This window comes from Sutcliffiella cohnii, from assembly GCF_002250055.1.
In the GTDB taxonomy this organism is placed as follows: domain Bacteria; phylum Bacillota; class Bacilli; order Bacillales; family Bacillaceae_I; genus Sutcliffiella; species Sutcliffiella cohnii.
Window position 1 is genome coordinate 4,471,837 of record NZ_CP018866.1, and the last position, 115,343, is coordinate 4,587,179.

At 35.6% G+C, this 115,343-nt stretch carries 104 protein-coding genes, 4 tRNA genes, 1 riboswitch and 1 other annotated feature (2 of these 110 only partly in view); of the genes, 22 read left to right on the forward strand and 86 right to left on the reverse strand.

Features of this window, described 5'->3' with window-relative positions:
* Positions 1-93: the start of an ArsR/SmtB family transcription factor gene (locus BC6307_RS22395; RefSeq protein ID WP_066416057.1), read on the reverse strand. It extends 294 nt beyond the left edge of the window; only the first 93 of its 387 coding nucleotides appear in the window; its start codon is at positions 91-93; the stop codon falls past the left edge of the window.
* A 177-nt stretch (positions 94-270) separates the two neighbouring features.
* Between BC6307_RS22395 and BC6307_RS22400 the strand changes: the two genes are divergently transcribed.
* Positions 271-1,194, forward strand: a complete 924-nt coding sequence (locus BC6307_RS22400; protein WP_066416085.1) for a DMT family transporter — start codon at positions 271-273, stop codon at positions 1,192-1,194.
* Positions 1,195-1,258: 64 nt separating this feature from the next.
* Here BC6307_RS22400 and gndA read toward each other — a convergent pair whose 3' ends face one another.
* Positions 1,259-2,671, reverse strand: a complete 1,413-nt coding sequence (gene gndA, locus BC6307_RS22405) for an NADP-dependent phosphogluconate dehydrogenase (protein ID WP_066416055.1) — start codon at positions 2,669-2,671, stop codon at positions 1,259-1,261.
* A gap of 132 nt (positions 2,672-2,803) precedes the next feature.
* Positions 2,804-3,472, reverse strand: coding sequence for a DUF1836 domain-containing protein (locus BC6307_RS22410; RefSeq protein WP_066416052.1), 669 nt, complete (start codon positions 3,470-3,472; stop codon positions 2,804-2,806).
* Between the two features lie 176 nt (positions 3,473-3,648).
* Between BC6307_RS22410 and htpX the strand changes: the two genes are divergently transcribed.
* The 3 genes from htpX (at position 3,649) to BC6307_RS22425 (ending at position 5,472) form a co-directional block, all read left to right on the forward strand.
* Entirely contained in the window at positions 3,649-4,530 is an 882-nt protein-coding gene (gene htpX, locus BC6307_RS22415) for a protease HtpX (protein WP_066416049.1), read from the forward strand.
* Between the two features lie 97 nt (positions 4,531-4,627).
* Positions 4,628-5,080, forward strand: coding sequence for an SRPBCC family protein (locus BC6307_RS22420; protein ID WP_235858122.1), 453 nt, complete (start codon positions 4,628-4,630; stop codon positions 5,078-5,080).
* A 77-nt stretch (positions 5,081-5,157) separates the two neighbouring features.
* Complete coding sequence (locus tag BC6307_RS22425; RefSeq protein WP_066416043.1) at positions 5,158-5,472, forward strand: YrdB family protein; 315 nt, start codon at positions 5,158-5,160, stop codon at positions 5,470-5,472.
* 36 nt (positions 5,473-5,508) lie between these two features.
* On the opposite strand, the gene nfsA is transcribed toward BC6307_RS22425, so the two are convergent.
* Positions 5,509-6,258 (reverse strand): oxygen-insensitive NADPH nitroreductase, encoded by a 750-nt coding sequence (gene nfsA / locus BC6307_RS22430; RefSeq protein ID WP_066416040.1) that lies wholly within the window; start codon positions 6,256-6,258, stop codon positions 5,509-5,511.
* A 171-nt stretch (positions 6,259-6,429) separates the two neighbouring features.
* On the opposite strand from nfsA, the gene BC6307_RS22435 reads away from it, so the two are divergent.
* Entirely contained in the window at positions 6,430-7,947 is a 1,518-nt protein-coding gene (locus BC6307_RS22435; RefSeq protein ID WP_235858120.1) for a BCCT family transporter, read from the forward strand.
* 140 nt (positions 7,948-8,087) lie between these two features.
* Positions 8,088-9,413, forward strand: coding sequence for a short-chain fatty acid transporter (locus tag BC6307_RS22440; RefSeq protein WP_066416029.1), 1,326 nt, complete (start codon positions 8,088-8,090; stop codon positions 9,411-9,413).
* A gap of 48 nt (positions 9,414-9,461) precedes the next feature.
* On the opposite strand, the gene BC6307_RS22445 is transcribed toward BC6307_RS22440, so the two are convergent.
* Complete coding sequence (locus tag BC6307_RS22445) at positions 9,462-10,322, reverse strand: Cof-type HAD-IIB family hydrolase (protein WP_066416026.1); 861 nt, start codon at positions 10,320-10,322, stop codon at positions 9,462-9,464.
* A gap of 190 nt (positions 10,323-10,512) precedes the next feature.
* On the opposite strand from BC6307_RS22445, the gene BC6307_RS22450 reads away from it, so the two are divergent.
* The 3 genes from BC6307_RS22450 to BC6307_RS22465 all read left to right on the forward strand — a co-directional run bounded on the left by BC6307_RS22450 (position 10,513) and on the right by BC6307_RS22465 (position 14,380).
* Positions 10,513-11,541 (forward strand): HD-GYP domain-containing protein, encoded by a 1,029-nt coding sequence (locus BC6307_RS22450; protein WP_066416024.1) that lies wholly within the window; start codon positions 10,513-10,515, stop codon positions 11,539-11,541.
* A 143-nt stretch (positions 11,542-11,684) separates the two neighbouring features.
* A complete protein-coding gene (locus BC6307_RS22455) occupies positions 11,685-13,031 on the forward strand; it encodes a YjiH family protein (RefSeq protein WP_066416023.1) in 1,347 nt (448 codons plus the stop codon).
* Positions 13,032-13,480: 449 nt separating this feature from the next.
* Positions 13,481-14,380, forward strand: a complete 900-nt coding sequence (locus BC6307_RS22465; protein ID WP_066416015.1) for a DUF1002 domain-containing protein — start codon at positions 13,481-13,483, stop codon at positions 14,378-14,380.
* A gap of 118 nt (positions 14,381-14,498) precedes the next feature.
* Here the strand turns inward: BC6307_RS22465 and BC6307_RS22470 are convergent, their stop codons facing one another.
* The 5 genes from BC6307_RS22470 to BC6307_RS22490 all read right to left on the reverse strand — a co-directional run bounded on the left by BC6307_RS22470 (position 14,499) and on the right by BC6307_RS22490 (position 21,002).
* Positions 14,499-15,437 (reverse strand): ATP-grasp domain-containing protein, encoded by a 939-nt coding sequence (locus tag BC6307_RS22470; RefSeq protein WP_066416013.1) that lies wholly within the window; start codon positions 15,435-15,437, stop codon positions 14,499-14,501.
* Between the two features lie 14 nt (positions 15,438-15,451).
* Positions 15,452-16,483 (reverse strand): LLM class flavin-dependent oxidoreductase, encoded by a 1,032-nt coding sequence (locus tag BC6307_RS22475; RefSeq protein WP_066416010.1) that lies wholly within the window; start codon positions 16,481-16,483, stop codon positions 15,452-15,454.
* A gap of 59 nt (positions 16,484-16,542) precedes the next feature.
* A riboswitch (SAM riboswitch) is annotated at positions 16,543-16,641 on the reverse strand.
* A 242-nt stretch (positions 16,642-16,883) separates the two neighbouring features.
* Entirely contained in the window at positions 16,884-17,357 is a 474-nt protein-coding gene (locus BC6307_RS22480) for a hypothetical protein (protein WP_066416007.1), read from the reverse strand.
* Between the two features lie 266 nt (positions 17,358-17,623).
* On the reverse strand, positions 17,624-18,718 hold the full coding sequence (locus tag BC6307_RS22485; RefSeq protein ID WP_066416004.1) for a PRK06851 family protein: 1,095 nt from the start codon (positions 18,716-18,718) through the stop codon (positions 17,624-17,626).
* Between the two features lie 97 nt (positions 18,719-18,815).
* On the reverse strand, positions 18,816-21,002 hold the full coding sequence (locus BC6307_RS22490) for a DNA topoisomerase III (RefSeq protein WP_066416001.1): 2,187 nt from the start codon (positions 21,000-21,002) through the stop codon (positions 18,816-18,818).
* 161 nt (positions 21,003-21,163) lie between these two features.
* Between BC6307_RS22490 and BC6307_RS22495 the strand changes: the two genes are divergently transcribed.
* Positions 21,164-22,720 carry an ABC-F family ATP-binding cassette domain-containing protein gene (locus BC6307_RS22495; RefSeq protein ID WP_066415999.1) on the forward strand — a complete coding sequence of 519 codons (1,557 nt, stop codon included), beginning with the start codon at positions 21,164-21,166 and terminating at the stop codon, positions 22,718-22,720.
* A gap of 170 nt (positions 22,721-22,890) precedes the next feature.
* Here BC6307_RS22495 and BC6307_RS22500 read toward each other — a convergent pair whose 3' ends face one another.
* From BC6307_RS22500 to BC6307_RS22510, 3 genes are all read right to left on the reverse strand, one after another.
* Positions 22,891-23,709 (reverse strand): TraX family protein, encoded by an 819-nt coding sequence (locus BC6307_RS22500; protein WP_066415997.1) that lies wholly within the window; start codon positions 23,707-23,709, stop codon positions 22,891-22,893.
* A 435-nt stretch (positions 23,710-24,144) separates the two neighbouring features.
* On the reverse strand, positions 24,145-24,333 hold the full coding sequence (locus tag BC6307_RS22505; protein WP_066415994.1) for a hypothetical protein: 189 nt from the start codon (positions 24,331-24,333) through the stop codon (positions 24,145-24,147).
* 169 nt (positions 24,334-24,502) lie between these two features.
* The gene (locus tag BC6307_RS22510) at positions 24,503-25,408 is read right to left on the reverse strand and encodes an NAD(P)/FAD-dependent oxidoreductase (RefSeq protein ID WP_066415988.1); all 906 of its coding nucleotides are present in this window, start codon (positions 25,406-25,408) and stop codon (positions 24,503-24,505) included.
* 299 nt (positions 25,409-25,707) lie between these two features.
* Here BC6307_RS22510 and BC6307_RS22515 point away from each other — a divergent pair, with 299 nt between their 5' ends.
* From BC6307_RS22515 to BC6307_RS22525, 3 genes are all read left to right on the forward strand, one after another.
* Entirely contained in the window at positions 25,708-26,658 is a 951-nt protein-coding gene (locus BC6307_RS22515; protein WP_066415985.1) for a peptidoglycan-binding protein, read from the forward strand.
* 115 nt (positions 26,659-26,773) lie between these two features.
* Complete coding sequence (locus BC6307_RS22520; protein ID WP_066415983.1) at positions 26,774-27,316, forward strand: RNA polymerase sigma factor; 543 nt, start codon at positions 26,774-26,776, stop codon at positions 27,314-27,316.
* Positions 27,297-28,055, forward strand: a complete 759-nt coding sequence (locus tag BC6307_RS22525) for a hypothetical protein (RefSeq protein WP_066415981.1) — start codon at positions 27,297-27,299, stop codon at positions 28,053-28,055. The genes BC6307_RS22520 and BC6307_RS22525 overlap by 20 nt, the downstream gene beginning before the upstream one ends.
* Before the next feature lie 390 nt (positions 28,056-28,445).
* Here BC6307_RS22525 and BC6307_RS22530 read toward each other — a convergent pair whose 3' ends face one another.
* The 13 genes from BC6307_RS22530 to BC6307_RS22590 all read right to left on the reverse strand — a co-directional run bounded on the left by BC6307_RS22530 (position 28,446) and on the right by BC6307_RS22590 (position 45,720).
* Positions 28,446-31,163: a tetratricopeptide repeat protein gene (locus BC6307_RS22530; protein ID WP_066415980.1), complete on the reverse strand. Its 2,718-nt coding sequence runs from the start codon at positions 31,161-31,163 to the stop codon at positions 28,446-28,448.
* Positions 31,164-31,348: 185 nt separating this feature from the next.
* Entirely contained in the window at positions 31,349-32,443 is a 1,095-nt protein-coding gene (locus tag BC6307_RS22535) for a BsuPI-related putative proteinase inhibitor (RefSeq protein ID WP_066415978.1), read from the reverse strand.
* 360 nt (positions 32,444-32,803) lie between these two features.
* Positions 32,804-33,511, reverse strand: a complete 708-nt coding sequence (locus BC6307_RS22540; protein ID WP_066413444.1) for an ABC transporter ATP-binding protein — start codon at positions 33,509-33,511, stop codon at positions 32,804-32,806.
* Between the two features lies 1 nt (position 33,512).
* The gene (locus BC6307_RS22545) at positions 33,513-35,123 is read right to left on the reverse strand and encodes an ABC transporter permease (protein ID WP_084380266.1); all 1,611 of its coding nucleotides are present in this window, start codon (positions 35,121-35,123) and stop codon (positions 33,513-33,515) included.
* Between the two features lie 361 nt (positions 35,124-35,484).
* Complete coding sequence (locus BC6307_RS22550; RefSeq protein WP_066413446.1) at positions 35,485-36,573, reverse strand: Fe(3+) ABC transporter substrate-binding protein; 1,089 nt, start codon at positions 36,571-36,573, stop codon at positions 35,485-35,487.
* A 197-nt stretch (positions 36,574-36,770) separates the two neighbouring features.
* Positions 36,771-37,502, reverse strand: a complete 732-nt coding sequence (gene cuyB / locus BC6307_RS22555) for a cysteate racemase (RefSeq protein WP_066413448.1) — start codon at positions 37,500-37,502, stop codon at positions 36,771-36,773.
* A 74-nt stretch (positions 37,503-37,576) separates the two neighbouring features.
* On the reverse strand, positions 37,577-38,311 hold the full coding sequence (locus BC6307_RS22560; protein ID WP_066413450.1) for a C39 family peptidase: 735 nt from the start codon (positions 38,309-38,311) through the stop codon (positions 37,577-37,579).
* Positions 38,312-38,354: 43 nt separating this feature from the next.
* A complete protein-coding gene (asnB, locus tag BC6307_RS22565) occupies positions 38,355-40,205 on the reverse strand; it encodes an asparagine synthase (glutamine-hydrolyzing) (RefSeq protein ID WP_066413451.1) in 1,851 nt (616 codons plus the stop codon).
* 237 nt (positions 40,206-40,442) lie between these two features.
* Positions 40,443-41,960: a Mur ligase family protein gene (locus tag BC6307_RS22570; protein WP_066413453.1), complete on the reverse strand. Its 1,518-nt coding sequence runs from the start codon at positions 41,958-41,960 to the stop codon at positions 40,443-40,445.
* Positions 41,961-41,974: 14 nt separating this feature from the next.
* Entirely contained in the window at positions 41,975-43,156 is a 1,182-nt protein-coding gene (locus BC6307_RS22575) for a carboxylate--amine ligase (protein WP_066413455.1), read from the reverse strand.
* A gap of 210 nt (positions 43,157-43,366) precedes the next feature.
* Positions 43,367-44,311 carry a PDR/VanB family oxidoreductase gene (locus tag BC6307_RS22580; RefSeq protein ID WP_066413457.1) on the reverse strand — a complete coding sequence of 315 codons (945 nt, stop codon included), beginning with the start codon at positions 44,309-44,311 and terminating at the stop codon, positions 43,367-43,369.
* A 15-nt stretch (positions 44,312-44,326) separates the two neighbouring features.
* Complete coding sequence (locus BC6307_RS22585; RefSeq protein WP_066413458.1) at positions 44,327-44,773, reverse strand: dimethylamine monooxygenase subunit DmmA family protein; 447 nt, start codon at positions 44,771-44,773, stop codon at positions 44,327-44,329.
* Entirely contained in the window at positions 44,773-45,720 is a 948-nt protein-coding gene (locus tag BC6307_RS22590; RefSeq protein ID WP_066413460.1) for a heme-dependent oxidative N-demethylase family protein, read from the reverse strand. Before BC6307_RS22590 ends, BC6307_RS22585 begins: the two co-directional genes overlap by 1 nt.
* A 125-nt stretch (positions 45,721-45,845) precedes the next feature.
* Between BC6307_RS22590 and BC6307_RS22595 the strand changes: the two genes are divergently transcribed.
* A complete protein-coding gene (locus BC6307_RS22595; RefSeq protein ID WP_066413463.1) occupies positions 45,846-47,495 on the forward strand; it encodes a M20/M25/M40 family metallo-hydrolase in 1,650 nt (549 codons plus the stop codon).
* 48 nt (positions 47,496-47,543) lie between these two features.
* Here the strand turns inward: BC6307_RS22595 and BC6307_RS22600 are convergent, their stop codons facing one another.
* The 5 genes from BC6307_RS22600 to BC6307_RS22620 all read right to left on the reverse strand — a co-directional run bounded on the left by BC6307_RS22600 (position 47,544) and on the right by BC6307_RS22620 (position 53,161).
* Positions 47,544-48,494 (reverse strand): ABC transporter permease, encoded by a 951-nt coding sequence (locus tag BC6307_RS22600; protein ID WP_066413466.1) that lies wholly within the window; start codon positions 48,492-48,494, stop codon positions 47,544-47,546.
* Between the two features lies 1 nt (position 48,495).
* Positions 48,496-49,569 (reverse strand): ABC transporter permease, encoded by a 1,074-nt coding sequence (locus tag BC6307_RS22605; RefSeq protein ID WP_066413468.1) that lies wholly within the window; start codon positions 49,567-49,569, stop codon positions 48,496-48,498.
* Positions 49,566-51,089 (reverse strand): ABC transporter ATP-binding protein, encoded by a 1,524-nt coding sequence (locus BC6307_RS22610; protein WP_066413471.1) that lies wholly within the window; start codon positions 51,087-51,089, stop codon positions 49,566-49,568. The genes BC6307_RS22605 and BC6307_RS22610 overlap by 4 nt, the downstream gene beginning before the upstream one ends.
* A 169-nt stretch (positions 51,090-51,258) precedes the next feature.
* Positions 51,259-52,344, reverse strand: coding sequence for a BMP family lipoprotein (locus BC6307_RS22615; protein ID WP_066413474.1), 1,086 nt, complete (start codon positions 52,342-52,344; stop codon positions 51,259-51,261).
* A gap of 382 nt (positions 52,345-52,726) precedes the next feature.
* Positions 52,727-53,161 (reverse strand): Rrf2 family transcriptional regulator, encoded by a 435-nt coding sequence (locus tag BC6307_RS22620; protein WP_066413477.1) that lies wholly within the window; start codon positions 53,159-53,161, stop codon positions 52,727-52,729.
* A gap of 204 nt (positions 53,162-53,365) precedes the next feature.
* Between BC6307_RS22620 and hmpA the strand changes: the two genes are divergently transcribed.
* Positions 53,366-54,604: an NO-inducible flavohemoprotein gene (hmpA, locus tag BC6307_RS22625; RefSeq protein WP_066413480.1), complete on the forward strand. Its 1,239-nt coding sequence runs from the start codon at positions 53,366-53,368 to the stop codon at positions 54,602-54,604.
* A 270-nt stretch (positions 54,605-54,874) separates the two neighbouring features.
* A complete protein-coding gene (locus tag BC6307_RS22630; RefSeq protein WP_066413483.1) occupies positions 54,875-56,053 on the forward strand; it encodes an MFS transporter in 1,179 nt (392 codons plus the stop codon).
* 64 nt (positions 56,054-56,117) lie between these two features.
* Here BC6307_RS22630 and BC6307_RS22635 read toward each other — a convergent pair whose 3' ends face one another.
* Positions 56,118-56,624, reverse strand: a complete 507-nt coding sequence (locus tag BC6307_RS22635; RefSeq protein WP_066413486.1) for a cupin domain-containing protein — start codon at positions 56,622-56,624, stop codon at positions 56,118-56,120.
* Positions 56,625-56,876: 252 nt separating this feature from the next.
* Entirely contained in the window at positions 56,877-57,872 is a 996-nt protein-coding gene (locus BC6307_RS22640) for a DUF3231 family protein (protein WP_066413487.1), read from the reverse strand.
* Between the two features lie 174 nt (positions 57,873-58,046).
* On the opposite strand from BC6307_RS22640, the gene rluF reads away from it, so the two are divergent.
* A complete protein-coding gene (gene rluF, locus BC6307_RS22645; RefSeq protein WP_066413488.1) occupies positions 58,047-58,754 on the forward strand; it encodes a 23S rRNA pseudouridine(2604) synthase RluF in 708 nt (235 codons plus the stop codon).
* 87 nt (positions 58,755-58,841) lie between these two features.
* On the opposite strand, the gene BC6307_RS22650 is transcribed toward rluF, so the two are convergent.
* The 9 genes from BC6307_RS22650 to BC6307_RS22690 form a co-directional block, all read right to left on the reverse strand.
* Complete coding sequence (locus BC6307_RS22650) at positions 58,842-59,660, reverse strand: nitrilase-related carbon-nitrogen hydrolase (RefSeq protein ID WP_066413490.1); 819 nt, start codon at positions 59,658-59,660, stop codon at positions 58,842-58,844.
* A 43-nt stretch (positions 59,661-59,703) separates the two neighbouring features.
* The gene (locus BC6307_RS22655) at positions 59,704-60,627 is read right to left on the reverse strand and encodes an aminopeptidase (RefSeq protein ID WP_066413492.1); all 924 of its coding nucleotides are present in this window, start codon (positions 60,625-60,627) and stop codon (positions 59,704-59,706) included.
* A gap of 41 nt (positions 60,628-60,668) precedes the next feature.
* Positions 60,669-61,436 carry an IclR family transcriptional regulator gene (locus BC6307_RS22660; RefSeq protein ID WP_066413494.1) on the reverse strand — a complete coding sequence of 256 codons (768 nt, stop codon included), beginning with the start codon at positions 61,434-61,436 and terminating at the stop codon, positions 60,669-60,671.
* Positions 61,437-61,546: 110 nt separating this feature from the next.
* Positions 61,547-62,809 (reverse strand): M20 family metallopeptidase, encoded by a 1,263-nt coding sequence (locus BC6307_RS22665; protein ID WP_066413495.1) that lies wholly within the window; start codon positions 62,807-62,809, stop codon positions 61,547-61,549.
* Positions 62,806-63,756, reverse strand: coding sequence for a DUF1177 domain-containing protein (locus tag BC6307_RS22670; RefSeq protein WP_066413497.1), 951 nt, complete (start codon positions 63,754-63,756; stop codon positions 62,806-62,808). Before BC6307_RS22670 ends, BC6307_RS22665 begins: the two co-directional genes overlap by 4 nt.
* Before the next feature lie 11 nt (positions 63,757-63,767).
* A complete protein-coding gene (locus tag BC6307_RS22675; RefSeq protein ID WP_066413498.1) occupies positions 63,768-64,745 on the reverse strand; it encodes an ABC transporter ATP-binding protein in 978 nt (325 codons plus the stop codon).
* The gene (locus BC6307_RS22680) at positions 64,720-65,751 is read right to left on the reverse strand and encodes an ABC transporter ATP-binding protein (protein WP_066413501.1); all 1,032 of its coding nucleotides are present in this window, start codon (positions 65,749-65,751) and stop codon (positions 64,720-64,722) included. The genes BC6307_RS22675 and BC6307_RS22680 overlap by 26 nt, the downstream gene beginning before the upstream one ends.
* A 16-nt stretch (positions 65,752-65,767) precedes the next feature.
* Positions 65,768-66,592, reverse strand: a complete 825-nt coding sequence (locus BC6307_RS22685; RefSeq protein ID WP_235858083.1) for an ABC transporter permease — start codon at positions 66,590-66,592, stop codon at positions 65,768-65,770.
* Between the two features lie 65 nt (positions 66,593-66,657).
* On the reverse strand, positions 66,658-67,623 hold the full coding sequence (locus BC6307_RS22690) for an ABC transporter permease (RefSeq protein WP_066413507.1): 966 nt from the start codon (positions 67,621-67,623) through the stop codon (positions 66,658-66,660).
* Positions 67,624-67,858: 235 nt separating this feature from the next.
* On the opposite strand from BC6307_RS22690, the gene BC6307_RS22695 reads away from it, so the two are divergent.
* The gene (locus BC6307_RS22695; RefSeq protein WP_066413509.1) at positions 67,859-69,466 is read left to right on the forward strand and encodes an ABC transporter substrate-binding protein; all 1,608 of its coding nucleotides are present in this window, start codon (positions 67,859-67,861) and stop codon (positions 69,464-69,466) included.
* A gap of 141 nt (positions 69,467-69,607) precedes the next feature.
* On the opposite strand, the gene BC6307_RS22700 is transcribed toward BC6307_RS22695, so the two are convergent.
* The 3 genes from BC6307_RS22700 to BC6307_RS22710 are packed head-to-tail and all read right to left on the reverse strand — an operon-like array spanning position 69,608 to position 71,859.
* Positions 69,608-70,435 (reverse strand): MetQ/NlpA family ABC transporter substrate-binding protein, encoded by an 828-nt coding sequence (locus tag BC6307_RS22700; RefSeq protein WP_066413511.1) that lies wholly within the window; start codon positions 70,433-70,435, stop codon positions 69,608-69,610.
* A 19-nt stretch (positions 70,436-70,454) separates the two neighbouring features.
* Positions 70,455-71,117, reverse strand: a complete 663-nt coding sequence (locus BC6307_RS22705; protein ID WP_066413512.1) for a methionine ABC transporter permease — start codon at positions 71,115-71,117, stop codon at positions 70,455-70,457.
* Positions 71,110-71,859 (reverse strand): methionine ABC transporter ATP-binding protein, encoded by a 750-nt coding sequence (locus tag BC6307_RS22710; protein WP_066413513.1) that lies wholly within the window; start codon positions 71,857-71,859, stop codon positions 71,110-71,112. The genes BC6307_RS22705 and BC6307_RS22710 overlap by 8 nt, the downstream gene beginning before the upstream one ends.
* Positions 71,860-72,116: 257 nt before the next feature.
* Here BC6307_RS22710 and BC6307_RS22715 point away from each other — a divergent pair, with 257 nt between their 5' ends.
* Positions 72,117-72,944, forward strand: a complete 828-nt coding sequence (locus BC6307_RS22715) for an HAD family hydrolase (RefSeq protein WP_235858082.1) — start codon at positions 72,117-72,119, stop codon at positions 72,942-72,944.
* Positions 72,945-72,981: 37 nt separating this feature from the next.
* On the opposite strand, the gene BC6307_RS22720 is transcribed toward BC6307_RS22715, so the two are convergent.
* Entirely contained in the window at positions 72,982-73,935 is a 954-nt protein-coding gene (locus BC6307_RS22720) for an arsenic resistance protein (protein WP_094366241.1), read from the reverse strand.
* A 10-nt stretch (positions 73,936-73,945) separates the two neighbouring features.
* Positions 73,946-74,836 (reverse strand): LysR family transcriptional regulator, encoded by an 891-nt coding sequence (locus BC6307_RS22725; protein ID WP_066413519.1) that lies wholly within the window; start codon positions 74,834-74,836, stop codon positions 73,946-73,948.
* A 137-nt stretch (positions 74,837-74,973) separates the two neighbouring features.
* Between BC6307_RS22725 and BC6307_RS22730 the strand changes: the two genes are divergently transcribed.
* The gene (locus tag BC6307_RS22730) at positions 74,974-76,164 is read left to right on the forward strand and encodes a coenzyme F420-0:L-glutamate ligase (RefSeq protein ID WP_066413522.1); all 1,191 of its coding nucleotides are present in this window, start codon (positions 74,974-74,976) and stop codon (positions 76,162-76,164) included.
* 75 nt (positions 76,165-76,239) lie between these two features.
* Here the strand turns inward: BC6307_RS22730 and BC6307_RS22735 are convergent, their stop codons facing one another.
* The 9 genes from BC6307_RS22735 to BC6307_RS22775 form a co-directional block, all read right to left on the reverse strand.
* Positions 76,240-76,860 carry a LysE/ArgO family amino acid transporter gene (locus BC6307_RS22735; RefSeq protein ID WP_066413527.1) on the reverse strand — a complete coding sequence of 207 codons (621 nt, stop codon included), beginning with the start codon at positions 76,858-76,860 and terminating at the stop codon, positions 76,240-76,242.
* A 234-nt stretch (positions 76,861-77,094) separates the two neighbouring features.
* Positions 77,095-77,694 carry a class I SAM-dependent methyltransferase gene (locus BC6307_RS22740; protein ID WP_066413530.1) on the reverse strand — a complete coding sequence of 200 codons (600 nt, stop codon included), beginning with the start codon at positions 77,692-77,694 and terminating at the stop codon, positions 77,095-77,097.
* Positions 77,695-77,910: 216 nt separating this feature from the next.
* Positions 77,911-78,657, reverse strand: coding sequence for a polysaccharide deacetylase family protein (locus BC6307_RS22745; protein ID WP_066413533.1), 747 nt, complete (start codon positions 78,655-78,657; stop codon positions 77,911-77,913).
* A gap of 206 nt (positions 78,658-78,863) precedes the next feature.
* Complete coding sequence (locus BC6307_RS22750) at positions 78,864-80,135, reverse strand: glutamate-5-semialdehyde dehydrogenase (protein WP_066413535.1); 1,272 nt, start codon at positions 80,133-80,135, stop codon at positions 78,864-78,866.
* A gap of 1 nt (position 80,136) precedes the next feature.
* Positions 80,137-81,258: a glutamate 5-kinase gene (proB, locus tag BC6307_RS22755; protein ID WP_066413539.1), complete on the reverse strand. Its 1,122-nt coding sequence runs from the start codon at positions 81,256-81,258 to the stop codon at positions 80,137-80,139.
* 52 nt (positions 81,259-81,310) lie between these two features.
* Positions 81,311-81,530, reverse strand: a binding site (T-box leader).
* 167 nt (positions 81,531-81,697) lie between these two features.
* A complete protein-coding gene (locus BC6307_RS22760; RefSeq protein WP_066413541.1) occupies positions 81,698-82,408 on the reverse strand; it encodes a Na-translocating system protein MpsC family protein in 711 nt (236 codons plus the stop codon).
* Between the two features lie 267 nt (positions 82,409-82,675).
* Positions 82,676-83,374, reverse strand: a complete 699-nt coding sequence (locus BC6307_RS22765; RefSeq protein ID WP_066413544.1) for a Na-translocating system protein MpsC family protein — start codon at positions 83,372-83,374, stop codon at positions 82,676-82,678.
* Between the two features lie 278 nt (positions 83,375-83,652).
* Positions 83,653-84,729 carry an ATP-binding protein gene (locus tag BC6307_RS22770; protein ID WP_066413550.1) on the reverse strand — a complete coding sequence of 359 codons (1,077 nt, stop codon included), beginning with the start codon at positions 84,727-84,729 and terminating at the stop codon, positions 83,653-83,655.
* A gap of 285 nt (positions 84,730-85,014) precedes the next feature.
* Positions 85,015-86,460 carry a carbon starvation CstA family protein gene (locus tag BC6307_RS22775; RefSeq protein WP_066413554.1) on the reverse strand — a complete coding sequence of 482 codons (1,446 nt, stop codon included), beginning with the start codon at positions 86,458-86,460 and terminating at the stop codon, positions 85,015-85,017.
* Between the two features lie 499 nt (positions 86,461-86,959).
* Between BC6307_RS22775 and BC6307_RS22780 the strand changes: the two genes are divergently transcribed.
* Positions 86,960-87,214 (forward strand): YuzF family protein, encoded by a 255-nt coding sequence (locus BC6307_RS22780; protein ID WP_084380262.1) that lies wholly within the window; start codon positions 86,960-86,962, stop codon positions 87,212-87,214.
* 302 nt (positions 87,215-87,516) lie between these two features.
* Here BC6307_RS22780 and BC6307_RS22785 read toward each other — a convergent pair whose 3' ends face one another.
* From BC6307_RS22785 to BC6307_RS22910, 26 genes are all read right to left on the reverse strand, one after another.
* Positions 87,517-88,113, reverse strand: coding sequence for a hypothetical protein (locus BC6307_RS22785; protein ID WP_066413556.1), 597 nt, complete (start codon positions 88,111-88,113; stop codon positions 87,517-87,519).
* 3 nt (positions 88,114-88,116) lie between these two features.
* Positions 88,117-89,286: a ParM/StbA family protein gene (locus BC6307_RS22790; RefSeq protein ID WP_066413559.1), complete on the reverse strand. Its 1,170-nt coding sequence runs from the start codon at positions 89,284-89,286 to the stop codon at positions 88,117-88,119.
* Between the two features lie 503 nt (positions 89,287-89,789).
* Positions 89,790-90,269 (reverse strand): 23S rRNA (pseudouridine(1915)-N(3))-methyltransferase RlmH, encoded by a 480-nt coding sequence (gene rlmH / locus BC6307_RS22795; RefSeq protein ID WP_066413561.1) that lies wholly within the window; start codon positions 90,267-90,269, stop codon positions 89,790-89,792.
* A gap of 83 nt (positions 90,270-90,352) precedes the next feature.
* The gene (locus tag BC6307_RS22800; RefSeq protein WP_066413563.1) at positions 90,353-90,538 is read right to left on the reverse strand and encodes a CxxH/CxxC protein; all 186 of its coding nucleotides are present in this window, start codon (positions 90,536-90,538) and stop codon (positions 90,353-90,355) included.
* 96 nt (positions 90,539-90,634) lie between these two features.
* Complete coding sequence (locus BC6307_RS22805) at positions 90,635-91,864, reverse strand: S1C family serine protease (protein WP_066413565.1); 1,230 nt, start codon at positions 91,862-91,864, stop codon at positions 90,635-90,637.
* A gap of 168 nt (positions 91,865-92,032) precedes the next feature.
* A complete protein-coding gene (locus tag BC6307_RS22810; protein ID WP_066413568.1) occupies positions 92,033-92,827 on the reverse strand; it encodes an MBL fold metallo-hydrolase in 795 nt (264 codons plus the stop codon).
* A 6-nt stretch (positions 92,828-92,833) separates the two neighbouring features.
* Positions 92,834-93,625 (reverse strand): two-component system regulatory protein YycI, encoded by a 792-nt coding sequence (locus BC6307_RS22815; protein ID WP_066413570.1) that lies wholly within the window; start codon positions 93,623-93,625, stop codon positions 92,834-92,836.
* A gap of 1 nt (position 93,626) precedes the next feature.
* Positions 93,627-94,952: a YycH family regulatory protein gene (locus BC6307_RS22820; RefSeq protein ID WP_066413572.1), complete on the reverse strand. Its 1,326-nt coding sequence runs from the start codon at positions 94,950-94,952 to the stop codon at positions 93,627-93,629.
* Complete coding sequence (gene walK, locus BC6307_RS22825) at positions 94,949-96,778, reverse strand: cell wall metabolism sensor histidine kinase WalK (protein WP_066413574.1); 1,830 nt, start codon at positions 96,776-96,778, stop codon at positions 94,949-94,951. Before walK ends, BC6307_RS22820 begins: the two co-directional genes overlap by 4 nt.
* A gap of 5 nt (positions 96,779-96,783) precedes the next feature.
* Positions 96,784-97,488 carry a response regulator YycF gene (gene yycF / locus BC6307_RS22830; protein WP_066413577.1) on the reverse strand — a complete coding sequence of 235 codons (705 nt, stop codon included), beginning with the start codon at positions 97,486-97,488 and terminating at the stop codon, positions 96,784-96,786.
* A gap of 610 nt (positions 97,489-98,098) precedes the next feature.
* Positions 98,099-99,586, reverse strand: a complete 1,488-nt coding sequence (locus tag BC6307_RS22835) for a M23 family metallopeptidase (protein WP_084380264.1) — start codon at positions 99,584-99,586, stop codon at positions 98,099-98,101.
* A gap of 363 nt (positions 99,587-99,949) precedes the next feature.
* A tRNA-Phe gene (locus tag BC6307_RS22840) sits at positions 99,950-100,022 on the reverse strand.
* 87 nt (positions 100,023-100,109) lie between these two features.
* Positions 100,110-100,185 (reverse strand) — tRNA-Asp (locus tag BC6307_RS22845).
* Between the two features lie 45 nt (positions 100,186-100,230).
* Positions 100,231-100,305 (reverse strand) — tRNA-Glu (locus BC6307_RS22850).
* Positions 100,306-100,312: 7 nt separating this feature from the next.
* Positions 100,313-100,388, reverse strand: a tRNA-Lys gene (locus BC6307_RS22855).
* 693 nt (positions 100,389-101,081) lie between these two features.
* Positions 101,082-102,368: an adenylosuccinate synthase gene (locus BC6307_RS22860; protein ID WP_066417495.1), complete on the reverse strand. Its 1,287-nt coding sequence runs from the start codon at positions 102,366-102,368 to the stop codon at positions 101,082-101,084.
* A 168-nt stretch (positions 102,369-102,536) separates the two neighbouring features.
* Positions 102,537-103,904, reverse strand: a complete 1,368-nt coding sequence (dnaB, locus tag BC6307_RS22865) for a replicative DNA helicase (RefSeq protein ID WP_066417493.1) — start codon at positions 103,902-103,904, stop codon at positions 102,537-102,539.
* 160 nt (positions 103,905-104,064) lie between these two features.
* The gene (gene rplI, locus BC6307_RS22870; protein WP_066417492.1) at positions 104,065-104,514 is read right to left on the reverse strand and encodes a 50S ribosomal protein L9; all 450 of its coding nucleotides are present in this window, start codon (positions 104,512-104,514) and stop codon (positions 104,065-104,067) included.
* The gene (locus BC6307_RS22875) at positions 104,511-106,487 is read right to left on the reverse strand and encodes a DHH family phosphoesterase (RefSeq protein WP_066417491.1); all 1,977 of its coding nucleotides are present in this window, start codon (positions 106,485-106,487) and stop codon (positions 104,511-104,513) included. The genes rplI and BC6307_RS22875 overlap by 4 nt, the downstream gene beginning before the upstream one ends.
* 25 nt (positions 106,488-106,512) lie before the next feature.
* On the reverse strand, positions 106,513-107,448 hold the full coding sequence (locus tag BC6307_RS22880) for a YybS family protein (protein ID WP_066417489.1): 936 nt from the start codon (positions 107,446-107,448) through the stop codon (positions 106,513-106,515).
* A 155-nt stretch (positions 107,449-107,603) separates the two neighbouring features.
* Positions 107,604-107,840, reverse strand: a complete 237-nt coding sequence (rpsR, locus tag BC6307_RS22885) for a 30S ribosomal protein S18 (protein WP_066417506.1) — start codon at positions 107,838-107,840, stop codon at positions 107,604-107,606.
* A gap of 38 nt (positions 107,841-107,878) precedes the next feature.
* Positions 107,879-108,403: a single-stranded DNA-binding protein gene (gene ssb, locus BC6307_RS22890; protein WP_066417486.1), complete on the reverse strand. Its 525-nt coding sequence runs from the start codon at positions 108,401-108,403 to the stop codon at positions 107,879-107,881.
* 45 nt (positions 108,404-108,448) lie between these two features.
* Positions 108,449-108,736 (reverse strand): 30S ribosomal protein S6, encoded by a 288-nt coding sequence (rpsF, locus tag BC6307_RS22895; RefSeq protein WP_066417483.1) that lies wholly within the window; start codon positions 108,734-108,736, stop codon positions 108,449-108,451.
* A gap of 116 nt (positions 108,737-108,852) precedes the next feature.
* Positions 108,853-109,953: a redox-regulated ATPase YchF gene (gene ychF / locus BC6307_RS22900; protein ID WP_066417481.1), complete on the reverse strand. Its 1,101-nt coding sequence runs from the start codon at positions 109,951-109,953 to the stop codon at positions 108,853-108,855.
* Positions 109,954-110,186: 233 nt separating this feature from the next.
* Positions 110,187-110,384: a DUF951 domain-containing protein gene (locus BC6307_RS22905; RefSeq protein WP_066417480.1), complete on the reverse strand. Its 198-nt coding sequence runs from the start codon at positions 110,382-110,384 to the stop codon at positions 110,187-110,189.
* A 127-nt stretch (positions 110,385-110,511) separates the two neighbouring features.
* Complete coding sequence (locus BC6307_RS22910; RefSeq protein WP_066417478.1) at positions 110,512-111,525, reverse strand: YkvI family membrane protein; 1,014 nt, start codon at positions 111,523-111,525, stop codon at positions 110,512-110,514.
* 225 nt (positions 111,526-111,750) lie between these two features.
* Between BC6307_RS22910 and yyaC the strand changes: the two genes are divergently transcribed.
* Entirely contained in the window at positions 111,751-112,374 is a 624-nt protein-coding gene (gene yyaC / locus BC6307_RS22915) for a spore protease YyaC (protein ID WP_066417476.1), read from the forward strand.
* 95 nt (positions 112,375-112,469) lie between these two features.
* Here yyaC and BC6307_RS22920 read toward each other — a convergent pair whose 3' ends face one another.
* From BC6307_RS22920 to noc, 4 genes are all read right to left on the reverse strand, one after another.
* Positions 112,470-113,192, reverse strand: coding sequence for a DUF554 domain-containing protein (locus BC6307_RS22920; protein WP_066417460.1), 723 nt, complete (start codon positions 113,190-113,192; stop codon positions 112,470-112,472).
* Between the two features lie 80 nt (positions 113,193-113,272).
* Positions 113,273-114,127, reverse strand: a complete 855-nt coding sequence (locus tag BC6307_RS22925) for a ParB/RepB/Spo0J family partition protein (RefSeq protein ID WP_066417457.1) — start codon at positions 114,125-114,127, stop codon at positions 113,273-113,275.
* Positions 114,120-114,881 (reverse strand): ParA family protein, encoded by a 762-nt coding sequence (locus BC6307_RS22930; RefSeq protein WP_066417456.1) that lies wholly within the window; start codon positions 114,879-114,881, stop codon positions 114,120-114,122. Before BC6307_RS22930 ends, BC6307_RS22925 begins: the two co-directional genes overlap by 8 nt.
* Positions 114,882-115,277: 396 nt before the next feature.
* Positions 115,278-115,343: the 3' end of a nucleoid occlusion protein gene (gene noc / locus BC6307_RS22935; RefSeq protein ID WP_066417455.1), read on the reverse strand. The gene runs 789 nt beyond the window's last position; the window shows 66 of its 855 coding nt (coding positions 790-855); the start codon falls outside the window, past its right edge; its stop codon occupies positions 115,278-115,280.

Below are 115,343 nucleotides of genomic sequence, written 5' to 3' on the forward strand. Positions count from 1 at the left end.
TACTTCTGTTGGGCTTTGTTCTACTAATTTTTGTTGAACGTTCTTTACTTTATTTTCATCTACACACGTAATTTCGCATACATCTTTTGTCATATTTATTCCCCACCCCTACATTCAAAGATTCATTTGATTGTTATATTATATAGTTTACTTATCTAATTTGATATAGTCAAACGTTTATTTGAATGTTTTTATTTACAGGAAAAATAGGGAGGTTAGTCGTATATATTACTTATACTATTACTGCTCTTGGAAGGGAGTGTTCATCGTTTGAATAAATATCTCGTTTTCTTATTTTTGCTATTAGCAAACCTTTTTTGGGCTGGTAATTATGTATTTGGAGAATATGTAGTGGCGGAAGTACATCCTCTTCAAATTACGTTTACAAGATGGTTTTTGGCACTTATTCTATTGCTTCCACTTGCTCATTATATAGAGCGACCTAATTGGTCGACGGTTTGGAAAGAATGGAAAGTACTTTTATTAATGGCCATTCTCGGTATTATCGGTTACAACTTTTTACTTTATGCTGCCCTTCAGTTTACATCACCAATGAACGCTTCACTTGTAAATGCGATAAACCCTGCTGTCATTGTGCTGTTTTCGACTGTTCTTTTAAAAGAGAGAATTTCTAAAATAAATGGATTAGGTCTTATCGTTTCATTGTTTGGTGTTGTTCTTATTTTGACTGAAGGGAATTTAAGTCAATTGTTACATCTAAACTTTAATTTAGGCGATCTTATTATGCTACTAGCAATAATCAGCTGGACTTTATATTCCATTATGAATAAAAAGTTAAAAAGAATTCCTCCTATAACTGGAACAACAGTATCTGTCATGATTGCTTTAGTTCTTTTATTACCTTTTATGTTCATGCATGGCTATACAGTTCCAGAAAAGAACCTTACACTAGCCGGTTTAATTTATATGGGGATTTTCCCATCGGTCGGTTCCTTTATTTTTTGGAACATAGCTCTCCGTCATATTGATGCAAGTCGAGCTGGAGTTTTTATGAACTTAATCGTTGTGTTTACAGCGATTATAAGTTTACTATTAGGTAAAACAATTACCCTCATCCAATTAGTTGGTGGTTTCCTTATTTTCACTGGGGTTTATTTAACTAGTTTAGCTCGGAAAGGTAAAAAGGAACGTACAGCTTTATTAAATGAAAAAAAGCACTCTATCGCTAAATAGAGTGCTTTTCTTATTGTTTAGCTACGGCGGCTAGGTGCTGTGCAAAGCGCCTACGCATTTCTTCTTACTTTGTCATCCATTCTGTATGGAAGACTCCTTCTTTGTCTATACGTTGGTATGTGTGGGCACCGAAGTAATCGCGTTGTGCTTGTATTAAGTTAGCTGGTAGTACCGCTGTACGGTAGCTATCGAAGTAAGAAAGCGCACCAGAGAGTGCTGGGATTGGTACACCATTTTGTACAGCAACAGCGATAACTTCACGAAGAGCGCCTTGATACCCTTCTACGATCTCTTTAAAATATGGATCTAATAAAAGGTTTGGTAAATTCGCTTCACGGTCATACGCTTCTTTAATTTTTTGTAAGAACTGCGCACGAATGATACAACCACCGCGGAATATCATAGCAATCTCACCGTATTGTAAGTTCCAATCGTACTCTTCAGATGCTGCTCTTAATTGTGCAAATCCTTGTGCATACGAGCAAATTTTACTCATATAAAGTGCTTTACGAACAGCTTCGATTAACTGCTTTTTATCACCGTTATATCCTTGTACTTCAGGGCCACTTAATACAGCGCTAGCTTTTACACGTTCTTCTTTCATCGCGGAGATAAAGCGTGCAAATACTGATTCTGTAATAATCGGTAGTGGTACACCTAAATCTAAAGCATCTTTACTTGTCCATTTTCCTGTCCCTTTTTGACCAGCAGTATCTAGGATTAGGTCTACTAACGGTTTTCCTGTTTCTTCATCCACTTTAGTGAAAATATCTGCTGTAATTTCAATTAAGTAACTATCTAGTTCACCTTTATTCCACTCTGCAAACACTTCATGAAGCTCTTGCGCTGTTAAACCTAGTACATTTTTCAAGATGAAATATGCTTCTGCAATTAACTGCATGTCTCCATACTCAATACCGTTATGTACCATTTTCACATAGTGACCAGCACCGTTTGGACCGATATACGTACAGCAAGGGTCTCCATCTACTTTTGCCGAAATGTCTTTTAAAACGGATTCCATTAGTTCATACGCTTCTTTTTGACCACCAGGCATAATAGAAGGTCCTTTTAGTGCTCCTTCTTCTCCACCTGATACACCTGTACCTATGAAATGGATTCCAAGTTCCGCAAGTTCTTTATTACGACGAATAGTATCAGTAAATAGTGTATTTCCACCATCCACTAAAATATCACCTTTATCTAAATGCGGTTTTAATGATTCGATTGTAGCATCAGTCGCTGCGCCCGCTTTTACCATTAAAAGAATTTTACGTGGTGTTTCTAAAGATTGAACAAATTCTTCTATACTATATGTACCTACAACGTTTCTACCTTCTGTTTCTTGTAGAAATTCATCAACCTTCTCAGATGAACGGTTAAAAACAGAAATGGAATAACCTCTACTTTCGATGTTCATTGCTAAGTTTTTCCCCATTACTGCTAAACCAATTACACCGATTTGCTGTTTTGCCATATGAAAACTTCCCTTCTAATTTTTACACTGTTATCGATTGGATAAAAGTATATTTTACGTTTATGTTTCCTTTATTCGAATTGAAAATACCATAAGAGTACTTATATTATCAAGCTTTCTCTACTTAACTATTTAGTTAAGCGCATTCATTCCATTAATATACTTTAAAGCTGTCCCCCGTAAATAGGACGCTCTAGTAGAAAGAAGGGCCGTTTTAAACGCTACCGCTATATGTTCTTTCTGTTCATCACCAACGCGTAATGTCATAACGTATTCTTCAACCTCTTTCGAAACAACAGTTTCTGTTAATACCTTTTCTTTCACCATTAATTTTTCATACATTTGTGCGTATTGTAGAAAAAAGTCTGCCGGGCTTAAATGATCGTCCGAACGGTCCATCGGATTGTTAAACACTAGTGCGAGTACGTGACGAATTAAATCGAAATCTAGAATAGTCTTTAAATCTTTCACAATATATAATAAGGCAGCTTGCTGGATGGAATACTTTTTCCCTACATGAGGAACTCCAATAAATTGTTTTATTTCTCGCTTCACCCAATTTTTCAATGAAGTCTGTTTATAAAAGGAACATTCTAGCATGTTTCCAAGCTCTACTATTTCAGACATGGATAACCCTAACTCTTTATTTTTATCTGCAATTTGCTGTAATACTTTACGTAATACTACTGGAAGTTCTTCCACCTTTTTGTGTTGCAAGAGTAGCTCAACCCGTTCTTTTTCACCATGTAGTAAATATTGTAATAGTAGTGCAAGTTCATAACGACTCCAATCGTTATTCATAGCCAACACCCCGTTCAATCTTTTCGTTATTTTCAGAGAAAATCTCTATTCGTCATGAATAGACAATGGTTTTCATTGAAAAATGTGTGACAACCATCTATAATAATAACAAATAAATAGAAAAACAGGTTCATTTGAACTTATATTTTTTTCATGTAGGAGGAGAAATTAACAGAATGGGTAAACGTATAGGACTTTTTCTTTTAACGAACATTCTCGTTTTAGTAACAATTGGTATCGTATTAACTATTTTACCAATTGGTAGTTACATTGGCCAAGATGGTCAGCTTGTATTAGGGCCACTTTTAGCTTTAAGTGCTGTCATTGGTTTTACTGGAGCCTTCATTTCTTTATTAATGTCCCGCTGGATGGCGAAAAAAATGATGAACGTGCAAGTTTTAGATCCAAATGGATCACTTTCGCCACGTGAACAAAAAATTGTTGATATGGTTCATCGTATGAGCCGTTCTGCTGGAATTACACGCATGCCCGAGGTTGGTATTTATCATTCACCTGAAGTAAACGCATTTGCTACTGGGCCATCTAAAAACCGTTCTCTCGTAGCTGTATCTACTGGTTTATTAGAAGAGATGGACGAAGATGCAATCGAAGGAGTAATTGCACATGAGGTTGCTCATATTGCGAATGGCGACATGGTAACGATGACGCTATTACAAGGTATCGTCAACACATTCGTTGTGTTCTTAGCTCGTATTGCAGCTTGGGCTGTTTCACGTGTAGTACGTGAAGACTTAGCTCCTATTGTACACTTTATTGCTATTTTAGTATTCCAAATTCTTTTCTCTATCCTTGGAAGCATTGTTGTAATGGCATACTCTCGTTATCGTGAGTTCCATGCTGATAACGGTGGAGCAGACTTAGCTGGTAAAGATAAAATGGTTCATGCATTACGTTCGTTACAACAATATACAAATCGTATTACAGAAGAGCAAGATACAGCTGTTGCTACGCTAAAAATTAGCGGAAAGAAAAAAAGCTCACTCTTCTCTACACACCCAGACTTAAACGAGCGTATTCGTAGATTAGAGGCTAAATAATTTACAAAACTTTAAAGGAGTAGCTACTAGCTACTCCTTTTCTTCATTGTCTAATTAATGATATAGTTAAAGAAAATGTTGACCGAATGGGGGACGGATGATGGCCGATTTGCACGATACAGTAATGATTGAAAAACCACTAGAAGAAGTATTCTCCTATGCCGCTAATCTACAAAACTCTATCCACATTATGAGCAATGTAACACATATCGAAAAAGTAACAGAAGGACCAGTGCAACCTGGTACGAAGTTTAAAGAAACACGTGAAATAAGAGGGCGTAAAGCTTCTGCGATAATTGAAATAGTAGAATATGAACCACCTAATACATACTCCGTGAAGAGTGAATCAAACGGTTTAAAAGTAGTGTATCGTTATTTTTTTGAAAATACGGCTGAAGGTACAAAGGTAACATACACTGGGGATATTTATACGACTGGTATTATGATGAAACTATCTAAGCCCATCATTAAAAAGATTTTACAAAAAGAAGATGGTGACCACTTAAAACAGCTAAAGAAAGTTATCGAAGCGAAAGAAACAATCTTATAAAATATAACTAATCAGGTTAAAGCATACTATTCAAGTTATTTTAGTATGCTTTTTTATGTAAAGGAGAGTTGATTACGTTGGCATTTATCGTAATGGCTATTCGATTCAGTTGGGAAATTATAGCTCTCATCATTTATAGTCTTTGGGGATATGAAAAGGCAAAATGGTTGGGAGCTATTCTCATCCCTTTGCTTGTCGCAACTATTTGGGCTTTATTCGGTTCACCAGCGGCAACCTTCAAATTAGTTGGCATCTATAAAATAGGATTAGAGCTTTCTATTTTCTTTATTGCAGCTTATTTATTATTCAAACTGCAGCACTTGTCATTGGCTGTTGCTTATGGGACTGTTGCTCTCTTTATTTCAATACTTATTATTTGGCTAAAAATATAAAAGAAAAATGCTAGGGGTTAATCCCTAGCATTTTGATTACTTTTTCGCAAAGCCTTTCTCTTCCACAAAAGCTTTCATATCTCTTCGTTTCGGATTTTTTAACATCCCAGCCATTTGAGAGGTCCACGTATCATTCCGCTTTCCACCAGTACGTTCCTCGTAATAAGCTGATATCACTTCATTGTATTGATCTAATTGTTTTAGTTGTTCCTCTTTGTTGCTGTTATATTCATTTTCATGATAAACATGTTCTAACAGTAATCTCGGCTTCACATCAGGGTTTTGTGCTGGATACCCAACAGCTAAACCGAATAACGGAATAACGTGATGAGGAAGATTTAATAGTTCACTCACTTCCTTCATCTTGTTCCGAATTCCTCCAATATAACAAATGCCAAGTCCTAGTGATTCCGCTGCCACTGCTGCATTTTGAGCTGCTAACGTTGCATCTATAACAGAAACCATAAATGTTTCCATACTTTCAAGTGAATCTGTTAAATTTTCTCTTTCCATTACACTAATAGTTTCATGACGATGCAAATCTGCACAAAAAACAAAAAAGTGACCATTTGCTTCTACATATGTTTGATTGCCAGCGAAAGTCGCTAGTTGTTGTTTTTTTTCAACATCTGAAACACCGATGATGGAATACGCCTGGATAAAACTTGATGTTGAGGCACTTTGTGCGCATTTTACAATCGTATGTATTTGTTCTTTCGTTAATAATTGGTCCGTAAACTTACGTATTGACCGATGATTTAATAATGTTTCTATCGTTGTGTTCATCACTGTCACTCCAAATGCTTTTCTTTTTATGTTATCAAATATTTAATAATATCCAAAGGGATATGTTTAAAGCTCATTGGGAAATATAGGTTATATTGTTTAATTAGTAGGAGACTCGGGAATATCATAGTTGGTTGTATTTCCAACCAACTAATTGAGGGGGAAATTATATTGTTTAAACAGTTTGGAATAGTGTTTTGGGTTTCTTCTATTACCGTTTTTCTTTTAGTACTAATAGGAGCAATAGCCCCTAATGCTTTCGCTAACGTAGCCGGAGCTATTTTCGACTTTACTACATACGCATTTGGTTGGTTTTATTTATTAGCGGTACTATTTTTTGTGCTTTTTTGTATCGCCCTAGCGTTTACAAAATACGGTAAGGTACGACTAGGCTCTGATGATAGTAGGCCAGAATATTCTTTTTTTACTTGGATCGGTATGTTGTTTAGTGCAGGATTTGGCGTAGGACTTGTTTTTTGGGGTGTTGCAGAACCGATGAGTCATTTTTTCACCCCACCACGAGTGACTGTTGATCCATTAACAGATGTTGCAGCAAGAACAGCTATGCAATATTCGTTTTTTCATTGGGGAGTTAGTCAATGGTCTGTTTTTACAATAGTTGGTCTCGCGATTGGTTATTTTCAATTTCGGAAAAAAGAAGATGGGCTCATTTCTACTACGTTAAATCCGATTATAGGGTCAAGTAATCGCCAATATATTCGAAAGCCGATTGATATTTTAGCAGTAATCGCTACTGTAATGGGTGTTGCGACTTCCTTAGGTCTAGGAATTTTGCAGATTAATGGTGGCTTGAATATTGTTTTTGGAATTCCAAATAACGGAATAGTACAGTTAATTATTGTTTTTGTTCTTTTACTACTTTATTTAAGCTCCACCACAACCGGATTAAATCGAGGGATAAAATACTTAAGTAATTTAAATTTGACGTTGGCCATCGTTTTAACCCTCTTTGTATTTATTTTTGGCCCGACCGTTTTTATCTTAAATACATTTACACTTGGGCTTGGAGATTATATATCAAACTTTTTAAATACGAGCCTCCGTCTTACTCCTTATCAAGGAGGAACGTGGGTACGAGATTGGACGATATTTTATTGGGCATGGGCTATCGCGTGGTCTCCATTTGTCGGTGCTTTCATAGCTCGTGTTTCGAGAGGAAGAACGATACGTGAATTTGTTTTAGGGGTACTAGTTGTCCCTCCTCTCATTGCTCTGTTTTGGGTTGCCGTGTTTGGCGGAACAGCATTACATTTTGATTTATTTAAAGGAACGGACATTGCTACTGCCGTAAATAATGATATTACTTCTGCATTATTTACTACGTACGCACAACTTCCGTTTACCTTTGTCCTATCACTCGTTTCGATCTTGCTAATTTTAACTTTCTTAATTACTTCCGCAGATTCTGCCACTTTCATCCTAGGAACGATGACATCTAATGGTAGTCTACACCCACCGTTATTTTTACGTATCATTTGGGGAACGCTGATGGCTTCGATTGCTGCTGTTTTACTATTCTCAAGTGGACTAGAAGGACTCCAAACCGCTTCATTAGTGTCCGCATTGCCATTTACTGTCATCTTAATCGCAATTTGCTATTCTCTTTTCAGAGCATTAAAAAAGGAAGTCTTCGTGAAGAAGCCGAAGGAAAAGCCTTTAAAGAAATAGTCGCCCTATACTCCTTTATCTTAGGAGTAAGGGCTTTTTTTATAGGACAAAATAATCATTTCTCGAAAAAGAAGGAATATACTGAATAATGTAGAAGTTAACATACGGATGAGGGGAAATTGAAACAAGGGGGAAAAAAGATGAAAGCTATTATTGGATTTTTTAATCGATTAATGCAACGTTATTTACCAGATCCGTTTTTATTTGTTATTATTCTTACTTTTGTCGTTTTTGCTTTAGGTCTTATTTTTACAAATAGTGGTCCGGCAGAAATGGTACAACATTGGGGAAATGGATTTTGGGGGTTATTATCCTTCTCAATGCAAATGGTACTTGTACTAGTAACTGGTTATGTTTTAGCTAGTAGTCCGGTATTCAAAAAACTGTTAGGCGCTTTAGCCTCTACTGCAAAAACACCTGGCGCTGCAATTGTTATCGTTACAATTGTTTCTATTATTGCAAGCTGGGTAAACTGGGGATTCGGACTCGTTATTGGAGCACTATTTGCTAAAGAGTTAGCGAAACGAGTTACAAATGTAGATTATCGTCTTTTAATTGCAAGCGCTTACAGTGGTTTCCTTGTGTGGCACGGTGGTTTTTCAGGATCGATTCCACTTACCATTGCTACGGACGGACACTTTTCGGCAGATTTAATTGGTGTTATTCCGACGAGTGAAACGATTTTTGCACCTTCTAACTTAATTTTATTAGCGGTTTTATTTGTTACGTTACCTTTATTAAATCGTTTTATGATGCCATCTAAAGATCAGACAGTTACTGTTGACCCTAATCTATTAGAAGATTCTTCTACATTACAAGCTGCTACCATTGAAAAAAGCGCAATGACACCAGCAGAGCGTTTAGAAAATAGTTGGATTGTTTCTCTCGTTATTTCTATAATGGGGCTTGGCTTTCTCGTATATTATTTCGGTCAAAATGGCTTCCGATTAAATTTAGATATCGTTAACTTTCTATTCTTAACGTTAGGAATCCTTTTCCACTGGACACCAAAGAGCTTTTTACAGTCTGTTGCTAATGCCGTTAAAGGTGCTGGCGGAATCATTATACAATTCCCTTTTTATGCAGGAATTATGGGAATGATGACAGCTTCTGGACTCGCAGCAGTTATGTCTGAAGCATTTGTTAATATCTCTAATGAGCACACATTCCATTTCTTCGCATTTTTAAGTGCAGGTATCGTTAACTTCTTCGTTCCATCTGGAGGAGGCCAATGGGCAGTTCAGGCTCCAGTTATGTTAGAAGCAGCACAAACATTAGATGTATCTATTGCAAAAACTGCATTAGCCGTTTCATGGGGAGATGCATGGACGAACATGATTCAGCCGTTCTGGGCTTTACCTGCATTGGCTATTGCCGGATTAAAGGCAAAAGATATAATGGGCTTCTGTGTGATTGTACTATTTGTTAGTGGTGCGATTATCTCACTAGCTTTCTTATTACTATAAAGACATTAATAATAAAAAAGGATGAACAAACTGTTCATCCTTTTTTATTTATTCACTTATTGCATTTAGTATCGCTTTTGCTACTCCACTATTAATGTTTGTATCTGTTACTGACTTTGCAGCATTTTTTACCTCGTCAGGGGCATTTCCCATTGCAACAGAGTGACCAGCACGCTCTAGCATGGAAATGTCGTTAAAATTATCTCCTATCGCCATCGCATCTGCCATTGATATGTTTCTTTCTGCAGTAAATGAAGTTAAAGCAATGCCCTTTTGCGCCTCCACACTCGTAATTTCAATATTTTCTTTACCTGAAGCACTAACAGCAATCTTTTCCATACTTTTCAATTCGTTACGTGCATTTTCTAAATTGTTACTATCTAATGAAAATGCTAGTAATTTATAGACAATCGTATCATCACTTTCTAGTAATCCCTCGTAAGAATCAATAATTTGAATATTTCCTTCTGTAAAACGTTCTTTTGCTGCCTCGACAACTTCTTCATATGCCTGTGTTCTATTTGCAGACGCAAAAATATCAATAATTGTTGCTAATGCTTTATCATAATCGTTTGAGTATGTACCTGCTTGTGTATACATTTCAAAATAAATATCATGCTTGTTTAATACCGTTACAACTTTTTTTACTTCCTCATTATGTAACGGAGTATAATATTGTACCTCTCCAGCGACAGAACGTACTTCAGCACCGTTTACACAAATGATAGGTGTCTCTATTCCAGCTTCTTTTAATACTGGACTAGCCTCTTTGTAAGAACGACCAGTTGCAATAACTACCTCGATTCCTTTTTGCTGAGCAAGTTTAATAGCATCAGCATTTTGTTTACTCACAACATGGTTTTGGTTTAATAACGTTCCATCCATATCGATTGCAATACATTTAATCATTTATTCCACCTGCGTTTCTTATTGGTTTAGCTACATTAAACTTATTAAATTTAGCTCTGTTACTATCGTATGAAAGTTTTATTAAAAAATCAAACTCTCTCCTTTATATGCTTTTTTTCTAATTTTCTGTATTCATACTAAATTATTTCCCTTATAATAAAAATAACTAAAATAACGTGAGGAATAGATAATGAAGATTACTAACTACTATTTAGGGAAAGTATTAAACGATGATATATATTCCATTACGGGTAGCTTACTCCTAAAAAAAGGTACTAAACTCACGATGAGGCATATTGAAAAATTAAATAGGCATGAGTATTTTTTCCATCCATCTCTTCTAGTTGATTCCATAAGCAAAGAAAACAACGAACATTATATAGCAGTAAATAGTCTATATAAAAGTAGCGTTACTTCGTTTCGGGCAGTTTTTCAGCAACTGGAGTTAAAAAATCCTCCACCTATTGAACAAATGAATGAAGTTATTACCCCGCTAATTAATAGGTTAATAGAAGAGCCTCTATTTGTTCACTACATAAAACAAGTGAAAAGCTACGATAATTATACGTTTATGCACAGCATGAATGTAGGAATATACGCCTCTATTATTGGGAAAATTCAAGGTCTCACGAAAGAAGAGATCAAAACGTTAGGCAATATGGGACTATATCATGATGTTGGTAAACTATTAATTGATAAAAGTATTTTACAAAAGCCTGGACAACTAACTGAACGAGAATGGAAGGAGATTCAAAAGCATACGTTATATGGATATGAATTATTAAAGCAAATTCCTAAAATGGATCCAATCGTGTTACAAGGTGCATTGCTGCATCATGAACGTTTAGATGGGAGTGGATATCCGACAAAGTTACGTCATGAAAAAATACCTTACCTTGTTCAAATCTTATCGGTTGCGGACGTGTATGACGCTCTATCATCTAACCGAAGCTACCGAGAAAAACAAAACGTTTTTAGAACAGCGAAAATATTAATTCAAGAAGCTAACTTAAATAGGTTAAATCCTGGTATTGTTAAGCCCTTCATCCAATTTTTATTATCTAACCACATTAGAGATGAAGTATTGCTGAATAATGGGAAACATGGAGAAATTATATTTATTCATCATGATGAACCACATTTACCTGTTATAAAAGTAGATGATCATTTTATAGATTTGCGCAAAGAATCGCAATTAGAAATATTAGATTTTGCATAATGTATTTGCATATTTTTCAAAAGGCAAATACTAACACAAATATGAAAGCGGTTACTTTTAAAAAAATACTTGCATTATTTCATAAATGCATTAAAATTACACTTATTGTATATTTAATCATTTAATCTTTAGGAGGCATTTTTATGCAAAAGGCTCATTCTACAAGTGATATATTAAAGTTTGCTATTCCTTCACTTATCGGAATTTTATTATTTATATTCCCTATTCCAATCGACGGTGGGTTTACTATCCCAGTTGCATTACTGGCTAATACGTTAGAAGGTTGGTTACACGCGGTAATACCAGCAATTATGACAATATTAATTACATTTATAGGGATTGCTACTGTTGTTTTTAAACTAGTAAAACCTGCGAGTATTAAAGAAGGTACTTTCTTTTATTCCTTATTAAACGTATCTATCTTTTGGACAGTTGTACGTGTAGTCGGAATGATTTTAGTTATTATGACTTTTTTCCAAATTGGACCTGAAGCTGTTTGGTCTGACTATACTGGTGGTCTATTATTATACGATTTATTAGCATTATTATTTACTGTATTTTTATTTGCTGGGCTGTTTTTACCACTACTATTAAACTTCGGTTTACTTGAGTTATTCGGTGCCCTATTAACAAAGATAATGCGTCCTGTCTTTAAATTACCTGGGCGTTCTTCTATCGACTCTTTAGCATCTTGGCTTGGTGACGGTACAATTGGGGTACTGTTAACAAGTAAGCAGTATGAGCAAGGATATTATACGAAAAGAGAAGCTGCAGTTATTGGTACTACTTTCTCCGTCGTATCGATTACATTTAGTTTAGTCGTAATCGAGGAAATCGGACTTGGCCATATGTTTTTACCGTTTTACTTTACAGTTCTTTTAGCGGGGATTGTTGCAGCGATTATTATGCCACGTATCCCACCACTTTCTCGTATTGCTGACACACATTATGAGAAAGCTGAGCCACAAAACAATGACTTAGTACCAGAGGGCGAGTCTCGTTTAAAATGGGGCTTTAATCAAGCTGTTGATCGTGCCAAGAAAAACGAAGGTATCGGTAAGTTTTTCCAAGATGGAGGAAAGAACGTACTAGATATGTGGTTAGGAGTAGCTCCAGTCGTTATGGCTTTCGGTACTATTGCTTTAATTATTGCAGAAAATACACCTGTATTCACATATTTAGGAATGCCGTTTATCCCTATTTTAGAGCTATTGCAAATTCCGTATGCGGCAGAGGCAGCAGAAACAATGATTGTTGGATTTGCTGATATGTTTTTACCTGCTATTTTAGGTAGTGGCATTGAGAGCGAATTAACTCGTTTCGTCATTGCTTGTGTGTCTGTCACTCAATTAATCTACTTATCGGAAGTAGGAGGAGTTATTTTAGGCTCCAAAATCCCTGTTTCATTCGGTAAATTGTTCGTTATCTTTATTTTACGTACGTTAATTACGTTACCTATTATTGCATTAGTAGCACATATGATTTTTTAATGATTGTAAAGAGCATCCTAAATTGGGTGCTCTTTTTTTAATTGCTACCTTGAAAATAAATTTATTTTGTAAATTTAGTCCGTTACCCTTCGCTACGGGAGGGTTTCGTGGGGAGTTCTATATGCTTGATACTGCTCTGAACGGTAAATTGACCTCTCTACGAGTTTTTGACGCACTTGATAAGTTTATTGACGCACCTCTCACGCTTTATAACCTATGGCAAATAGATGCTAAGTGATAATAAAGTTAGCTCATCCTCCTTCTCTTTACGCCTGATTGATCCAATATACTTGTTCTAAACGTATTACTCCATTAATACATATATAAAAGCTTGTCCCGAATTAGATTAGTTCGCCTCCGGAAAGACATACAGCCGGAAGCGTGGTAGAATAGGAACAAGCAACTTTGCGTTGTATTTTTGAATATGAACAATAAAGGAGAACAAAACGATGATTAAAAGGTTATCAAAAATGTTCCTCATCCTAGTATTAGCATTCACGACTTTTACATCTATTGGCTTTGCAGCAGGAGAAGATGATACAGAAGTAATTAATGAAAAATTAGGTTTTCCTATAGTTGTATATGGTGGATCCTTAACAGACACACAAAAAGAAGAAGTAAAACGATTGTTAGGAGTTACAAACCCTGACCTTGTTGATCACATTACAGTAACTGGCGACGATTTAAAAACATATTTGAATGGTAATCCAAACTCCCGTATGTTTTCTTCAGCGAAAATTACGTTAAAGGAACAAGGAGTAGGGTTAACAGTCGATATTATTACTCCCGATAATATTACAGAAGTAACGAGAGAAATGTATGCGAACGCACTTTTAACTGCAGGTGTTGAAGATGCGGTTGTAGAAGTAGCCTCTCCCGTAAAAGTAACGGGTCATTCTGCTTTAGTCGGAATTTATAAAGCATACGATGCAAAAGGTGCGGAGCTTGATAAAGATCGAATGGAAGTTGCGAATGAAGAGTTAAGCATCGCAACGAAGTTAGCAGAAGAAGTAGATAAAGAAAAAGTAAGTGAGTTATTAACAGAGATTAAAAAACAAATTGCAGAACAAAATCCGGTAACTCGTGAAGAAGTAGAAAAAATTGTAGAAGACCAGTTAAGCCGTTTAAACATTGAATTAAGCCCGGAAGACCGCCAACTATTAATTGACCTGTTTGAAAAAATGCGGTCGTTGAATATTAATTTTGATAACGTGCGTAATCAATTAGAAGATATTACGAAAGATATTAAAGACCGAATTGATAGTGTTATGGGCGATAGTGGATTTTGGCAAGGTGTGAAAGACTTTTTCCGGGACCTATTCCAATCAATTGCGAATTTATTTAAGTAAGAGAACTGACTTACATTCTATCCTAGAGATATAAAAAAATTAGACCGTTTCACTGCGGTATGTTTCCGCGGGAAATATAGAAAGAGCTGTTCCGTTATGAGGAGCAGCCCTTTTCGTATTAAACTTGAACTTTTAGTTGTTTGCCAAGAAACTTTGCAAGCTCGAGCATTCCGTATTTGCCTGCTTTTTGCTCTGCATCGCTATTGTAATTTGTATTTGTGTTTATGTCATATGTGTAAATTTCTCCGTCACTATTGCGGATAAATTCAATTCCTGCAACATTGATATTGTTACTTTTTAAAACCGCTTCATACTTTTCGATAATCGGATCATGGAAGTCTTCAATAATTTGAAATTTCGGCTTCTCTTCTACTTCTTCCCCAACCGGACAAAATAAGTCCCCAATTTGACATGCATCTGCCGGGCAAAGCTCGAATCCTTCTGACGTGTCTACTTTCACGGCATATAGGAACTTTCCACCAACAAACTCACAACGAGTAATGTACGATTCTGGTGATTTTATATATTGTTGTATTAACGTAATTCCATCAACTGGCTCTTCAAATGCCGGGCTATTTACGTATGCCTCTAAACTTTCAATAGAATTAAACAGCTGTACACCAAGTCCTTTTCCCGCCCGGTTATGTTTCGTAATAAACGATTCATGCCCCAATTTTTTGGCCGCTTCTACAATTTGTTTTCTTCCAACGGCCGCAATCGTTGTTGGTGTACGAACTCCATGCTTTTCTAACTCCGAATATTGGACTACTTTACTTAATTCTAATTGTAGCGCTCTGCTTCCATTAAATACTGTCCGGCCATGATGCTCTAACCAAGTTAATACAGCGCTCGTTAATTCTGGCGCAAATCGGTGATCTCTCGTGTGAGACGACGCACTCATTCGATTATAAAAAACACCCTCTGGTGGCACTTCATTTAAAGGGACAGTCCCCTCATCTAAATGCCACTCTTCATATGGTAATTGGAGCTCTTCCAATCTTTTCGTTAAATGTACAGTCCATTCTTTATTTTCGTGAATGATATAGATCTTCTCCATCGTAAAATTCCTCCTTAACCTTTGTTGACTAACGGTATAACTTGTTGTGCAAATCGTTCCATCTCTTCTAGTTGAGGAGAAAATTGCAGTAATAATAAGTCTACCCCAGCTGCCTCGTATGCTTTTATTTTTTCCGCAATTTGCTCAGGTGTGCCTATTAAATTTGGTCTTAATCCTCTATTGGAAACAGAATAATCCTGTAACTTCACTTGCTGTTCAAGCTGTGATTTGCCCGTAAAATCTTTATACCCTGCGTATGCACTCGATTCTTTCACATTCGTAATTCTATTTAATTCTGCTTGTGCTTCTTCTTCTGTATCTCGGCATATGACATATGCTGCCATTCCAAACGATTGTAAAGGCTCTTTCTTTAACGCTTCTCTTCTAGCCTTCATATCTTCTATTTTGACTTGCACTTCTTCAACCGTTCCGCCGTGCATGACATAAGCATCACAATTTGAAGAGATTACTTGTTTCCCTTTCTCACTTTCCCCACCTGCATAAAGAATAGGGTTCGGACGTTGGACTGGCTTTGGAAACAGTTTTGTATTAGAGAGTTCATAAAATTTTCCTTTATAACTAAAAGAATCTTCTGTCCAAAGACCTTTTAAAACATCTAAAAATTCTTGCGTACGATCATAACGATCATCATGTTCCGTAAATACTCCGCCATACTGCTTCGCTTCTTCTTCCCACCAAGCTGAAACGACGTTAAGTGTAAAACGGCCATTGCTAATGTGATCAATATTAGCAGCCATTTTTGCCGCGACTGCTGGATTATGAAAGCCAGGACGGATAGCGGTCATAATTTCTATTTTCTCCGTTACTGAAGCTAATGCTGCTGCAGTAGACCAAGCTTCTAAACTATCACTTTCAGGACCTTTTATATCATTTAAATACAATTCTGCAATTAATGTTGTATCATATCCCCATTTTTCTGCCTTTTGTATTACTTCTTTTGCATAATTAAATGTAGGCGGCATTTTTTCATCTTCAACATTTCGTAGCCAACCGCCAAAAATAGGTAACCAAAAACCAAATTTCATCTCTTTTCCCCCTATAAAAAAAGCTTCTTCGATAAGAAGAAGGCAGCAGTTAGCTTTTCTCCTTATCTTCCAAGGTATATACCTTGCTGGATTTAGCACCTTTTTATAAAGGTTGCCGGGTTTCAAAGGGCCAGTCCCTCCACCACTCTTGATAAAGAATTTTATTCAATTTATGGTAATCCTACCACAAAACTTGGTGTTTAGTAAACTAAAAAGGTAAAGTATTTGCAATAATCTTTTATTAGAATAGTATTACAAGAACAAAACCAGAGGCGGCTCACTGGCCCGACAAGCATTTGTCAGGAGTTACACTCAATCTTTCTTATGTTAATGTTATGTTTTCCATAACCACTTAATATAAAAAAAGAGCGCTACTTCACAGTAACACTCTTCTAATTATTTATTGAACTTCTTTTTCAAAATTCGGCTCTAATAATCCTGCCTCTATATATGGAGTAGCAATTTGCTTGTGGAATGCAGCTAGTTTTTCTTCTGCATTTTCACCATCTACACGCTCTTCAAAATATTGCGCAAAAAGTTCTATCGCTTCTTCCACATCTGTACGGTATTGTTCCGTTAGCTCCGTTGAAACTTCCATTGCACGAAGCTCGTTTGCAATTTTGTTCGCTGCAGCTTTTGCTTCTTCTTCGCCTTCACCTGTTTGCTCGTAATTAGTAATTGCGCTCAAATGAGGACGTACCATTTCGATTAACTCCATTTGTATGTTCATTAAAACTTTTTGGTCTTGTTTTTCATCATGTTCAGGAGCTGCTAATTGCTCTTGTGCTCCCTCGCTAGCGTTATTGCTGTTTGCTCCACATGCTGTTAAAAATGATAATGTAACGAAAATAAGTAAGATTGTCCACTTTTTCATTATGACGTCTCCCTTTGCTGTTAATATACGTGTGTAGTGTACACTTTTTTCTAGTTTTCGTATATATAAAACGCCATATACGTAATTTTTAAAATTTATATATTTTTGAAATAATAAATAGAGGTTGAGACATAACTATTTTCATCATAGTAAAAGAACAAGAAATATACTGGGAAAAACTCGCTCCGGAAATATACTTCGCTAATTCTGCGATAGTTCGTTTTTTATTATGACTAATTTAGTTTTGTCTCAGCCTCTTCATTACATTAATGCTTCACTAGTTTTTCCATTTGTTCATGTATCCATTCTGTTTTCTCATCTATCACTTTATAATCCATCGCATTTACATAAATTGCTTCTAGCTTCAAATGCCATTCCTTCGCTTCTGCTAAATGCGATATTGCTTCTTTCATTTTTTCACTATATTGTTTACTCACTTTTTCTATTTCTTTCTCGTATCTTTCATCCGTACCTTCACGAATCGTTAAATCGTACATATCTAAAATTTCATCCCCGTCGCGACTTGGGAAATATTCATGTGGAGCTGTACTATCAAAAATTGCAAATCCTAGTTCTCTGACGACAACCATATCTAAACTATGAGGGTCAAAGCCACAATGATATACTTCAACGTCATAACCTGTTTTTTCGCAATGTTTAACTAGCTTTTTTAATAGAGTAGATTTTCCAGACCCTGGACGACCTTTTATAAAATAACGCTTTTTTAATCCTTCCGTTATATTTGGAACGAAGTCTACCGCACCGACCGGAGTTGCTGCACCGAGAAATCGGTGTTTAACGTCCGCTTGTTTTGTTAACGTATTTCCATCAAAAAGCTTTTCAATTAGCTCATCGGCTAATTTATTTGCTCGTTCGAAACTCATATTATGAATAAAATAACGTTCCCACTCATCATGGATTTTAAGCGCTTTGTTAAACGTTGCATACGCCGTCTCAAACGCTTGCTTTTTTTGATGGGCAAGTTCTAAAATTTCAATTTTACGGTGAGCTAGTTTTTTCGAATCCCATGCTTCTCCTAAATTTATATATTCCTCAATTGCACCTGGAGCTGTCGGTTCAATAACGTGAGGTGCCGTTCCGTCCACAATACCGACACCGATGCTTCGAATAATTAGCCCGTCGACAGACCCTGTATCAGACGAACAATGTAAATATTCTATATCAAACCCGGCCTCGTTCCAACGTTGACCTAATTTTTTTATCATTGTTGACTTCCCAGTTCCCGGACCACCTTTTAAAATGAATACACGGTCCAAACCTTCTAAATTTGATTCATATAAACTGTAAAATCCTCTTGCTGTATTTCCACCGGCATAGTAATTTAATATGTTTCCTGCCAAAAAAAACACCCCTTACGAATGTTAGGTTTTTTAACTACTACTTTCTTCTCCTAACATATGCGAAGGGGCTAAAATAGGTGAATACCTAGATTTTTCCTTATTTATCTAACTTCAGTTTTTTCAATGCATCTGCTAATGCTGTATTTAATGGCTCTTCTTTATTATTTTGTTTCATATATTTATGAACATCACGCTTCGTTGCTTTTTGGTTATTACTGTTTTTACGCTTTTGTTGGAACGTCGAAAGCTTCTCACGGTGCCCACAAACGCAAGCGAAAATTTGCCCTTCTCCTTCACCACGAAGCTCTAGTTTTTTGCGACATTTAGGACAACGCGCGTTTGTTAATCGTGCAACATTCTTTTTATGCCCGCATTCACGATCTTGACAGACGAGCATTTTTCCGCGCTTGCCGTTGACTTCCAATAAAAGTTTACCGCAATCTGGACATTTCGTTCCGGTTACGTTGTCATGTTTAAATTTCTGTGTGCTGTTTTTCACTTCATGAACAATTTCTTTCGCATAATCGCGCATGTCATTAATAAACGCTTTTTGAGGCAATTTCCCTTTCGCAATGCTGGAAAGCTTTTGTTCCCACTCGGCAGTTAGTGCTGGTGTTTTTAGCTCTTTAGGAACTAAATCTAGTAACTGCTTCCCTTTAGACGTAATATGAATTTCTTGCCCTTTTTTCTCAATAAGAAAACTATTAAATAGTTTTTCGATAATATCCGCTCTTGTCGCAACAGTACCAATTCCACCTGTTTCGCCTAACGTTTTCTTCACGTCTTGACTAGCCTCATCCATAAATTTCGCTGGGTTTTCCATCGCAGCAAGCAATGTTCCTTCATTAAATCGACTTGGCGGTTTCGTTTCACCACTCGTTTTATTAACCTTTTGAATCGTTAACGTATCACCCTCGTTCATGGAAGGTAGTAATTGATCTTTCACATCTGATGCTTCGGAGTCTTCATCTACTACATTTCCGAATACATCTTTCCAACCGTTTGAAAGCACTATTTTACCTTTAGCTGTGAAGGAATGATTAGCAACCTCTGCCTCCAATGTCGTTTGTTCGTACTCAAATGGAGGTAAGAGTACTGCTAAAAATCGTTTGACAACAAGGTCGTATATTTTTCGTTCTTTATCAGTCAGTTTCGCTAAAAATACTGTTTCCTCTGTCGGGATAATCGCATGGTGGTCCGATACTTTTTCATCATTCACAAACGATTTGTTCGTTCGGATTGGACTTTTTAAAATCCTTTGCGCGATTGGTGTGTATGGTTTTACACTAACTGCTTCCACACGTTCTTTTAATGTCTCAACAATATCAGAAGAAAGATAGCGGGAATCTGTTCTAGGATATGTTAACACTTTATGTTGTTCATATAATTTTTGCATAATAGACAACGTTTCTTTAGCTGAGTAACCGAATATTCTATTCGCATCTCGTTGTAGCTCTGTTAAGTCATATAACCCAGGAGCAAAGCTTTTTTTCTTCGTCTTTTGAACGTTTTTAATTTTTACGGTCTTTCCTTTTATCGAATTTGCAATCTGTTCTGCTTTCTCTTTTTCGAATGTTCTTGTTTGGTTCGAATCTTTCCATGTAAAAACGAGTCCGTTGTTCGTGACAACTTGTACACCGTAGTATGCTTTTGGTTGGAAGGAACGAATCTCTTCCTCACGTTTTGCAATCATTGCGATCGTTGGCGTCTGTACTCGCCCGGCAGATAGTTGTGCATTATATTTTGTCGTAAGCGCTCTTGTCGCGTTCATTCCGACAATCCAATCGGCCTCTGCTCTAGCAACCGCTGAATGGTACAAGTTCTCATACTCTTTTCCATTGCGAAGCTTTTGAAATCCTTCTCTAATGGCACGGTCTGTTACGGAGGATATCCATAAACGTTTGATTGGTTTGTTTACTTTTGCTTTTTCAATAATCCAGCGGGCAACAAGTTCTCCTTCACGCCCGGCATCTGTTGCGATAATAATTTCAGAAACATCTTTACGAACTAATTGTGATTTTACTGCATTGAATTGTTTCCCTGTCTTTTTTATGACAACGAGCTTTAAACGTTCAGGTAACATCGGGAGATCTTCTAGCTTCCACGTTTTATATTTATCATCATAGCTTTCTGGATCCGCATGTGTAACGAGATGGCCAAGCGCCCACGTTACAATATAATCTTTTCCTTCTAAAAAGCCATTTCCTTTTTTATCGCATTTTAATACTCTTGCTATATCTCTACCAACAGAAGGCTTTTCTGCTAGCACTAATTTTTTTGTCATACACGTTCCTCAGCTTTCCTTTTTGTCCTATTCATTATCTTGGCATATTCTTTGCGTTCATGCAATGAATGAGGGAATTTCACTAGTAATTGGCATAGCGTTCTTCCCAATATTTTAGTATTATTATGTTTATGAGCCTATTAATAAAGGATGGAATATAAATGAGTTTATTAACGATAGATAATTTAAGTCATACATTTGGGGATCGTACCCTCTTCAAAAACGTTTCTTTCCGCCTGCTACCTGGCGATCATATTGGGTTAGTAGGAGCAAATGGTGTAGGGAAATCTACACTAATGAACATTATTACTGGAGAAATTGTCCATGATGCTGGACTTGTGGAGTGGACACCTAATACACATTACGGTTATTTAGATCAACATACTGTATTAACACCCGGGAAATCAATGCGTGACGTGCTTCGTGATGCCTTTTTACCACTGTTCGAAAAAGAAAAAGAATTGAACGAAATTACCGAAAAAATGGCTACAGCTACTCCAGATGAGTTAGAAGTGTTGCTCGAGAAAATGGGAGAAATTCAAGATCATTTAGACGCTGGTGGCTTTTATAATTTAGATATTAAAATTGAAGAAACAGCGCGTGGATTAGGTTTAGATGCAATTGGACTAGATCGTGACGTTGCAGCTTTAAGTGGTGGACAGCGTACAAAGGTATTACTTGCGAAACTATTATTAGAACAACCAAAAGTTCTTTTACTAGACGAGCCGACGAACTATTTAGACGTAGAACATATTCGTTGGTTAGCACAATATTTAAAAGAATATCCGTATGCATTTCTTTTAATTTCGCATGATACAGAATTTATGAACGGTGTTGTTGATGTTATTTTCCATTTAGAGTTTTCGAAATTAACACGATACACAGCAACATACGAAAAGTTTCTAGAGCTGGCTGAAATTAATAAAAATCAGCATATTAATGCGTACGAAAAGCAACGTGAATTTATTAAAAAGCAAGAAGATTTCATTGCAAAAAATAAAGCACGTTATTCCACTACGGGACGTGCTAAAAGTAGGCAAAAGCAGTTAGACCGAATGGAACGAATTGATCGCCCAGAAACTGCTATGAAGCCTACTTTCGAATTTAAAGAAAGTCGAGCAAGCTCCCGATACGTATTTGAAGGAATTGATTTAGAAGTTGGTTATTCTGAACCACTATTTCCTAAAATGAATGTGACAATTGAACGTGGAGACCGCATTGCCGTTGTAGGATCTAACGGAGTAGGGAAATCTACACTATTAAAAACTATTTTAGGTAAGATAGAACCATTAAGCGGCAAACGAATTTTAGGAGATTTCGTCTTCCCTTCTTACTTTGAACAAGAGATGAAAGCTGGAAACATTACACCTATTGATGATGTATGGGCAGCATTTCCTTCGATGGATCAACACCAAGTCCGTGCAGCACTTGCTCGTTGTGGCTTAAAAAATGAGCATATATCTCGTCCTTTAAATCAATTAAGTGGTGGAGAACAAGCAAAAGTACGCTTATGTAAACTAATGATGCATGAGAGCAACTGGCTTGTATTTGACGAACCGACAAACCATTTAGATGTTGTTGCGAAAGAAGAATTAAAACGTGCGATTAAAGCTTACAAAGGAACTGTTTTACTCGTTTCCCATGAACCTAGCTTTTACGAAGACTGGGTAACGAAAGTATGGAACGTGGAAGAATGGGCGGAACAAGCTACAAAATAGTTCCCTCTCGGTGTATAAATTAAATTATTAGGAGATCGGTTATTCATTAGAATACACTTTATTGATTAACCACAATCTCCTTCTATATAAGTCAGTAATGGTGTCGGACTTTGGAAATTCCAAAGCTTAAGAATAATTTCATTGACATAGAAATATAAAGAAGAAGTATACTATCTTATGTAAAAGCCTATGAAATAAAGTAAAACAATGTGTACAGGATAGAATATGTAAAAAAGATATTTTAATCCCCTCCCTTTTTTACCGTTATAAAGTAGGAAAAGAGGCAAAGCAAAAATCTTCATCCATTGGTAGTCCGCAAATGGAAATAAAAGAGAAACAAAGCCTGGTAATGCCATTGGGTTCAACTTTTGATTAACTAAAAGAATAACAATACAGAACATAGTATATCCACTTGCCATTTTAAACTTATTTGCGTTCAAATAGTAGAACAATACTCCTAGAAAAACAGTGAGTATCCCACCCTCCATAAGTAAAACGTTTCCGAATATAGTTCCAAGAAAAAAATAATTTGGCTTCACATCACTTGGAACAAATATTTCGAATCCTTCTACAAGGAGAAAAAATATAACACTAGAAATGATTTGCCAAACAAAAAGTATAACGATATATTTTAGCTTTTTGTTTTCTAATAAAGATAAAAGCAATACGATGAAGAATAATGGGGCAAAGAAGTTATTGAGGATGTAATAATTATTAATTTCTATTAATCCTCTAAATGACTTGTAATAAACACTATAATTGATAATTATGTTTAATAAAGCCATACCAACAGTAAATATGTATAACCTGGTAAGGTACTTTATTTTATTTGAAGTATGTTTGAAACCGATAACGACACAAAAAATAAAAATAGGAGCTGCAATTCTACCTATCCATCGAAACCATTCTGGTGTATCAGGGATAAAAAGACCACAATGATCGATAAACATCGAAATTAAAGCGATTATTTTCAATTTAGTAGTAGTCATATTTAGCCCCCTCACTATTTTGAATATCATAAAATAAAATGCTAGAGTATGTTATTACTTAGCATTTTCTTTATTATTCATACTATGGCGATAGTTTTTTAATGGTAAAGTTTATTAATATTCCACATATCCTGAGAAATTACTTGGCGCATAAAACAGTAAATAGTAATCTGCTGAATGATCCAGTCCACTCGGATAACCATATCTAGTATAACCTGGGGTTACGTAATAAGTTGTTACAAGACTATCGTACCAGAAACCTTTTTTGTAAAGTTCCACTTTTAATTGGGTCGAATAGGAGTTGCTCATCTGTATTTTATAAGAGCTAGATCCTGTAAAAAGCTTATTTGTATATAAATTAGATCTAGCTGCTTGACCACTGAAAGTCAATCGACCATCTTTGAAGACATCATGGGATGTAGTAGGTGGATACTCTCAAAATGTTGAGAATTCCCCTTCTTTTTCCTCTTGGGTTAGCGGTGGTTCTGTAGAAACTCCACTATTTTCTGTTGAAGGACCCAAGTTCTCATCATTCTTTACTTCATAAGATGTCTCTGCTGAAACAATGTTAACAAAACTAATTAGCAATAGAACTGCTATCGATAGAATTGACAATCTTTTCATTCTACTCATCCTCCTATTAAATTATGATTCTATTCAAGGGTATCAAAGTTTCATTAAAATAATTTAAATGTTTTGTAAATTCTTTCAAAAACAAGAAAAGCAAGGTCAGCTAATGTAATTTTATAAGTTGTTTTTTACCACACCAAACGTTAAAGATCTTTGGGACTTTTTATGTATCTGTTCCTTTTTCCATTAATGTTTTATGTATCCATATTGCCGCCTGTGAACCTTCCCCCATTGCGATCGTTACTTGCTCTGAATGTGCCACAACGTCTCCTGCTGCCCAAACATTTTTAATATTTGTCATTTTCGTCCTTGGATCTGTAATAATATGTTTATTTTCTAACATTTCCACTTCTAGCTGTTTCGCTAAGTCTGACTTTACTTTATTTCCACCGTAAGCAATAAAGCCTCGTTCTCCCTTTATTTCTTCACCATTTGTTAATTGAACTCCTTGAAACTTTTCTTCCTTTGCTAAAACTTCAGCAATTCGTTCGTTTACGGTAACAATATTTTTTTCATCAAGTTGGCTTTGAAGGTTTTTATCTATCTCCTTCTCACTATCATTCACATATAAAATATCGTTTGACCAATACGTTAATGTTAAAGCCATATTAGCTCCTACATCTCCCGCACCGAGGACGATTGTTTTTTTTCCTTTAATTTCGTACCCATCACAATCAGGACAAACGTACACAGTGTGTCCTAAACATGGATAAATAGAGGCAAACGGAGGGATGTTATCCTTTAATCCAGTGGCTAAAAGAATCGTTTTTCCTTCATATTTCGTCCCATCTAATAAACTAACAGCGAATTTACGGTTAACTTTTTTCATTTCTACTACTTTATCGTTAAGAAACTGGACGCCTAATCTTTTCGCCTGTTCAGTGCCAATCTTTCGTAGTTCTATACCGCTAATTCCGTTTGGCCACCCTAAAATATTATGATAACTGTGGCAAATGGAGGACCGTCCGTTATAATCATCTATGACAAGCACTTGATGGTCATAGCGTCCCAGTTGTATTGCTCCTTGTAATCCCGCAATCCCTCCACCGATAATAATGCAATCAAACATTCATGACCACTCCTTCCATATTTTATTGTTTGATTTATTGGAGTTTTTATGAAAAACATGGAGTGAATTTCTACTAGCAATAAAAAATTCCCCTTTGATATGGGCTGCATAATCCGAATGCTTACTTAACAACCCTGTTTATAGAAAAAGTGAAATGGACCACATATTAGAGTCTAGCTAATTTTTGTGGTGCCTTCTAAATAAAATATATTTTCGAAATATACATACTATTATAAAGTATGTTTACAATTTTATATAAATGGTATATTACGGATTGGTAAAAAAAGGGGGTTATTAGGTTGAATAGAAAAAAATTATGTATTTATTTATTAATTATCCTTGTAGTATTTTCTAGTGCAGGAGGAAAGATGGTTAATGCCCATAATCACTATGATTTCAGAAATTTATCAACATGGCAAACTGTTGGGTACAATTATTCTACAAGCGGTGGTTTTGTTGGTGCTGTACAATCAATGTTGTGGGCTTCTAATCTGAGAGATATGGTAGGATCAGTAGATCAATCATATGGACCAAAAACAAACAGCGCTATAAAAGAGTTTCAACGTAGAAATGGACTTAGTGTTGATGGAAATGTCGGGCCAGCTACTTGGGGAAAGTTTGAAGAAAGGACATATAATGTAGATACTAGAACAAGGAGATATCGTGGTGGTAGCGCTCATTACCAGGTATCATTTAAATGGTCTTCTACTGGCACAGGAACTCAGTATAGTTACTATTTAGAACAATATAATAATCCTGGAAATGTACATTATTCAGGGAGGTTGTGGACAGATGACTCATCAAGAGTATCAACTCTTAGCGCTCTAAAAGAGGACGAGAAAGTTTCAAAAATGGAACTAGAAGAGGTAAAAGATGATGTGAATATTCCACTAAATATAGATGAAGATATCGATTATATTTTAGGGAATCCTCTAATTGATATAGAGGAAAGAGAGGGTGGATTTGCGATTGTAAGCTGGTATGATACTATAGAGGGAGAATCAACCATGGTATCACAGAGTATTAATGAATATGGAAAAGTTAACAGTTTAATGGATGAAATTGAAAATGTATGGTATAAAAACAAAAAAGTTAAGAAATTGAACATTGCTGGGCATGAGGCAATTGTTGAACAAACAGAACACGAAAATGATACATTGCATATTGTAACAAATGATAATGTTTATACAGTAGCAGGAATTAAGGAAGCAGAATTAATAGAAATTTCTAGATATATAGAACTTAAATAATTGTTATAAAAAGAGAAGCTTAATAGTTTCTCTTTTTTTTATTAAATAAATTATAAACTGCAACGGAAAACTAGGTTGTTCGTCTATATATATAGTTAGTAAAAAGGAGGATAATATGTTAAGTGATAAAGAAAAAAAAGATAAAGTTGAAGAATGGTATTCTCAGCATAGTGATGATATTTTCAAATATATTGGTTTAATGCTAAATGATTATCATAAGGCAGAAGATCTCACCCAAGAAACATTTGTAAAATCTTTTATTTATTTTGAGCAGTTTCAATATAATTCATCAGTTAAAACATGGCTTTTTATGATTGCTAGAAACACAACAATAGATTACCTCAGAAAAAATAAAAAATATAAAATTATAGCTGCATTATTATCCAAAAATTTAGAGTCGGATGTTATAAATACTGCTGAAGAGATAATTGAGCTAAAGGAAGATGTCTCTTATTTATATACTTCAATAAAAAATCTTAAACCAGCATATAGAGAGGTTATAATTTTAAGAAAAATAAAAGGATTTTCAACAAAGGAAACCTCAGAAATACTAGGTTGGACCGAAAGTAAAGTTAAATCTACTTTATTTAGATCTATAAAAAAACTAGAGCAAGAATTAAATAAGGGAGGGTATGTTTATGAACAAAAATTTTCATGAGGAAAATAATATCCTTAACACTCAACTTAATAAGATAAAAAATAATATTACTTGGAAAGAGAGTAGGAAAAATTTCACTAAAAGAAAGACAATAATATTGATAGAGAACCAAATCAAGAAATCTAATAGAAAAAAAGCTGCATCTCCCTACCTTGGAGCCACTCTTGGATTTCTAGTTATTTTTATATTAATATCTTCCAGTACATTTCTTTTTGATAAAAATCAATTTGGTAAAGAGAATGAAAGTACAAGTGAAACAACGTCATTAGGAGATACTGAGGGTAGTAAAAGTGAAGAATATAGTAATCAACTTAAAACAAAGAATTTATTAGTTAAAACCTTTTATGATAAAATTAATATCCCTCTTAATTTGTCAGAAACTCTAGAGTTTATTAAGGATGATGAACCATACATAAATGTTTCCAATCATTATAATGGATTTGATGTAAGCGTAGAATTTAGAACAGATAATGGTCCCTTTGTAATTTCCCAAAGTACCATAGATCCAGAGTATCCTCCTATTAACGAGGAGGACATTTTAAAAGAAATGAGTGATGTAAATGGGGCGCATAACCTTAAAACCTATCGATATGAAGATAGAACTATTATTGAAGTAATTAATAATACTAGCGACAATTCAATGATCAAAATTATAGCTGGATATAATCTATATACTATTATTGGGAACTTTACCTCCGAGGAATTGGTGGGAATTTCTGATCTATTAAACTTAAAATAATATACAAGTGAAAGAAATAATCTGTTGTTAAATAGTGTGTTTATGACATTGATCTTTATGAAAAGATGTAGTTTAATTGATATAATGTTTTATATTTTCACATATGAGCCCGATTATCGTAGATAGAAGTCCTACGGGTGGAATTCACACACGATACATGTGTCTTCCTCTCATTGGGCTTTATTTGTTAGATGCTCGCTAGCCTTTGGAAGAAACGGATTCCTTCCTCGGTGGAAATCAAGGTTCTAGAAGTAGACTAACAAGTACCGAAGATGTAATTATTTGCCACTTATCGTCTCTTAGGAATTCTCACTTTGGACAATGTTTTTAGTAAGCATAGAAAAATAAAAAAAGTCCCAAAAGTCAATTGCTACTTCTGGGACTCTTTTTTTATTTTGGTGCAGACTGGATAGATGGTTCTACGTCTACTGTTGCCTTTACCATGAATTCATATTGTAGGAGGCGAGCTTCTAAAAGCTTAACAGGATCTTCGTATTTTTCTGGATTGGCTTTCAGCTCATTCCATTCTTCCTTAATAAACGTAATTTCCGTTTCTGTCTCACGGACATTCTCTTTTAATATTTCAACTGATTCTTCGAAAAAGCTTGCCGTGTCTGCTTTTAATGCCTTTTCAAACAAATCAAATTCTAAAAAGATACTCGAAACGATTTGCTCGGTAACTTCTTCATATTTCTCTTGTTCTACATACTTTTTGTACTGTTTATATAGAAAACTTTGATTTTGAGGTAATACTTTTAAAAACTTCCCAGCACTCTTTAATAATAACTGTGCAGGATTTGTGCGGTAAAAAATATTATACTCCTCGATTTCTGTTCGATTTAATAATCGTTTTATATCTCTGCGCCAATCTTCTACTATATGAAAATTAGATGGGAAGGAAAGCTTCTCCTCTTCATAAAAGCCGTTAAGACTTTCCGCCATTTCTTGTAAATATTGCTGGCTATCCTTTAAATCTGATTCTGTTTCATCTAACCACGTTAAAATGGACTCGCGTAACTCAAAAATAAACTGTTCATTAAAATACGCTTGAATATGCTCATTCATATGTTTATTTAATTGTACATGTAGTGTACCAAAGTCGCTATCCTCTTTAATGAGGTCTGCTGTTGATTGTAAAAGGGAAGGTACTTTTCTCCTTAAATCTGCCTTTAATTGCTGCTTTACCGTTTGGTACGTATTAGCAAAATGAACTACTTTATCAGATTTCCAATCCTCTACATTTTGCTGTAATGCTTTTAACTTATCACACATCATTTCATGGAATTCTAGTGATGATTGTAATCCATCTTCTAAAGTAACTCGATAGTTTAGACCGTCCGTGAACATCTCTCTAATGAGACGGAGTAGGTTTGTAGCTCTTCTTCCTTCAAACTGCTTTTCCTTTGCAAAGAAGTTTTTGAATAAAAATTGGTGTAGCTCCTCCGAACGATCTTCCCCATTAGTTGAATAATAAAACAAGTTAGAGTCTGGGAAAAAGTCTTGAATACTATTTTCCAGTTCGTCTGCCTGCCTCTTTATTAAATCTTTGTCAGCTAAAGGGCTGCGGAGAATAAAATGAACAGGTACATCTGGTACTTGTTCCCTAAGCTGAATAATGCCCGCTAATTCAATATCAGAAAATGGCGTATCTGGATTTAAAATGTAAATAACACCATCCGATAACGATACAACGGTTGAGTCTTCCATGTTTGAAGCTAATAACGCATAGTTGTATGACTGTAAAAAGGAAGATGGCCACTTCATTTCAATAAGAGACTGTTCAGAAGCTTCCTCAATAGATTGAATCGGCTTTTGTTTACTCCTACTAATCTCATTCCACTCCATCGCCTCTTCTTCACTGTAAATGTACAGTGGATGAGTAGTAGATGGAATAATATCGTCCCTTACGATTGATTGGATAAACGATTTTTTGATTGCATCTGTAGAACTCATAACAAATAAATGTTTATTTTCTAGCTGCTGAAGCTTCGTAAATAGCCAACTCTTTCGTAGATCTACTTTTAACCTATTTTCAATCACCCATTCATTTAAAACGTGGAAAACATCTAGCGCTTCATCTACAGGTATATGCTCGTGCTCCACATGGAAAATGCGCTCTTCGGCAAGGTACATCGCATTTTGATTAATTGTATATGGAAACACTTCATTCCACGAAAGAATTGCTGTGGCTGGAAATAGCCCTTTTGTTTCATCTGTAATCTTCAACCAGTTTTCTAGTAAATGTGGGATAATTCTTTGCAAATCACTTACTGGGTATATGCCATTTACTAATTGTAAATATGATTGTTTAAATAAACGATCTACATCGTTCCATTCTTTTATTCCTTTTACATCTAACTTATCCATTACAACGTTGATTGTATGCAACCAGTCTAAGAAGGACGGTTCTTCCATGTAACATTTCCATAAGGAGTATACTAATTCTACAAATGCCCGCTCATTCCATTGTAATGTTGTATTTAAAATACTTTGAAAATATGCAGGCTCGATTTGTTTTACATAACCATTCTCGATGTAGCCTAAAAGTGTCGATAGCCACGAAATATTTCGCGTACGAACGAGCTCCTCAATACATAAATCAACTGCTTGCTTCCAATCATTTTGGTTTTCATAAAATTCAATGGCGATTGCCGTTACATCCGAATAGTCAGGGTCGATTGCAATTGCTTTTCGTATACTTCGATATGCTGCTTCTACATTTCCTCGTTCCATATGTAACGAAAATAATTGTAACGCTACTTCTACATTTAACGTTTTACTATTCGGTTCAATGCGAGTGTAAATATCCTCCGCTTCGACTAGTAACCCAATATCAAAATAAGCGTCGGCCATGTTTTTCAATGCCCACGGCTTAAGGTCATTTGTAACATGCTCCCATTTAAAAATCGCCGCTTCATAATCTTTATAATGATAATAAATCTCTCCTTGCGCATAGCGAACAGGAGAGAGATCTGACCCTTCCTTTTGTTGTTCCGCTACATATATCGCACCTAACTGTTCTACCGGAGAACGTTCTGTATTATTTAAATATGATTGATAGTATGTTTTTTCTAATAATGATTGTTCAAATTCTTTTCTTTCATCCATTTTTAATTACACACCCCTTTTACCTTATTAGGAAAGAGCAAACATAGACCTGTCACATAATATTCGAGCATATTCTACATTTTTAGACCATCCTTATATAAAAAAACTATTCCCGAATTAATATATGATATAACAAGAAAAAGAAGACGTACATCGACGTCCTCTTTTTGACAAATTTTAAAACTTTATTGTAGTGGCGTCGGCATGACATACCATGTATTTTCTTGCATTCGTAATTGAAAAGCTAAGTCAGTTTGTTCACCTTCCAATGAAAATTCAACTCTTCCTTGTTGATCTTTCGTTATAACAGTAAAATCTCTAACTTCATTAAATTGCCTCATAAACGAACGATGTGCTTCGACATTACCATCACGATTTTGTTTTACATACTCTTCAACAGGAATGTCCATCGAATCCGGCAAATAAAAGTGATATAGAGTTTCGAAATCTTCTCCTGCTAATACGTACATATATAAGGTAAATATTTCAAAAGGTTTTAATCCTTCCAATACGTTTGGATTAGCTTTTATTTGTTCTACTACTTTTCCTAACTCTTGTTCTACTTCCAAAACTGATTTATCTAAATGTACGTGCGTTCGGTACTCAATAAAAATAATTCTTTCGATTGTTTTTTCCTCATACTCAGTTTCAACATAGATAAACTCAATGAAGCCATCTTCTTCCATCGTCATTAATTGATCTTTCGCTAAATCTGTTAGTTGAAAGGGAACCGGTTCTTCCCCAATTTCGACCGTTACTACATCCCCATTCATTTCTATTAACTTTCCTGTCATTCGTTGATACATAGAATTAGAAATGGAAAATTCCTTTTCCACTAATTCCTCTTGTTGTGCAGAAGTTAAAAAGAGTTGAATCGTATACTTTCCATCTGGTAAGCCGCCGATTGAAAATGCCTCCTCGAACACTTCACCTTGTTTTAATGTTAATGTTTGAATTGCCATTGTTGACATAACTTCTCTAGATAATTGAGAAATCATTTCTCCATGTTCATCGAAAACAATATAATCAACAGTTAAACCACTTGAAATTTCGTATTGCACTTCTACTCCGCTATCATTCTTTAATGTGTATTGAACTTCTATTGACCCGTTTTCTCCATTTTTAATCGCAGCCTCTTTCACCATTTCTCCACTGTAAGATGGTTTTGGTTCCTCTTTAGGCTGTTCTCCCGTTGAATTTTCTACTTTTCCACAACCAATTAAAATACTTGAAATAACTACAAAAACGATTAACCCCTTTACCCATGTACGCATGAACATTTAAAATCCGCCCCTATTTGTTTTATATTAGAAAAGCTACATTATGTTTGACGCGGTCTTATTTGAAAAGTTTCTTCTTTTATTAAAATATTTTTCCATTATGAAGTAGCCGTTTAACACATAAAAAAGAGGTGGGACATAACTATTTTTCTCAAAGTAAAAGACGAACAAGTAGAGTGGAAATAACCCGCTACGGAAATATACTTCGCTTTCCGCGGGCGGCTGGTGAGCCTCCTCGTGCTTCGCACTGCGGGGTCTCACCTATGCCTTTCCTCCCGCTGGAGTCTACGTATATTTCCTCCGCTAATTTTGCGGTAATTCGTTTTTTATTATGATCATTTTAGTTTTGTCTCAGCCTCTTTAGCTAAAAGTTAATACTTTTTTATTATTTGTGTGAAGGGTAAAACTTGTAACAGTTCTTGAAATTTTCCCTTCCTTCACGTATACGATTCGATCGGCTAAAGCTTTCGCATCTGCTTCATCATGCGTTACTAAAATAGAAGTAATTCCAGTCTGTTTAATAATAACACGAAGCTCTTCCCTAATTTTCTCTTGAAGACTCCTATCTAAATTACTAAATGGCTCATCAAAGATTAATAAGGACGGAGCTGGAGCTAAAGCACGAGCTAGCGCAACACGCTGCTGTTGCCCTCCGCTAAGCTCATAAGGATAGCGATCTTTAAAATCTTGTAAGTTAACGAGTGTTAACATTTCTTCTAATCTTTCTTGCTTTTGTTTTCTATTTAATTTTTTTAAACCAAATTTAATATTATTGGCTACTGTCATATGTGGAAATAAGCAATAGTCCTGAAAAACCATTCCAATTCCACGTTTTTCTGGAGGCGTGAAATGTTTGTCATCGATCATTTTTTGTCCGTTTATCGAAATACTGCCTTTTTGAGGTATTTCCAAGCCTGCAATTAATCGTAAAATGGTACTTTTTCCGCTACCACTATCTCCTAAGATGGAAACGACTTCGCCTTTTTCTATATTTAAAGAAAAGTTTTGAATAGTTGGCGTTTTAGCATTACGATATTGAAACAGTAAATCTTCTATTTTGACATACATATTATTTAGCCTCCTTTTCCAATAAACGGTGAAAGATAAAGATTGATATTCCACTAATTAATATAATAAACAATGAAGCAATCGAAGCTTCTTGTACTCTTTCATCATTCGCATATTTATATGCTTGTGTTGCTAATGTAGCAAAGTTAAAAGGTTGTAGAAAAAGCGTAAGCGGTAACTCTTTTAATATATCCACGAAAACTAGAATAAAACCACTAAAGATCGCACTTTTCATTAGGGGTAAATCTACTTTAAAAAACGTCCGAATGGTCGATGACCCTAATAAACGAGATGCTTCCGTAAAACTATTCCCTATCTTTTCATAACCAGTCTCAATAGAGTTAAAACCGATTGCTAAAAAGCGAATAATATAGGCTGAAACTAACATTACTAAACTTGTTCGTAAAATAAATTGAGAATCAATTTGAAGCGTACTATATATGTTTAGTAATACACTATCGAGCGTTATAAATATCGTAATAATGGCAATGGCAATGGCTGCTCCAGGAATAGAATAACCTAATGTAGTAACGCGAGAAATTATTTTTACAAATATGCTATCATGCAATCTCGTATAATTTGCGATAATTAATGCGATAACCACGATAATTAGGGAAGCAACCCCTGCTACAAATATGGAGTTTTTCGCTAATGTTAAAAACTGCGGACTCCAAATGGTTTCATATGTCATAAGACCCCATTGTATTAATTGCGCTAATGGGATAATAAACGCGATACCAAATATAAAAGAACAGTACCCCGTAATCGCCCATGCCTTCCAGCCTTTTAATCTTTTAGGTTGAACAGGTCGAACTTTCGTAGAGGCATAACTATACTTTTTCCTTCCGCGTAATACTTTCTCTAGCATTAAAACGATAATAACGATGAACATTAGTAAACCTGCTAGTTTTAAAGCAGAATCTAAATCTTTCATACCATACCAAGTACGGAATATTGCCGTACTAAACGTTTGTATTCCAAAATAACTAACTACTCCATAATCATTTAACACCTCTAGTATTACTAGTGTCACACTTCCTATAATGGCAGCTTGTGATAGAGGTAAGGCAACTCGAAAGAACGTGCTAGTAGAACCACTTCCTAATAGCGTTGCATTTTCAATTAAGGAAGCAGACTGATTTTGGAAAAATGTTTTCGTAATGGTATACACGTAAGGATATAAAAATAGTGTAAATATGAAGACTGCCCCTTGAATGGACATGATATTGAAATATGCTTGGTTTACTTGAATATCAAAGGAGTTACGTAACGTTGTTTGAATAACACCTGTGTAATTTAATATGCCGTGGTATGCGTAAGCACCAATATAAGGTGGAATCGCTAACGGTAAAATTAATCCCCATTTAAAAAATCTTTTTAATGGAAAGTCATATATCGTCACGAACCAAGCTAGCGTTGTACCGATAATCGTAGTTGCTATTGCAGTAAATAGAAGGATAACCGTTGTATTATATATATAATCTTGTAGTAAGTAATGTTTAATATGTTCCCAGTTTTCATTAGGTTCTGTGAAAAACTGTATGCCTATTAATAGATTCGGTATGAGAATGATAGAAATAAAGAAAAGGCTTAAAATTGTCCATATGTTCATATGCTGTTTAGCTTGCTGGATAATACGCAATGATGACACTTCCTTTAATTAATGAACAATTTCTTTTGTTTTGTATGTGCTTTCACTTAATCCGCTTTAATTATAACGAAAATCATTCTCAAATGGAATATGTATTGGTTGGAAAAAACAAAACCGTCACAATTTTTGCATAGTGACGGTTTTTAATTTGGGGGAGTGTTAGTTTATACGGGCCTGAGCGTAGCGCCTGTGCTTTTCTTTGTCCAGCTACAGGGGCTAGCGGCTCGAGGTCATAAGCCAGTCACTTCCGGTGGGCAAACCCCGCCCACCGGCAGCGCCTGTCTTATGCTTGTCGCCGCTAAGCGAGCCCCTTTCGCTTTTCTTATTTCCAACCGACTTGGTTGAAGATTCGGATGGCTTGTTGTTGGTTTTGGCCTAGTACTGATAGGTCGATGTCTTGTTCTTTGAAATCGCCCCAAGATTTTAATAGTTCTGCTGGTTCTACATTAGGGTTAGCTGGGTATTCAAAGTTAGCCGAAGCGAATTTTTCTTGTGCTTCTTCACTTGATAAAAACTCAATAAATTTAATAGCGTTATCCTTGTTTTTAGCATGCTTTGTTACACCAGCAGCACTTACGTTAATATGTGTTCCAGTTGTATCTTGGTTCGGGAAGAAGATCCCTACATTTTCTGCTACTTTTACTTCTTCTGCATCTTCTGAGTTTAGCATTCCACCGATATAGTACGTATTCATAATCGCTACATCTGCTTCACCTGCAACGACTGCTTTTGCTTGGTCGCGATCTCCACCTTGTGGATCTCTAGCCATGTTGTTTACAATTCCTTGTGCCCATTCCGTTGCTGCCTCTTCACCCATAATGTCAATAAAAGATGCTAGTAAAGAAATGTTATACATGTTATCCGAAGAGCGAACAACTAGACGTTTATTCCAATCTGATTCTGTTAATGCTTCGTAAGTTGATAGTTCCGCTGGATCAACACGGTCTTTCGCATAAACGATCACACGTGCTCTTTTCGTAATACCAAACCAATGATTCTCATCGTCTCTTAGTTTATCAGGAATATTGTTAGAGATAACATCACTTTCGATTGCTTGAAGTAATCCGCTTTCTTTTGCAGCATGTAAGTTACCAGCGTCTGCAGTAATAAAAACGTCTGCTTCTGTCGCTTCTCCTTCAATGTTTAGGCGCTCCATTAATTCGTCGCCTTTACCTTCTACTACATTTACTTTAATACCTGTTTGTTCTTCAAACACTTTATACAGCTCTTGGTCTGTCTCGTAGTGTCTGCTTGTATATAAATTTACCACTCCACTACTTTGTTCTTCATTAGGTTGCTCCTCGTTACTTCCTGCTTGGTTTGTTCCACCATTATTGTTCGTTGCGCAACCAAGTAATGTTGCAACCGTTAACAAAAACACTAAACTTAATGAAATTATTCTTTTTGACATAAGATGTACGCCTCTTTTCTATGTATTTTATTAATAATGAAATTCATTCTCACTAACTATTATTATATTAAGAATAACAAATTAGTCAACACTTTCTTAAAATAATTACAAAAAATTATATATTATATAATAATTCACTCTTAGCTTTTTCGTGTTGAGATCATATAAAAAAGCCGTCCTTTTTAGTATAGGACAGCTTAGACAAATATATTAGATAGTTCTTTTCTTTTTACTTCTTTCCCAGAACGCTCAATCGCTTTTTCTATAAGGACAGCCATCGCATCTACTGTATGACAGGACGTTTCCTTCCTTAATGGAATAATTGATAGTTCCGTACATGCTAAAATAACACAGCGACAATTTTCCTCTTTTATTAACTGATGAACAATTGCTTCAAAGCGATCTTGGTCGGAACCGATGTCTGCTTTTATATTATATATAATGTTCATTACTTCATCTTGTAACGGTTTATTCGGCGTATACAAATTGAGATTATATTTTTGACACTCTTTTTCGTAAATGCCGCTATTTACAGTGCCGTTTGTAGCTAGTAATCCAATTTTACTTCCTTCACCAAATTTTTCATAAATTTCTTTTACTGTTTCTTGTACCATATGGATGATAGGAATGGTTGTCATTCCTTGCATCTCTTCATAAAAGAAGTGTGATGTGTTACACGGAATCGCAATATTGGACACTTCTGCCTTTTCAAGCATTTCAAAATCTCTTTTTATCTCTCGTAAAAAGTCTTCGCCTCGCTCTTCCAAAATAACCGTTGTTCGATCTGGTAAAGTAGCATGATTCATAATAACAATATCTATGTGCTCTTGATCACTATTGGCAACTGTATTTTCTATTAGTTTATCGAAAAATACACTTGTTGCTTTCGGCCCCATTCCGCCAATAATGCCTAAACGTTTCCCTTTCATACTTCACCAACTTTTTTTAGCTTTTAAGAAAGTACAAAAATTCCCGTACATTACGAGTTCTTCTATAAATCGTTCTATCGTATCACCACTAAGGCATGACTACCTAGTTCTATATAACTGTTAAAGAAATCAATGGCATCGTGGGTTACTTGTCCTTTTAGTGGATCCATTACGTGCACCATTCCATTTTCGTAGCCATTTAATACAACGGCATGCAAATTGACAGGCGCTTGAAACTTTTCTTCCGTTGATTCAAAATGCCATGAGTACGTAACTTTCGGTGGACTCAAATCTAAAGTTACCCATATCACGACGGGATTACCTTGTTGTAAATATTCCATGATTTCGCCTGGTGTACTTCCGCTTAAATCTTTTACAGTTTCTTTACCGCCAACATCGGCTATATACGTTCGGGCTGCATCTACAATTGGAGGAGCATAACTGAAAAAACCGTCCTTACGTCTCGGATCACCAGCATAAGCCTCATACGGATTTCCTCCGATTAGCTTTCCATCCTTCCAGAAAAATGGCACTTTTGTTAAGTAGTCGTCTGCCATTTCTGTTTTACTTATAGAGTATCCACAAAATTGTAAAACGGCTGTTAAAGACGTAATTTCGCAACCATTCGGCAGTTCCGGATTTTGCAAAATCGTTTCTACCGGAATAGATACACCATTTTTCAGCTCTGCCTTTTCTTCTTCATCAAGAGGTACGGAAACAACAGGAGTGGCAGCAAATGCATTATTCACCATTAAAAGCGCAACATTAACAATAATTAATAGTAAGCTTAAAAAAACTGGTTTTTTCATAATTACTGGTACCCTCCTGCTCTTTCACCATAAGTTTGACAAATTAACAGTCTTTAAAAAACTTTTTATACCATACTAAAAATACGTAAACTGTCCATATATAACGAGCATAGTTTTCTTTCCCGTTATAATGATCATCTAAAAACTGTACTAGTTCTCTCGTTTCAAAAAATTCCGCAGCCATGTCTGATTCGAACATTTCTTTTACTTTGTTATAATATTTCTCTTCACGTAGCCAGAAGCGAATAGGAACTGGGAAGCCGACTTTTGTACGGTTTGCCCATTCTGAAGGAATGACTTCTTCTGCTGCTTGACGTAATGCTATTTTTGTTTGTTTACTATTTATTTTATACTGTGCTGGAACTTGTGCAGCAAGTGACATTACAACTTTATCTAAAAATGGAACACGTAACTCAATAGAATGAGCAGAACTCATTTTATCAGCTTTTAGTAAAATGTCTCCTGGTAACCATAAATTCATATCTAAATACTGCATTTTCGTTACGTCGTCTTTATTTTTAACTTTCTCATAAACCTTTTCTGTAATGCTTTGTACAGATGGCCCATTTTTGTAATCATTCTTTAATACTTTTAACGCATCATCTTCTGCAAAAACTTTCGCTTGTCCAATGAAGCGTTCTTCTACCTTTTGACCACCTTTATCTAAAAACTCTGTAATTCTGTTATGTGGTAGTTTTCGTGCTAATAACGATAGCGGACGACGAATTGCATACGGTACTGACTTTTGATATTTTTCTTGATTTGGTGACGTTTGATACCAAATGTAGCCGCCGAATAGTTCATCTGCTCCTTCTCCTGATAAAACTACTGTTACATGCTCACTAGCAAGCTGTGCTAAAAAGTATAACGGAACAGAAGACGGATTTGATTGAGGCTCGTCCATATGATATTGAATTGTTGGTAGCATATCAAAACAATCATCGGCATCAATAATGCGCTTATGATTTTCTATGTTTAAAATATCTGATAGCTCTTTCGCTAAATTTGTTTCATTGAATATACCTTCGTGATCTTCGAAACCGACAGAAAATGTTTTGTTCGGTTTTAAAAGTGACGTAATATAACTAGAGTCGATACCACCAGAAAGGAATGAACCAACTTTTACATCACTTATTTTATGATATTTAACAGACTCTTCGACTGTTTTTTTAATTTCATTTACGTAATGTTCAAAGCTATTTTCACTTTCATCAAACATTGGGTCCCAATAACGATTAATTTGAATAGACCCTTTTTTATATAACATATAATGCCCTGGTTTTAACTTGAATACACCTTTAAAGAACGTTTCATCCAACACAGAGTATTGGAACGTTAAATAAGGTTTTAGCGCATCTTTGTTTAATTCTTTAATAAATCCAGGGTGTTTTAAAAACGATTTTATTTCAGACCCAAAAATAAAGGAATTATCTGTAGTATTTTGTGTATAGTATAAAGGTTTTATACCGAAATGATCTCTTGCGATAAATAATGATTCTTCTTTTTTATCGTAAATAGCAAAAGCGAACATACCTCTTAGCTTTTCTACTAGATTTACTCCATATTCCTCATAACCATGAATTAAAACTTCACTATCTGTATGACTAACAAATTGGTGTCCTTTTTCTACTAAATCTTCACGAAGTTCTTGGAAATTGTAAATTTCCCCATTAAAAATAAGCACACAGCTGTTATCTTCATTGTACATTGGCTGGTCTGCTTCTTCAGTTAAGTCAATAATACTTAAGCGACGAAAACCTAAGGCCACTTTATCGTCTGTAAATACTCCACCGCTATCAGGACCGCGGTGTGTAATTGTATCCATCATTGTTTCTACTAAATTTTTCTTTTCTTCCGCATTTGCATTACTTGCAAAACCTACAAAACCACACATATTTATATGTCACCTTTCGTATACAGGATGCTGTATTATGAACTACTCTGTTTCTTCTTCAACTATTGTAATTGTTTATTTTAATATAGAAAAGTGGAAAGAGGTTGGGACATAACTACTTTTATCAAAGTAAAAAACGAACAAAAAATAGTAGTGTGGAAATATCCCGCTCCGGAAATTCTGCTACTGTTCGTTTTTTATCATGATCATATTAGTTTTGTCTCAGCCTCTTTTACTTCATTGCAAATGACCGACTGTTTTTGGTGCTTTTGAAGTACGTTTATGAATAATTTCTAATGCTATTTCTCCACCAAGGTCCATGCCTTGTGCACCTGCTAGTAATATTAAGTCATTTTCTACAACATTTGTAATAGCTTCTGTAATGGCGTCTGGAAGTTCGTCGTAAAGTTTAACTTCAATACCTGCCTTCTCCATTACGTCCATAAATGCTTTTACTTCTTCATCTGTCACACGATCTTTTAATGTTACATGTGAAACACTTTTCGTTGCAATAATTTCACTAATATTTAGTTTAGATGCCCATTCTACAATTGCTTCTGCATTTTCTCTATTAACCGTTGGGCCTCTTTCACCACGAATCGCATAGACAAGATGGAGATTTTGGAAATCCATATACTGAAGTGTCTTTAGCGTAATATTAATATTTCCAGGGTTAGCAAAATGGTCATCTACTATCTTAATATCCTCTTCAAAAATAAATTCAAAACGTCGTTCTACGCCAGTAAACGTTTGAAGAGTTTCTTGAATAGATGCAATCGATACATTATTTAATAGAGCTACAGTAATGGCAACCATAGAATTATATACAGAGTGCAATCCAGGTACCGCTAATTCCACTTCAAATGAGCAAGGTGTTAAGTGAGCGGATTTCGATTTGAATTCTTTCACTATTTCGTAAGTGAATTTACCTCTACCAGTAGAAAGGTCTAAGTTTTTACAACGAATATGCCCTTCTTCGTTTCTAACACCGAACGTAACGACACTAGCATTTGTTCGATTAATTAAAGAAGCGGAATATTCATCATCTAAATTTAAGACTGCAACACTGTTTTCAGAAGCATTCGTTATTAAGCTTGATTTCACATTCCAATATTGTTCAAAAGACCCGTGAGAATCGATATGTTCACGGCTAATGTTATTTAGCGTAACAATATCATACTCTACCGTTTCCACTCGGTTTGTTTCCATTGCTGCTGATGAAACTTCCATACTTACATGCGTTACGCCTCGCTCTACCATTTGGTGCAAGTAATTTTGTAAGTCTAAAGATTCTGGCGTTGTTAGTTCTGCCGGGAAAGAATAGTCATCAATTTTGACTGTAACAGTACCAATTAGGCCTGTCTTGTATCCTTCTGTTTCGAGCATCGCATTTGTCATATAAGACGTTGTTGTTTTACCGTTTGTTGCAGTAATCCCTATCATTTTTAATTTTTTGGAAGGTTCGTTAAAATAGGCATTCCCTAATTGAGCAAGCGCAATTCTACTGTTTTCCACACGATATTGAGGAATGTCTATTCCTTCTTGGAAGTCTTCTACTACCGCAGCGATAGCTCCATTTTTAACAGCATCAGCTAAATATTTATGACCGTCCGTTTTATATCCCTTGATACATACAAATAGATGACCGCTTTCGACCTTTTGCGAATGATACGATAATCCTGTTATCGATATGTTTTCTTCTTTATATGTTTCTACCACGCTAATCGCTTGTAATAATTGTTGTAAATTTACCACATTTAATCCCACCTTTAATTGGAGCTTCTACGAAACTTCTTTCCAGCAATCATTTGTAAAAAGGAAATTGCAGGCTTTGGATCTTTCCAATCCCAAATAGCATAAGCTTTCTTTTTTAGTAATGACTGTAAAACGTCCTTCGTTGATAACTGGCCTGTTTTTATATATCCTTTAATCGCTAAAATATCTTCATACACATACCAAAAAGCGGTATTCGTGTTTTCTGTCACTGCTTTTGATTGTAACGGAGATCCCGTTAATTCTCGATAAGTAATATATGGGAAGTTTATCCCAACTTTATATAACAAATGGTTTAAGTTTGTAATTCTTGCGTTTATTTCAATTAAGTAAAAGTTGCCTGTTTCTGCATCTTTTTTAAATTCAATTTCTGCAAATCCTTTAAAACCTATATCCTCAAGAAACTTGGCACCAACTTCATATAATTCCGGAATATATTTTTGCTCTGTGTAGACAGATGCGCCAAAATTTATAGGATATTGACGATGCTTTTGACACGTTACCCAATGAGTTACTTTCGAGTCTTGATTTAAGTAGGCATCAAAAGTATGCATATGATCATCAAATCCTGGAATAATTCGTTGGACAATTACTTCTAATCCTGCTTCTTCCGATTTACGGAGTGCTTCATCTAATTCCTGGCGATTTTCCACTTGAAAAATCTTTTTTCTAAACTTCGCCACAAATGAAGGAGAATCAACAGGTTTTACGATACACGGGTACCCAATTATTTCATCAATTTTCTCATAAAAGTTTTCCTCGTGTAATCGGACCGTTTCGGGAACTAAAACACCATGCTTCGTCGCTAATGCATGTAGAGTTTCTTTGTTCATTACTTCTGTATATAATCCTTGTTCCGTTTGTGGAATTAAATAATGCTGCTTTAATTCATCTAAATATTCATCGATTACTTCTACGTAGGAATCATGACAAGGTATTAGAACAGGCGGAGCTGTTTGTTTGCGAGCATAATCTATTAGAAAGTCAATAAACTGTTGTTTGTTCTCTTTATAGTGCGGTGCGATAACACGTTCCGAACAATATTTTGAATGAGCACCATACGTATTTTCATAGGAATAATCTACTGCAACCGTATGTATATCCTGCACCCCTAAGCAACGAATCGTGCTTAATCCGATATAATAATTTGTTCCTAAAATAACTGCTTTATTATTCATTCTTTTATCCAGCCTTTCTTACACTGCTAATTAAAATATTTACATAGGATCTAGGCTTTTTCAACAACATTTATATTATAAAAACAGTATTTTCTATTCAGTAGTCCAATATATAATTTTATTTGTTTTTTATCATTCTTTCCATCTTTTTTCGATAAATGTCAAATGAATTTAATATGATTGATATCTTTTGTCATTTCCCGGGAAAATTTATCGAGTAATGTAGATATTTCCCGACCTTGCACGCGAAACACAAGTAATAATGGATGTTTTTCTTTGATCCTTGTTTAAAAATTGATCCTGATGATCGACTTCACCTTCAATTACTTTCCACTCGCAAGTACCACAACGACCAACTCTACAAGAATAAGGTGCATGAATACCGGCAGAAAGAAGTGCTTCTAATAACGATTCATCCTTTGAAACTGTTATTTCCTTCCCGTTTTCTACTTGTGCAGTAAACGGAGCTCTATTTATTTGAACCGGTGCTGAAAAGCGTTCAAAGTGAATACTTCCGTTCGGATAGCCGAATTGTTGTGCTGCTTTTACGAACGATGTAATAAACGATTCCGGACCGCAAAAATATACATGTGTTCCAATATTATGTTGAAGCAACGAATCTACTGTTAACTTCTTCGTTTCTTGAGAAAAATAGAAATGACAACAACCTGGGTACATTTCCTTTAACTCGCCATAAAAAGCACATTGCTCTTTCGTTTTCGCAGCGTAATGTAATTCAAACGAGCGACCAGACTCCTTTAACTCTGCCATCATCGACAGAAAAGGAGTGATTCCAATTCCTGCAGCATAAAAGACGTGATGTTTCGCTTTAAAGCTTAGTGGAAGATGATTTTTAGGATAACTAATATCAATTTGGCTACCAATCTTTATTTCCTCATGCCAATATCGGGAACCACCTTTTGACTGTTCATCTAACCGAACAGAGATTTCGTAACAATTATTGTTATCAGGGTGATTATTCAAACTATAAGGACGAGCAAGTTTCCCTTCTTCCCCGACATACGTTGTAATATGTGAGCCAGCACTAAAATAAGGAAGTGTTCCTTTTGCTGCAACTAGAGTGAACCGTTTAATTTTTGATGTGATATTCTCTTTGTTTTGAACAATAACAGGAATAGTTTTTTCTCTGTACACGACTTACACTCCTATTTATAATTTTGCTACATATCCTAAATGTGCATCTCGCAGTGAAGAATAATGGTCCGAAACGACGAGTTGCAACTCGCAATGGGAACAGGTTATTTCCTCGTCCACTATTAAATTTATTTTCTCAGTAATGCCGTGACAACGACAACAAAAAACGTTCATCGGTTTAGGACCGATTCCGACAGAAATCATTTCTTCTTCTGAATAGCCAATAGACCAAGCCATTTTTTCTATTTCCCTTTTTAACTTCCAAGGTGCTGCAATGTATAAAAAGGTCCCCATTTTTTGTGATGAAAGGAGGTTTTGTAAGGTTGAAGAATCCAATGGAACAATCTCAAACGGCAACTCTTTCTTTTTAACCTCATATATTATTGGTTGCAATACTTCTAAACTAGCTTCATCCCCACAGAAAATATATTTCCTTTTCCCATTAATTAATGAAACCGTCATTAATCTTCCCTACTTTCTAGCTGTTCTTTTAAATATTGCAGAACAGGTTCTCTGTAGGAGGTAATTCCTTTATAGTCAACAATATGCGGCGGTAACTCCTGCATTATTTCATTAAATTGCTGTAACCACTCTTTTTTCATCACAAATTGATAGAGTGGCATAATATGAGAATGAATCGTAAAAAGAATTCCACCCGTTCTCGGTAACCTAAAAAGCTTCTGTACTTCTACACGCAAATGTACAAATTCGCCGACATTATCTTTCGTTACCTTTTTTCGTCCTTTTCCCCAGTCGGCAAACGTTTCTAACGACGTATCTAACCGATCTCCAGCCATAAGCCCCCAGTTTTTCCTCCCCCAAGGAGAACCAGCTTCAAGCTGCATTAAAAAGGTCAATATTCGATCATCCAATGGCGCAAAGCCTGGAATTGGTTTATGAATTGTTTTAAAATCCATCCCTACATTAAATGTTAGCGACCAATTTGAAGGGAAACATAACTGACCTGCATCTAAATATAAATCACCATCACGTTCCATCATAAGTAACAAGTCTTCCTGAACATGTCTCCCGATAAAATCTAACGGTTCGACTGATAAAGAAGAACAATCGCCAAATGTGAAGGTTACTGTTTCATCTAGTAACACGTTACGAAATGTCCATTGCTCCCCAGCCTTATCGATAGAAAATTTAGTAGGAAAGTAGGTTACAAGATGGTCTATAACTAAATCCACTACTTCCCATTGCGCACGCATTGTGTGAGGTAACGATTGAAAGCAACGTTCATGATGCTCGGTTAATAATTCTCGTTTTAAGAAAACCTCTTTCTCATATGTATTCGTTATATCCACACTACAAGGTTGGTTTAACAAAACTGAGTTATTAGAATAACGATAAGTATCGTCTTTAAATGGATATGGAAAATGAGCTAAATGGTCTAAAGATTTCATCGTCTCACCCTTTATGTAAAAATTTATCATTTTATATGTATATTAAAATTCTTCTATATATCTCCTAATTAAAGTATTATAGCACTAAATAGGTATTTTTTATTATAAACGAAGGAGTTTCTAATATGTTACAGTGTCGCGAAGAGGTTTTATTTTTAACAAAGCAACTAGTTAATGTTGAAAGTATCGTTAATACAGAAGGCGAAAAAGTGATGGCTGAAGCTGTGTATACGATCGTTTCGTCTATGCCCTACTTTAAAGGAAACCCGCATCTTGTTAGAAAACAGCAAACAGTTGACGATGAACGAGAACGCTATAATGTAATTGCGCTCGTAAAAGGGACTAAATCACCAAGCAATAAAACAGTAGTACTAATGGGCCATATGGATACAGTAGGAACGGATGATTTCAACCACTTAAAAGAAAAAGCATGTGACCCTCTAGAATTAATGCAAGCACTCCAGGAAGAAAAATTACCAACTTCCGTTGAATCTCATCTACAGTCCGGTGAGTATTTGTTCGGAAGAGGTGTACTTGATATGAAAAGTGGTGTTGCTAGCCATCTCTATCTTTTAAACTACTATTCAAACCACCCAGAAGAACTAAGCGGTAATTTAGTAGTCGTCATTGAATGTGATGAAGAAGACAGTTCACACGGCATACTATCTGCTTTAAAAGAGTTACAATTATTACGAGACGAGCACAAGTTAGATTATGTTGCTGCCATTAATGCTGATTTTGTTTCCCCTCGTTATGAAGGAGACAATAACCGTTATATTTATAAAGGCACTGTCGGTAAATTATTACCTTCCTTTTACATTACAGGTGCAGAAACGCATGTTGGATCTTGCTTTGAAGGGTTAGATCCTAACTATATTGCTGCTAGCTTAACTAAACAAATTAATTACAACACGGAACTCTGTAATGAAGCGTTTGGGGAAACGACTGTACCACCTGTTTCATTAAAGCAGACGGATTTAAAGCCAACATACACCGTTCAAACTGCCCTGTCTGCTTACGTATATTACAATTTCTTCGTACATTCCTGGTCTCCTAAAGATGTACTAGAAAAATTAAGAACACAAGCTGAAATTGCGTTCGATTCTGCACTAAATGAGTTTAAACAAAACTATTTATCCTATAGCAAAGCTAGCAATCAGCCTTATGTAGATGTTCCGTGGAAGCCTAGAGTCTTGCTATATGATGAAATGGATAGATTATTGATCGATACTCACGGTGACTCCTATGTAACTCATATGCTCGCATATAAAGAAGAATTACTATTAGACCAAGAACTAGATACGCGAATGTTTGCTGCAAAAGTAGTAGAAGAGGCGTGGAAATGGATGCCCGATAAGAGCCCTGCCATTATTTTATTCTATTCATCGCTCTATTCACCACGTATCGAAGTAACCGGTAAAAACGAAAAGGAAGTAAACTTGCTACATGCGTTAGATGCTGCAGTTGAAAAGTATCAACCGCAATATCAACACCCTATCGTAACACGCAATTTCTTCCCCTATATTTCAGACATGAGCTTCGTTGCTTTAAGTGATGATGAAGAAGAATTAAAGTCTGTTGCTGATAATAACCCTGGATGGGGAACGAAGCATTACGTTAATTATGAAGATATAAGAGCGATTAACGTACCCGTTATCAATATCGGTCCTTACGGCTTTGATGCTCATAAACAGTACGAACGGATGGAGTTAAGCTATTCTTTAGAAATCGTACCTAATTTAACAAATGAAGTTATTCAACGATTACTAGTTTAGAAGATAAGAAAAAGAGAAGTAGCCTCTACTTCTCTTTTTTGCATTTCATTATCTTTTCCCTGAATCAAACGGTTCTCCAACTGCCTTTGGAGCTTGTGATGACTTAGAGAAAATAATTAATGCAACTAGCGTTACTACATATGGGAATATCTTCAACAACACCGGCGGAATAACCGCTAATGCTGGAACAACTTGTGACACGTTCGCAACAGTAGTTGCAAATCCGAAGAAGAAAGTTGCTGCTAGTATTCCTAGTGGCTTCCATTGACCAAAGATTAGCGCTGCTAAAGCTAGGAAACCTAAACCTGCTACTGTTCCAGTAAACTCACCAGCATAAGTTACGACAATTACCGCTCCTCCTAGAGCAGAAAAAGCACCTGAGATCATAACACCATAATAACGCATTCTTTTTACATTAATACCAGCAGCTTCTGCCGCATGTGGATGCTCCCCACAAGCTCTTAAACGTAAGCCGAACGGTGTTTTATATAAGATAAACGTACTAATGATTAGTATCGCAAGAACTAACCAAGTAGTTGGATATGTCCTTGTAAAGAATAGATCCCCAATAATTGGGATGTCTGACAAATAAGGAACATTAGTTGATTTAAAAGCGTTTATACTAATTTTTCCGCTTCCTGTCATGTTTCTTGCAAGGAACACCGTAATAGCTCCAGCAATCATGTTTATTGCAGTACCACTAATAATCTGATTAGCACTTAAGTTAATACTTGCAAAAGCATGTAACAAAGAGAACAAGACACCAGCAATCATAGCAACTACTATTCCAACCCAAATAGCAGTTGTACTACCAGGAAACGATGATTGAATTGTATAGATAACAAGTGCTCCAGTAAAAGCACCAATGACCATCAAACCTTCTAAACCGATATTAACAATACCACTTCGTTCACTAAATAAAGCCCCTAAAGCTGTTATTAAAAGAGGAATAGTAAAGATTATAGCATACGGAGCAATTTGTTGAATTAAAGACCACATACTATTGCCCCTCCTTTTCATCTACAATTGTTTTCTTCTCTTTTCTCTTTTTCAATACTTTCGTTACTAGTCTTTCAATTAATATACTTGTAGCTGCAAAGTAAATAATAATAGCGATAATAGAATCCGCTATTTCTGGTGGGATATCCGTCATAGCGTTCATAAAGCCACGGCCAGAATATAACAATCCAAAGAAGATTGCGGCTAATAAAACACCAAACGCAGAGTTAGCACCTAAAAGCGCAACTGCAATTCCGTCAAAGCCTTGAGTTGGCATAACACCAATTTGCATACTAGTTGTGTTACCTGCATAAAAGGCAACCCCACCAAGACCAGCTAATCCACCTGAGATAGCCATAGCTAGAATAATACCTTTGTTCACTTTTATTCCGGCATATTCTGCACCATCACGGTTATAACCAACTGCTTTTAATTCGTAACCTAAAGTTGTTTTATTGATAATAAATGCCACTACGATTACGGCAATTACAGCTAAAAACAGTCCTAAGTTAATGTAGGAACCATCAAACGCTTCCGTTAAAAATGGTACGCGTAACGAAGCATTATCAGAAATCTTCCTTGATTCCGTTTCTAAAAACTCGCCTTTAAAATATCCTGGCACTGCATAGTAAATAGTCCAGTAAGCAATCCAGTTCATCATAATCGTGGAAACAACTTCATGCACATTAAACTTTGCTTTTAATAAACCTGGGAAAAACGCCCATAAAGCGCCACCTAAAAATCCTACTACAATCATCAAGGATAACAATACAGGCTTAGCAAGATCATCAAAAGTTAAACCTACCGCAAGTGCACAAAATCCTCCAAATAACATTTGTCCCGCCGCGCCAATGTTAAACAAACCAGTGCGGAAAGCAAATGCGACAGAAAGTCCAGTGAAAATTAATGGAGTAGCTGTTGCTAAAGTGTTACCGATACGGGATATACTTTTTAATCCACCTTCAAATAAATATTGATACCCTGCGATTGGGCTATTTCCCGTGAAAGCCATTAAAATTGCTCCAGCGATCAATCCAAAGAGAACAGCTATTAACGAAACTATGACGTTTCTCATTCGTCTTCCCCCTTATTCACGCCAGCCATCATTAAGCCAATTTCATTTTCATCCGTTTCTTTCGCATTAACGATTCCAATTAAATTTCCGTTATTTACAACAGCAATGCGATCCGAAACATTCAATATTTCATCTAGTTCTAAAGAAACTAATAGTACAGCTTTTCCTTTGTCTCGCTGTTCTACTAGACGTTTATGAATATATTCGATTGACCCTACATCTAATCCACGTGTCGGTTGCACAGCGATGAGAAGTGTTGGGTCCATTTCAATTTCGCGTCCTATAATTGCTTTTTGCTGATTTCCTCCCGACATGGAACGTGTAACAGAAATAGGTCCTTGTCCAGAACGAACATCAAAGTTTTTTATGATGTTTTCAGCATGTTTTCTCATCGCAGAAAAGTTTAAAATACCTCGTTTAGAATATGGAGCTTTATCATAAACTTCTACAATCATATTTTCTTCAACCGTATAGTCAAGAATAAGTCCGTGCTTGTGACGATCCTCCGGAATATGTGCAATTCCCTTTTCAATTCTCTTTTTAACAGGGAGGTTTGTAATATCTTCACCTTCATAAATAATAGAACCAGATTCTACTTTTGCTAAACCAGTTATACTTTGCACAAGTTCAGATTGTCCGTTTCCATCTACACCTGCAATACCAAGGATTTCCCCTCTTTTAACTTCAAGGGATACGTTGTTAAGGCCAATAACGTCTTTATCTTTATTTACTGTTACGTTATTAAGCGTAAGAACTACTTCGCCAACCTTCGCTTCTTCCTTTTCAACTTGGAAATTAACTTCACGTCCAACCATCATTTCTGCCATTTTGGAAGTACTAGTCTCCGCAACATTCACTGTACCGATTGTTTTCCCTCTACGAATAACAGTACATCTGTCTGCCATTGCTTTAATTTCCTTCAGCTTATGGGTAATGATGATAATGGACTTTCCTTCAGCGATTAAGTTTTTAAGTATTTTACCTAAATCTTCAATTTCTTGTGGTGTTAAAACGGCCGTAGGTTCGTCTAATATAAGAACATCCGCAGCACGATAAAGCATTTTTAATATTTCAACTCTCTGCTGCATTCCCACTGATATATTCTCGATTTTTGCATATGGGTCTACATTTAAGCCATACTGATTTGAAAGCTCTTGGATCTTTTTGCTTGCTTCACTTAACTCTAATTTATATAACTGATGGGGTTCTGCTCCAAGTACAATGTTTTCCGTTACTGTAAAATTACTAACTAATTTAAAATGTTGGTGTACCATTCCGATGCCTAATTTATTCGCAACGTTCGGATTCGAAATTTTCGTTTCTATCCCATTCACTTTAATAACGCCACGGTCTGGTTGATACATACCAAAAAGTATCGACATTAATGTAGATTTTCCAGCACCGTTTTCTCCTAACAAAGCATGAATTTCACCTTTTTTTAGTTGTAGCGTAATATTATCGTTGGCTACGATACCAGGAAACTCTTTGCGAATATTGAGCATCTCTACTACATATTCCATTTTTCGCAACTCTCCCTCTTAACAAATTCACTGTTATTAGTAACTCACACGCATTGAAGATGTTGGATGTGAGATGTCAGACAATATAAAATACACTTTTTTGTTTGAAAATTACTTCATCTGTTTAGTTAAAAAAAAGGCGGGAAATACCCCGCCTCTTTTTTAGTTGTTACTTAATTAAGCCATCTTGTTTGTCAGAAACTTTAATTTCACCTGATTTAATCAGTTCAAACATTTCAGCCACTTTGCTAATAGTTGATTCACTTAAGTTAGGGTTTTCATCCGGTAACCCAATACCATCATTTGTAGCGTCAAACATTAGAGTTTCTCCACCTGGGAATTCTCCATTTTTCTCCGCCATAATCATGTCGTAAGCCGACTGGTCAATTTTCTTCACTGCAGAAGTTAAAATTACAGATTTTTCACCTTCATAAATTCCGTCAGCATATTGGTCAACGTCAACACCAACCATCCAAACGTTTGCACCATTTTTCACGCGGTCAATCGCTTCGTTGATCGCACCAACACCAACGCCACCAGCAGCAGCGAAGATTACGTCAACTCCGTTGTCATACATTTGAGCAGCGATTTGTCCACCAGCTGCAACGTCATCAAACGTTCCTTGGTAAACAACGTTTTCAGGTTTAATAGAGAAGTTCGTACCTAAGTTCTCGTTAGCATATGCAACACCTTGTTGGAAGCCCCAGTTAAATTTTTGTACTGGAGGAATTTCCATACCACCGATGAAACCTGCTTCACCTTCTTGAAGCTCTACAGCTGTAGCAATACCTGCAAGGAAACCTGCTTCATGTTCTGCAAAGAAGATAGAAACCGTGTTTTCTCCTACTACAGAATTGAAATCTCCATTATGTGGATACCCATCAATTAAAACGAATTTTGCATCTTCATATTGTGCTTGAGCAGCAAAAATCGCCGTTTCAAATTTAAATCCAGGAGTTACGATAAATTTAAATTCTGCATCGTAAAGGTTACCGATTTCTGTCATATAGTCAGCTTCTGTTGTTCCGTTAGGCTTTAAATATCTGTGAGTTAAACCTAATTCTTCACTTGCTTTTACTACACCTTCCCAAGAACCTTGGTTGAATGATTTATCATCAATTGTACCAGCATCTGTTACCATTCCGACTTTAAAATCTGAGCTACCTTCTCCGCTTCCACCTGTGTTACTAGTACCACAAGCTGCTAAGAAGATCATCATTACAGCAATTATTGAAACTAATAATCCTTTTTTCATTGTAGGACCCCCATAAAATTTTTTAATAAAGGCTTTCTATACAATAATATATTCCTATTTTACGAGATTTTCAACAAATCTTTACGTAATATTAGTGAAAAACTAAAAAAATGTCTGATATTTGTCGAATATTGTAAAGTGAAAACGTTTGAAATCTTAATGAAATGTTTGCACAATAACATTTTATTCGTATTACCCATCAATTCCATTAACATAAAGTACCAAAAAATCATTCCTTTGTGACTATACCAATTCTCCTAAATATCTTAACGAATAAAAAAGCTATCTACTAAACTAGTAAAAAAAGTAGATAACTTTAATTTAATAATTCGTAACTAAATCGATTCCCAAATAAAACTCCCCCTGAATACTCAGAGAGAGTTTATTTCATTAATAGTTCTTTTAATTGATCTTTATTTTGCAACAAATCTTCCAGTGTGTATTGTTCTAATACTTTAAAATAAGCTTGTAGTGCTTCGTATAATACACCTTTTAACCGACATGCAGGGCTAATTTTACACATATTACTTTCAGAATTAAAACATTCTACTAAATGAATAGGCTTTTCTGTTTCACGTACAATTGCTCCTATATTTATTTCCGATGGATGCTTAGCTAGTTTAATACCACCATTTCTTCCTCTTACTGTATCAATAATTCCAAGCTTCCCAAGCTCATGAACTACTTTACCAAGATGATTGTTTGAAATATGATAAAATGCCGAAATATCTTTAATATTTGATCGTTTATCTTGCGGCTGTATACCTAAATAAATGAGTACACGCAAGGCGTAATCCGTATAAGTTGTCAATTGCACATTGCTCACCCTATTTCTTCGTAACATCGTTTATATCTTTATTTTAATGTATTACGCTGGAAATAGAAAATAAAGAGATTTTTTGTTAAATGTGAACATTTCGTTAAAGATGTATTTAAAATATTGCTTTTAGCCTGTGATGAACTTAACATTAAAGATGTATTTAAAATATATATTTAAACTTCCGAAAAGGGGTAGTGTAAAATGACAACTGCAACTAACCAATTAGATCAAAAAACTATTGATATCGTTAAGTCAACTGTTCCAGTATTAGCAGAGCACGGAGAAGCAATTACGAAACGTTTTTACGAAATGATGTTTACGAATCACCCAGAACTTTTAAATGTATTTAACCACGCAAACCAAAAACAAGGGAAACAACCACGTGCTTTAGCTAATACGGTGTATGCAGCTGCACAATATATTGATAATTTGGAAGCAATAATACCAGTAGTAAAACAAATTGCCCATAAACATAGAAGCCTTCAAATAAAAGCAGAGCAATACCCAATCGTCGGGAAACATCTATTACTAGCAATTAAAGATGTATTAGGAGACGCAGCAACGGACGAGATCATCGATGCATGGGGCAAGGCATACGGCGTCATCGCGGATGTATTCATTCAAGTGGAACGTGAAATGTACGAAGAAGCTGCAGCAAAAGCTGGTGGTTGGGACGGCTTTAGAGAATTTAACGTAATGAAAAAAGTGAGAGAAAGCGATGTTATTACTTCTTTCTATTTACACCCGAAAGATGGTGGCCCAATTTCTACGTTTGTTCCTGGCCAATATATTAGTGTTCGTTTAAAAATAGAAGGAGAAACATATACTCATATTCGTCAATATAGTTTATCGGATGCGCCTGGACATGATTATTACCGTATTAGCGTTAAACGTGAAAGCGATAAAGGATCCATACCAGATGGTACTGTTTCTAATTTCTTACATGAGCAAGTAAACGAAGGGGATGTGTTACACATTACCGCTCCAGCAGGTGATTTCGTGTTAGATGTAGAATCAACACGTCCTGTCGTCCTTATTAGTGGTGGTGTAGGGTTAACTCCTTTAATGAGTATGTTAAATACCATTGTAAAACAAACACCCGAAAGAAAAGTAACATTTATTCATGCAGCTATTAACAGCGCTACTCATGCAATGGATCAACATGTAAAAGGATTAGCCCAAGAACATGAAAACGTTGAGTATTACGTTTGTTATGAAAAACCAACGGAACAAGATCGTTTAGAGAAAGTATTCGACAAAGAAGGATATGTAGATCTTCCTTGGTTACAATCCATTATTAAAGACAGCAATAGTGAGTTTTACTTCTGTGGTCCAGTACCATTTATGAAAGCTATAAACAAAGCGCTAAAAGAGTGGAACGTACGTGAAGAAGATATTCATTTTGAATTTTTTGGTCCAGCTGATCAACTAAACGCATAACGATTAAAAGTCCGAAAGCTTACTAGCTTTTGGACTTTTTCTTTTTTTCTATATAGTACAGCCTAGCTTCTTTAAGAAAGCGTTATTTTAATAGTCATACTCAGCCTTTCTATGGCTACTGTTTAAAATTTATTTAAATTATACTATTTTACTCATACACAATATTGTTTCTTCTATAGTAGAACGGTGTATAATAGTAGGCATGACGATTTTATTCTTTATAGATTATTCATATTTGAAAATTTAGTTGCAGTACTGGAGTGAACAACATTGGCAACGAAAAAAGCATTACCAATATTATTTGCTATCATGTTTTTAGTGATGGTAGGATTCGGAATTATTATACCAGTTATGCCATTTTACGCTGAAGAACTAGGGGCTTCTCCTACACAACTCGGTTTACTAATGGCTGTATATTCATTTATGCAATTGTTATTTGCCCCTATGTGGGGAAGAATTTCAGATAAAATTGGACGTAAGCCTGTCATCATGATAGGAATTTTAGGGCTAGCCCTATCCTTTTTCTTAATGGCTTGGGCTACTGAACTATGGATGCTTTTTGCCGCTAGAATTATCGGGGGGTTATTGTCATCTGCAAATATGCCAACTGTTATGGCATATGTAGCTGATATTACATCTGAGGAAGACCGTGGAAAAGGGATGGGAATCATCGGCGCTTCCGTCGGTTTAGGATTTATTTTCGGTCCGGCAATTGGTGGGATTTTCTCTGAAGCGAGTTTACATATTCCGTTTTATCTTGCTGGTGGCTCTTCCTTAATTACTTTCTTCTTCGTTATGTTTGTATTAAAAGAATCATTAACGGCTGAACAGAAGGCAAAAGGTAAATTAACGAAAAGAGCCCCTTTACTACAGGCTTTTAAAGGGTCTGTATCAATTTTGTTTCTTTTACAGCTATTCGTTTCTTTATCTCTTGCAGGATTAGAAGCTACTTTTGCTTATTTTGCATACGAAAAAGCAAACTTAGGAACTGTTCAACTTGGCTATATTTTTATGATTATGGGCTTAGCAGGAGCCGTCGTCCAAGGGGGACTCGTTGGAAAATTAACAAAAAAGCACGGAGAAGGATTTGTTATTCAACTAGGTATCGCTATTTCTGCACTAGGCTTTTTACTCATTTTGTTCATTGATAGCTTTACAACAGCAGCAATTTTCTTAACTGTATTTGGAATAGGGAACGGGTTTATCCGTCCTAGTGTTTCTTCTTTATTAACGAAAAAAGTAAAAACTGGACACGGTACCACAACTGGACTTTTATCCTCTTTTGATTCATTAGGCCGTATTATCGGACCTCCATTAGGTGGGATATTGTTCACCTTCTCTATCGGCTTGCCGTATATAGCTGGAATTATATTATCAGCGCTAGCATTTATCTTATATAGAATTTATATTGTACAAGCTAGTAAAGCAGGTATTCACGCAAACAGTTAATAGTTCCGACTTAAGTTTAATTCGCAAAAAGACGACTTCCTAAAATGGTAGTCGTCTTTTTTTATTATACTTTTTCGAACGCCAATTTTTTAATAATCTCTTCATGTTGAGGATATTCGCTTAATAGTTGTTGCTGTGTAAATAGCTCAAAATCAGCAAAATCAAAACCGGGTGCGACCATACATCCTACTAAAGAAAATGTATTTGCTTCTTCCACGCTTGAACCAAAAATACACCCTTTTGGAACTATTACTTGTGGACGTTCTCCGTTTTCTACATTTAAGCCTAATTTTACTCCTTCATATGTACCATCAGGATAAATAATATGGACCGTTAAAGGGCTTCCGGCATGAAAATACCATATTTCATCCGATTTTAGACGATGAAGATGAGAAATATCTTCGGACCTTAATAAAAAGTATATACTTGTATATAACTTACGATTATGGTCTATTGTTGACACCTGTTCATGATGGACTTTCATATCAGATTGAAAAGTCGATCGATAAAAGCCGCCTTCTGGATGAGGTTGTAATTGCAATTCCTTAATAAATGTTTCAGCGCTTAACATACTATCCCTCTTTACCTTTTTCTTTTCAGTTAATAGTACAACATTAGAAAAGGGACTGTCCAATGGGTTCAATATACGTAGTATACAGTGTTCATTCTCTATTAATAGGGTTAAACCATCGTCTGTGCAAACTACACATAATGAAAAATCTGTACTATTAACTAGTGAAATTTTTAGAATCCTTATAAGGGTAAAGATCAAACAAAGTCCTAAAAGTCACTTTCTACTTACTTTTAGGACAGCCCCTTTTTATTACTTAGGATTAGGTATAGTTGTTTGCGGTGGTTCTTCCATCCATTCGTACTTTATCATCAACTTTGCCCCTTCGTGAGCATATTCGAATATATCCTTCATAAATAGTGATAACTTGGGAGGAAGGTCATTTCGTAAGCTAAATGACGTTCCAAGTGAATTTCCACCTAAAGAAAAACTACAAAACAGGCTTATACAATACATCATGATTTTATCCGAAAATGGCGGTATTGTTGAAGTTGTTATGTTACCACCATGTGTAGCTGGAACTTGAAGATCGTTCTCCACCATAATTTTACTTAAATCCGTCACAATGCTTTTCGCAAGTTCTCCTCCTTTTTGAAAAAACTTTCCTATATCTCGGTTTGTTGCACTTTGAGCAAAACCAAATATCATTTGCATCCCAATTCCATTCGATTCAATCGCATGGTATAAATGACCAATTTCTACTGTATTTAAAGGCCTTTTCTCTTTAAAAGGATTTAATCCGCTTAAATAATTTGTGTCTTTCACAAATTGTACGGATGGTGCTGTTGTCACATAAGGAGACCTTGGTAGCAACCCTTTTTTTAATAAGTATTGTGTACATATATCATAATATTTTTGGGTTGTATTTGTTAACTCCCTAAATAGTTGGGTTATATCACTTCGATACGTCATTGTTAGATTGAGCGTGTGCATCCCCATACTGATTTGTTTAACTAACCTAATAAACATAATATCAAAACCATTGTCAAATAACTTTGGTACGTCTTTATTAACATCTTCCGACGTAAAACCAACCGGAACAGCTATTCCTTCCTCTTGAAAAAGCGTCGTTATTTTAGATACGTACGGACTAACCTCTTGTGATAAATCCGTCATTATCTTTTTTGCTTCTTCATCGTCCGCCTTTTCTATAAAATATTCCATCATTCTTAGTATCATCGTTTTTTGTTGATATGTTGCCCATAGTACTCCTATTTCAGAAGAAGTCATTGACGGTGATTCAGGCATCGTTTCAACCTCCAAAAAATCAAACTTTTTAATAGGTTTTGACTAAGCTTTTCAAAGTATGTAAATAATTGTACGGAATTATAATAAGCATAAAATATTCATTTTTGATTCATACAAAGAAATAATGTATATTTAAAAAATCAATGAAACTGTTAAGCTTAAGGATGTGGAAACATGCGTATAAATAAATTTATTAGTGAGGCTGGGAAAGCTTCTCGGCGTGGCGCAGATAAACTAATTAACGAAGGCAGAGTTACTATTAATGGAAAGCGCGCCGAAATCGGCAGTAGAGTAGAGCCCGGTGATGTTGTGCTCGTAAGTGGAGAACAAATCCGTGTGGCAAGAAATAACGTTTATATCGCCTTAAATAAACCTGTAGGAATAACAAGTACAACCGAGAAAAAAGTAAAAGGAAACATTGTTGATTTAGTGAATCATCCGTTACGAATTTTTAATATAGGGCGACTTGATAAAGATTCGGAAGGGTTAATCTTGCTAACGAATGACGGTGATATCGTAAATGAAATATTACGGTCCGAAAATCGTCATGAAAAAGAATATATTGTATCCGTGGACAAGCCTATTACTCCAGAGTTTCTGAAAAAAATGTCAGGAGGGGTAAATATACTAGGAACGAGAACACTTCCGTGTGAGGTAAACCAGCTATCTAAATTTGATTTTCAAATTATTTTAACACAAGGTTTAAACCGTCAAATTCGTCGTATGTGTGAAGCATTAGGCTACGATGTATATAGACTACAGCGAATTCGTATCATGAACATCCATTTAGGAAACCTTCCTCCTGGGCAATGGCGAGATTTAACGAAAAAAGAGCGAACTCAACTGTTCAAAGAGCTGAACTACGAGCCAAAAGAATGGTAAATACAAAAGCTGATGCGGTTCATAAAAACTGGATGTGTCCGCTGAACAGAAAGGACCCGGCATTTAGAATACCGGGTCCTTTCTGTTTTATATTTCTGTTAGCTTTTGATAGATTGAAGGCTTTCGATCACGTAAATAGGATATTTCTGTTCGGAATTTTGCAATATCATCTAAATCAATGGTCGTCACTTGCACGATTTCTTCGTCTATTTCACACTCAGTCAAAATTGTACCTCTTGGATTACAAATTTTACTTTTCCCGAATAAATGTAAGTCATGACTACTTCCTACTGCATTGACTCCTACAGTAAATAATAAGTTTTCTAGTGCACGTTGCGGTAAATTTAAATTCCACATATCCTCATCCTCTATTCTCCAAGCGGATGGGAAGAATAGAATATCTGCACCTTGTAAAGTTAGGCTTCTTGCTACTTCAGGAAAGCCTGCATCATAACAAATTCCGATGCCCACTTTTCCAAAGTCTGTTTCAAAAACAGGATAATGAGAGCCTTCTTTAAAATAAAATCGTTCCAACGCCCAAAGGTGGGATTTTGCGTAGCTTCCCATAAGTTGCCCTTCACGGTCAAACATTAAAGCTGAATTATATAAAACACCTTCAAGTTCTCTTTTTTCCGCTATCGGTGCTATTATGTATAATTTGTATTTAGCAGCAACTTGACTTAAAAAGTCAACACTTTGATGAAAGTATTTTAACCCGAGCTCGCTCGTTTTTTCTCCTAGGTATCTTAAATTATATCCAGTAGAAAAGAGCTCAGGTAAGCAAACAATGTCACTATGCTTGGACGCTGCTTCTTTTATATATTCCTCTGCTTTTCGCAAATTTGCTTCAACGTCACCTAATTTTGATTCCATCTGAATAATTCCGATATTTACTTTTCTTGGCATGCTATTCATCCTTTTGTCAATATTCACCTTGTCGAAACGATTGTTAAAAAATTTGCTTACCATCTATTACAACTACAGGATCTTTTATAACACAATCAATATGAACTCCAGCTTCTGTTTGGCCACCAAATGATTTATTACTTCCGAAAGCAATATGAACCGTACCAAACACCTTTTCATCTTCTAGCACATTACCAGTTAAACGAGCCTTTTTGTTCGTTCCAATGCCAAACTCTGCAATAATTCTGCCGTTTCCTTCTCCTAATAAATAGAGCAATTGTTGCCCCATTTCACCACTTGCGTCTACTAGTCTGCCGTTTTCTAATGTTAACATTATAGGCTCACTCAATACTCCTAAGCCAGCGATAGCACCATCAATCATAATCGTTCCATTTGCAGAATCTTCTACAGGTGCAATATAGCTTTCGCCAGAAGGTAAGTTACCAGATTCCCCTTTTTTCCGAAATACCCCAGTACTCGGAATTGCGTTTCGATTTTCAATAGAAAAAGAAAGGGTACATTCATCCTTCCTAATTTCAACCCACTTACCATTTTCTAATATTGTACAATATTCATTCGTTAGCTTTTCCACCTCGGAGTAATCAGCTGAAATAGCACCTTCTTCTAGCATATCAAGCGTTACTCCAGGCATCGTTGCTACCCGTGCTCCAGCTGCAGATGCCTCTTTTCGAGCAATTGTATGAGTTAAAGAGTGCTTCGTAATGCATAGCACTACTTCTGCTGACTTCATCGCTTCACTCACTGTATGCGGAGGCTCCTCTCCTGACTTAGAGCGAGTCATCATTTCCATAAGCATCGTTTCATTTCCGAGGTCTACACCAGCCTCATAAAATATAGTTGCTACGCTCTTTAGCTCAGCATCTGTAACGATTAATATTTGCTCGTTCTTTTTTATATATAAATTTTGACTCAATACAGATTTGGCAACTTCTACATACTGATTCATTTTGCACCCTCATTTACTATTTTTCCGTTAAAATTACGCCATTATATTTGTAGTTTTAGTTGATATTTATCGATAATTTCCGTCAACTCATCTCGTGTTGCTTGTAAAATAGGCAAATATTCTTTTATTCTTTCATCCGTCATTCTGTAAGCTGGACCAGCAACCGTAACCGAACCGATGACACCTTTTATGGAATCAAATAATGGAACAGCAATTGCTATAATATCAGGTGTAAACTCACCCTTACTAATCGCCCACCCTTGCTTTCTTATAAGCTCTAGTTCGGATGCAATTTGCGATGGAATTGTCATTGTTTTGTCCGTATAGCGCTTTAGCTCTTCTGTTTCGAGATAATATTTAATAAAATCTTCTGGCATATAAGCTAAAATAGATCGATAAGATGCACCAACATACAATGGTGCTCTGCTTCCAACAGTGACTGAATATTTCACTTTATTTTCTGGCTCAATTGCTTCTAACGTGACACCTTCATTTTTATATAATGAAGTGAGAAATGTACTCTCTCCCGTTTGATCCGAAAGTTTTTCCAGAACAGGACTAACTAATTGTTTTACATTGAGTCCTTCATATTTAATCATCCCTAGCTCTAAAACAGCAAAACCTAACGTATATTTTTTTGTTACGGGGTCTTTTGAAATAAAATTATTCGCCTCAAACGTTTCTAAAATACGGTAAATTTTAGCGTGGTCCATCCCCAATTCATTGGCTAATTCTCTTCCACCCCATTCAGGCTTTTGTTTCGTAAACATTTTTATCACTTTTAATGCTAGGTCCAATGTTTTTAACATATCGTCACTCTTTCTTTTCATTGTAATACTAATCTTATCTTATCAAAAAAAAGACAAATAATAGTCAAAGTTAAAATATTTCTATTTTAATTTTGACTATTAAATAAAAGCTAATATAGAAAATCAATTACTGCAGCTACATACACCTTTGCACATGTAATAATTTGCTCCACTTCTACTTTTTCATTATAGCCATGAATCGTTGGTAAATAAGCTGGACCATATTGAAGGACGGGAATATTGTATTCTCGGAAATGACGAGCATCACTACTTGCCCATTGCATAACACCATACGCTTCTTCATTCGTTACGAAAGTAATGTTATCGACAATTGCCCTACATACTGGATCATTAGCATCTGTACAATTTGCCTGGCTTCTAAAGCTTATCGGCTTTATATTATATTCGATGTTTAGTGCATCTAGTTTTTCCGTTAAGTAATGAGTGACTTCTTCTTCCGTAATTCCAAATGGTAAACGGCAATCGACTTGGACCTTACAACTTTCAGGTATAACATTCGCCTTCGTACCACCTTGAATTGTTCCAATATTAACGGTTATTTTTTCTAATACTGGTTGGTACTTAACACGATCCTTCTCTACTTCTTTCATATATCGTTTAGAAACTTCTATTAACGGCTTAACTTCTTCTGGAACTTCTATTTCTATATCCCATAATTTTTGTATTTCTTGTATCGCTCTTACTGTATCTGCGATTGCATTTGGTCCTGCTATTGGAGATAAGCTTCCATGCCCTGGTTTACCTACCACTTCGAGTTCAAACCAATAGGAACCTTTTTGTCCAATTGTCGGATTTCGTGGAGAAGATGGTTCTGCTATTAAACAACCATCTCCAGCAATGATGTTGTTTTTTAATAACCAAGGAACCCCGAACTCCCCACCAGTCTCTTCATCAGGGACAATTGCTAGCGTAAGGCTTCCTGGCAACTCGATATTTAATCGTTTTAGAATAGTAGTAGCGAATATTAATCCAGCAAGGCCCGCTTTCATATCGCTTGCTCCTCTACCTAACATCCAGCCATCCTTTACTTCTCCAGAAAACGGATCAAAGTCCCACTTCGATAAATCACCAGCAGGAACAACATCTGTATGTCCGCAGTAAATTAACTGTTTGCCTTGCTCTGTATTACCAATAGTAGATACTAGATTATACATTTTATCAGCTGATTCATGCCAATCTACATCTATATTAAATGTTTTTAAGTAGTTTGCTATAAATTCACTAATCTCTGTTGAATCTCCGGGTGGGTTTTCACTCGGGATTTGAATTAATGAGCTGCATAATTGAATGAGCTCCTCTTTTCTCGCCTCTACTTCGTCAATAAGTTTTTTCTTTAATTCTACTTTGCTCATTTTACTGCCTCTTGTTTACCGGGTGTTTGTAAATGCGTCATTTTTCCGTAAAGCATTTCTAAACGGTTAAATTCTTCTTCATTGAAAAATGCACATTTGTTTTCTCCGTATGCTTTTGCTACTTCAATAGCAAAACGGACTACTTGTTCTACGTCGACTAAATGAGTTGCACCTGTTCCACAACCTGCTACAGCCGTTTCCGTTGTAACAGCTACCCCAACAACAGGACTTGTTGTTGCAACGCTTGGTTGAAGTATACTATTTACATGATATACACCATTACCGTATGGAGTAATATCTTGCGTTGTAATCGGTAATGTAACAGGAAGAGTTCCTGTAGATTGTGTATATAAGTGTAGTAGATCATCACTAACCTTTAAAATATAACCTTCTTTTACAGTTGGTGTAATCGCAAACCCTTTATGATTTGTAATCATATTTCCTTTTGTTGTATCAATCGATAGTATTGCATCCATCTCTTCTGTCACTTCATGCTGATTCATCGTTAAAATATCTACCGGTGAATTCATAAAAGGAACAGGATCATGCGGTAATGTTGGAGCTGTTGGGCAAATATGTGTTGTTAAAACAACATCTCCGGCTAAACGATCACCTTTTTTTGTCATATCTAGTAGTTTAGCAGCTGATGCCATCGCAGATAGTGCTCCATCACCATCAGAAACAAACCCTTTTAGCTCTGGTCGTGCTCCAATTCCTCCTAGTCGGCCAATAATTCCTAACGTAGGTGCCGTTCCGCCACTCATTTTTCCATTTTCACCAGGAATCGTTACTTTTATAAAATCTGTTGACCCTTCATTACCTTCAACGGTTTGAACAGTAATCTCACCATTTCCGTTTAGGTCTGCTAAATATTTTTTAATATCTTCACCTGTTACATAGTTGCTATCCATTAATTCATAAAGTTCGATTACATGTTTAAATGACATAATACTTCCTCCTAGTTGTCTTTTAGTAAATGGCATGAAGCAACATGCCCGTTACCAGTTTCCTTCAACTCTGGTACAACTGTTTTACATATATCTAACGCTACAGGGCATCTTTCATGAAAATGACAGCCTGATGGCGGGTTAATAGGGCTTGGAACAGATCCTGTTAAAATAATCCGCTCCTTCTTATCGTGAGGGCTTTCCTTTGGTATTGCCGATAACAATGCTTTCGTATATGGGTGTTTAGGATGATCGTACAAATCATTATACGTTCCCATTTCAACGATTTTCCCTAAATACATAACAGCAATACGGTCACACATATATTTCACAACGTTCAAATCATGGGAAATAAAAATATACGTTAAGTTATATTCCTTTTGAAGCTGTTTTAATAGGTTAATAACTTGGGCTTGTACAGAAACATCAAGCGCTGAGACTGGCTCATCACATATGATCACATCAGGATTTAACGCTAGCGCTCTCGCAATATTGATCCGTTGTCTTTGTCCTCCAGAAAATTCGTGAGGATAGCGTTCTGCATGGTATTCACTTAACCCAACTACTTCTAATAATTCCTTTACACGAGCACTTCTAGTTTCTTTATTTCCAATAGAATGAATGACTAACGGCTCTGCAATTAATTGACCAATTGTTTTTCTAGGGTCCAATGATGCAAAAGGATCTTGGAATACCATTTGAATGGATTTTCTATAATCTCTAAGCTTTTTACCTTCCATTCCAACTAAATTTTCACCTTTAAACTCAACCGTTCCACCTGATGGGGTAATTAATTGGTTTACAAGTCTTGCCATCGTTGATTTCCCACAGCCTGACTCACCAACTATTCCTAACGTTTCACCAGGAAATACATCAAAACTAACACCGTCAACAGCCTTAACACTTTGCGTAGACTTTCGAAAAGGAATCGGACTTTCCATTGCAAAATGCTTTTTTAAACCTCTAACTTTTAACAACGGTTCCGTCAAGATGTTCACTCTCCCTTCTAGCTAAACGTACCTCTTTCGTTTGAAAATGACAGGAAACAAAGTGGTTTTCCTTTACTTCCGTTAATTGAGGTTTTTCCTGAAAGCAAACTTCTTGAGCGTAGGAGCAACGATTTGCAAACGGACAGCCCTTCACTTCTTTACTTAAATCTGGAGGGCTCCCTGGTATTGCATGAAGTAGCTCATCATTATTTGTGCTTTCTGTAATTTGCGAATCTAGCAGCCCCCAAGTATATGGATGCATTGGATTATCATGTATTTCCGCAACTGTACCTGACTCCACTACGTTACCGGCATACATGACAAGTACTTTATCGCACGTTTCCCATACAACTCCTAAATCATGTGTAATCATAATGATAGAAGTGTTAAGCTCTTCTTGTAATTTTTTCATTAAGTCTAGTATTTGCGCTTGTACTGTTACATCTAATGCTGTTGTTGGCTCATCTGCAATAAGTAATTTCGGATTACACGCTAGTGCGATTGCGATCATTACGCGCTGTCTCATTCCACCAGAAAACTCGTGGGGATACATGTTAATACGTTTTTCCGGAGAAGGAATCCCTACTAGCTCTAACATTTTTATCGCTTTTTGTTTTGCCTCTTTTTTAGAAACATTTTGGTGATTACGAATAGATTCCATTAGTTGATTTCCAACTTTATATACTGGATTTAAACTAGTCGATGGATCTTGGAAAATCATCGAGATTTCATTTCCGCGAATCTTTCTCATTTCTTTATTAGACAGTTTCAGCAAGTCTTTTCCTTCAAAATGAATACTTCCACCACTTATTTTCCCTGGTGGGCTTGGGATAAGCCTTAAAAGTGAAGTTGCCGTTACACTTTTACCTGACCCAGATTCACCTACGATACCAATGCTCTCTTTTTTATTGAGGGTAAAAGAAACACCATTCACCGCTTTCGTCGTTTTACCACTTGAGCGAAATTCTACTTGTAAATTTTCGACTTGTAATAGTTCTTCTGACATGTGCTTCGCCTCCTTATTAAAGTTTCATTTTCGGATCTAAGGCGTCACGTAAGCCATCGCCAAATAGGTTAATTCCTAATACTGTTATTAAAATAGCTAGTCCTGAAAAAGTAGCCATATGAGGGCTTAATACTAAAAAGTTTTTACCGTCTTGTAGCATACTTCCCCATGATGCCGTCGGAGGCTGTACTCCTAATCCTAAAAAGCTTAAAGAAGCTTCGGAAATAATGGCACCGGCGACGCTCATTGTTCCGTATACTATTAGTGGAGGGAAACTATTCGGTAAAATATGTTGAAAAATAATTCTACCGTGTGTTGCACCTAACGATCTTGTCACTTCTACATATTCCAATTCTTTAACGTTTAACACTTGTCCCCTTACGACCCTTGCAAAACCTGGAATATTAGCTACACCAATCGCTATAATCGTATTCATTAGTCCTTGTCCGAGAACAGTCATTAACGTAATAGCCAAAAGGATAAAAGGAAAGGCAAACATGCCGTCCATCACTCGCATAATGATCGAGTCTAGCCTTCCTCCAAAATAACCTGCGACAACACCTAAAAAAGAACCAAAAACCGCTCCGAAAACTACAGCAGCTATTCCTACAATTAGCGATATTCTCGCTCCATAAACGAGTCTGCTAAAAATATCTCTTCCGTAACTATCTGTTCCTAAAAGATGTCCATCTTGTCCTGGACCAATTAGGGACTTCGTAACATCCATTGCGTTTGGTGGATGTGTTGCAATAAGCGGAGCAAAAATTGCTGTAATTGTTAGTAGCGTAATAATGAACAATCCGAAAGCCGCTAAGCGATTTTTTACTAGCTTCTTTATCATCGTTACTCCATTGTTCTGCTTCTTAACGGGAACGGAAGCTTTTCCTGCAGTTTGTATTGAGGCCATTAGTTTGAACCTCCTTTATTCGATGAATAGTTTATTTTTGGATTTACTACTTTATATAAAATATCAATCAATAAATTTACTACAACGAAAATTAAAGCGATAAACAATACAGTTCCTTGCACAACGACGAAGTCTCGCTTATCAATCGCATTCATTATTAGTAGACCCATTCCTGGCCAACTAAAAATCGTTTCCGTTAGGACTGCTCCTCCTAATAACGAGGATACTTGTAAACCTAGTACCGTAAGAAGTGGAGTAAGTGCGTTTTTAAATGCATGCTTACCGATAACGAAAAATTCAGCTAGCCCTTTCGATCTTGCTGTTTTCACGTAGTCTTGCGAAATAACCTCAAGCATACTTGATCTAGTAATTCGTGCAAATTGTGCCATCGGTATTGTAGCAAGTGTAATGCTAGGTAGGATTAAATGGCTAACATACTTCCCTATGCCATCTTCCATTGATCCCATTCCAGTTGCCGGGAACCATCCTAAATTAACACTAAAGAAAAGAACGAGCATAACCCCTAACCAAAATACAGGCATGGATACGCCAATTAGCGAAACGGTTGTAACCGCATAGTCTAGTAACGAGTTCTGTCTAGTGGCCGCTATCATACCTGCTGGCACACCTATCATGATCGCAATTAACAATGCACTTATCGCAAGAACGACCGTATTAGGGAAACGATCTTTAATTAAATCAATAACTGGCTGATTATAAGCTAAAGAATTTCCTAAATCACCTTTTAATAGATTTTTTATATAATCAAAAAATTGGACATACAACGGTTCGTTTAAACCTAATTGTTCAGTTAAAGCTTCTATTTCTTGAACACTAGCTTGAGGCCCTAGCATAACTGCTGCTGGATCTCCCGGAATCATTCTAGTAATTAAAAACACGATAATCGCAACTATTAATAATGTTGGTATCATATTAATAATCCGCCTTAAAATATATTTCCCCATAAACACCCTCCTTTTTGATTCATTATCTGAACCATTGTTTCACTATTTGATTTTATTTAGTTTATCACCCACTCTTACAATTTGTAAATATAATTCAATTTGAAATAATCCCCATTATCTAAATTGACAAAAAACTATTTACATCCGCTTAATAAATGTGATAAGTTATTTTAAAATTCAATATATGAATTATCGTTTCACTATCTGAATCAAAAAAGGAAAAGGAGGAAAATTAATGCAGCTTTTTAGGAAGTCATTTTTGTTTTCCATCGTAATAGCACTTTTATTCATCGTTAGTGCTTGTTCTTCTGATTCTCAAACAGAGTCAAAATCGAATGGACAACAAGGAGAAGAAAATTTAGAACCAAAAAGTGGTGGAGTATTAAATGTTGGACTTGCTTCCAATATTAATACGTTAGATCCGACAAAGTATACTGGTGCATATGAATCACAAGTTATTCGCGCTATCGGGGATACACTAATTGCTTATAGTAAGGATTTTAGCGATTTCGTCCCTTCATTAGCGACTGAATGGACTGTTTCAGAAGATATGCTGTCGTATACATTTAAACTAAGAGATGATGTATATTTCCAACCTGGTGAATATCAAGATGGTAGACAAATGACAGCTGAAGACGTGAAATATAGTTTAGAACGTTCTGTAAACGATTCTGCCTTAAATCGTTTAACAGGTGTAGAAAGTTTTGAAGTTACCGGAGAGTTTGAAGTAACGATGCATTTAACTGCACCGAATGCTTCCATCCTAGCAATGTTAACAGACCCTGGTAACATTATTGTTCCGAAGGAAGAAGTAGAAGGTTGGGGCGATCAATTTGGATCCCATCTAGTAGGGACAGGTCCGTTCCAATTTGTAGATTGGCAAACAGATCAACAAGTGAAAGTCGAACGTCATGAAAATTATTGGGGTGAAACACCGTACCTTGATGGTGTAGTGTACAAAATTATCCCTGACCCTAATATGATGACGAATGCGATTCGCTCTGGAGATATTGATATTGCAACAAACATTTCCGGGCAAAATAGAGCAGTAATTGAACAAGACTCAAACTTAGAACTACTATCCGTCCCTGGTTTAGCTTTAACGTACCTTGATTTAAACTATCAAAGCGGACCAACTGCAGACCCTAAAGTACGTGAAGCTATTTATAAAGCGACAAATGTAGAAGAAATTGCCCAAGGTGTTAACCAATGGGGTGGCGGTTCTGTATCCTACGCACCACTACCACAAGAGTCTTGGGGTTATAGCGAAGAACTAGAATCTCTTAAACCAGCATATAATCCGGAAGAAGCGAAAAGCATTTTAGCAGAAACTGACTATGCAGATGGTTTTTCCATCGAGCTTTATGTATTAGAATCTCGTGTACCATATGCAACTATTTTCCAAAACCAAATGAAAGAAAACTTAAATATTGATGTAGATATTAAAGTAACAGAATGGGGAACATTGAGCACGATTGCATCTCAAGGAAATGCACCAATGTATATCGGTGGTTGGTCATGGTATCCAGACCCATACTTTTTCCTAAACCAAACATTCCATTCTAGCCAAATTGGTTCACTAGGTAATGGTAAAGGATACTCTAATCCAGAAGTAGACGCGTTACTTGATCGTGCCCTTTCTGAAACAGTAGTACAAGAAGAAAGAGCAGCCCTTTATCAAGAAGCGATTGCTATTATTATGAGTGAATACGCGAGAGTGGAGCTTGATAATTTACACCAAACAGCTGCGATTAGACCGAATGTGAAAGGTTTCAACGTAGCAGTAGATCCATCTATTCAAATCGTAAGTCCAAACGGTACGAATGTTTGGTTAAATAACTAATTTTTAAACAATTGGCATATATTTTATTTCGAACATTATTCTATTAGAAAAGCAGAGGCGGCATCCTCTGCTTTTTTGTTATTATTGTAAAAAGAAAAAGCCATTCTTTTAATGTGTAAACAAAAAGAATGGCTTTTAATATTAAAACGCCGGAATCGCCGTTTCATCATAGTTTTCTTCTAAAAATTGGCGAACTTCTTCGCTTGTCATTGCTTTCGCTAACTTTTGGATTGGCTCCCAATCTACATTATCTTTACGTGCTACTAATGTAATTCCAAAGTCATTGTCGCTTCCTTCTGTTAGAAGTGCGTCACTTTTTGGTGTTAACCCTAGTGGAGCTGCATAAGCAGGGGTCATTACTACTGCATCTGCGTCATCATACATTCTTGCTAACATTAATAAATCTAATTCTTCTAATTTATAGTTTTTTGGATTTTCGATAATATCAGCCTGTGTATAATATGGGCCTGTTTTTTCTTTTAATGTAATAACGTTATGTTGTGCTAATAGCGCTAATGAACGGTCAATGTTCGATACATCATTTGCAATGGCAATCACCGCTCCCTCAGGTAGTTCCTCCATTGACTTGTACTCTTTTGCATAGACACCGTAGTTTGCAAAATAAATAGGAGTAACTGGAACTAGTTCTGCATCGTTATTACGGTTAAATTCCTCCATATAAGGAACGTGCTGAAAGAAGTTTGCATCTACTTCTCCTGCTGCTAATGCACTGTTCGGCTGAACATTGTCGCTTAGAACAACTACTTCTAAGTTAATGCCCTCTTCCGCTAGCTTTGGTTTAACTAAATCTAGTATTTCTGTCATCGGTGGAATTAAAGAAGCTACTTTTAACGTTACTTCTTCCTTTTCATTATTTGGTGCTGTACTATTATCATTACCTTCATTTGTTTGGCCACAGCCAGCTAGTACTAATAAAAGCATTAATGATAGTAATATAATTTTTTTCATGGTGTTTTCCTCCTCGTCGTTATCTTTTATCAATCATTCTTGAAACAGTTGTACCCGTGAATTGAATCAATTGTACAAGTATAACCATAATGACAATCATGTACATCATTAAATCGGTTTTGAATTGCTGGTAGCCGTATCGAATGGCAAAGTCGCCAATCCCGCCTCCTCCAACTACTCCCATAATCGTCGAATACGATATAAAACTAATAATAGAGGTTGTTAACCCAAGTACTAAACCGGAGCGAGCTTCGACATAAAGAAATTTAAAAATAACTTCTTTCACAGAGGCTCCCATCGAAATTGCCGCTTCCATTACTCCTTTTGGTACATCTAATAACGATTGTTCAACTAAACGGGAATAGTGGGCAATTGCGATAATCGATAATGGTACAGTGGCAGCTGCTGTACCAATCGCGGTTCCAATAATGAGTCGTGTAAATGGTATTAAAAACACTACTAATAAGAGGAACGGAAAAGAACGAATAATGTTCACTAGTAAGTTCAAGGTAGAAAACACTAGCCTGTTTTCTAGCATTTGCCCTTTTCTACAAAGATAGAGTAAGGTCCCTACTGGTAGGCCGATAAGTACCGCCGCTAAAATAGAAACACCGACCATCATAAATGTTTCAATAATCGCTTTCCATATTTCCGCTTCATATTGTATCAATATCTCAGGCATGGCTATTATCACCATCCTTTGATAGCTGTTCTACAAACCATTTCGGATTACTATCTTTCATAGCAACACCTTTAGGTTCAATTGTTATCGTGTCGTAAACTTCACCATTAGCCATCACCGTTACTCGTTGGCATATGCTTTTAATTACTTCCATCTCGTGGCTAACGATCACAATTGTAACACCAAGACGTTTATTAATACTTTCTAGTACTCCTAATATTTCAGCCGTTGTATTAGGATCTAGCGAAGAAGTTGGCTCATCACATAGTAACACTTTCGGGTTATTTGCTAGTGCTCTCGCAATGGCTACACGCTGCTTTTGACCACCACTTAATTGCGCGGGGTACTTGTCAAGATAATCTTCTAATCCGACAAATCGTAGGCATTCTTCTACTCGACTTCGATGGTCTTTTCTTGGGATTTTTGCTAATTGAAGTGATACAGCTACATTTTCATAAACTGTTTTGTTCGCTACTAAGTTAAAATGCTGAAAAATCATTCCTATTGATTGCCTTGCTTGTCGAAGCTGTTTACCTTTCATGTTCGTTAAAGCTTGGCCATCTACTTCTACTGTTCCTTTGTCTGGAACTTCTAATAAATTCATTAACCGCAGTAGCGTTGATTTTCCCGCTCCACTAGCGCCAATAATTCCGTATATTTCTCCTCTTTTAATCGTTAAAGAGACAGATTTTATCGCATCAAATTGTATAAAACTTTTGCTAACGTTATGTAATGTAATCATAAAAAAACCACTTTCTCCACAATGAAAGGTGAGTTAACCGATATTAATTATAGCTTAATATAGTAAAATTGTCATTTTGTCTAGACCATCATTTTGACCAAAAGGCGCAAAACTTCAAGTAATGGCTATTATTTTCTCTAAAGTGTTTATTATTTTAATATATGTTTTATGCTAAACTGTGAGTGTATGTCTATTAATATAGTAGAGATTAAATTAAACTGGTATTATATATCATTAATAATAGAAAGGAACTAATCATGATGAAATGTATTTCCATAGATTTAGATGGTACGTTATTAAATTCAAAGCATGAAATTTCAGAAGAAAACTTACAAACGTTACATGATTTAAAGAAGCAAGGGCATTACGTCATTTTAAATACAGGGCGGGCTTTAGCTGACGTTATAAAAATACAAGCGGTTCAACAGTTGGAGTTACCTATTTTTAGCATAAACGGTTCCATGTTATATTCTAAATCAGGTGAACTACTGTATGAAGCGAACGTTCCAATTTCTACTTATAAGGAGATATTCTCCAGGTTAAAAGATTTAGAAATAGGGATACTTGTTTATACAAACTATGGTGGCTTCCCTGCTACGTTACCTCCATTGCAAGAAAAAAGCAAAGAAGAATTAACTACTCTTTTCCAACAATACGATTACGATCAAATTTTAACTAAAAACGATATAAAAATTTATAAAATAATGGCGTTAGTTTACGATGGCCAATTAGAAAAATTGGAAGATGTAAAGAAGGCTTTAGGAAATACGCTTGATATATTCATGGCTGCATCACTACCTAACAACCTAGAACTTACATCTAGTGAAGCTAATAAAGGAAAGGCTATATTACGCTACCAAAAGTTAATGAATCTCCACTTTGAAGAAATAATTGCAATCGGGGATGGTGGAAATGACCTCGGACAATTTGAAGTTGCAACAACTTCAGTGGCAATGGGAAATGCTCCAGCCTATATTCAAAATATAGCAGACGTTGTTACAAAAACAAATGATGAAGACGGCTTTTCCTACGCTATGCGCCATCAGCTTAAATTAATACCTACGAGCGAAACTGCCAATATATAAAAAAGATTGAAGCCCCTAAAATACGTTGGGGGCTTTTTTATACAGGTATTCGTTTTTTTCTATCAATGAATAGTATTAAATAAGAGATGATAGATAACAACGGTAACTCAATTAATGGACCAAGAATTAACACTAATGCTATTAACGGCTCATGTGGGAAGGCGGTCAATGCGATTGCCAATGCAACTGGCGAATTTCTTGCTAACGTCGTAAAATTTAAGCTAACCGTTTTCTCTCTTTTAAAATGCAATAAACTTCCGATGAATCTTCCAATGATGAAATTGATGAAGAAAAATACAACAATTGGAATCATTAGCTTAACTAATAAATTTACATTGTCTAGTAATAAACTTCCTTGTGATGCGAACATAGCTACTATTGCTAAACATAAAAAGAAAATCGGCAAAGAGCTCCATTTCTCTATTAACCGTTCTTTTCTATTCCGCAGTAGATATTGTCTAGTTAAAAATGCTAAGACGAACGGTATGATTAATACGAGAATGATACTCTCCATAACGAGCTGAAAATCAACTACACCAACTGTTCCCGAAAAAATAAATAGATATAACGGTAATAATAGAAGCTGTAGTAATAAATTTAAAGGTAAAATACTAGTAGATAGCGAAATGTTACCTTTGGCAATACCAGTAAATATAATATACCAATCCGTACAAGGAGTAACCATTAACATAATAAATCCAAGCCATAACGCGTAGTTATCTCCTAAAAATATTGCAGCAAGCACCCACGCCAATAACGGTGTTAAAACAAAATTCATCGCTACAGATGTAATTGTGAATTTTCGATTTAAAAAGGAATTCCTTATATCCTTGATCGGGATTTGTAAAAAGGTAACATATAACATTATAATTAATAAAGGCATAATAATTTTATCTGCATGCATCGCTATGTTACTAACTTGACCGAGGATTAAACCTAGAGCAACTGCTATCAAAATCAATATTGTATATAATTTTTCAAATATCCCCACCATTTCCCCCCTACGAAGCGCTATTCTGTATGCTTTCTACAAACTTCAATGCTGCACGTGATAAAGGAACACTTTTTAAATAACAAATACCGATACTTCTTTTCGGAATTTCCTCTTGTAATACCACTTCAAATAATTCTCCTCTTTTTATGTAATCGCTCGAAAACTCCTTAATCACACACGATATTCCTAAATTTATTTTAGTAAATTCGAGTAATAAGTCGTAAGAGCCTAGTTCGAACACCGGAGAGACGTTAAATCCTCGTTCTTTGAAAAAGTTTTCTATATATACTCGTGAGTTTGATTTCTTTTCTAAAAAGATTAATGGTAGCCTCATTAAATATTCAAGACTAACTGGTTTATCCGTTAAGTTTTTATATTTTTCTCCGCATACAAAGATGTCTTTAATTTCTTTGCATGGAATAACTTGAAGATGGTCTTCATCAATTGGCAAATTGCATAGACCGAGGTCTGCCTTTCCTGTTTTAATAAACTCACAAATTTCTGTTGTGGTCCCGTTTAATATATTTAATTTAATCCCTGGATACGCTCGATGGAATTTTTCTAAATAAGGTAATAGAAAATAACGTGATATTGTATCGCCGACCCCAATACGTAATTGTCCTGTTTTAAATGTTTTGAATTCAAATAATTTATCTTCAGCAACATCAATAATTGCTAGAGCCGAATTTACATGCTCATTTAACAGTTTCCCTTCATTCGTCAACACTACACCTTTCGAGTTTCGATGGAAAAGAGGAATTTCTAATTCTTTTTCTAGTTTTAAAATTGCTTGACTAACAGCTGATTGTGTCATGTATAGCTCTTTTGCAGCTTTCGAGAAACTATTGTTTCGGCTAACAACGTTAAAAATTCGGTACAAATCCAATTTTCCTATCATATTAGTTCTCCTTATAGCAGATATTATAAATATTAATTTTACTTATATCATTTATTAAAGGTATAGTAAACTTATAGTATGTTGAAAAGAGAGACATACTTTACATAAAAATGTACTCAATTAAAGGAGAGATTACATTGGCTAGAGCAGTTGGAACAGTAGTTCGTGGGCTTCGCGGTCCAATCATCAACGAAGGAGATAATATTGAACAAATCGTCGTTGATACAGTATTACATGCAGCAGAAAGTGAAAAATATTCGATTGAAGATCGTGACATTGTAACGATAACAGAATCTATTGTCGCTCGCGCACAAGGAAACTATGCGACAATTGACGATATAGCAACAGATATTAAAGCAAAATTCGGAGAAGGCAAAATTGGTGTTATTTTTCCTATTCTTAGCCGTAACCGTTTCTCTAACCTTTTAAGAGGGGTCGCAAAAGGAACTAGTGAGATAGTATTAATGCTAAGCTATCCTTCTGATGAAGTTGGTAACCACCTTGTGGACATCGATGAATTAGATGAAAAAGGAATTAACCCATGGACTGATGTACTAACAGAAGCTCAGTTCCGTGAACATTTCGGCTATAAAAAACATACATTTACAGGTGTTGATTATGTTGACTACTATAAATCGTTAGTAGAGGCGGAAGGTATTAAGTGTGAAGTTATTTTCTCTAACAACCCGAAAACGATTTTAGAGTATACTCCTAACGTCTTAACTTGTGATATTCACTCACGCTTTAGAACGAAACGTATCTTAAAAAATAACGGTGCAGAAATAGTATTCGGCCTTGATGATATTCTTTCCCAATCTATTAACGGCAGTGGCTTTAACGAAGATTATGGTCTTCTTGGTTCAAATAAAGCAACCGAAGATAGCATAAAATTATTCCCAAACAACTGTCAACCAATCGTTGATTCCATTCAAGCAAAACTAAAAGACTTAACGGGAAAAACAGTTGAAGTAATGGTTTATGGAGATGGAGCATTCAAAGATCCAGTGGGTAAAATTTGGGAGCTTGCAGATCCAGTTGTATCACCAGCCTACACGAAAGGGCTTGAAGGTACACCAAATGAAATTAAACTAAAATATTTAGCAGATAACAACTTCTCTCATCTTCGTGGCGAAGAGTTAAAGCAAGCTGTTTCTGAATACATTCAAAATAAAAATGAAGATCTTGTTGGTGCGATGGAAGCCCAAGGTACTACACCTCGTAAATTAACAGACTTAATCGGCTCCCTGTCCGATCTAACTTCTGGTAGTGGTGATAAAGGAACACCAATGATCTACATTCAAGGTTACTTTGATAACTATACAAAATAATAAAATGTGGACAAGGGCTACCCCTTGTCCACGCTTTTTGGTTAACAACACCAATTACCTCATTTTTCTCACAGACTATAAATATGTAAAAAAGTTGTACCCTAAATATACTGCCATGACCCAAATGATTATGGCTGAAATTTGATTTATCCGCTTCAACAGTATACCGCTGTTTCCTAACTGTCCAACCTTTCGACCTATAATGGCTAAAAAGAAAAACCATATCCATGAGACTATAATACAAGCAAGAGTAAAGATTACCTTCTCATGACCTACATAAGCAAGAGAACTCGTTCCAATAACCCCAATTGTGTCTATAATAGCGTGCGGATTAAGTAACGAAACAGAAGCAGCAAAGGTAACTTGTCGTCGAGCGGAAAAACGACTTGGCACCTGAATTTTACTACTAGAATCTGAAGTGCTCCTCCACATAACAAATCCCATATAAATCAAAAAGATCGTTCCGCATAAAAATAATAAATTCTTTAACCACTCAAAATTTAAAACAACTACTGAAAGTCCACTTACAGCCAAAATGATAAGTATCGTATCACAAAATCCTGCTGTAATTATGGCAGGAGCAGCTTTTAATAATTTCCGGTGAGTTGCTCCTTGGTTGAAAATAAATACGTTTTGAACGCCTAAAGGTAAAATTAGTCCAAACGCCAATATGATACCATGAACAAGTGCTAGCATTTTTTCACCTACTAGTTTTTCTTTATATAAATTCTGAATATATATAATTTGTGCCTTTAACTTTTCAAATAAAAAAGAACAATATAACGGAAACAACCTTAGAGAATAGAGAAGGGTAACTGTACTTGTAAACCAAACTACATTCTTCTTGCCGCTTAGTAGTAACAAAATATATAAAACTTACATTTACCATTTTCTGCGTGAGCGAGGGACCTGACCTGTCCCTCCGTCCACTTAATTTAATTTTTGATATATGCCATGATTTCCTCTTATGTCTATAAATTTATACCAATCTGGCAATTCATTAACTAACTGTGTTGGTCCAGACCAAGATGGAACATCATCAAAAATGATGTATCCCCCTTCAGCTACAAATGGACTCCAAAACTCAAAGTCCCTCTTCACTAATTCATACTCGTGTGAGCCATCGATGTACAGTAGGCCAATCTTTTTCTGTATCGGCCAAATACGTGATGCTTCAACGCTATCCATCTTTATAGGCTGAATTACATCTAATAAATTTAATTTACTCATATTTTCAAGGAATTCCTGATACAATTGATCTTCCTCATAATGTTTAAGCACCTTCTGATGCTCTGAAGACCCTTTCCAGGTGTCAATTGCATATACCCTTCCCTCCCCGCGGTCTTTAACAGCAAATGCTAAGCAAGAAGTTGATTTCCCTTTCCAGGAACCAATCTCCACTATTGTCGATGTCGGAGCCTCCAACGCATACGTATATAAATTTTTAATACCTTCTTTTTTCAACCAACCTTCTACAGTAGAAACAGCACTTTTCACTTCATCTATTCGTTGATTTTTAGAATCTTGCACCTTTTATCCCCTCCTTAAATTATAATAATCTATTCATAATTCATACTAATTGATTGTTTTTTCGAACTAGATTTATATAAAAAAGACTTGGAAAATAAGAAGTGTTTAGTAGGAACAATATAATCTTTATTCTATATTTTTACTAGTAAACTACTTTTAATAACTTGCACGGCCTATATTTACTTAATTCCGAAAGAATCGGTTTTAATTTCATTTTCATCTATCAATTCCTTTTAGATCATTAATACTAATCTCAAATTCAGCATGATCCCCAGCAACATGAGCAACTGGCATACTAATTCCGAGAGCATCTTCTGTTACATAGACATAAATTCCATTCATACCTTCTTGACTTTTAGTAAGCTCCAAAATTAATTTTTCATCATTTTCATACAAACCAAAAGCCATATTTCTAATATCTTGCTCATATTCATTTTCTATATCACCAACATACTTCGCTTCTTTCAATGTATTGATAAAATCGATATCAATTTCGGACACAAAATCTGTTAAAAACAATTGCTTACCAGTGTTAAGTTCAATATTCGTTGTAAAAAATAAATGATACGGATGCGCAGATGGTGTAACGTTGTTATAACTCCTATAGGCAATACTCAAGATTTCTTCATTTTTCAACTTAATTTCATAACTTCCATCAGCTTCATATTGTTGGTCTGAATCAAGTGAAGCTATCGTATCTTGATAAGGTTTTATGGCCGCTGTTTTAATTAATTCATTTATTGTTTCCTGTTTTCCTTCATCATGAAAATTGATGATTTTCGGATACTCTACTGCTACATTCTCTTCATGATAGGTTACTGTTACGATGTCATATTCATAGCTATCTGATTTTTGTTCAGTCTTTTCCATTTCTTCGTTCGTTTCCTTACTTCCTTCTCCGTTACATGCTGATAAAAAAAGTGTAAATAGAATTAATAATAATCCAAATAGCTTTTTATCCATCTCCATCCCCCTAGTAAACCTCTTAATTAATAAAGTATATGAAATATATTGGAAAGTAACTAATCTTTTAGTAAAAGGAGATACTATTTTATTTAATAATGAAGAAAACCCCTTCAACGATGTATGAAGAGGTTTGTGTTCTAGTAGGAATAAACTTAGATGTTTTTTCTAATTTCTGCGTGATCAAGACCTGTCCCTCTGTCCACTTATTTCAGTTGTCCATTTCCTTTAATGATGTATTTTGTTGAGGTTAGGGCGTTTAATCCCATTGGGCCACGAGCATGTAGTTTTTGGGTACTTATTCCGATTTCGGCACCAAAGCCAAATTCAAAGCCATCTGTAAATCGGGTAGAGGCGTTGTGATATACAGCTGCTGCATCCACTTCATTTAAAAATTGCTCTACATTTTCAACGGAAGAAGAAATAATTGCTTCGGAGTGTTTCGTTCCGTATTGATTTATATGTGTAATAGCAGCCTCTACGTCTTCCACTACTTTTACTGCTAATTCTAGTCCTAAATATTCTGTTTCCCAATCTTCTTCATTAGCAGGAATTACATCCAAACCAGTTTGTTGTACCGTTTCATCTCCATGAATATGAACATCTTTATCTCGTAAAGCAGTACATAATTGTACTAAATGCTTCGATGCCCATTTTTTATGAACAAGTACCGTTTCACAAGCATTACATACAGACGGACGTTGTGTTTTCGCATTAACGGCGATATCAATTGCCATTTTTGGATCAGCCGTTTCATCGATATAAATATGACAATTTCCTGCACCGGTCTCTAATACAGGAACGGTTGCCTGTTGGACTACTGTTTGAATTAGCTGTGCGCTACCGCGTGGAATTAGAACGTCGAGATATTCATTTAACCGAAACATTTCAGATGCTGTCTCCCGACTTGTATCTTCCAATAACTGAACAGACTCAACAGGAAGTTCACTCAACTGAAGGGCATGTTGGATTACCTTTACAATCGCTTTATTTGAATGGATTGCTGTTGAACTACCACGTAGCAACACAGAGTTACCGGTTTTTATACAAAGACTTGATGCATCTACTGTCACATTTGGTCTAGCTTCATAAATCATGCCAATTATCCCTAGTGGTACTCGAATTTGTGAAATATGAAGGCCGTTCGGACGTTCCCATTCCTCTAACAATTCACCAATTGGATCGTTCAGCTTAGTTAACTGAACGAGAGCATCTGCCATATCTTGTAGATGCTTGTCATTTAACTTTAAGCGATCTAGTAAGGCGTCACTCATTCCATTATCCTCTCCAGCGATAATATCTTTCTCATTTTCTAGTAGTATAAAGGTCTGTTCCTTCATTAGCTGCTCTGCCATTATTTGAAGTGCTTTATTTTTTTGCTCTGTTGTTGTTTTAGCTAATATAGTAGCAGCATCTTTAGCCTTTCTACCTTTTTGAATTAACTCTTGACTACGGTTTGCTTCGAAAAGTCCACTCATCCTACATTCTCCTTTCTGCTTGACTGACCCAATTATCTCTATGAATGACTACTCTATGATTACTATTCGCAATCGTCATCGCTTCTGCACTTGATAAGCCTTTTATGTCTATTAATTGATTGGAGGAAAAATTCACTTTCCCTTTACCGATTGTCTTTCCCTTTTCATTAATAACTTCCACTACATCATCAACGTGAAAGTTTCCATAAATATTTGTTACACCAGCTGGTAGAAGACTTTTCCCTTGCCTTACGATTGCACCTATAGCACCTTCGTCGACCTCGATTTTTCCACTTGGAACGGAATGAAGCGCTAGCCATTGCTTTGACGTTTTCACGATAGGTTGAGAGTCACTACCAATGTAAGTTCCATCACCTTTCCCAGCAAGAATATCCACTAATTTGTCACTTCCAGAACCTGACCCGATAAACACTTTTACCCCTAAATCTAATGCCGTTTTGGCAGCCTCTATTTTTGACTTCATTCCACCAGTACCTACGTTTGAACCCGCTCCAGATGCGCCTTTTAACAATTCATCATTAATTTCAAAAAGAAAATTATACTTTTTTGCATTTGGATTTGTACGTGGGTTTTGATCATATATTCCATTTATATCTGTTAAAATGATTAAAAAATCAGCATGAACGAGGCCACTCACTAACGCTGATAGCATGTCATTGTCTCCAAACGTTAATTCTGCAACCGAAACAGAATCATTTTCATTAATAATTGGTAGAACATCGCGATGTAAAAGTTCCGATAATGTGGCATATGCGTTGTTATATTGATCTTTATGCAAGAAGTTTTGTCTTGTTAATAATAATTGGGCAGCAACAATGCCATGTCTGCTTTTAAATTCTTCTGTATATCCCCTTATTAATAATCCTTGGCCTACTGCTGATGCTGCTTGCTTGCCAGCAATTGTTGTCGGACGAGAGGAATAGCCAAGATCAGCAAACCCAGCTGCCACCGCACCAGATGAAATGAGAATAACTTCATGCCCTAATTCTTTTAATTTCGCAAGAGCATCCACATGCTCACATAATTTCTCATTACTAAGTCCACCGTTCCTATTCGTTAAAGAACTACTGCCAATTTTGACTACAATTCTTTTCTTCTTCATTTCTCGTTCACCACCTTAATAATATAATAAAAAAAGCCCTTCCATCCCCATAAAAAAGGACGAAAAAGCTCCGTGGTACCACCTTCATTAATATTAGACTTCATCTAATATTCACTCTATTTTCCTCTAACGTAGGAAATCGGTTAGGTTTTGCCTAACAAGCTCGAGGGATAGGGTTCAATAGCATTGCAAGTATGTAAAACCTTTCAGCCGGTGGATTTTACTCTCTTTTACTTGAGAACTACTTACTAGGTCCCTGTCATTACTTTTTTTAAATATAGTATCTAAATTAAATACAACCTCAAATATATTAAAAAATATTATGGACTGAAAACGGCTTTCTGTCAATATTGTGGTGAAAGGCACTTTTGGGGGATTATTGGAACTATCCCTAAAAATGGGGATTCAGCAAATGAATATGGACCTTAATACGATACAATTAAAACTCCTCTTTTTCAAATAGTATAAAGCCCATTAATGATTTATCCTCTTTTAAATTCCAATCAATAAAAATATCCTTTATAGGACGAAGAAAAATTTCATTAAATTTCCCATGTCGATGGAAATACTTTTTCTCCAGTTCATCCTTTGTTATCTTTAATTCCTCTTTATAGCCTTTTGCAATTAGAGCTTTTTCAATAGGAACTAATAGACCTTTCCTCTCTAATAAATAAATAGTTTTTGACAATGGATAGACGATAATTTGTTCGGGAACTTTTTGTACCAATTTACTAATTCGAGCTGCTTCTTGCGCTAATTCCTCTAGTTCTACTCTATCATCTATGCTGTCCTGTATATCCTCCTCTTCCACATCTTCACTTTCTTTTAACTTAAACATTAATATTCCAGAGTTATTAGGAAAGTTCCAATCATGGTAGCTTTCCTCAACATCTCGTTCAATTGTTAACCTAATAACTCCAACGAGCTCCTTTATCAAATGCTCAATTATAATAGTTCTAGCTTTATCAACTTGGTCCCTTTGTCCTTGTTGCATAAGAACCTCTTCCATCGGTGATAAAAAGCCTTTTATGTAAATAACTAAATGGCTGTTTTTAAGCGTTGTTTGGCAAGATTGAGGTCCACGACCAAAGTTCTTTCTTAACAATTTACTTGTATAACTACTTAAAAAGTTTAATGGATCTTTGCTCAATTATATCTTCACTACCTTTCCTACATTATTATAAAAATAACTATGTACTAACCCTTTATTCGCTCTCTTAATCGTGCGTTAGTACTATTATTGACTACTATAGTAATACTATTACTCTAGGGAGAAATATTTTGTTAATAGTTATATCTATATATATGGTTAATTAGGATGAAAAAAACTTTCATCACCTACCTTCAAAAATGAAAAAAAGCCAAAATAACAAGAAGAATATGTTTCTCCGAGTTATTTTGCCTATTTTAAAAATTACTATGTTAAATAGAATATGATATATTTTCGATCCTTAATATAATCCGAAATAATAAATATACTGCCTATTTGTCTACCTAGTTGCTCTTCTAAATATTCTTTTTGGTTATAGTATTTCCTTTTAATCTCAATAGCTCTTTCGTGCAATATATCTAAATGCCCTTTATCAAAGAGTAAATCTTCAACTTGTAACAACACACCGTTACATTCTATTGCTAGTAAATTTTGTGAAAGCTTGATAACTTCCATTTTAGAAGGATATTTGTGAAGCCTTGAACTCACATTTTTTATTGATTGGATAATTTGTTCCTTTTCATATGTATTACCAATACTGTCATACCATCCTAATTTATGAGTAATTTCAAATATTATTAGTCCAGAGTTAGATGTGAAATCCCAATCACTGAAATAAGAGTCGAAATTAATTCCAGTTGCTAATGACGCTACATCTAAGTATTCAGCAAAAACTTGCTCCATTACTTCTGATCGAAAGGCAATAGCTAGTTTCTTTTTCCCTTTGCTTAATAAAACCTCTTCGGCAGGAGTCATGAATTTACGAACATAAATGATAAGTCTATTCGAATGTATAATTGCAAAACATGTTTCTGGACCTTTACCAAACCTTTTTTTAAGCATTTTACTCATTGTACTACTCAACTGTAGGAGGGTATCTTGATTTTTAGTATGTAAGATATTCAACTCGACTTAGCCTCCTTTTCTTAAAAAAATAGTTAATACACATTTTTTTCCATAATAAAAAAGGCCTAACCTCTAATAAGAAGTTAGGCCACGGAAAGACAGTCTATTTAAAATAGTATCTCCCATTTACCAATCAATAATTGTACGTTATAAAATTATATTAAAATAATATGTTGAATAGCATGCATATGTTACAAAATTTCAAGTCAAAGTTAACCAATGACAGTAAGACATTAGTCTTTTTCATTTTACCATTCTTTTTTATCTCTAGCAATACTTTACTCACAGACTGGTAGGTTTATTTCGACAGCTGTCCCTTTTTGGTCTGTTACAAATGTTATAGTACCATAATGGTCATCTATTATTTGTCTACTAACGATTAGGCCTAAACCTGTTCCACCTTTTTTCGTTGTAAATCTGGAATGGCCTATTTTCCCCAATAGATCTAGAGGTATCCCCAAACCTTCATCTTTTATTCGAATTAATATTGTATCATCCCCATTATTACGAGCCTCCACCAGTACTTTCCCACCTTCGGGCATAGCTTCTATCGCATTTTTCAAAAGAGAGATAAATATGAGTTTTAATTGATTTTTATCCCCGTATATTTTAGATTTCGTAAATATAAACTCTTCTTCAAACTCTATATTATTTAAATATGCTTGATGTTTTAGTAATGTAAGTACTTCGGAAAGTAATTCTCTCATACTATACATACCTATATCTCTATTGTTAGACAACATTAGCATAGAAAGCTCTCTTAACACTAAATCTAATCGAGCTAATTCACTTTCTACTAGTTTGTAATACTCTTTGTATCCATATCCTCTTTTTATTAATTCAACAAACCCTTTAATTATTGTAATATTGTATTGAATATCGCGAGAAAATTCAGCTACTAGTTGAGCTGCGACAGTATTTTTATCAACTAAGGACTTCCATTCCTCCTCAGCCTTTAAAGTTCCTTCTTTTTGCTCTTCGAAGTCTTTCGTGTGAAACACAAGATAAAGCCCAATTTGCTCTTCACTTTCATAGATTGGAATAATTGTCACATTTAACTCCGTTGAAACGGGTTCATTTTTTTTATAAAAGGGAATTACTCTACTCGTCACCCTATCCTTTGTAAAATAGGAGCCAAAAGATAATAAAGTATAGGCATTCATTCTCATCAATTCCGGTTTTGTGTACCCTAATACGGTTTCACTTTTCCTACTTGCATATAAAATATCTCCCTGTAAATCTACGATTAAAAAGGGATCTTTCTGCTCATTCACTATCGAAATACTGTTCGTTTTATTATGAGTTTGAACGTATTGTTGTAGAAGTTGTTTCTTTATTAAAAGGCCGTTTTCCATTTTTCCCTTCCTTCCGATAAATTTTGACAAAATAAAAGCCCAATAAGACAGGAATTAGGATTCCAATCTTATCGGGCTTAGAATTCTAGCTTTATAATCTAGAAAGCATTACCTTTATAATAAAATGTTTTTTAAAGATTCATAATCAAATAAGCAAGAGCATTCGACTCTTACTCACGATAATAGTACTACTTTTAGAAATATTTAGCAAGTGTAGACTAGGTCTTTGTCCACTTACAACGAACCTGAAAGCTTACAAAATATTCTCTTGTTTATCTGCAATGCCTATCCAACTTTCAGCTCCGAATCCGCATAGTTGTTGGCTCTCTTATGTTTAATAAGTTGCCAGACAAACCAAGCTAGCACTGCCAACCAAATAACCATTCCTAGGATCAGAGAAATACGATAATCCAAGTTAAAGCCTTCTGGTGCATAGAAGAAATATGTACTTACTACCGCTGTCATGAATAAAGCTGGAATACTACAAATCCAATGAAACTTGTTATTTTTAACAAGGTACATGGCTGCCGTCCACAACATTACCGCAGCAACGATCTGATTCGTTCCACCAACATATCGCCAGAGAAAACTATAATCAATTGTAGTTAAATATAGCGTTGTTCCTAATACCGGGATGATAAGTAAAGCTACTTTCCCTTTCCCATGAAAATCTTTCTTCGTCAATTGAGTCAATAATTCCGCAAGCATCATTCTGGAGGAACGTAATGCCGTATCACCAGTAGTAATTGGAAGAACAACAATACCTAAAATTGCGATGAATCCGCCAAATGCACCTAGTGTTGTAATACTGATTTCATTAACGACCCCAGCTGGACCTCCTGCTGCCAATGCTGTTTGCAACGCACCCGTACTACCAAAGAAGGTCATACCTGCCGCTGCCCAAATCATGGCAATAACACCTTCACCAATCATTGCTCCATAGAATACTTTTCTACCTTCACTTTCTTTTTTTAATGTTCGAGCTAAAATCGGACTTTGTGTACTATGAAATCCTGAGATTGCTCCACAGGATATCGTTACCATTAATAAAGGCCAAATCGGCATTTCTCCTGGATGTAAATTACTTAACGTTAAATTTGGGATTGAATGATCAAAAAAGAACATTCCGATACCAATTGATACAGCCATGAAAATTAAAATAGCTCCAAAAATAGGATACACTCTTCCTATTATTTTATTGATTGGTAAGATTGCCGCAAGTATAAGATAAGCAAAAATAATAACTAACCAAGTTGTAGAGTTAAGTGGTGTTATTTGCGTAAGTAGCTGGGCAGGTGCTGCAGTAAATGCTGCTGCCACCAACACCATTAAAATAATCGAAACAATCGTTGTAACGAATTTCATTTTACCGCCCAAATATTTACCGACAAGAGTCGGAAATTGTGCTCCATTATGTCTTAGCGATATCATCCCCGAAAAGTAATCATGTACCGCTCCAGCAAAAATACAGCCGATAACAATCCATATAAAAGCTACTGGACCATAAAGTGCGCCCATTATTGCACCAAATATCGGACCGGTTCCAGCGATATTCAAAAGCTGAATTAAACTCGCTTTCCACCAACTCATTGGCATATAATCAAGACCGTCGTTGTTTGTATAGGCAGGTGTTGAATTCTGGTCATTAATGCCAAAAATTCGTTCAACCACCTTCCCGTAAACGATATAACCGACAATTAACAACACAATAGATGCAATAAAAGTAACCACCGCTGAACCCCCATTTTTCAGAAAATTAATTATAATGATATAATTATTGGAATGAAAAATCAATGATCTTTTCCAAATTTTTAGATATTTCTATCTTTTCTAGTAGTAACTTCACATTTTGTTCAATTATTCAATAAGATAACCTAGTAGAAGAAGTGGTTTACCTACGTTTTGTCAGACTTTTATGTGGATTTTATATGCTGTTTTATCGTAGTCCAACGCACTATTTTAAATAAAAAAACGAGGTACCCATCATCTAGAATGAAAAGGTATCTCGTTTATTTTTGTTAACTATAGTTTTGTCTTAGGTTCTTTTCTATTTATTTGTTCCTTTACCAAAATAATTTTTTCTGTTACTTTACATTTACTTATGATACGGTTTTAAGCAACTTTAAATATAATCTCTTAACAAACACTTCGAATACAGCACTCAGAACGTGTCAAGCTATCCTCTCATAAAGTGATAAGTAAAACAGCACTATACTTTGGAGGAAAGAGAATGAACCCTATGTATAACTATCGAACCAATCCGCAAATAACACATAATGGACCGATGCAAGTTATTGTCATTGAACCTTTCGTATATGAAGCGCTACGCAGTCTAATAGGAAAAAGGGCCGTCCTTGATACGACACGTGGTTCCGTTAGTGGAATGGTTGTTGATGCAAAGCTTGATCATGTTGTCATTCAAGAGCATGATTCTACATTCTTTGTTCGTCTATCAGAAATCGTTTGGATAATGCCTGAATCCTAAACCTATCCATGCTTCTCATCAGCTACAACTTAAGAACATAAAGTCTTTTTAAACAGGACTAATCACATGTGCTTTTTTTAATAGATAGCCAGGGACGCCCTGATTGTGGTTCAAGGTATGGTTCTGGCTATCACTACATATATCAACTTTTATTTTGTTTAAAAACCCCATTTATTATTGATACAGTTCACTGTATCTAATCATAATGAGATTTTTTTCTCCTGAACGGCGTTCCCTGTTGAAAGCCTTTCTTCCAATAGTTTAGTTTCATTCTTATAAAAGAATGCCTCTTGTTAGACTTATTAACTATTCATCGTATTTAAAAAGTCTCCTAATAAATCTTCTAAATCTTCATCTTTTTCTCCCTCCTTCTCATTTAATTGTCCTTTTGTATTTTGGCTTGCCGTTTCCCAATCGAATGATAGTAAATCGTCATCCATTTCGTTTGCTTCCACTTTAATCGCTAACTCTGTAGCTTCAGAATTTTGGTGGTCCTCATATTTAATAGATTCCTGCATCTCCTCTTGTGAATATAACGTGTAATTATCATTAACATCACTACTATTTAAGGATACTAGTAAGGAAGTTGCCCGAACCGGATTGGATAATAATTGAAAGAGAATACTACCTAGTAATGCTTCGGAATGTTCATGTTTAAGCCAATCTTGCTGTGATTTACTTAGCCGTTTTGGTAAGGGAATAGTAATAGACTCTCGTTCTTTTTTACTTGACCTTCCGACTCCTTCCATTACAAAATCCGCTATTTTACTAGAGAAATTTCTCCTTTCATTCTCTTTTAGCCTCTGCAAATGCTTTAATAAATAATCAGGTGTATCTGAAGGGATGCGAAAAGAAATCGTTTGTCCCCTTTTTACCTCTACATTATTAGATTTTTCCATTGCCTAGTTCTTTACAGGTTCTTTCGCTTTTTTCTTTTGCTCTGTTTTTCGCGTAAAATCCATAATTAATTTATAATAAGCATTTGCCATCATCCAAATACTTTCTTTTTCATCTTCAAAGAAGTCAATATTGTAACCATCTAAACTATTATTTAGTGCTTTGATGTACTCCTTTAAAACGTTTGATCCGCCACCTACAAAATAGCAAATTTCTGTTTGGGAATTTTTTTGCCACGTATTACGTAGTAAGCGATACTGCTTTTTCGCTAATTCTAAAAGGATACGATCGGTAATATCATGCACACTTGTTCGACTACCTTTCACCATGATATGGTTTCGGTCATTTTTCTTTGTTATGATTTCTACAACATCTCGCCGACTATCTAACTCTACACCATGTTTCGAACGAATTTCTTCTCTGATTGCCTCAAGCGATTCTGACACACCAAGATTAAATCCTTGCGCTTTGTCATCGTCTACATTTCGATTTTTAATAACGGCGATGTCCGTTGATAGTCCACCAATATCTTGAATCACAATACGTTTATCAATTAAGTCTTTATTAATTACTTTTAAATCGCTATCCATTACTAGGTTAATATAGGCAGCAAAACCTTCAGGATATACTTTTACATCGTTAAACTTAATATTTACTTTTAAACCTTTGTATTTAGGTGTAACTAAAAACTCTACTAGGTGAACCGAGCCCATTAATTTGGATCGATATCCAGCATCTTTCCCTTCTTTTACTTCTCGAAGCGGTAGACCAGTACCTAATGTATAGTTGGCATCTATAATATTTTTGTTTCTTTGGAAGAACTCTTTATTCTCGTCTCTTACTGCATCTAATGCCAATGTGGTTAAAAGCATGATTATTGTTTGGTCTTCTTCTGATTTACTGCTTCCTGGATCAAGCTCAGTTGCATTGTTACTTTTCGTAGCTAAATGGCCAACTCGGTAAATTGCATTGTTCTCTTTTAGGGCAGGGGAGTGAATTTTAATATGTATTCCTTCTAACGGATTTTTTTCATTCAAATCTTCTATTCCAATTACAGGTCGTTCTTCCGTATCTATTGCCACAATATTCGGTATATTCAACTCGTAATCTAACTCTCCTAAAATGGCCTTAATAGAGTCATTCCCAACATCAATTGCTGCAATTCTAGATTTCATTTTCTACCATTCCCTTTCGTTTGCGAATTTTATGAAACATCTTTCTTAAAAATAGTACGAAAGGATAATAGATTCTATTGTGGCATAAAATGAAAGATTACAAAACTGTAAACCTGTAAACATATCGTAAACTTCCCTTTCACCGCATACATTCTCGTATACTTGTTTACAAAAATGTATACATCTCTTGAAATCAACAAGTATGCATGTTTGTATACTTGTTTACACTTTTGAATACGAAGACTCTTGTAGCCTTATATGTATACTGTTTTTAAAGATAGAGCTTTAATACAACTTGTTGTACAAAACCAACTGGTGTGGGTTTTGTATTCTAATCGAAAAAGGTACTTGCCCCCAGCACACTAAAATTTAGTGTCGAGGGGTAAGTACCTATAATGCAAAAAAATGAACATACCAACATATACTATGTTAGTTAGCCTTTTTTTATTTTACAAAGATTCTTACTTATAAAATGATGAAATACCCACGTTTTTTTACCTTATCTACTTATGGTACGGTTCTCCTCGATTAATTCGAAAAGCTCGATAAATTTGTTCTAAAAGAATTAATCTCATTAATTGATGTGGAAACGTCATTTTCGAAAATGATAAGGTGTCGTTCGCACGTTTCATTACTTCTCCACTCAGCCCTAACGATCCACCGATTATAAAGGCTATTTTGCTTTTCCCGTAGGTTGCTAATTTATCTATTTCAGAAGCAAGTTGTTCAGAGGAGCGTTGCTTCCCTTCGATCGCCAGCGCTATTACATATGTATCATCGGAAATTTTACTTAAAATCCGTTCCCCTTCTTTTCCTTTTACTTGCTCCATCTCTGCTTCACTTAGCTGTTCTGGTGCTTTTTCATCTGGAAGCTCGATTACTTCCACTTTCGCATATATACTTAATCTTTTTAAATATTCCTCTATTCCTTGCTTTAAATATTTTTCTTTTAGTTTTCCAATTGTAATAATTGAGATATTCACAACTAATCCTCACTTTACAAACAGGTTGTCCACAAAAGTTATTCACATATCCACAAAATCTATCCACATTTAGTAGGCGAATATTAGTTCCCTACCATATATGTCGCCACGTTTTGACAAAATTCACAAGTTGTTGATAACTTTTCTTCTTCTGGTACTAGTGCTAGTGGAGGTGCTTCCTCCTGTTGATCTATATACATTTCCATCGCAAGTTCGATATGTTCTTCACAACATTTAACCATTTTATCCACAATCCTTTCATTCGACAATTTTCACCTCATTTAGGTTACCACTTATCCACATCTTAATAAAGTTTTAAACAGAAAACTTATATTAAAAAGGAAAAGAGAGTGAAAACACTCCCTTTAATAACCTGATTCGGTTAATTGTATCGATGTATTTTGTCTTTCTCTACCTCTATAAAACGTCACATTCATTTCTTCGCCGACTTGCTTTTCATTATATAAATGTTTACGTAATTCAATAACATCATATATTGGATCTCCATCTAATTCAACAATCACATCGTATTGTTGTAAACCTGCACGAGAGGCTGGTGAATTACCTGCAATATTTGTTATATAAACACCATAGTTTACATCGTTCGGTAGCTTTAATGTTTGTTGCCAATGATAGCTCGGAATATCAGCTAATGACCCAATACTAACACCGAAATACGGGCGTTGAACTTCGCCGAATTCCTCTAAATCGTTAATAATTGGGATTACTGTATTCGCCGGAATAGAAAGTCCTATTCCTTCTACCGCTTCTTGTGCAATTTTCATTGAATTTACGCCAATTACTTGCCCTTGAATATTGACTAATGCTCCACCACTATTACCTGGATTAATTGCTGCATCCGTTTGCATCACGTCTGCATGCCAATCTGGGTTCCCATCACGATCAATATCAACAGGGATACTCCTATCCGTTCCAGATATAATTCCTTGTGTTACGGAACCTGAAAATTGTAATCCTAACGGGTTTCCTATCGCTATTACGGGTTCCCCTGTACGAACATTGTCTGAATTACCAAATGTCGCAACTTTCGTCACAAGTGAATCCTCCATAACTAACACTGCAAGGTCTGTCCATGGATCTTCTCCTAACACTTCGGCAGGTACTCGTGTTCCATCCACTAAACTGACCTCTACCGTCGTAGCTCCTTCAATTACATGATAATTTGTTACGACATAAGCACGGCCATTTTCCTTTTTGTAAATAACACCAGAACCTGTACCAGCCTCTCCTTCTTCCGATGCTACTTCATTTTGCCAAAACGATGCATGTTGAATATTAATTACCCCAACAACAGCCTCTGCTACTCCATCTACTATTTCTGTTATTTCTGTCGAGACATTTACTGAAACGTTGCGAACTTCTGCTGGCATTCTGTCCACATTACCGTTTTGTCTCGATTCTCTCTCTTCAATCGCAGCTAGATTTTGCCGATCATTCCCGAAAAGATTAGGAAATGCGACGAGAACGATAAAGCCAGCTAAAGCTAAACCGATTAGAGTAGGTATTAAGTAACCACCTCGATTTCCTTTTTGCTTTTTGTTTTTGTCCTTTACATGCTGATCATAATATCCCACGTATTAACCTTCCTTTCAGAAAAAACGCCCGTTACATATCCGCTTATTCTGAGGAAAACTTTCCGATTTACTCTCTCTTCCTGACAGTACTTCTTAATTTAAGTATGTTTCCAACTGTGCTTTCAAGGAGAAAATAACCAAAAAGAAAGGCGCAAAAGCCAAAGACTTTTACACAAAAGCTAGCGGTGTCGGAACTGTTGGATCTGTATCGTACAGTTCTACTTGCTCCCCTACAACAATGTTTCTTGTTTGTAGCGTCTGCGTAACGGACATTTTCGCTAAATCTTTCATGTTATTATCTTGACTTAAATGCGCCAAATAAATACGTTTCGTTTTATCTCCAATTACATCTGCCATTGCTAGTGCGGCATCCTCATTTGATACGTGCCCCACATCACTTAAAATTCTACGTTTTATACTCCAAGGATAACGGCCCATTTGTAGCATTTGAACGTCGTGATTGCTTTCAAATACATACACATCCGCATCACTTATTACACCCTTCATACGGTCGCTTACATAGCCTGTATCGGTTATAACTACTAACTTCTTTGCTCCATCATGAAAGGCAAAGAACATTGGCTCAGCAGCATCATGAGATACACCAAACGATTCAACCTGCAAGCTCCCAAATGCTTTCGCCGCTCCTGTATCAAAAATAAATTTTTGGTCAACAGGAATTACACCAATATTACTTTCCATCGCTTTCCACGTTTTTTCATTTGCATATATAGGTACGTTATATTTACGAGCAATAACGCCAAGTCCTTTTATATGGTCACTATGTTCATGAGAAACAAGAATTCCTGATAAACCGTCTACTTTTTTACCAATTTTATCGAACAGTTCTTGCATTTTTTTACCGCTTAAACCTGCATCTATTAATAATGAATGCTGATCATTTTCAACATATATTGCGTTTCCTGTGCTGCCACTTGCAAGCACGCTAAACTGCATGCTCATACCTTCTCACTCCAATTTTCGATTTTCTCTTTTGATGACTTGTCCTTCAAATGCATTCACAAAAAAATCTTGTTCACCGTTTATTTCAATAAACCAAGTAGGCGTTAAAATATGAGAATTTGGTAGTTCAACAATTGGATAATAACCTAACTCCACGTCTGTAATACTACTACTAGGTTTTAATTCGCTATTGTAATATAAATTTTCTAACGCTTTTATTGCCGTAATCGTATCTTGTGGTTCATCCATCGGTTCAATATTATCAATAAATGTCTGGTCATACGATACGATATGGTTATCCTCATTTAAGTTAAAAACAACCATACCACCTACATTACGATAAATAAATTTATTATCATACTTTTGGAAAAAAGTAATGGAGCTTGCTTCTTCCTCTATCGCCCATAAATCATACTGATCTCCTAATAAAACATGCTCAGTCAAAATTTGAAGCAATCTCGCTTCTAGATTTGTTTCAGTAAGTTCAATAGGCTCCTCAAACATGCTAAATAAGTGAGTAGAATCAATCACAATTGCTTCCTGACCTAACTCCTCTAAAATTTCTATATCTTCCTCTGAAAAAGGACGGCTTATTCCTCCTAAAAAGCTTGCACTAACAGATTCTTTCGGTATATCACCTATAATAATTTCATCTACTTCAAACTTCTCTTCGATGGATGCTTCTGTAATAATATCAAGCTGACTACTTTCACGTTTTTCTACAAGGTGATACCCTAAAAATATATTAAGAATGAGAAACGTAAAGATGAAAATGGTTTTTGTTTTCCTCCAATCCATTCTACATTCCTCCTAAGTCTTCTTTTGGTTGAAAGCTAATTTTATACCAATTATCACGATATTGATACATCCATATCGGTTCTAAAATAAATACCGGCTCATAAATCGTATCTCTTTTCAACTCATATCCAATTCTTAAATCTTGTAGGTTTTCAATTTCAAATCCAGGATTTCTTTTTAATTCTGCTAATGCAATATTTGAATTTGGTAACGTAACAGAAGCTACTTCGTTTCTAATGGTATATTTTAATTCAAACAAAGGCCTTACGTATTCATAAATTTCGTTATTCCGCCAGATTTGTACAATCTCCGTCAAACCTTGAGTATTAATAACTGGATATCCATTTACATGTAGTCGAAACACAGATGTATGGTCTCGAAAGTCTCTCTTCCAACCCGCAAATAAATATTTATCTGTCCAACCACTATGCTCATTGATAAAATCTATACTTGATTCAATTATTTTAAAATCAGATGTATTCATTGCATCCGCATTAACTGGATTAACATATTGAAGTCTTGCATAGTTTTGGTCAATGGTCATGAGTCGATATCCATCCGTATAAACTTCTTCTGAGCCTGTTTCCTCTTTAGTCACTCTACTCGGATCACTAAATAAGGCATTTTTGAAGTTTTCTGGTGAGTATAGATCTGCAAAATAATGCATGCGATTTAATTTTTTTTCTCCAAACGGCGCAAAAATGTCTTTCGTTGGTGAAATATCAATTTTACGATAGGCATCATATCTTACAGATGGACCAAAAAAGCTACGATCAACCATTAACAGATCTAAATTATGAACGAACGCTCGATAAATAAGACGTTCATCATAATTTACTAGATGAATAGTTGGATTTTCTTTGTTCCCGTCAACATCAATTACTACTCGATCTACTGATACGTTCGGAAAATCTACATCTTCTTGAAATTGTATAAAACGATTTAATGTTGATAGAGGGATTTCATCCGGTAAAACTACTTCAATTTTTCCTTTTCCGTGCATAAAGGAAGTAAAATCTTCTTGTGCGACTAGCGGAGAAATTTGTTCTATTGCTTGAACTCTCCACCTCTTTATTTCCTTCACTAACCGTTCTATTTCCTGTTGTTCCTCTGTTCCGTAATGTATACCATCATGATGAAAAAGTAATTTCATCGGTCTTATTAACGTTGATATATCATATTTATCTTTGATCGCTACATCTTGTATAAGTTCTTCTCTTCCGATGTATTCATAGGCAGGCTGGTACGTCCATATATTCCAAGTTAGCAATAAACTAACGAGAACGAGTATAGTTAATATAATCGATTTAATATTTTCGTATGTCATGTCCAGTCATCCTCTTGATTATCAATTAAAGGCAAAGTAAAAAATATAGAAGTGCCTTTTCCTTCTTCACTTTTCGCCCAAATTCTACCGTCATGTGCCTCAATCATTTCTTTTGCAATCGCAAGGCCTAACCCTGTACCACCAAGTTTTCTCGTTCTCGCCTTATCAACACGGTAAAAACGATCAAAGATTTTATCAAGATCTTTTGCAGGTATACCGACTCCTTCATCACTAATACAAATTTCAACATGTTGCTGTTGTACTTTTAAATGAAATGTAACTGTACCGCCTTCAGGAGAATATTTCATCGCGTTTGAAATAATATTATCAAGCACTTGTGTAATTTTATCGATGTCTATATAAACGTATATATGCTCATTCGGTAAATCTCGTTGAAACGTTACATCGCTAGATTTTGATAATTCAAAGCGATCAATGACTCGATTTAGAAATGATACAACATCAAAGGAATCTTTTTGTAGCATATAGTCTTTTGAGTCCATTTTTGAAAGTTTCAGCAAATCATTAACTAACCGAATCATTCTTTCTGTTTCTTGCTGAGTTACATCCAAAAATTGAGGAGCAATTTTTTTGTCTTCCCAAGCTCCTTCTGTTAATGCCTCAATATAGCTTCTCATTGTAGTCAATGGAGTCCTTAATTCATGCGATACATTCGCTACAAACTCGCGACGATCTTGATCTATTTTTGCTTGTTCCGTAATGTCATGCAAAACAGTAATTAAACCGTTAATAAACCCAGTTTCTTTTTGGATAACAGAATTAGAAGCTCTCAATATTAATGGACTGTTTTTACTACTAAAATCTAAAATTAAAGAATCCTGTTCGGACATTAATGTTTCAAATGTATGGTCTTCTTCTATTCCTAAAACTTCAACAATCGGCTTTGCTAACACTGTTTCACGTGGAACATTTAGCATTTTTAGCGCGGGTTCATTAATTAATATAACTCTTCCTTTTCGATCCGTTGCAATAACGCCATCTGTCATATGAGATAGTACAGAGCTAAGTTTTCTCCGCTCCCCTTCCGTAGTAGCATTCGCTTCCTGTAATTTTTTGGTCAAATTATTGAAAGACAGAGCTAGCTGGCCTATTTCATCTTCCCCATAAATTTTTACTTTCCGTGAAAAATTACCTTTGGCCATCTCTATTGCTTGTTTTTTCATATCTGACATCGGCCTTGTAATCGTCCTAGCTAACAGAATTCCTAACGCAGCTGTAACAGCTAACGCGATAATTGTACCAGTCGCAAAGATATTGTTGATTTCTCTCATTTGACCGTACACATTTTCCATCGTAGCAATTAAGTATATGGCTCCGATTACCTCTTGGTTGTTCGTTTTTATCGGGGAAACAATAATCCGCATTCGGTTTCCAGTGTTAGGGTCAATAGCAAACTTTTTAGAAGGCGTCCCAACACCTAATGTTTGTTTTACTATTAACTCATTTGTTCTCTTACCGACGTATTTTGATTGGTTGTAAGGATTAGATGTACCTAGCACTTTACTCTGACTATTAATTACACGTACTTCTAATATATCTTCCGAAGTAAAATCTTGTAGTATCCCTCTTATATCTTCTTCGATCGTGTTTGTCGTGTCATCTCTTGTCTTTTTCATTTCTTGCTCAATGTTATAGGCAAGAAGATTAATTCGTTCTTCTAATGAGGTTGAAAAGTTTTCTACTAGCTGCGTTTCTAATTGACGTACGAAATAAACACCGATAATCTGAATGGCTGTTAATATAAGCAACACGTATATTAACACAAACTTTAGATGGATTGATTTAAAAAAACCTACTTTTTTCATCGTGTTTACTCCTGGTCTGAATTACGCAGATAATACCCTACCCCTCGTCTAGTTACAATTGCAGTTGGATTACTTGGATTATCTTCTATTTTTTCTCTTAATCGACGAATCGTTACATCGACTGTTCGAACGTCTCCAAAGTAATCATATCCCCAAACTGTTTGTAACAGATGTTCACGAGTCATGACTTGTCCGATATTTTTCGCTAAATAATGTAATAACTCAAATTCACGATGCGTTAATTCAATCATGTCACCACGTTTTGTTACCATATAAGCACTTGGATGAATAATTAAAGAACCTACTTTAATTTCAGCAGAATCATCTTCTACTTCTGCTGCTTTTTGTTGATGACGACGTAAATTAGCTTTTACTCTGGCAATTAGTTCACGTGTACTAAACGGTTTCGTAACGTAGTCATCAGCTCCTAGTTCTAGACCTAACACTTTATCTATTTCTGAATCCTTTGCTGTTAACATAATAATAGGCATATCATATTTTTTACGAACTTCACGGCACACTTCCATACCGTCCTTTTGAGGTAGCATTATATCTAATAGTATTAAATCTGGCTTAATCTCATCTACTTTCTCTACTGCCTCTTCACCATCATATGCACAATGGACTTCATAGCCTTCCTTTTGTAAGTTAAACATTAATATATCTGCAATTGGCTTTTCATCGTCTACTACTAGTATTCGTTTATCCATAAGTATCTCTCCTTCATCTTTAGCGATAATCTATTTATATTTTTTTATTTGTGTTCATTTTCTCTCTATTAACTTTACCATGTCAACCATTGTAAATCATCTAGTTAACCTATTTGGAAAATATTATTGGTACTTTTATAAGTCTACCTTGAGAATAGCATCGTAGTTTTATGTTAGTCGTTTCACTTCGCTACAGACACTTGCTTGGTCGACCGTACCGCGACGTCCTGTCGCACGGTCGACACTAGCACATCCTGTGCGTCGCCGCGGGGAGATGTCTAGCTTCGGCGGCTAGGTCCGGCTCAAACTTTCATTTATCTCCTGCGGAAAAGCTCCAGTTTGATTGGACCTAAGCGAGACGCCTACGCTTTTCATGGAGCCGAGCCTCCCTCTTCTCCCGCAGGAGTCAAGTGTCTTCCGCTCCGTTCCACTCACGGTTCTATATCTTAAAAGGTAAAATATTGTAGCAATAAGGAGTTTCTATTTTTCATACCCATGGTTCAAGTTTTTCTTGTAATGGTCTACCTCTTATATCAAATACGATAAAGGGTTAAAAAAACCTCCAGCAACTTTTAAAATGCTAGAGGTTTTTACTAATCTATTATCTATATTATCTATTTAAAAATTGTAGTGGATCACGTACAACACCATTTTGATGCACTTCAAAGTGTAAGTGAATTCCAGTAGAGTGACCTGTCGAACCCATTACTCCAATTTGTTGACCTTGAGCTACTGTTTGGCCTTTTGAAACAGAGATCGAAGATAAGTGAGCGTATAGCGTTTTAAGTCCATTTTGATGGTTAATAATAACTTTGTTTCCGAATGCGCCATCATAGCCTGCAAACTCTACTACACCGTTATCAGCTGCTTTAATCGTATAATTGCTCGGTCTAGCAATATCAATTCCGTTATGCATTCGTCCCCATCTATAACCCATTTTACTAGAAATGTACCCTCCAGAAGCTGGCCATGCTAGTGTCCCGTTTCCTCTAGAAGGGATAACTTTCGTACCTTTTAAAACGATTTGGTCAACAGCTTCTTTTGTTACCTTCTCTTCTTTAATTTCAGTACTAACTGTTTTCCCATTTTCTAACGTTACAACCGAATGGATAGACTTTTCTCCATTCTCTCCTTTTTGTTTTACTTTCGTTTCACCTTTTAACATATTGCTATCTTCTTCTACTTGCTGTTTATATGGAACTTCTTCTGTAACACGCATTTCCTTCATTACAACAATATGTATAAATGGTTTAAAAGCTGTAACATTTAACTCATCACCAATACGTAATAAAGAGTCTTCAGAAATATCATTATTAAGATCTAATAGCTCTGCAGTAGTTAAACCATGATCTTGAGCAATAGAACCTAATACATCACCTGCTGCTACTTCATACGTTTGTTCTTCGAGTGTACCTTTTTTCAAGTACGTAACAGCCTCTTCTGTAGATAATATTTCTTTTGGCAAAATTTCTTTTGATAAAACTGAAACTTTTTCTGTCATTACTACGTCTAATAAACGAGTTTCATTTTCTTGAAGTTTAGGTAGTTCCTCTTCAAGTGATTTTCTTAATTCCAATTCTTGTAGTTCTTCCTCTGATACGAAGTCAAGCTTTAGTTGTTTTATCACTTCTTCCGCTACTTCTTCAGACGCTAAATAAACGATTGGCTCACCGTCAATAACAATAGCAGAAGCATTAGCCTTTACTTCTACTTGATCTACTGCTTTTTTTACAGTACTTTCATTTTCCGCATTCGGTCGGAATGTAGTTTCTGGAATAAAGGAAACTTGATTTCCAATCGTTAATTCTAGCTGTTTAAAATTCTTCTGTTCTGCATCGATTTTTGAATCTAATGCATTCTCAAGAATAGAAGTATCGTCAACAGAACCAATACGCTCACCGTTCACATAAACGTGATATATAGTTCCTATAGAACTTTGGCTAGCGTGAGCAGTGTAAACACCTAATGTTAATGTAGCTACCGCTACTGTTGAAATAACACCTTTTTTTGCTATGTTTATTAGTTTATAGTCGATTGGCTTTATATTATTAAGTTTTTTTCGGTATGTATTGTATAAAGTTTTGATATGGCTGATCATGGTATTTCCCCCTGATATCCAATAATCTTTTAAGATAGGTCTTTTATACCTATCATTATTTTTTCTGACTTTACTAACATACCATATTTTAATAAAAAAGTAGAATAGTTGGATGAAAGATGTAACATAAATGTATTATTAGTGTCATATTTGCCCGTTTTTTGAAACATTTTTGTACAAAATGCTTCTATTTTACCTAGTAAAGACTACTTATCCTCTATATTTATCAATCTTTCCATTTATATTAACCTTTTGTTTTTAACTTGCATGTCTACCTATAATTTTTTTAATCCTTTTATTACCAGTCCCTTTAAATAAAAAAGAAAACACACTAACCGATTATAGTTAGTGTGTTTTTATAAGTGGCTCGGGACGGAATCGAACCGCCGACACATGGATTTTCAGTCCATTGCTCTACCGACTGAGCTACCGAGCCATATTATTATATAAAGGCCTAAACCTTATTTACTTGTCCATTGTACACTTCTCAAGTCACTTAATCAAGATGCAATGTATATGTAAATGGCGGTCCCGACGGGAATCGAACCCGCGATCTCCTGCGTGACAGGCAGGCATGTTAACCGCTACACCACGGGACCTCTTAATAATCTCTTTTATCGCTTTATTGCACATTATGTATATAATGGTGACCCGTACGGGATTCGAACCCGTGTTACCGCCGTGAAAGGGCGGTGTCTTAACCGCTTGACCAACGGGCCATTTCAATGGTGTGCCATGAAGGACTCGAACCTTCGACCCTCTGATTAAAAGTCAGATGCTCTACCGACTGAGCTAATGGCACATATAATAAATACTGCCTAAATATTTATACTTTTGTTAGTTTGCGACCTTTTCGAGGAAGCTTTTCCTTTTGTCGTCCATGCCTCAGGATGATTATTCAAGAAGCATCTCGGCATGTACGCTGAAGCATATGCTTCGTAGCTTATTCCGACGTGCTCTACCGACTGAGCTAATGGCACATATAATATTAATTTCGGCCTAAATATTTATGTTGTTGTTATTTTGCAACTTTTTCAAAGGAGCTTACTCTGTTGTGTCCTCGTCTCAGGAAGCTTATCCAAGAAGTGGCTCGACGAGTACAACTCGCTGTCTTTTCGGTGAAGCGTTGCTCGTTGCTCTACCGACTGAGCTAATGGCACATATAATAAATACTGCCTAAATATTTATACTTTTGTTAGTTTGCGACCTTTTCGAGGAAGCTTTTCCTTTTGTCGTCCATGCCTCAGGATGATTATTCAAGAAGCATCTCGGCATGTACGCTGAAGCATATGCTTCGTAGCTTATTCCGACGTGCTCTACCGACTGAGCTAATGGCACATATAATATTAATGCACTTATTATGGTAATCTACTGCTTAAATAATGTATCAGCAGCAGCGACGTTTTTTATAATATCATAACTGGGGCAAATAAAGCAATAGTTTTTATAAAAAAATAAACCCCTTTTCTTCAAATAAGAAAAGAGGTTATTTCTATTAAGCATAAACACTACGTACTACATTAGTTTGCGAACGATCTGGACCGACAGAAAAGATCGATAAAGGAATACCTGTTAGTTGTGAAATACGTTCTACATAGTGACGTGCATTTTCAGGAAGTTCTCCTAATGTTTTCACTCCTGTAATATCCTCTGTCCAACCTGGCATTTCTTCGTATACTGGTTCACATTCAGCAAGAATTTTTAAGCTAGCTGGGAATTCTTCCATTACTTTACCTTTATATTTGTATGCTACACAAATTTTCAACGTTTCAATACCTGTTAAAACATCAATAGAATTTAATGATAGGTCAGTAAGACCACTCACACGTCTAGCATGACGTACAACAACACTATCAAACCAGCCAATACGGCGTGGTCTACCAGTCGTTGTTCCGTATTCTCTACCTACTTCACGAATTTGGTCACCGATTTCATCATGTAATTCTGTTGGAAACGGCCCATCCCCTACACGAGTAGTATAAGCTTTTGATACTCCTACAACATGATTGATTTTTGAAGGGCCTACACCTGAACCAATTGTGACGCCACCTGCAACAGGATTGGAGCTTGTTACGAATGGATACGTTCCTTGGTCAATATCTAACATTACTCCTTGTGCACCCTCAAAAAGAACACGACGGCCTTCATCTAGTGCATCATTTAATACGACTGATGTATCACAAACATATTTTGCAAACTGTTGTCCATACTCATAATACTCATCTAAAATATCTTCTTTTTGGAAGCCTTTTGTTTCATACATTCTTTCTAATAAGCGATTTTTTTCTTCTAAGTTACGTGTTAGTTTTTCTTCAAATGTTTCGCGGTCTAGAAGGTCTGCAATACGAATACCGATACGTGCTGCTTTATCCATATAAGCAGGTCCTATTCCTTTTTTCGTTGTACCAATTTTGTTTGCACCTTTACGCTCTTCTTCTACTTCATCTTGTTTTAAATGATACGGTAAGATAACGTGTGCTCTATTACTAATCCGTAAGTTATCGGTACTGATTCCACGGTCGTGTAAATATTTCAATTCTTGGATTAGTGCCTTCGGGTCAACTACCATTCCGTTTCCGATGACACATATTTTATTATAATAAAAAATACCTGATGGAATTAAATGTAGTTTGTATGTTTCACCATTAAATTTAATCGTATGTCCAGCATTGTTACCACCTTGATAACGTGCAATTACTTCTGCATTTTCAGAAAGAAAATCTGTAATTTTCCCTTTACCTTCATCGCCCCACTGTGTTCCTACTACGACTACTGATGCCATAGATCGTACACCTCCACTTTATGTAGACTATACTTTTCATTGAAACATTCATTAGTTTATCAATATTTTACGTTCAAGTCAAACAAAACACGAACGATATTTTAGTATTTTCATATATTCGTTCGTAATATTTTACAAGAAAGAAAAAACACCTATTAATAATAGGTGTTATGCCCCTGATGGGATTGCTTCATCATCAAATCGCCGCTCTAAATTAACGAACTTATTATATTCTTTTACGAATGCTAGCGATACTGTACCAACTGGACCGTTACGTTGCTTCGCGATAATAATTTCAATAATATTTTTATTTTCACTTTCCTTATCATAATAATCGTCACGATATAAGAAAGCTACAATGTCAGCATCCTGCTCAATACTTCCAGATTCACGAATGTCAGACATCATTGGACGTTTATCTTGACGTTGCTCTACGCCACGTGATAACTGCGATAATGCAATGACAGGTACTTTTAATTCACGAGCTAATGCCTTTAATGAACGAGAAATTTCTGATACTTCCTGCTGACGGTTTTCTCCGCCATTTCGACCACTACCTTGTATAAGTTGTAGATAGTCAATTAAAATCATCCCTAATCCATTTTCCTGTGCAAGACGACGACATTTAGAACGAATTTCACTAACTCGAATACCAGGTGTATCATCAATGTATATACCAGCATTTGATAAGCTACCCATTGCCATCGTAAGTTTTCCCCAGTCCTCTGTCGTTAGCTGGCCTGTACGTAAGTTTTGGGCATTTATATTTCCTTCTGCACAAAGCATCCTCATTACAAGCTGGTCTGCTCCCATCTCTAAACTAAAGATAGCAACATTTTCCCTTGCTTTTACCGCTACGTTTTGCGCAATATTTAGGGCAAATGCTGTTTTACCAACGGAAGGACGTGCTGCTACAATAATTAAGTCATTTCGCTGGAAACCCGCTGTCATTCTGTCTAATTCGGAGAAACCAGTAGGAATACCTGTCACTTCTCCTTTTTGATTATGCATTGCCTCTATATTATCGTAAGCTTGTACGAGTACATCTTTTATATTTTTAAAAACACCTGCATTTTTTCGTTGTGATACTTCTAATATTTGCTTTTCTGCCTCATTCAATAAACCAGCTACTTCATCTTCTCTTGCATAACCTTCCTGAGCGATGTTTGTTGCTGTACGAATTAAACGGCGTAAAATAGATTTTTCTTCTACAATTTTTGCGTAATATTCAATGTTTGCCGCAGTCGGAACCGCATTTGCTAAGTCACTTAAATACGAGACTCCACCAATTTCTTCTAATATCTTTTGGTCCGCTAAGCTAGCAGTAACTGTTACTAAATCTATCGGTTCGCCTTGGTCAGATAATGTAAGCATCGTATCAAATATTTTTTGATGTGCTGCTCGATAAAAATCATCTGGTAATAATAGCTCAGAAGCTAGGGTTAAAGAGCTTGGTTCAAAAAATATTGCACCTAATACTGCCTGTTCGGCCTCAATATTTTGTGGTGGTATTCTATCTGCAAACAGGTCACTCATCTCTTTTGATTCCTCCCTTTCCTCTCCTAAACTAGTATTCTATTTATGTTTTATTTCAAAATTTTTTCATAGAAAGCGAAAGAAAACTCGGCTTATTGCCGAGCTTCTCACTACTTAAAGCCTATCACGAATTGTAGTTTCATTCAATGTTAATTACTTCTTATTTCTGTTCCGTTACATGTACTTTTAAAGTTGCTGTTACTTCTGTGTGTAATTTAATTGGCACATTCGTGTAACCTAATGCACGAATTGCATCATCTAGTTCCATCTTTCGTTTGTCTATTTTTGTTTTATGTTTTTTATTAAGCTCTTCGGCAATTTGCTTTGTCGTAATGGAACCGAAAAGGCGTCCACCTTCTCCAGCTTTTGTTTGAAATTGTAAAGTTATTTTTTCTAATTTTTCTTTTAGCTTCTTAGCTTCTGCTAATTCGTTTGCAGCATCTTTCGCTTCTTTATTTTTTTGCGCTTCTAAAGATTTTAAATTAGCAGGAGTTGCTTCTAAAGCTAAACCTTGCTTTAATAAAAAGTTTTGCGCATATCCATCTGCAACGTTTTTTACTTCACCTTTTTTCCCTCTACCTTTTACATCTTTTAAAAATATTACCTTCATTCCTCTTTAGTACCTCCTTCAAAACATTGGTCTATTGCTTGCTGTAGTAATTTCTCAGCCTCTTCTAAAGACATCTGTAGCTGTGTGGCAGCGTTTGTTAAATGCCCGCCACCCTGAAGATTTTCCATAATAATTTGAACGTTCATATCACCTAATGATCGTGCACTAATTCCAACCTCTTCTGCTCCACGTTTAGCCAATACAAATGAAGTATGAATATCACTCATTGATAATAACGTATCTGCGGCCTGAGCGATTAAAATTTGGTCCACTACCGCCTCGTCTGTTCCTTTGGCAATAACAATTCCATCCCTATACACATAGGCGCTTTCAATTAACTTTGCACGTTTCACATAGTTGTCTAAGTCTTCCTTTAACAACTTTTGCACTAAAATCGTATCTGCACCTTGAGTTCGAAGATAGGATGCAGCATCAAACGTTCTTGAGCCCGTTCTTACGGTAAAGCTTTTCGTATCAACCATAATACCAGCTAATAATGCTGTCGCTTCAATCATTGAGATCTTGGAACGTTTTGGCTGGTATTGGATAAGCTCCGTTACTAGTTCTGCTGTAGAGGAAGCGTACGGCTCCATATAGACAAGTAGTGGATCTTCAATAAAATCCTCCCCGCGTCGATGATGATCAATGACAACCACTTTATCAAGCTTATTTAACACTTTTTCATCTATTACCAATGATGGTTTATGAGTATCTACAACTACTAATAACGTATCCTGTGATGAAATTTCATAAGCTTCTTCAGGAGTAACGATACGATCCCAAAGTGATTCATGTTCTTTCATTACTTCTAAAAGGCGACGAATCCCCACATCAATTTCTTGATGATTTAAAATAATATAGGCTTCTTTTTGGTTTAATTGAGCAACTTTCGCAATTCCTATTGCAGCTCCAATCGCATCCATATCCGGATAGCGGTGCCCCATTATTAACACTTTATCACTATCATTAATAATCTCTTTTAATGCATGAGAGATAACTCTAGCTCTTACACGTGTTCGTTTTTCTACTGGATTTGTTTTTCCACCGTAAAAGCGAACTTTACCATTCGTTTGTTTTATGGCAACTTGGTCTCCACCCCGACCTAATGCTAAGTCTAAGCTCGATTGCGCCAACTGACCTAACTCTGGCAATGATGGGACACCTGTTCCAATTCCAATACTCAATGTTAATGGTAAGCTTTGCTTAGATGTTTGTTCTCGCATTTCATCTAATATAGAAAATTTACTTTTCTCTAATTTACTTAAAATATGTTTGTTAAAAATGGAAATATAGCGCTCAGCGGATACTCTTTTTAAGTATACTCCATTTTCAAGTGCCCACTTATTTAATATTGACGTTACTTGGCTATTTAACGACCCTCTAGATTGATCATCCATGCCTTGCGTTACTTCATCGTAATTATCCAAAAAGATTGTTCCAATAACAGTCCGCTCATCTTCATAAAGACGTTCTATTTGAACTTGTTCTGTTACGTCAAAGAAGTATAATAATCTTTCTTCTCTTTTGAGCACTATTTTGTATTTTCTATCAAAAATAGAAATAATCTCATTATCCTTTTCCTGCTGTTTTAGAAAAGGAATTAAATCATCAGCAACCTCGTATAACGAGCGACCAATTAACGTGTCTTCTTGGTAGCTAGAGGCTATAAAAGGATTTGCCCACTCTATTTGATAATCATCGTTAAACAGCATGATTCCAATTGGCATCTCCATTAATGCTTCTTCGCCTACTTTTTTAAGACGGTAAGATAAAGTGGATATGTATTTTTCGACTTCTTGTTTAGAAGCTGCTTCTACTTTTACGTAATAATAAACAACTAAACCGAGAAGAATAAATCCTCCTATCCCAATTAGCCATTGGAAAAACATAAGCGCAATGTTTAAACAAGCCGCTAAAGCTAACAACGTATAGAAAGGATGCCTAAAGCGCTGTATTTCTAAGTTATTAGGCATTAATTTTCAGCTCCTAGTTTCCAATTTACTTACCAGCTAAACGTTTCCTTAACTCAAACCCAATATCAATGATACCTACCATTCTTATTATATAAAGGATAGGTGGAACAAGGAAAGAGGTAATAACAATTATAATTGGAATTGCTTTAGCCCATCGTTTAATATGCGCTAAGAAGAAGAGGAAAGAAAATCCTTGTACTGTCATCGCTAACATTAGTATGTACATTAAGTTTAATGTTGCTAAATGCAGCATTGACCCTTCTTCCATTTGCATAAAAGAAAATAGCAGAACTACTAAATAATACCACAATAAACTTTTTGGTAATACTAACTCCCTAAACGGAGGAAAGAAAGGTACTTCATACTTCATCCTTCTTAAAAAGAAAGCAGATAACCATTGAGAAATAAATGCAAAGGCAATTGAAGTCGTAACTAGCAAGGATGGTAGTAAATATAAGAACATCGTTGTCATTTCTTCAATTCTTGTTATTACTTCGTCCATTTGTTCTTGCCCCACAACTGCTAGCATACTTTCAACCATTTGGATCGACTCGTTTGTAGTCGTACTAATAATTTCTGTAATGTTGAGCTCAAATAGAACCATCGTTAAGACGTAGAATATAAGAAAGTTCGCTAAATAAACACCGGTTGTAACACCTAACACTTTATATCTACTTGCTTTTTGACTATATAGATGTCCTATTGCAATTCCAGCTGTACTTGTAGGTAAGCTTATCATTAAAGCAATTGGTGACCCGAAAAGAATCGCTAGTATGTTAGCTAACACGACAACACCTAATGAGTGCTTCCACCCATATTTATTCGCATAAAAAACAAACGGTAACACCATTGCAATCATTGTTATGGTGCCAATTATAGGTATGTAAATGGTAATAAGTAAAAGGACTACATATATAGCTAAAAGAATAGCACCCTCTGTTAATCTTTTTGTTCCATTCATCTATTTTTCTATCCTCCTTATTAACTACTTACTATTTTACCCTAAAATAAAAGGAACATATGTTACTTTTGCTTATAAGAGGATAAATTCGCTAAATAACTAAACTGTAAAAAAGAAGGCAGCAAGATTATCTCTCACTGCCTCCTCTTTATTTATTATTCACCAACAACGTATGGTAATAAAGCCATTTGACGAGCGCGTTTGATCGCGATCGTTAATTTACGTTGGTATTTAGCGCTAGTACCTGTCACACGACGAGGTAAAATTTTTCCACGCTCAGATACAAATTTCTTTAACACATCAATATCTTTGTAATCGATATGAGTGATACCGTTAGCTGTGAAATAACAAACTTTACGACGTTTGTTACGTCCGCCTCTGCGTCCTCCCATTGCCATATTCATTTCCCTCCTTTATTCTTTATTCCGTATTAGAACGGTAAATCGTCATCAGATATATCTATTGTTTGTCCCTCATTTGCGAACGGGTCATCATCAAGACGTGTAAAGCCTTGATTGCGGTTGTTATTATTAGAACCGCCTCGTTGGTCATGGTTCTGATCATTTCCAAATGGAGAAGAACCGTACCCTTGATTTTCATTGAAATTAGGGCGACTTCCACCGCCGCCAGAAGCATTTCGTGGTTCAAGGAATTGAACACTTTCCGCTACTACTTCTGTTACGTATACACGACGTCCATCTTGACCTTCATAATTACGTGTTTGCATACGACCATCTACTCCTGCTAAACTTCCTTTTTTCAAGAAGTTGGCAACATTCTCAGCTGGTTTTCTCCATACAACACAGTTAATAAAATCTGCTTCTCTTTCACCTTGTTGGTTTTGAAAAGCTCTATTAACTGCTAACGTAAATGTAGCTACAGCTACTCCACTTGCAGTATAGCGTAATTCAGGGTCTTTCGTAAGACGACCTACTAAAACAACGCGATTTAACATCAGAACCACTCCCCCTTTTAACAACCCCACGAAGAGGAATATATATTATTCGTTTTCTTTAATTACGATATGACGGATGATGTCTTCGCTAATTTTAGCTAGACGATCAAACTCTTGAACAGCAGCAGCTTCAGATGCTACTTTTAAGATCATATAGTAACCGTCGCGGAAATCATTGATTTCGTAAGCTAAGCGGCGTTTTCCCCACTCTTTTACTTCAGCAATTTCAGCACCATTTTCAGTTAAAATTCCGTTGAAACGCTCAACTAAAGCTTTTTTAGCTTCTTCCTCAATGTTTGGACGGATGATATACATAACTTCATACTTTCTCATCACAGTCACCTCCTTTTGGTCTAAACGGCCCATATAAAGGGCAAGGAGCAATTAATTAAATTAATAAATTACTCACGATACAACATTATAACAGATAATATGAATCAGCGCAAGACCTATACGTTGAATCGGAAATGGATTACATCTCCGTCTTTTACTAAATACTCTTTACCTTCTAAACGTACTTTTCCAGCCTCTCTTGCAGCCCCCATTGATTTTGCATCTAGTAGGTCCTCATAAGAAACAGTTTCTGCACGGATAAAACCTCTTTCAAAGTCCGTATGGATAATGCCAGCACATTGTGGAGCTTTCATTCCTAATCTAAATGTCCATGCACGAACTTCTTGTTCTCCAGCTGTAAAATAAGTTGCTAAACCTAGCAAGCTATATGCAGCACGTATTAATTGATCTAAACCAGATTCTTCAATTCCTAGCTCTTCTAAGAACATTGCTTTCTCATCAGCATCTAATTCTACTATTTCAGACTCAATTTTTGCACAAACAACTATTACTTCTGCTCCTTCATTCCCGGCAAATTCACGTACTTTTTGTACATATTCATTATCAGATGGATCAGCTATGTCATCTTCGCTTACGTTCGCTACATAAAGAACAGGTTTGCTAGTTAATAAATGCATCCCTTTAACAAATTTAGCTTGCTCTTCTGTCACTTCCACTGTGCGTGCAGGTAGCTCATTTTCTAGAGCTTCTTTTAGCTTCACTAAAACTTCGTGCTCATAAACAGCCTCTTTATCTTTTTGCTTAGCTAATTTCGCTACACGCTCTAGACGTTTATCTACTGATTCTAAGTCCGCTAAAATTAACTCTAAATTAATTGTCTCAATATCTGCGATTGGATCGACTTTACCAGAAACGTGAGTAATGTTCTCATCAGCAAAACAACGAACTACATGGCAAATTGCATCTACTTGACGAATATGAGATAAAAATTTATTACCTAATCCTTCGCCTTTACTTGCTCCTTTTACGATTCCAGCAATATCTGTAAATTCGAAATGAGTCGGTACTGTTTTTTTCGGTTTTACTAATTCTGTTAATTTTTGAAGGCGATCGTCTGGAACATCTACAATTCCGACGTTCGGATCTATTGTACAGAACGGGTAGTTTGCAGACTCCGCTCCTGCTTGTGTAATTGCATTAAATAATGTTGATTTCCCTACGTTTGGTAGACCAACAATACCAGCTGTTAAAGCCATTTTATCCACTCCTTAAAAAGTACGTTTACGCATACTTAACCTTTACCAATTATAGATAGTAAATGGTGAAAAGACAAGCTGTATTACTTTTGGAGGTGATAGGTTTCATTTATATAATTGAAAATCTGTTTTTGTTTAATAAAGATTTTGTTTGGCTTAATTTTTTAAATTCCAACAAAAAAACTTACCAATATTTAGTCGGTAAGTTTTTTGTATTGTTTCACGTGAAACATTTACTGTTCGTGTTTCACTAAAATTTTCTTAATTTTTCGTGCGAAGTCTTTTCTTGGCATCATAATGCTATGTTCGCAACCTTCACACTTTATTCGGATATCCATTCCCATTCGAATAATTTTCCAACGGTTTGTACCGCAAGGATGTTGCTTTTTCATTTCCACTATATCATTTAATCCAAATTCTTTATCTACCATTTCCTGTTTCCTCCTACCCCACTTGCTATTCATACTCGCTATGGAAATATTCGGTATACCGTTCATTAATATATTTATTATAAATCGAACTGAATCAGAATTCTAGCATATTTATAAAAGAAAGAGTTTAATTGCGGTTAACGATTGGATATAACAGGATTGATGCAAGTAAATATAAATTCACGATCCCAAATAAGGGATAAAGTATAGCAACTAATGTTGAAAAACCGAATGATGTAAAGGGAACCATTAGTACAAGAATAATGAAACATATTCCCCATACGGGTAGAGAAACATAACTACGAATCCGTGTGATAATTCCCATAAGTTGAGATGCTGCTGTCGTATAAATAGCAACCCAAAGTAACAACGTCATAAAAAAGAACATATAATATGGATAGCTTTGGATAATAGCAAATAGAGGAATCTCAAAGAACTCTAACTTACTCTCAACCGTTATAAGTGCTCGATTATATAAGTACGAAATACTCCCTAATAAAACACCACTTCCTATGCTAGCAATATATATTTCCCGTTTTTGTTTTACTTCACTTCCAACCGCTGACAGCACTGCAATTAACGGTAGTATATTTAACGCTGTAAATGTAAAGGCACTTGGCCAATTATTTTGCTCGTTTAAGGATAGCTTGAAATTCGCTGCAACTTCCGTACTTGTAAATGTTATTAGCACAGCAGCTAACGCAATTACAATAACAGGCAACATAAATGTATTAACTGTAATCATTCCCTTAACACCATAGACAAATACTACAAACAGTAGTATGCAAATAATAAAAATTCCCGTCCAATATGGTATGGAAAATACTTCTAATGCAGCCCCACCACCAGCTAGCATTACTACAGTTGTCATAAATAAATAGACTATAATAATTACATCATATGCAGAAGCTAATTTTGGACCAATAATCTTCTTTAACACTGGTGAAAAATGTTCCGACTTTTCCTCCACACTTACCGACATAATAATATAGCTACACACAATAAATAATAACGAAAACAAAAAAATAGCTAGTCCGCTTTCTACACCAAAAAATTGCCAAAGTTCCCTACCCGAAGCATACCCTGCTCCAATTACAGTACCTAAAATTAAAAACATCCATTTAAGACCGTTCTTCAACATCCTTCCTCCTAATACATACTCTTTATTTCAATGCACTACTAATCTTCCTTGCAATTACTTTCTAAACAATAAGTTTTTCTAGTAAAAATTTCACTCATCCGATCAATAACTCACAACACTCTTATCTATCTATTAATTTTCCAATAAAAGAAAACAATGATATTGATGTATAGAATTTGGAAAAGAGCCGTATACTGTTACTACTATTAACAAGGAGTGGAACCTATGAATCTAAAATCTAACTTTTTTGACAAGAAAAGTGATATTACGAGGATTGCACATGATGCTAAAGATGCTCCTGTTAGCATTGCAAAAGCATTACAAGATTTAATGCCTCGTTTTATTACTCTACGTCCGATCGTGATCGTCTGTATTGGGACCGATCGTTCAACTGGTGACTCATTAGGTCCACTTGTTGGAACAAAATTAAGAGAATATAATTCTCCTTCTATACATGTATATGGCACATTGGACGACCCTATTCATGCAGTTAACCTAGAAGATAAAATAGATCAAATTATGAAGCTTCATCCGAACCCTTTTATTATTGCAATTGATGCTTGTTTAGGTCGTTTAAAAAGTGTTGGACAAATTACAGTTAGCGATGGGCCTGTTATGCCTGGGGCAGGTGTAAAGAAGGATTTACCTCCAGTTGGCAATATACATTTAACTGGAATTGTAAATGTTAGTGGGTTTATGGAGTTTTTCGTTCTGCAAAACACAAGACTAAGTTTAGTAATGAAGATGGCTAATACAATTGCAGCTTCTATTTCCGAACTCTCACTCAATATAGAAAGAAAAGATTTACTATCTGATTTCGATACCGACCAAGAGCAAATGAATTCATAATTTACCGTTTCGCACGATGTAAAAAAAAAAAATGGAGCTTTTTTCCAACTTAAAACAAAAGGCACCCATTTAGTAAAATGGATACCTTTTGTTTGTTATATTAATATAATATTATTCGAAACAAAATAATAACCTGTAACAATTAGTGCAGCTACTAATAAACCTGGCAATAAGTTCGCAACACGAATTGAAGTTAATCCAATTAAGTTCAATCCGATTGCCATAATCATCACTCCGCCAGTTGCTGTTAGCTCGAAAATATATAAATCTAACAATTCACTAGATACATATTTATCAATTTGAGTAGCAGATAATGCGATAACTCCTTGATACAGCATCACTGGAATTGCCGAAAAAAGAACTCCAATCCCTAATGTTGTCGTTAAAACTATACTCGTAAAGCCATCAATAATGGATTTAGTATATAAAACGGTATGATCTCCTCTAAGTCCGCTATCTAGTGCACCTACAACTGCCATTGCACCTATAACAAATATAAGTGTAGCTGAAACAAAGCCTTTCGATATAGAACCTTCCTGTCCATTTCCAAACCGCTTCTCTAGCCAATTACCTAAAGAATTTAACTTTCCATCTAAGTCCCACCATTCTCCTAATACCGCTCCAATAACAAGACTTATTATAACAATTAACATTTGCGTACTTTTAAATGCCATTTGTGTTCCAATTACAAGGACAAATAAACCAATTACTTTCATTACTGTTTCTTTCGTATTTTCTGGAATTTTCGTAAGTAACTTACCTAATAAAGTACCAATAATGATACATAATCCATTAACAATTGTACCGAGGAGCACCATATTAACTTCTCTTCCTTCCTTTTTCAAAAAGTATATTAATAAATTGCTTTATTATTAACTAAAAAAAGAAACCATCTTAATTAGATGGTTTCATCCGATGTATTTAATATTTCTAAAAGGCGATTTAAATCATCATCGGAATAAAATTCTATTTCAATTTTCCCTTTATTTTTATTTCTTTTTATATTAACAGGTGTACCAAAGCGACTTCGTAGTAAAGATTCATTTTGCTTTATAAATGGATCCTTCACCTTTTTTTCTAATGTTTCACGTGAAACATTTTCATTCACTTGTTGAACAAGTTGCTCTAACTGTCTTACATTTAAATGATCACCTAACGTTTTTTCAACAATAGGCTTTATTTTTTCTTTTTTCTTTACTGCTAGTAACGCCCTACCGTGACCCATCGAGAGTTTCCCATCAGACATTAATTCTTGTACATATTTAGGAAGTGCTAATAATCTAACATGGTTCGCGATATGAGGACGACTTTTACCAAGTCTACTTGCAAGCTGCTCTTGAGTTAAGTTCAACTTATTCATTAATATTTGGTATGCACTAGCTTCTTCTATTGGAGTTAAATCTTCACGTTGTAGATTTTCTAATAAGGCTAGTTCCATCATTTGCTGTTCAGTAAATTCCCGAACTATTACAGGCACTTTATCTAACTTTGCTTCTTTAGCAGCACGGAATCTCCGTTCACCCGCAACAATCTCATAACCTTTTATACTTTTTCTTACGATTATTGGCTGCAATATTCCGTGTTCGATAATAGAATCTCTTAATTCTTCAATTGCTTCTCGATCGAATACTTTTCGAGGTTGATAAGGGTTCGGTCGAACTTCCTTTAAACTAATCTCTTGAACTACTTCATCTTCTGAAGATTCAATAGAAGGAAATAAAGCATTGATTCCTTTTCCCAGCCCTTTAGCCATGAGCAATCACTTCCTTTGCTAAATCAATATATACTTCAGCTCCGCGTGATTTTGGATCATAAATAATAATAGGTTCTCCATGACTTGGCGCTTCACTTAATCGTACATTTCTTGGGATGATTGTTTTATAAACTTTATCCTGGAAATACTTTTTCACTTCTTCAATTACTTGAATACCTAAGTTTGTTCTCGCGTCAAGCATTGTTAATAGTACACCATCAATCATTAACTCTGTATTCAAGTGTTTTTGAACTAATCGCACAGTGTTTAACAGCTGACTTAAGCCTTCTAGTGCGTAATATTCACATTGAACAGGGATAATAACAGAGTCAGATGCGGTTAGTGCGTTGATTGTTAATAATCCTAAAGAAGGTGGACAATCAATGATGACATAGTCATATTGTTGTTTTACTTCATCTAGTGCTCTTTTTAGACGTACTTCCCTTGAAATAGTTGAAACTAATTCTATTTCTGCCCCCGCTAATTGAATGGTAGCAGGTATTATAGATAAGTTCTCTACTTTTGTTGGAATGATGACATTTTTTGCTTCGACATCATCTACTAAAATATCATAAATACATTGTTCTACTTCTGATTTATCGACACCGACACCACTAGTAGCGTTTCCTTGTGGATCAACGTCAACGAGAAGTACCTTTTTTCCTATGTATGCTATACATGCTCCTAGATTAACAGATGTAGTCGTTTTACCGACTCCACCCTTTTGGTTAGCAATAGCAATAATTTTGCCCATGCTGGCACCTACCTTCAAGATAAAACATACTTTTAATAGTTACTTTTTTTATTTTATCATGAATTAACAGAAAGTTAACTTGTTTTTCATCGAAATATAATGGAAACACGAAATTTTTATATAGTTGTTATTAAATCGTTATCGAAATGAAACATTTTTTTGCTAATGTTGGTGTAATAAGAGCAAAAGCATAGGCGGATCCCTCTGCCCGTACAAACTGGACCAAACCGGTAGGCGATAAAGGAAACACATCAAGTCAAAGGCGAGTTGATGTTGAATAACCTACGGACGGAAAGTTTGAATGGCCCAAGCTGCCGAAGCTATACGTTAGTTGTTTTTAGTTATATGATTCCAATACCATAAGAAAAAAACCTACCACTCTAGTAGGTTAAGACATTACTTTTTTTTGTTTTTTGGAATTTTAATCGTAAACTGATAATATTCATCAAACTCTTCTTCTTT

What these genes read in the sequence shown, in the direction of transcription:
- gndA (WP_066416055.1), bottom strand. Translation starts at nt 2,671, where the DNA reads ATGGCAAAACAGCAAATCGGTGTAATTGGTTTAGCAGTAATGGGGAAA.
- BC6307_RS22410 (WP_066416052.1), bottom strand. Translation starts at nt 3,472, where the DNA reads ATGAATAACGATTGGAGTCGTTATGAACTTGCACTACTATTACAATAT.
- htpX (WP_066416049.1), top strand. Translation starts at nt 3,649, where the DNA reads ATGGGTAAACGTATAGGACTTTTTCTTTTAACGAACATTCTCGTTTTA.
- BC6307_RS22420 (WP_235858122.1), top strand. Translation starts at nt 4,628, where the DNA reads ATGATGGCCGATTTGCACGATACAGTAATGATTGAAAAACCACTAGAA.
- nfsA (WP_066416040.1), bottom strand. Translation starts at nt 6,258, where the DNA reads ATGAACACAACGATAGAAACATTATTAAATCATCGGTCAATACGTAAG.
- BC6307_RS22440 (WP_066416029.1), top strand. Translation starts at nt 8,088, where the DNA reads ATGAAAGCTATTATTGGATTTTTTAATCGATTAATGCAACGTTATTTA.
- BC6307_RS22445 (WP_066416026.1), bottom strand. Translation starts at nt 10,322, where the DNA reads ATGATTAAATGTATTGCAATCGATATGGATGGAACGTTATTAAACCAA.
- BC6307_RS22450 (WP_066416024.1), top strand. Translation starts at nt 10,513, where the DNA reads ATGAAGATTACTAACTACTATTTAGGGAAAGTATTAAACGATGATATA.
- BC6307_RS22455 (WP_066416023.1), top strand. Translation starts at nt 11,685, where the DNA reads ATGCAAAAGGCTCATTCTACAAGTGATATATTAAAGTTTGCTATTCCT.
- BC6307_RS22465 (WP_066416015.1), top strand. Translation starts at nt 13,481, where the DNA reads ATGATTAAAAGGTTATCAAAAATGTTCCTCATCCTAGTATTAGCATTC.
- BC6307_RS22470 (WP_066416013.1), bottom strand. Translation starts at nt 15,437, where the DNA reads ATGGAGAAGATCTATATCATTCACGAAAATAAAGAATGGACTGTACAT.
- BC6307_RS22475 (WP_066416010.1), bottom strand. Translation starts at nt 16,483, where the DNA reads ATGAAATTTGGTTTTTGGTTACCTATTTTTGGCGGTTGGCTACGAAAT.
- BC6307_RS22480 (WP_066416007.1), bottom strand. Translation starts at nt 17,357, where the DNA reads ATGAAAAAGTGGACAATCTTACTTATTTTCGTTACATTATCATTTTTA.
- BC6307_RS22490 (WP_066416001.1), bottom strand. Translation starts at nt 21,002, where the DNA reads ATGACAAAAAAATTAGTGCTAGCAGAAAAGCCTTCTGTTGGTAGAGAT.
- BC6307_RS22495 (WP_066415999.1), top strand. Translation starts at nt 21,164, where the DNA reads ATGAGTTTATTAACGATAGATAATTTAAGTCATACATTTGGGGATCGT.
- BC6307_RS22500 (WP_066415997.1), bottom strand. Translation starts at nt 23,709, where the DNA reads ATGACTACTACTAAATTGAAAATAATCGCTTTAATTTCGATGTTTATC.
- BC6307_RS22505 (WP_066415994.1), bottom strand. Translation starts at nt 24,333, where the DNA reads ATGAAAAGATTGTCAATTCTATCGATAGCAGTTCTATTGCTAATTAGT.
- BC6307_RS22510 (WP_066415988.1), bottom strand. Translation starts at nt 25,408, where the DNA reads ATGTTTGATTGCATTATTATCGGTGGAGGGATTGCGGGATTACAAGGA.
- BC6307_RS22520 (WP_066415983.1), top strand. Translation starts at nt 26,774, where the DNA reads ATGTTAAGTGATAAAGAAAAAAAAGATAAAGTTGAAGAATGGTATTCT.
- BC6307_RS22525 (WP_066415981.1), top strand. Translation starts at nt 27,297, where the DNA reads ATGAACAAAAATTTTCATGAGGAAAATAATATCCTTAACACTCAACTT.
- BC6307_RS22530 (WP_066415980.1), bottom strand. Translation starts at nt 31,163, where the DNA reads ATGGATGAAAGAAAAGAATTTGAACAATCATTATTAGAAAAAACATAC.
- BC6307_RS22535 (WP_066415978.1), bottom strand. Translation starts at nt 32,443, where the DNA reads ATGTTCATGCGTACATGGGTAAAGGGGTTAATCGTTTTTGTAGTTATT.
- BC6307_RS22540 (WP_066413444.1), bottom strand. Translation starts at nt 33,511, where the DNA reads ATGTATGTCAAAATAGAAGATTTACTGTTTCAATATCGTAATGCTAAA.
- BC6307_RS22545 (WP_084380266.1), bottom strand. Translation starts at nt 35,123, where the DNA reads ATGAACATATGGACAATTTTAAGCCTTTTCTTTATTTCTATCATTCTC.
- BC6307_RS22550 (WP_066413446.1), bottom strand. Translation starts at nt 36,573, where the DNA reads ATGTCAAAAAGAATAATTTCATTAAGTTTAGTGTTTTTGTTAACGGTT.
- cuyB (WP_066413448.1), bottom strand. Translation starts at nt 37,502, where the DNA reads ATGAAAGGGAAACGTTTAGGCATTATTGGCGGAATGGGGCCGAAAGCA.
- BC6307_RS22560 (WP_066413450.1), bottom strand. Translation starts at nt 38,311, where the DNA reads ATGAAAAAACCAGTTTTTTTAAGCTTACTATTAATTATTGTTAATGTT.
- asnB (WP_066413451.1), bottom strand. Translation starts at nt 40,205, where the DNA reads ATGTGTGGTTTTGTAGGTTTTGCAAGTAATGCAAATGCGGAAGAAAAG.
- BC6307_RS22575 (WP_066413455.1), bottom strand. Translation starts at nt 43,156, where the DNA reads ATGAATAATAAAGCAGTTATTTTAGGAACAAATTATTATATCGGATTA.
- BC6307_RS22585 (WP_066413458.1), bottom strand. Translation starts at nt 44,773, where the DNA reads ATGACGGTTTCATTAATTAATGGGAAAAGGAAATATATTTTCTGTGGG.
- BC6307_RS22590 (WP_066413460.1), bottom strand. Translation starts at nt 45,720, where the DNA reads ATGAAATCTTTAGACCATTTAGCTCATTTTCCATATCCATTTAAAGAC.
- BC6307_RS22595 (WP_066413463.1), top strand. Translation starts at nt 45,846, where the DNA reads ATGTTACAGTGTCGCGAAGAGGTTTTATTTTTAACAAAGCAACTAGTT.
- BC6307_RS22600 (WP_066413466.1), bottom strand. Translation starts at nt 48,494, where the DNA reads ATGTGGTCTTTAATTCAACAAATTGCTCCGTATGCTATAATCTTTACT.
- BC6307_RS22605 (WP_066413468.1), bottom strand. Translation starts at nt 49,569, where the DNA reads ATGAGAAACGTCATAGTTTCGTTAATAGCTGTTCTCTTTGGATTGATC.
- BC6307_RS22610 (WP_066413471.1), bottom strand. Translation starts at nt 51,089, where the DNA reads ATGGAATATGTAGTAGAGATGCTCAATATTCGCAAAGAGTTTCCTGGT.
- BC6307_RS22615 (WP_066413474.1), bottom strand. Translation starts at nt 52,344, where the DNA reads ATGAAAAAAGGATTATTAGTTTCAATAATTGCTGTAATGATGATCTTC.
- hmpA (WP_066413480.1), top strand. Translation starts at nt 53,366, where the DNA reads ATGACAACTGCAACTAACCAATTAGATCAAAAAACTATTGATATCGTT.
- BC6307_RS22635 (WP_066413486.1), bottom strand. Translation starts at nt 56,624, where the DNA reads ATGTTAAGCGCTGAAACATTTATTAAGGAATTGCAATTACAACCTCAT.
- BC6307_RS22640 (WP_066413487.1), bottom strand. Translation starts at nt 57,872, where the DNA reads ATGCCTGAATCACCGTCAATGACTTCTTCTGAAATAGGAGTACTATGG.
- rluF (WP_066413488.1), top strand. Translation starts at nt 58,047, where the DNA reads ATGCGTATAAATAAATTTATTAGTGAGGCTGGGAAAGCTTCTCGGCGT.
- BC6307_RS22650 (WP_066413490.1), bottom strand. Translation starts at nt 59,660, where the DNA reads ATGCCAAGAAAAGTAAATATCGGAATTATTCAGATGGAATCAAAATTA.
- BC6307_RS22655 (WP_066413492.1), bottom strand. Translation starts at nt 60,627, where the DNA reads ATGAATCAGTATGTAGAAGTTGCCAAATCTGTATTGAGTCAAAATTTA.
- BC6307_RS22660 (WP_066413494.1), bottom strand. Translation starts at nt 61,436, where the DNA reads ATGTTAAAAACATTGGACCTAGCATTAAAAGTGATAAAAATGTTTACG.
- BC6307_RS22665 (WP_066413495.1), bottom strand. Translation starts at nt 62,809, where the DNA reads ATGAGCAAAGTAGAATTAAAGAAAAAACTTATTGACGAAGTAGAGGCG.
- BC6307_RS22670 (WP_066413497.1), bottom strand. Translation starts at nt 63,756, where the DNA reads ATGTCATTTAAACATGTAATCGAACTTTATGAATTAATGGATAGCAAC.
- BC6307_RS22680 (WP_066413501.1), bottom strand. Translation starts at nt 65,751, where the DNA reads ATGTCAGAAGAACTATTACAAGTCGAAAATTTACAAGTAGAATTTCGC.
- BC6307_RS22685 (WP_235858083.1), bottom strand. Translation starts at nt 66,592, where the DNA reads ATGATAAAGAAGCTAGTAAAAAATCGCTTAGCGGCTTTCGGATTGTTC.
- BC6307_RS22690 (WP_066413507.1), bottom strand. Translation starts at nt 67,623, where the DNA reads ATGGGGAAATATATTTTAAGGCGGATTATTAATATGATACCAACATTA.
- BC6307_RS22695 (WP_066413509.1), top strand. Translation starts at nt 67,859, where the DNA reads ATGCAGCTTTTTAGGAAGTCATTTTTGTTTTCCATCGTAATAGCACTT.
- BC6307_RS22700 (WP_066413511.1), bottom strand. Translation starts at nt 70,435, where the DNA reads ATGAAAAAAATTATATTACTATCATTAATGCTTTTATTAGTACTAGCT.
- BC6307_RS22705 (WP_066413512.1), bottom strand. Translation starts at nt 71,117, where the DNA reads ATGCCTGAGATATTGATACAATATGAAGCGGAAATATGGAAAGCGATT.
- BC6307_RS22710 (WP_066413513.1), bottom strand. Translation starts at nt 71,859, where the DNA reads ATGATTACATTACATAACGTTAGCAAAAGTTTTATACAATTTGATGCG.
- BC6307_RS22715 (WP_235858082.1), top strand. Translation starts at nt 72,117, where the DNA reads ATGATGAAATGTATTTCCATAGATTTAGATGGTACGTTATTAAATTCA.
- BC6307_RS22725 (WP_066413519.1), bottom strand. Translation starts at nt 74,836, where the DNA reads ATGATAGGAAAATTGGATTTGTACCGAATTTTTAACGTTGTTAGCCGA.
- BC6307_RS22735 (WP_066413527.1), bottom strand. Translation starts at nt 76,860, where the DNA reads ATGCTAGCACTTGTTCATGGTATCATATTGGCGTTTGGACTAATTTTA.
- BC6307_RS22745 (WP_066413533.1), bottom strand. Translation starts at nt 78,657, where the DNA reads ATGGATAAAAAGCTATTTGGATTATTATTAATTCTATTTACACTTTTT.
- BC6307_RS22750 (WP_066413535.1), bottom strand. Translation starts at nt 80,135, where the DNA reads ATGAGTGGACTTTTCGAAGCAAACCGTAGTCAAGAGTTAATTCAAAAA.
- proB (WP_066413539.1), bottom strand. Translation starts at nt 81,258, where the DNA reads ATGAAGAAGAAAAGAATTGTAGTCAAAATTGGCAGTAGTTCTTTAACG.
- BC6307_RS22770 (WP_066413550.1), bottom strand. Translation starts at nt 84,729, where the DNA reads ATGGAAAACGGCCTTTTAATAAAGAAACAACTTCTACAACAATACGTT.
- BC6307_RS22780 (WP_084380262.1), top strand. Translation starts at nt 86,960, where the DNA reads ATGAACCCTATGTATAACTATCGAACCAATCCGCAAATAACACATAAT.
- BC6307_RS22785 (WP_066413556.1), bottom strand. Translation starts at nt 88,113, where the DNA reads ATGGAAAAATCTAATAATGTAGAGGTAAAAAGGGGACAAACGATTTCT.
- BC6307_RS22790 (WP_066413559.1), bottom strand. Translation starts at nt 89,286, where the DNA reads ATGAAATCTAGAATTGCAGCAATTGATGTTGGGAATGACTCTATTAAG.
- BC6307_RS22810 (WP_066413568.1), bottom strand. Translation starts at nt 92,827, where the DNA reads ATGAGCATGCAGTTTAGCGTGCTTGCAAGTGGCAGCACAGGAAACGCA.
- BC6307_RS22815 (WP_066413570.1), bottom strand. Translation starts at nt 93,625, where the DNA reads ATGGATTGGAGGAAAACAAAAACCATTTTCATCTTTACGTTTCTCATT.
- BC6307_RS22820 (WP_066413572.1), bottom strand. Translation starts at nt 94,952, where the DNA reads ATGACATACGAAAATATTAAATCGATTATATTAACTATACTCGTTCTC.
- walK (WP_066413574.1), bottom strand. Translation starts at nt 96,778, where the DNA reads ATGAAAAAAGTAGGTTTTTTTAAATCAATCCATCTAAAGTTTGTGTTA.
- yycF (WP_066413577.1), bottom strand. Translation starts at nt 97,488, where the DNA reads ATGGATAAACGAATACTAGTAGTAGACGATGAAAAGCCAATTGCAGAT.
- BC6307_RS22835 (WP_084380264.1), bottom strand. Translation starts at nt 99,586, where the DNA reads ATGATCAGCCATATCAAAACTTTATACAATACATACCGAAAAAAACTT.
- BC6307_RS22860 (WP_066417495.1), bottom strand. Translation starts at nt 102,368, where the DNA reads ATGGCATCAGTAGTCGTAGTAGGAACACAGTGGGGCGATGAAGGTAAA.
- dnaB (WP_066417493.1), bottom strand. Translation starts at nt 103,904, where the DNA reads ATGAGTGACCTGTTTGCAGATAGAATACCACCACAAAATATTGAGGCC.
- rplI (WP_066417492.1), bottom strand. Translation starts at nt 104,514, where the DNA reads ATGAAGGTAATATTTTTAAAAGATGTAAAAGGTAGAGGGAAAAAAGGT.
- BC6307_RS22875 (WP_066417491.1), bottom strand. Translation starts at nt 106,487, where the DNA reads ATGCCTAATAACTTAGAAATACAGCGCTTTAGGCATCCTTTCTATACG.
- BC6307_RS22880 (WP_066417489.1), bottom strand. Translation starts at nt 107,448, where the DNA reads ATGAATGGAACAAAAAGATTAACAGAGGGTGCTATTCTTTTAGCTATA.
- rpsR (WP_066417506.1), bottom strand. Translation starts at nt 107,840, where the DNA reads ATGGGAGGACGCAGAGGCGGACGTAACAAACGTCGTAAAGTTTGTTAT.
- ssb (WP_066417486.1), bottom strand. Translation starts at nt 108,403, where the DNA reads ATGTTAAATCGCGTTGTTTTAGTAGGTCGTCTTACGAAAGACCCTGAA.
- rpsF (WP_066417483.1), bottom strand. Translation starts at nt 108,736, where the DNA reads ATGAGAAAGTATGAAGTTATGTATATCATCCGTCCAAACATTGAGGAA.
- ychF (WP_066417481.1), bottom strand. Translation starts at nt 109,953, where the DNA reads ATGGCTTTAACAGCTGGTATTGTTGGTCTACCAAACGTAGGGAAATCA.
- BC6307_RS22905 (WP_066417480.1), bottom strand. Translation starts at nt 110,384, where the DNA reads ATGGTAGATAAAGAATTTGGATTAAATGATATAGTGGAAATGAAAAAG.
- BC6307_RS22910 (WP_066417478.1), bottom strand. Translation starts at nt 111,525, where the DNA reads ATGTTGAAGAACGGTCTTAAATGGATGTTTTTAATTTTAGGTACTGTA.
- yyaC (WP_066417476.1), top strand. Translation starts at nt 111,751, where the DNA reads ATGAATCTAAAATCTAACTTTTTTGACAAGAAAAGTGATATTACGAGG.
- BC6307_RS22920 (WP_066417460.1), bottom strand. Translation starts at nt 113,192, where the DNA reads ATGGTGCTCCTCGGTACAATTGTTAATGGATTATGTATCATTATTGGT.
- BC6307_RS22925 (WP_066417457.1), bottom strand. Translation starts at nt 114,127, where the DNA reads ATGGCTAAAGGGCTGGGAAAAGGAATCAATGCTTTATTTCCTTCTATT.
- BC6307_RS22930 (WP_066417456.1), bottom strand. Translation starts at nt 114,881, where the DNA reads ATGGGCAAAATTATTGCTATTGCTAACCAAAAGGGTGGAGTCGGTAAA.